The sequence below is a fragment of the Streptomyces marianii genome (assembly GCF_005795905.1).
Classification (GTDB): domain Bacteria; phylum Actinomycetota; class Actinomycetes; order Streptomycetales; family Streptomycetaceae; genus Streptomyces; species Streptomyces marianii.
Genome location: NZ_VAWE01000001.1, coordinates 1,087,011 through 1,202,353 on the forward strand (window position 1 = coordinate 1,087,011; position 115,343 = coordinate 1,202,353).

Below are 115,343 nucleotides of genomic sequence, written 5' to 3' on the forward strand. Positions count from 1 at the left end.
GGACATGTGCTGGCCCGTAGTCAACGCGGTCCTAAACGACCTCGCCGGCTCCCAGCCCAAGGCAGCCTGATCACCCGAACCGCACCGTCCCGCGCGCAGCTCGTCAGACGAGTCTGAGCACGGGGCGGCCGTCCGGCATCGCCAGCAGCTCCCGCACTCGCGTCGTCTGCTGCGGCCCAACCGCATGACCACCATCACTGCAGTCACCCTCACCCGGGAGCGTCAGCGCCGAAGAAGCTCAATACGTCATTTGCACCCGAGTGAGCTGATGAAGGACGAAGAAGGAGCCCCGCCGGCGAACCAGCGAGGCACCTCCGGGTGCGTGCTCATGAACTCACGACGCGCGTTCGGACGACAACCGAGGACGAACCCGCCCTGGACGGCAAGGGCACGAACCGTTGGGCACTCACCGAAGGCTCCCGCCGGGACGAGGCCATCCAGAGTACGCAGCGCACGATCACCCTCCTTGGCCGAAAGGCGAGCCAGCAGGGTCACGACCCTGCCCAGCTCGTCCTCATCCGACGTCACCGATCGCCCGCCAGGTCGAGATCGTGCTCGGGTGTCCCGGCAGGCGTCTGCGTCAGCTTCGGCCGGCGCCACGGATGAGCGATGGGCTGGGACACTCCACGCCACCAAGCATCCGCGGGCAGCTTCCTCACCGGCTCGAACGGCTCACCAGGACGCGGGAACGCCACCGCCTGCCCCGCCTCCTCCGCCGCGTCCTTCGTCCATTCCCCCGGCTCCGCCCACGCGTGCAGAGACAGGTTGAAGGTCGCCCAGTGGATCGGCAGCATCACACCGGACGGGGCACCTCCCTGCAGGTCAAGGTGGGTCTGGACCCCCTGCGCGGGGGTCATGTGAATGTCTGGCCACCCACCAGGCAGCGGCGTATAGTCCGTGTGGTTCTTGGGCCAGTACTCGCTGTAAGCCCCGATCTGGATCATGGTCGCGTCGAACGGCCCGTGCTCCCGGCCGATGTCCCGGAAGCCGGGGAAATACCCCGTGTCACCGCTGTGGTAGATCCGGTGACCGGACGGTCCTTCGACGGCCCAGGACGCCCAGAGCGTGTGCTGCTGGTTGCGCAGCCCGCGGCCGCAGAAGTGGCGGGCCGGTGTGGCGGTCAGCCGCAGGCCGTCCACCTGCGTCGACTCGTGCCAGTCCAGTTCCCTCAGGCGGCTCTCGGCGACCCCCCAGCGCTCCAGGTGCGCCCCCACGCCCAGCGGCACCGCGAAGAGCGTGTCCGTCGAGGTCAGAGCTCGGATCGCGGGCAGGTCGAGGTGGTCGTAGTGGTCGTGGGAGATGACGACCACGTCGACCGGGCCGAGCGCGGCCAGCGGCAGCGGCACGGCGTGGAGCCGCTTCGGTCCGGCGAACGCGAACGGTGAGCAGCGCCGGCCCCAGACCGGGTCGAAGAGCACCCGCTTGCCGTCGATCTCGGCAAGCACGCTGGAGTGGCCCATCCAGGTGAGCCGCAGCCCGGAGACGGGGGGCTGCGCGAGGTCCTCGAGTGTGGTCGGATGCAGGGGTATCGGGCCGGCAGGGCCGCGGCGCCTCCGGGCCTCTTTCCGGAAGTAGGTCTTCGCGAACTCGAGTGTCGATCCGGACGGTCTGGTCCGGGCTCCCACGGGGTTCTGGAACACGCCGTCGGCGAAATGGGGCGAGCGGCGGATACGCTCCATCCGCTCTCCGGCGGGGTCGGCCCCGAAGGCAACGGGCCGCAGCGAACGCAGCCGGGAGCGCAGCGAGTGCGGGGAACCTGCGCCGGTCACGGGACCTCCTGAGGTCTTCGGTTCGTTCCATTATCGGTGGATGCTCGCCCGGACGCCGGGGTCCGTGGAACGGGACGGCGGGCGTCCACGGCAGAGGAAACGTACGAGGCCGGGGAAAAATGCCGGGGCCGCGATGGGCGTGTGTCACATCCGGCACCACCCCGTCCGTCGTAGGGGTGAAGCACGGACCTACGACCGAGGAGCCCGCCATGGCCCGCATCTCCCTCTCCCCGCCCCGCACGCTCTTCTACCGCGCGATGGAGTGGTACTCCAGGCGGACGTACGGGAGGGTCCTCGACCCCGCGAAAGCGCTCGGCCACAATCCGAAGGTGCTCCGCTCCGACCTGCGGTTCGAGCTCGCGCTCGCGAGGTGGGACCGGCTGGACGCCGACCTCAAGGCGCTGGCCGTGATGGCGTCGGCCGCCTCGATCGGCTGCAGCTGGTGCATGGACTTCGGGTACTGGGAGAACGAGCGGCGCGGTATGGACGTCCGCAAGGTACGCGACGTGCCGGTGTGGCGGGAGAGCGACGCGTACACGCCGCTGGAGCGCGACGTGATGGAGTACGCGGAGGCCATGTCGGCCACTCCTCCGGTGGTCGCCGACGAGTCGGCCGCGCGGCTGCTGGCGGCCCTGGGCGAGGCGGCGTACGTGGAGCTCACGGCGATGGTCGCGGTGGAGAACCTGCGGTCGCGGATGAACTCCGCGCTCGGCCTGACCAGTCAGGGCTTCAAGGACCAGTGCGAGGTGCCGGGGGCGGGGGCGGCCGGGGCGGGAACCTCGGGTGAGGCGCGTTGACAGGTGACCGACGGCGTCCAGATACTGACCGACGGTTCAGTCCGTTGTCGTATCCGGAGGCCTTCGTGTCCGACTCCAGCCCGCTTGTCTCGCTCACCTGGACCGACCACGTCACCGGGCGGCGGGGGTACCTCGTGATCGACCGGCTCGTGCGCGGGGTGTGCAGTGGCGGGCTGCGGATGCGCGAGGGCTGCACCCTGGACGAGGTCGCGGGGCTGGCTCGGGGCATGACCATGAAGGAGGCCCTCCACTACGACCCGGAGGGCAGGTACCTCCCGCTCGGCGGCGCGAAGGGCGGGATCGACTGCGACCCGACGTCCCCGGAGGCGTACGGCGTGCTGGTCCGCTACCTACGGGCGATGCGGCCGTACATCGAGCACATGTGGACCACCGGCGAGGACCTCGGGCTCACCCAGGACCTCGTCGACGAGGCCGCCGCCGAGGCCGGGCTGGTCTCGACTGTGCAGGCCGTGTATCCGCTGCTCGACGACGAGACTGCGGCGCGCCGGCGGCTGGCCGAGGCGTTCGCCCTCGATGTCGACGGAATCGGGCTCGACGAACTGGTCGGGGGCTGCGGGGTCGCCGAGTCCGTGCTCACGGCCCTGGGACGCGCGGGCGTACCCCACGAGGGGGCCCGGGTCTCGGTGCAGGGCTTCGGCACGATGGGCGGGGCAACGGCGCGCTTCCTCTCCCGCGCCGGTCTGCGGGTCGTGGCCGTGGCCGACGTCAAGGGGACGATCGCCCACCCGGGCGGCCTCGACGTGGAAGCGCTGCTCACCGCGCGGGACTCCTTCGGAACGGTGGACCGTGCGGCGCTGCGCCCCGGCGACCTCGAACTGCCCGGTGACGCCTGGCTCTCGGCGGACGCGGAGGTCCTGGTGCCCGCGGCGGTCTCCTACGCCGTCGACTCGGCCAACCAGTCCGTGATCCGGGCGCGTTGGATCGCGGAGGCGGCCAACATGCCGGTCCTCCCCGAGGCGGAGGAACTGCTGCGGGCACGGGGCGTCACCGTGCTCCCGGACGTCGTCGTGAATTCGGGGACGAACGCCTGGTGGTGGTGGACCCTCTTCGGTGACATCGGCGCTGACGCGGACGAGGCGTTCGACCGCACACGACGGTCGATGTGCGCCCTGGTCGACCGGATGCTCGCACGCGCGGAAGCGGACGGCACGACCCCGCGCGCAGCGGCCCACGCGATCGTGGCCGACCGACTCCCGCGGATCGCGGAACGCTTCGGCCCGTACCTCCGGTAGAAGGGCTGCCGAGCCATGGCCACTTGCCCGGCAATCGTGCCGTGCGACGAGGCTCGTCTCCCCGGTCCGAGGCCGCCAGCCGTGGGGCGCCGCTCCTTCCGGGAGCTCCAGCCTCGTCACGGGCCCCGGTTGTGCCCGGGAATCCGCCTCCTTCGACCCTGCCCGCAGCGACTAGGGTGACCGGGTGGCGAGAGTGCGGTTGAGCGTGGCGGAGCGGCGAGAGGAACTGCTGCGTGCCGCCGTGGAGCAGATCGAGGCACGTGGGGTGGCCGCCGTCCGGATCGCCGACGTCGCATCCGCACTCGGTGTGAGCAACGCCCTGGTGCTGTACCACTTCTCGTCGAAGGAGAGACTTGTCGCCGCCGCCTTCGCCTACGCGGCGGAGAGCGATCTGGCGCATCTGCGCAAGATCCTCGGCCGCCGGACCTCGGCGGTGCGGCGGCTGCGCACCGCCGTCCGCTGGTACGCCCCGACCGGTCAGGCCAAGGGGTGGCGGCTGTGGATCGAGGGCTGGGCGGCGGCGCTGCGGGAGCCCGCCCTGCGCGATGTGGCGCGCGATCTCGACCGCCAGTGGAAGACCGAGCTCACGGCGGTCATCGCGGAGGGCGCGGCGGCCGGCGAGTTCCACTGCGCGGATCCGTCGTCGGCGGCCTGGCGACTGACGGCACTGCTCGACGGCCTCGCCGTGCAGACGACGTCGTACGCGGGCTCGTTCAGCCGGACGGCCATGCTCGAGTGGGTCGAGGAGGCACTCGCACGGGAACTGGGGCTCGACCGCGAGGCGTTGACCCGGCAGAGTGCTTAGCGCACGGGCAGGTGCACGGAGAGGAATACGGTGTCGGCGCAGAGCACGGAACAGTCCGCCCTCGACGTACTCGTGGTCGGTGGCAGCGGGGTCGACACGGTCGTGCGGGTCGGGTCGCTTCCGGTACCCAGGGCCGACTCCGTCGGGGTGCCGCCGATCCGGGAGTGGGCTGGCCACACCGGCGGCAACGTCGCCCTCGGCTGCCGGGCGCTCGGACTCGGCGTGACCTTCCTGGACTTCATCGGCGACGACCTGCCGGGCGGACAGGTGCGGAAGCGGCTGGCCGACGGCGGTGTGGACTTCGAGTATCTGGTCTCCGCCACCGGAACCCGGCGTGCGGTGAACCTGGTCGACGACACGGGCCGCAGGATGTCGTTCTACGACACCCGCGACCCGGGTGGGCTGCGGATGCCACGGGATTTCTACCTCCCGCATCTGCGGCGGGCCCGCCACGTCCATCTGTCGATCATGAACTTCGCCCGGTTCCTGTACGACGACGTCTCGGAGCTCGGGGTGCCCGTGTCGACCGACCTCCACGACTGGGACGGAGTGGACGACTACCACCGGGAGTTCGCACTGCGCTCCGACGTGGTGTTCCTGAGCGCTGCCGGCGCCGGCGAGCGGATCGCCTCGGTGATGCGGGAGATCCTGCGCGAGGGCCGTGCGGAGGCGGTCGTGGCCACGGCCGGGGCCGGAGGCTCGTACCTGATGACCCGCGACGGCGGTCGTACGCCCCGCCCCATACCGGCGACGGTGCCGCCCGCACCGGTGGTGGACTCCAACGGCGCGGGCGACGCGTACGTCTCCGGCTTCCTCTACGGTCGGCTGGCGGGCCGCGGGGTGGAGGACTGCGCACGGCTGGGCGCGGTCGCCGGAGCATACGCCTGTACGGGGCACGGCAGTTCGGCGCTGATCGGTCGCGAGGGTCTGGTGTCCGCTCAGGTCTGACGCACCGGAGCGTACGTCTCTGCGTCCAGCCCGAAGGTCCAGGCGACTCCCTCCTTGGCGGTCCGGACCGTGGGCGGCACCCGCAGCCAGTACGTCTTGTGCGTACCGTCCGGCTCGGGCGTGGAGTTGACCACTTCCACCATCGTGACGTCCTCGTCGTCGGCGAGCGCGATCCGCCACAGACACCCGGTCTCGTCACGGCGCACCGGCCGGGCGCCCGACTCGGTCAGATAGCGTTCGAAGCCGTAGAACTCCAGCAGCACTCGGCGTAGCTCGGCGTTCTCCTCGGTGCGTATGCGCTCCGGCGTGAGTGAGGCCGGTCCGGCCAGGAACTCGGCAGGGACGGGCATGCCGCGCCAGGCGTGGAGTGCGAAGCCGTCCCGGAACGCGAGCGCCGGACCATCGCCCCGGTCGAGCCGGCCGGCCTCGTCACGGTGCAGTTCCACGGGGCGCTCGCAGATCACCACCGCCTGCTCGAACGGCCACCACCGGCCCGCGTGCTCCGCCACCCGGGCCAGGCCGGCGAGCCGGTCGCTGCGGCCGTCCCCGGCTTCGGGAGCGCCCGGAGCCGGGCACCGCGCGGCGCGGTCCCGGTCCCGGGCTCACTCCGGGTCCCGGACGCGGGTCCCTGAGCCGCCCCTTCCCGCAACGTCTCGGGCATCAGAGCGGCAGAAGGTCCGGGCGCTTCGGCTCCACGTGATCACCGGACGACTCGCCCCGGAGGCGCCGTCCGATCCAGGGCACGAGGTGCTCCCGGGCCCATTGGATGTTGTCGCGGCGGACCTCGTAGCCGCCGCGCGGCGGCAGCGGCGGCCACGGCTGGTCCGGGTCGGCGGGCACGTCCAGACCGAGCACCTGCGCCGCGCGCAGTGCCACGCGTGTGTGCCCCTCGGGCGAGAGGTGCAGCCGGTCGGTGTCCCAGGCCCGCCTGTCCTGCACGGACTTGAGCGACCAGAGGTCGAGGACGGGGCAGTCGTAGCGGTCGGCGATGGCACGGACGTGTGCCGTGTACGTGGCGATCTTGCCCCGGAGGTGGCGGAGCACGGGCACCCCGCGGGTGTCGAAGCCGGTCGTCACCATCACCGTGCCCACGGAGGCGGCGAGGTCGGCGACGGCCCGCTCGAAGCGTTCGGCGACGTCGTCGGGGTCGCTGCCGGGCCGGATGATGTCGTTCCCTCCGGCGCAGAACGTCACCAGGTCGGGGGCGAGTTCCCTGGCGCGCGGGACCTGCTCCTCGACGATCTGGTCCAGGAGCCTGCCGCGTACGGCGAGATTGGCGTAGCGGAAGGTGTGTTCGGGTAGGCGGTCGTCCAGTAGGACCGCGAGACGGTCCGCCCAGCCGACGAACCGGCTGTCGGGTCCGGGGTCTCCGACGCCCTCGGTGAAGCTGTCACCGATCGCCGCGTACGACCCGAAGGAGTCCTTTGCTCTTGATCGCGAATCATCTGCCACGTCGAGCCATCATTCACCTCTCGAAGTGGCCTACGCCACCGTAGGGAGGGGTTGACGACGCGTGACATAGACCACCAGGTCAGTTTTCGGCAAAGCGGGAACAGCCGTCGGACCCACCCCGCCGCCTTTCACCGACACCGGCCGGGGCCAGGAACGAAGCCGTCCGCCGGCCCCCTGCGCGGGGCCGGCGGACGAGGACGCCTCGCGAGGTACCGACGCGACGTCAGATCGTGACCCCGTGCTCGCGCAGGTAGGCCAGCGGGTCGATGTCCGACCCGTAACCGGGGCTGGTGCGGATCTCGAAGTGCAGGTGCGGGCCCGTGGAGTTGCCGGTCGAGCCGGACAGGCCGATCTGCTGGCCGCCCGTGACGCTCTCGCCGGAGGAGATGGAGAGCCGGGAGAGGTGGGCGTACTGCGAGTAGGTGCCGTCGTGGTGCTTGATGACGACCTCGTTGCCGTACGCACCGCTCCAGCCCGCCGAGACGACGGTACCGGGGCCGACGGCCTTCACGGACGTGCCGGTGGGAGCGATGAAGTCCACACCGGTGTGGTAGCCACTGGACCACAAGGCACCGGCGGTCTTGTAGGCGGTGCTGACGCCGCCGACCACCGGGGCGAAGTAGCCCGAGGGGATGTTCGCGACGGCGGCACCGGCGGCAGGAGCCTGGACGGGAGCGGCCGCGGGAGCCGAGGCGCCGCGCTCGGCGGTGCGGGAGGCGCGCTCGGCGGAGGCGACCGGCTTCTCGGCTTCGACCTTGGCCTTCGCCGGGGACTTCGCCTTCGCCTTGGCCTCGGCCTTCGACTGGGTCTTCGCCTGCGGCTTCGCGTCGGCAGCGGCCTTCGGCCCGGCGTGGAGGCTGAGCTTCAGACCCGGGTGGATCAGCGAGGGGTTCTCACCGACGGCAGCACGGTTGTCGGCGTAGAGCTTCTTCCAGCCGCCCGCGACGTCCTGCTCGGCGGCGATCTTCGACAGGTGGTCACCCGCCACGACGGTGTAGGCCTTGGCCGCCTTGCCGGCCTGCGGCGCCTGGGGGACGACGGTCTTGTGCACGGTCGGGGCGGCATGCCCGGCGGCGGGCGCGGACTGCCCGGCGGCGTTCGCGCCGGCGGCACCGATGAACGGGATGGCGATGGCGGCTCCGCCCGTGCCGGCGGCGACGAATCCGCGCCTGAACGGGCTGGTCCTCGGACGGCGGTGCTTCCCCTTACCGGGCATGGCGCATTCCTCTCCGCCGCCTGCGAGGTGAGCTGTCGGGTTCGGGCTGGAGCTGCCCGGCCGCGCCGTGGGCGCGGCTTCACCCCGAGCCGTCCGGGGTCATGGAACGGCGCAGTACCTGGGTCCCCCGCTCCTGCCACATGTGGGTGGGTGCGATATTCCGGACGGCGGCAGGATTAGGCGTTCCGACCGGATTGCGGTGACCGTAAGGGAGTCGGGTCAGCGCGAACAAGCCGTCATTTCGCCCGGGAATCGATCTGCCGGATATCAGCCCACATTTCCCGGTCACGCTCCGTGGATTACGGATCTTCGATTTCCGCACGGACAAGGGAGTTGGGCCGTCGCACACCCCACGGAACGTCACGGATATGATTCAGCTCACGGGTGGCCACCACCCCCTTTCCCAATCAGGACGCGACGCCCCAAAATAGTCAATTCGGACACATCGCTCATTGCGGACGCAATATATTCAAGTGTGCGAGTGACACAGAAAGCGGCTTTCACTCGTCTGGGCGGAATTCCATTCCCGCAACCACTGAATTGCCGAGGTTGACCCCACTCGGCGAGCGGCCTCGGCCCCGCGGGGAACAGACCGGGTTCGGGTCCAGCCCCCGCTCCGGCCCGGTCGCCCGTCCGCCGCCCGAGCCGGGCGTCGTCGACCACGAAGAGCTCCACGCCCATCGCCTCCGCCCGCACCGACGCGCCCGCCGCCGGGTCCTCCGCGGCCGCGTCGGCCCACTCGGTGGGCGGCCCGCCGGTGCGGACGGAGGAGTTCGTCCCGGTCGGTCGGGAACGGTGAGTAGCCGCTCCTCGCGCCGGGCAGGAGCCGGACCCGGCCGTCGCCGACCGCCTCGATCATCCAGACCTCTCAGACTCCGGCAACTCCGCACATCACCGAGGGGAGTTCGACGGGCGGCAACGGCCGGGCAGGCCCGGGTCGAAATAATTGCCTCAGGAACCGATGTCGTAGTGTCAGCACCGCGCCATCGTCGGCGAGCAGCGCCGACCGCAGACACGGAGGAGCCCCCGTGACGCAGCAGCTGCCCCAGACCCCGTCGACCGAGCCCGAACTGTCCGGTGTGCGCAACTTCCGGGACGTGGGCGGACTGCCGACCGTGGACGGACGGCGCGTTCGGTACGGACGGCTGTTCCGCAGCGGCCATCTCGCGCACGCTACGGACACCGACGCGGCCTTCCTCTCCTCGCTCGGGCTCCACACGATCTTCGACTTCCGCAATTCCGCGGACCAGCGGCTGGAGGGCCCGGACGTCGAACTCGCCGGGGTGCGCAACGTCAACATCCCGCTGTCCGACCCGGCCGACGGGGCCGAGTTCTGGCGGATGGTCCGGGACGGCGACCTCGACCAGCTGAAGTCGATCCTCGCCGACGGCCAGGCGGCCGGGCGGATGATCGCCTCGTACCGCCTGATCATCAAGGAGCGCACCGCCGAGCACAGCCGCGTCCTGCACGCGCTGGCCGAGGACAGCACGCCGGCGCTGATGCACTGCGCCGCGGGCAAGGACCGGGCGGGCCTGTCCATCGCCGTCTCGTTGCTGGCCGTGGGGGTCGAGCGGGACGCCATCGAGGCGGACTACCTCAAGTCGAACGACCCGCACCGGCGCTACAAGGTGCGTCGCAGCGAAAACTCCCCGGCCGGGATGTCACCCGAGGTGATGGAGTTGCTGAGCCCGCTGTTCGACGCCCGCGCCGAGTACCTGGCAGCGGCGTTCGAGACCATCGAGGAGGTCTGGGGCAGCACCGAGCGCTATCTCTCGGACGGCCTCGGCCTCACGAGCGCAACGCGGGAACGCCTCCGTGAGCGGCTGGTCGACGGGGCGGTCTGAGCGGCGGCGGGCGGCCCGGTCCGCAGCCGTACCGGGGCACCGGCACGGCGCGGGAATCGCCGGGCGGGCACGCGCCGCCCGGTGACCGTGGGGGCGCCCGGGGCAGTCCGGGCCGTTCAGCGGCCGGCGACCGCCTGTTTCACGAGGGTCCTGCCGAAGTCCCACATCAGCCCGCTGCCGCCGTGCGCGTCGTCCATGACGGCGGTGAAGGCCTCGACGAACCGGTCGACCTCCGGTTCGCCGATGATCAGCGGCGGAATCAGCTTGATCACTTCCAGCCGGTCGCCTGAGACCTGGGTGAGGATGCGGTGCCGCTGCAGCAGGGGCACGACCACCATCTGGGCGAACAGCCCCTTGCGGGCCGCCTGCAGCATCGTCCAGCGACTGCGGAGTTTCAGCGACGACGGTCTGCCGAACTCAATCCCGATCATCAGTCCGCGCCCGCGGACCTCGTGGAGCAGTTCGTAGCGGCCGACGAGCGCGGCGAGCCGTGTCCGCAGCAGGTCCCCGGTGGCCCTGGCGTTCGCGACGACCTGCTCGTCCTCGACCACCGACAGCACGGCGAGACCGGCCGCCATGGCCTGGGCATTGGAACCGAAACTCGCCGAGTGCACCAGCACCCGGTCCATCGACGAGTAGACCTTCTTGAAGATCCAGTCCTTGCCCAGGGTCGCGCCGACCGGCACATAGCCGCCCGACAGGGCCTTGGCGACGCAGACCAGGTCCGGCTCGACGCCGTCCTCGTGCTGGTGGGCGTAGAAGTCCCCGGTCCTGCCCAGCCCGGTCTGCACCTCGTCGGCGATCAGCAGCGCCCCGTGCCGGCGCAGCAGTTCCTGCGCGGCGCTCAGGAACCCCGGCGGCGCCTCGTGCACGCCCTTGCCCTGGATCGGCTCCACGACGAACCCGGCCACGTCGCCGCGTGCCAGTTCCCGCTCCAGCGCCGCCAGGTCCCCGAGCTCCACCGCGGTGTCCGGGAGCAAGGGGGCGAAACCGTCGCGGAATCCCGCCTCACCGTTGACCGACAGCGAGCCGGCCGTCAGCCCGTGGAAGGCGTGACCGCAGTACAGGATCCGGGGTCGGCCGGTCGCGTACCGGGCGAACTTCAGGGCCGTCTCGACCGCCTCCGTACCGCTGTTGCAGAAGAAGGCGCGGTCCAGGTGGGGGCTGTGGGCCAGCAGCTTCTCGGCGAGCAGCCCGGGCAGGGGCGGACAGTCGAAGCGGGTCAGATCGGCGAGCGAGGCGTCCAGGACGTCGTGAAGCGCCTTGCGGACGACCGGGTGGTTCCGGCCGAGGCCCATGACACCGAACCCCGAGAGCATGTCGAGGTAGTCGTTGCCCTCCTCGTCCCAGAAGTGGGCGCCCTCCCCCCGCTCGTACACCTTGTCGAAGCCGATGGTGCGGAGCATGCGGGGCAGTTGGTGGTTGAGATAGCGGCTGTGCAGCCCGTACCGTTCGCCGCCGCGCTCCGCGAGCAGCTTCGTGAGGTCGAACTCGTTGCTCATCCGCCGCGCTCCTCGAACTCCGGGGTGTCGGGGGACGACCCGGCCGGCCGGGTCGACACGGACGGGGGTGCCGTCCGGGCGTTCGGGGACGGGGGTGACTCCGCCTGCCCGCCCCGGGCGAGGGCGGCGGCGACGGTCCCGGCGATGTCGACCGGGGTCAGCCCGATGTCTGCCAGCACCTCGGCCCGCCTGGCGTGGGCGAGGAACTCGTCGGGGATGCCGAAGGTCCGCAGGGGCACGTCCACGCCGGCGTCGCGCAGCGCCTGCCCCACGGCGGAGCCGACCCCGCCGGCGCGGCTGTTGTCCTCCACGACCGCGACGATCCGGTGCCGCGCGGCCAGGGGCGCCAGCCGCTCGTCGACGGGCTTGACCCACCGCGGGTCGACCACGGTGCAGCGCGCTCCCCGGGCCTCCAGCAGTTCGGCCGCCCGCAGACAGACCGGGGCCAGCGCCCCGACCGAGACGATCAGCACCTCGGGGTCCGCGTCGCGGCGCAGCACGTCCATTCCGCCGACCCGCCCCAGCGCGGGCAGCGCCTCCCCGACGGACTCCTTGGGGAAGCGCAGCACGGTGGGCGCGTCGGCGACGTCCACGGCCTCGCGGAGCTGGGCCCGCAGCTGTTCGGCGTCGCGCGGCGCGGCGATCCGGAGTCCGGGGACGACCTGGAGCACCGACATGTCCCACATGCCGTTGTGGGAAGGGCCGTCGGTGCCGGTGACGCCGGCCCGGTCCAGGACGAAGGTGACCCCGCACCCGTGCAGGGCCACGTCCATCAGGAGCTGGTCGAAGGCGCGGTTGAGGAAGGTGGCGTAGACGGCGACGACGGGGTGCAGCCCGCCGGTCGCGAGCCCGGCGGCGGAGACGGCCGCGTGCTGCTCGGCGATGCCCACGTCCCACACGCGGTCCGGGAAGCGCTCGGCGAACGCCGTCAGTCCCACCGGGTGGAGCATCGCCGCGGTGATCGCCACGACATCGGGCCGCTCTGTGCCGATGGCCGCCAGCTCGTCCCCGAACACCGAGGTCCAGGAAGGGGCACCCGCCGGGGCGAGCGGCCGGCAGGTCGCCGGGTCCATCGCGCCGACGGTGTGGAATCGGTCGGCCTCGTCCTCCAGTGCCGGGCGGTAGCCCCGCCCCTTCTCGGTGAGGCAGTGGACGAGCACCGGCCCGTGGAAGCGTTTGGCCCGGCGCAGTGCCGACTCCACGGCGGTGATGTCGTGGCCGTCGACGGGGCCGACGTACTTGAGTCCCAGGTCCTCGAACATGCCCTGGGGCGCGACGACGTCCTTCAGGCCCTTCTTGGCCCCGTGCAGGGTCTCGTACAGGGGCCTGCCGACGACGGGGGTGCGCTCCAGGATGTCCTTGCCGCGGGCGAGGAAGCGCTCGTAGCCGTCGGTGGTGCGCAGCGTCGCCAGATGGCCGGCCAGGCCGCCTATGGTCGGGGCATAGGAGCGCTCGTTGTCGTTGACGACGATGACGAGCGGGCGGTCCTCGGCGTCCGCGATGTTGTTCAGCGCCTCCCAGGCCATGCCGCCGGTGAGGGCCCCGTCACCGATGACCGCGACGACGTGGTCGTCCCTCCCCAGGAGTGCGTTGGCCTTGGCGAGGCCGTCCGCCCAGCCGAGGACCGTCGAGGCGTGCGAGTTCTCGATGACGTCGTGCTCGGACTCGGCGCGCGAGGGGTAACCGGACAGGCCGCCCTTGCCGCGCAGTTTGGAGAAGTCCTGGCGCCCGGTCAGCAGCTTGTGCACATAGCTCTGGTGACCGGTGTCCCAGAGGATCCGGTCGACCGGCGAGTCGAAGACCCGGTGCAGGGCGATGGTCAGCTCCACCACGCCGAGGTTGGGTCCCAGATGGCCGCCGGTCCTGGCCACGGCCCGGACGAGGAACTCCCTGACCTCCTCGGCCAGTTCGTCGAGCTCTGCTTCCGTCAGCGCCGCGAGGTCGCGCGGACCCCGGATGTGCTCGAGAATCGTCACGCTCGTGCCCCCTCTCTGATCCGTTGGACTCCGGCAGGCGGCGGTCGGCGTCCACCGGCCGCCGCCTGCGCTCAGCTCCCGCTACCCGACACGGTTTCCCGCGCGGCGCGCAACGACTCCTTCAGGGAGCCCATGGTCGCCAGGACAGCGGTCGGCTCGTAGCCGCAGTGCGCCATGCAGTTGGCGCAGCGCGGGTCCCTGCCGCGGCCGTACTTGCTCCAGTCCGTGTCCTCGACGAGCTCCCTGTACGTGGGGACGTATCCGTCGCTCATCAGGTAGCAGGGGCGCTGCCAGCCGAACAGCGAGTAGTTCGGAATCGCCCAGGCCGTGCAGGGGAAGTCGACCTTGCCCTCGAGGAAGTCCAGGAAGAGCGGGGAGTGGTTCAGCCGCCAGCGCCGCCGGTTGCCGTCGGCGAAGGCCTTCCGGAACAGCTCGCGCGTCTGCTCGACACCGAGGAAGTGCTCCTGGTCGGGCGCCTTCTCGTAGGCGTACGCGGGAGAGATCATCATCTCGTCGACCTCGAGGTCGTCGTTGAGGAAGTTCAGGACCTCGACGACCGTCTGCGGGGTGTCGGTGTTGAAGAACGTGGAGTTGGTGGTGACCCGGAAGCCGCGCTGCTTGGCCTCCTTGATCGCCTCCACCGCTTCGTCGAAGACTCCCTCCTTGGCGACCGACTCGTCGTGCCGCTCGCGCAGGCCGTCGATATGGACGGCGAAGGCGAAGTACCTCGACGGGGTGAACCGGTCCATCTTCTTCCGCAGCAGCAGGGCATTGGTGCAGAGGAAGACGTACTTCTTCCTCGCCACCAGCTGCCGCACGATCTCCTCGATCTGAGGGTGCATCAAGGGCTCGCCACCCGCGATCGAGACCATCGGGGCACCGGACTCCAGAACGGCGCCCACGGCCTGGGCGACCGGCATCCGCTGTTTGAGGATCCCGGCCGGGTGCTGGATCTTCCCGCAGCCCTCGCACTTCAGATTGCACGCGAACAACGGCTCCAGCTCCACGATCAGCGGGAACTTCTCACGCCTGCGGAGCTTCTGTTCGAAGAGATAGGTCCCGACCCGGACGGTCTGGCGGAGCGGCATGGCCATCTGGCTCACCTCCTGGGGAGCAGCAAAGAACGGTGCCATTCATAGAAAGCGGGCAGTACGGCACGTAGAACGCGGAAAGCTGATATTCCACCGCGCACCGTGCCGATACGGACCAGCTCATGCTCTGGAGCGTCCACGACCACCCGGACGGCCGCAACCGGGCGCACCCCGGCTCTCCGGGCGCCGCGGAGCGTCGCGGCGGACTCCATGTCCACCGCGATCGCGCCGGTCGCCGCCAGCCCGGTCCGCTCCCGTCCTCGCACGACGTGGTCGGAGGCGGTGAGCGGGCCGATGTGCACGGTGCGCCCCGGCACCGCCCTGGCCAGGGCCTCCGTCAGCACGTCCGTGGCCGTGCAGGGCGTGGCGCCCCAGGACCCCCGGGTCTCGGCGGCCACCACCACGTCCCCGGGGTGCATTCCCGGGGCGAGTCCCGCGCAGAAGCCGGAGGCGATGACCCCGGCCGCCGGGGCGGCCCCGGCACGGCGATCGCGACCGTCCGCTCCGTCACCCAGGGCCTTCGCGACGGCACGTTCCGCGTTCTTCGGGCCCATGCCCGTTCGGAGCAGGGTCACCGGCCCCGGCGCCCCGCTGCGGCCGCCCGCGCGCAGGGCGAGCCGCTCGATGCCGAGGGCGCAGGCGATCAGCAGCGGAGGGACCGGTGCGTCGGCGGGCGGCGTACCCGGGGCGGCGGACACTCAGCCCCCGTTCCGGCCGGTGGGCGGCTCCCCGTGCGCGTACCGGCCGAGGGCCATCAGCGGGAAGACCTGCCGGTAGATGTGGTAGTTGATGGAGAAGTCCCAGGGGAAGCCGGTCCCGGTGAAGTAGGGCTCGTCCCAGGAGCCGTCCTCGCGCTGTGCGGCGGCGAGGAACGCGATGCCCCGCCCGACGGCCTTCCCGTCCCGCTCCCCCGCCGCCAGCAGCGCCAGCAGCGCCCAGCCGGTCTGGGAGGGGGTGGAGACGCCTCGGCCGATCCACGACTCCTCGCGGTACGAGCGCAGGTCCTCGCCCCAGCCGCCGTCGTCGTTCTGGACGGACTCCAGCCAGCCGACGGCCCGGCGGATCGCGGGGTGCGAGCCGGGCACCCCGGCCGCGGTGAGCGCCGGGACGACCGCCCCCGTGCCGTAGAGGTGGTTGACGCCCCACCGCCCGAACCAGGCGCCGTTCGGCTCCTGTTCACGCAGCAGCCATTCGACTCCCCGGCGGGTGCGTGGGTGGTGGGCCCGGCCCTCGTGGGCCAGCATCTCCACGACATGCGCGGTGACGTCGGCGGACGGCGGGTCGACGACCTCCCCGAAGTCGCAGAAGGGCAGCCGGTTCGGGAAGGTGCCGGTGTTGTCGGCGTCGAACGCGCCCCAGGCGCCGTTCCTCGACTGCATCCCCAGCGTCCAGTTGCCCGCCCGGGCGACCGCCTCGTCGACGCGGAGCGGGTCCGGGTGTTTCACCCGGCGCAGCGCGAGGACGACCTCGACCGTGTCGTCGACGTCCGGGTAGTTGTCGTTGTGGAACTCGAACGCCCAGCCGCCGGGCGCGAGGCGCGGCCTGCGCACGGCCCAGTCACCGGGCCGGGTGATCTGCTCGCCGAGCATCCAGTCGGCGGCCCTGACCAGTGCCGGGTGGTCCGCGGGCACCCCGGCGTCGGAGAGCGCGACGACGGTCAGGCAGGTGTCCCACACGGGCGACTGGCAGGCCTCGACCATCCTGGCCGGGCCCTCCGGACGTCCGCCCGGCCCGGTGGTCTCGTCCCGCCACACGGCGAAGCGGTCCAGCGACTCCAGTCCGGCGCGCATCACGGGGTGGTCGAGGTCGTAGCCGAGCAGATGGAGGGCGATCATCGAGTAGACGGCAGGCGGCTGGATGCCGCCCCAGCAGCCGTCGTTCTCCTGCCGTTCGATGATCCAGCGGGCGGCGCTGTTCATCGCCGCGCGGCGCAGCGGGCGCAGCGCCACCCTGTGATAGCGGTGCAGCAGCCGGTCGAGGCGCTGGAAGACCCCGTCCCAACTGGCTGCCGGAGCCGGCGGACGGGGCGGGCTGGGGTCGTGGCGGTCCGTGTGCAGCTCGTCGAGCGCGAACGGCGCGGGCCGTACGGGCCGCTTCGCCGAGACGACGGTGAGCGGCACGATGGTCTGGCGGGCCCAGCAGCCGAAGTCGTAGATGTTGAGCGGGAACCACGAGGGCAGATAGATGAGTTCGGGCGGCAGCTGGGGCAGGTCTTCCCACTTCCACCAGCCGAAGAGCGCCAGCCAGATGCGGGTGAAGACGCGACTCGCGGCGATGCCGCCCTGCGCCCGGACCCAGGCGGCGGCGCGTTCCATGTGAGGATCGTCGGGGCCGTCGCCGGCGAGGCGCAGGGCGACGTACGCCTCGACGGTGGTGGAGAGTTCGCCGGGGCCGCCGTAGAAGGTGGCCCAGGTGCCGTCCGCGCGCTGCTCGCCGCGGATGAAGACGGCGGCGGCGGCGGTGGTCTTCTCGTCCCGGATCCCGAGGAACTGACGGAGCAGCAGGTCCTCGGCGTCCATGGTGACGTTGGTCTCGAGGTCGGCCTTCCACCAGCCCTGCGTGTCCTGTCTGCCGAGCAGGTGCTCGACGGAGCGCTGCGCCGCCAGCAGGGCGGTGGTGCCGAGGTTTCCGGGGTCCTCCGGAGCCGGACGGTGATCGGTCGTACGGTCGCTGGCCGAGGGTGCGCGGAACGCCGGGGCCCCGCCGCTTCCGTCGGTCGTCGCTGTCATGGCTTCCCCTTCGTGCAGTCGGACATGCTGCTTCGGGTCTGCCGTCGGCCGGTGCCGGGAGGGCACCGGCCGGCGACTGCGAACTCATATGCGATTGATCGTGACCGTCTCCGTCGGTGCCGTCCGCGGCCCGGTGCTCATCTCTTGCGTACGACGACGAAGTCGGCGAGGGCGACGAGCTGTGCCCTGACATGCTCGGGCATGTCGACCCGGTCCAGCGCCTCGAGGGCGACGGCGTGCTGCCTGCGGGCCTCCTGCGAGGTCCAGTCGCGACCGCCCGCCTCCTCGATCAGCGCCGCCCGGGCGGCGAACTCCTCCTCGGAGAAGCTGTCGAAGTCATTGCTCTTGGCGTCGGCGGCGAGCAGTTCCCCGAGCCGCTGCGACGCGGAACCGCCCGCGGCGAGCGCGGCGACGACCGGCAAGGACTTCTTGCGCTGGCGCAGGTCGCTCCAGGTCTGCTTGCCGGTGGCCTCAGGGTCGCCCCAGATGCCGAGCAGGTCGTCCACGGCCTGGAAGGCGAGGCCCAGGTGGTGGCCGTACGCCTCCAGGGTGTCGGCGGTACGGTCGTCGGCGCCGCCGAGGACCGCGCCGATGGACACGGCGCAGGCGAGCAGGGCACCCGTCTTGTTGCCCTCCATCTCCAGGCACTCCTCGACGGTGACCCGCTCGCGGTGCTCGTAGGAGATGTCCTGGGCCTGGCCGTCGATGAGCCGGCGGGTGGCGGTGGTGAGCCGGCGGGTGGCGCGGCCGGCCTCCACGGTGCCGAGCTCCAGCAGGATCTCGTTGGCGAGGGCGAAGAGCGCGTCGCCGACGAGGATGGCCTGCGCGGGCCCGTGCACCTTCCACACGGTGTCGCGGTGGCGGCGTTGCTCGTCACCGTCCATCAGATCGTCGTGGAGCAGTGAGAAGTTGTGCACCAGCTCGACGGCGACGGCACCGGGGATACCCACCTCGGGCGCCGCCCCGGCGGCCTCGGCGGACAGCAGCGCCAGGGCAGGGCGCACGGCCTTGCCGCCGTCGCCGTCCGCGGGACGGCCGTGGGCGTCGATCCAGCCGAAGTGGTAGGCGGCGACGGTGTCCATGGGGGGCGCGAGCCTGTCAACGGCAGCGCGCAGCACCGGGGTGGACATCGTCCGCCCGCGCTCGAGCAGCGCGGTGACGGCCTCGGTGTCGACAGCCGGGTTCGCCGAAGGCGCAGTCGGCACTTTCTCTCCTCTGGTTCCGGACGTGGTTCTCATGCCGCCTCCTCGAGCGGATGTTCGTGGCGGCGGCCGAGTGCTGCGAGCGCGGCACCGGCGGCGCTCAGTCCGCTGCGCACAGCGCCCTCCATGGTCGCGGGCCAGCCGGTGGCGGTCCACGACCCGGCCAGGCAGAGGCCGGGGGCGTTGGTACGAGCGGCGGGCCGGAGCCTACCGACACCGGGGGCGGGGGCGAAGGTCGCCGTGCGTTCCCTGGTGACGAAGAAGTCCCGCACCTGCGCCCCGCGGGTGGCGGGCAGCAGCCGCTCCAGCTCGGGAAGGTAGCGCTCGCGCAGCGCGGAGACGGGGGTGTCGATCTCGTCCTCGGCGGCGGACTGGGACAGCGCGAGGTACTGTCCGGTGCTTCGCGCGCCGCCGTCGCCCCCTGGCCCGCCCGCCGACAGGCCGGAGGCGTCGGTGCGGTCGAAGACCCACTGGACGGGGCTGCCCAGCGCCGCGAAGAAGGGCCGGCGCAGCACCCGGCGGTCGTAGACCACGTGCAGGTTGAGGATCGGTGCGGTCCCGATGCCGAGCAGCCGGTCCGGGTCGTCCAGGGCGCCCTCGGGGAGCAGTGCGTGCGCCTCGCGCTGCGGCACCGCGAGGACGACGGCGTCCGCGGCCAGCCGGCCGGTGCCCGCCGTGACGTTCCAGCGCCCGTCGTCCGCCCGCGTGACCTCGCTTACGCGCGTGCGCAGTTCGGTGCGGACGCCGGCCGTGTCGAGGGCCTTGCGGGCGAGGGTGTCGTGCAGCTCGCCGAGGGGGACCCGGGCCCAGCCGATGTCGGCGGCACCGGGGTCGGAGAGCAGCCCGGTTCTGAAGACCATCGCGGCGAGGGCCATGGAGGCGTTCGGCGCGGTGGCGTTGAGGGTGGCGACGCCGACCAGGTCCCAGAGTGCCTCGACGGCACGCGGGGACTGGCCGTGGCGCCGCAGCCAGGTGGCGAAGTCGATGCCGTCGAGGGCGGGGTCGGCGGGGTCGAGTCCCTTCAGCGCGAACGCGGCGCGCCCGACGGCGGCCCGCTCGGCCAGGGAGAGGTGGGGGTAGCCCGCGAGGCTCGCGGCGAGGTGCAGGGGCACGGGCAGGGCGGTGCGGCGCAGCCGCCCGAGACGGGGTCCCCTGGGGTGGGCCGCGTCCAGGACGGGCACGTCGAGGCGCGGCTGGAGCGGCGCGAGTCGGGCGCCGTCGACACGATCGAGGAACCAGCGGTACGCGGTGCAGCAGCGCAGGTAGACGTGCTGGCCGTTGTCGACGGTCAGCTCGCCGCGCCGGAAGGAGAAGGCCAGTCCGCCGAGCCGCGGCCGGTTCTCCAGGAGCGTGACGCGCAGACCGGCGTCGGCCAGGCGGAGTGCGGCGGTCACACCGGCGAGCCCGCCCCCGACGACGACGGCGTGCCGCTCGGAGGTGCTGTCCCGGTACGTCACAGGCCCTCCCCGCAGGCGGGGAGGGCGCCAGGAGCCGCCACGGCGCGCCGTGCCGTACCGCGAGGCCCGGCGGCCGTACGGCGCCGGGGAGGCCTCAGCCGGGTCATCGGACGCGCCTCCTGACGGCCTTGCGCGAGATGTGCCGCGCGTCGAGGCCGGAGAGGCCGCGCACGGCGACGTAGGCCTTCTCCCGGCCGGGCAGGGAGACACGGCCGCGCAGGACGGCCATGGGGTCGCGCTCGATGCGGTCGAGCAGTCGGCGGTAGATCCCGGCCATGGCGGCGACGCAGGCCCCGCTGCGCCGGTCCAGCATCGGCAGCAGCCGGTAGCCCTCGGCGAACAGCCCCCGGGCGCGCCGCACCTCGAAGTGGACGAGTCCGGTGAAGTCGGCCCCGGACGGCGGGATCGCGCGCTGGAATCCGTCGGTGCAGCCGAACTTGGCGAGGTCGTCGGTCGGCAGGTACGTCCGGCCGCTGCTCGCGTCCTCGCGGACATCGCGCAGGATGTTGGTGAGCTGGAGGGCGAGTCCGAGGGTGTCGGCGTACTCGGAGGCCCGTTCGCCGCCGCGTGCGCCGGGCAGGGTGCCGAAGACGCCGAGGGAGAGCCGCCCGATGGCGCCCGCGACACACCGGCAGTAGACCTTGAGGTCGTCCCAGGTCTCGTAGGTCTCGCCGCGGACGTCCATGAGGACCCCGTCGATGAGTTCGTCGAGGGCGTCGAGGGGGATGGGAAAGCGGTGCGCCGCGTCCGCGAGGGCCACGGCGACCGGGTCCGTGTCGTCCTCGTCCACCGCCCCGTCGCGAATCCTGCCGAGGAGCTCGCGGGTCCCTTCGAGCCGGTCCCGCTTGACGGCCTCCCCGAGGAGGCCGTCGCCGATGTCGTCGACGCGCCGCGAGAAGGCGTAGAGCGCGGACATGGCCTGGCGCTTGTCGGCGGGCAGAAGCCTGATGCCGTACGCGAAGTTGCGCGCCTGCGTCCCGGTGACGGCCTCGCAGTAGCTGTACGCGGCCCGGACCGGCGCGGACGTGTGTGTGAACTCCTCCATGCTCCGGCTCACCCCTCTCTACGCGCTCTGTGCAGGACGGCTGCCACTTCACGCATCAGCCGGGGCTTGGTGGGCCCGGGTGGACCGGGGAGGACGTCGTGGCCGGCGGCCTCGATCGCGGCGAGGGCGGCGCGTCCCCCGGCGACGAAGCCGGCGAGCAGCAGTCTGAGCCTGCCGTGGACGCTGCCCACGAGCGGGATGCCCTCCTCCAGCAGCAGTGCGGCCCGCGCGGCCTCGTGGGCGATCAGGGCGCGTACGGGCGCGCTCGCGGTCGGAGCCGCCAGGTCGTCCTCGGTGACGCGGAACCGCTTCATGTCGTCGGCGGGCAGGTAGACCCGGTCCGCGGCCAGGTCCTCGGCGACGTCCTGGAGGTGCTCGACGATCTGCAGGGCGGTGCACACGGCGTCGGACCGGCGGATGCGCTCGGGACCGGCCGTACCGGTGATGGCCAGGACGAGTCGGCCGACGGGGTTGGCGGAGAGCTCGCAGTAGCGCGTGAGGTCGCCCCAGGTCTGGTAGCGGCGGACGAGCTGGTCCTGGCGGTTGGCCTCGATCAGGCCGAGGAACGGCTCCGGGGTGAGCGCGCGGCGGCGCACGGCCGGCACCAGAGCCCGCAGCAGGGGATGGCGCGGACCGCCGCCGTCGCCGCCGGGAAAGACCCGCCGCAGATCGGCCTCGAATGCGTCGAGCATCGCGAGCCGGTCGTCGCTCCGGGAGGGGTCGAGGCCGAGCCGCCGGGCGTCCGCTCCGCCCGGGGCGAGGTCGCCGTCGCCGATGTCGTCGACGAGCCGGGCGTAGCCGTAGACGGCCATGAGGTCGCCGCGCCAGGCGCGCGGCAGGAAGAACGGGGCCACGGGGAAGTTCTCGTCCGCGGCCTTGGCGAGGGTGGTGCGCGTGGAGGCGTCGGGGCGCACCTGCCGGGTACCTGTCACTGCGGGCTGCCAGGTGCGGGGACGGCACTGCCCACGCGGAGCTGGAGATCTTCCGTCATGGCCGTCACATCTCCCGTTCTACACTGCCGACCGAATACATCCTATTTCGGACACGCCGCCGGTCCCCACGAGGGGCTTGACCGTCCGGCAGCCGGGATGCCTCAGGGTGCACCGGCCCACTTGCCGTGAATCAGCGCCGGTACAGCTTACGTTCCGCATCGCCCTCGACCTCGGCGGGGACCTGCCGCGTCGCCGGAGCAGGGCCGCACATCGCCAACCTCCGCAGGAGGAACGGCGGATGACGGCCGGTCGCGGCCCGTGCGAGGGCCCCGCCGCATCGGTCCGGCAGGACCCTCGATCCACCGCGGAAGACGGACTACTTCCCGGTCTCCTTCTCGTACGCCTTGATGACCTCGTCGGTCGGGCCGTCCATCAGGAGCTCGCCCTTCTCCAGCCACAGCACACGGTCGCAGGTGTCCCTGATCGACTTGTTGCTGTGGCTGACCAGGAAGACCGTTCCCGCCTCCTTGCGCAGCTCCCGGATGCGCTCCTCGGAGCGGATCTGGAACTTGCGGTCGCCGGTGGCCAGCGCCTCGTCGATCATCAGGACATCGTGGTTCTTGGCCGCGGCGATCGCGAACCGGAGCCGGGCGCCCATGCCGGAGGAGTACGTGCGCATCGGCAGGGTGATGAAGTCGCCCTTCTCGTTGATGCCGGAGAAGTCCACGATGTCCTGGTAGCGGCCGCGGATCTCCTCGCGCGACATGCCCATGGCCAGTCCACCGAGGATGACGTTCCGCTCACCGGTCAGATCGCCCATCAGGGCCGCGTTGACACCCAGCAGGGACGGCTGGCCGTCGGTGTAGACCTTGCCGCTCTCGGTGGGCAGCAGGCCCGCGATCGCGCGCAGCAGGGTCGACTTCCCGGAGCCGTTCGTACCGATCAGGCCGATGGCCTCGCCGCGGTAGGCGGTGAAGGAGACGCCCCGGACCGCGTGGACCTTGCGGACGCCGCGGGACTCCCCGCGGTCGCGCCGCAGGATCCGGCTCAGCGCGGCGGTCGCGCTGCCCTTGCCGCCGCTGCCGCCGTTGACGCGGTACACGATGTGCACGTCGTCGGCGACGACGGTGGGCACCCGGGCGTCGCGCGGGTCCTCGAGGTGGTCAGCCACGGCCATAGCGCTCCTCCGCCTTCCAGAAGTACACGAACCCGGCGACTCCCAGCAGCAGCGCCCACAACCCGCCGGCCAGCCACACGTGCGTGGGCAGGTTCGACGAGTCGTACCCGTCGATCAGGGCGAAGCGGATCAGGTCCATGTAGATCGCGGCGGGGTTGTACATGAGGACCTCGGCGATCCACGCGGGCTTGTCCGCGAGCATCACCTTGATCGAGAACATGACGCCCGAGCCGTACATCCAGGTCCGCATGATGAACGGCATCAGCTGGGCGAGGTCGGGGGTCTTGCTGCCCATCCGCGCCATGATCAGCGCCATGCCGACGTTGAAGACGAACTGGAGCGCCAGGGCCGGCAGCACCAGCAGCCAGCTCAGCGAGGGGTAGCTGCCGAACGCGACCACGATGAGCACGAGGACGACCATCGAGAACAGCAGCTGCTGGAGCTGCTGCAGCGCAAACGAGATCGGCAGCGAGGCCCGCGGGAAGTGCAGGGCCCGCACCAGTCCCAGGTTCCCGGAGATCGCCCGGACGCCGGCCATGACCGACGTCTGCGTGAACGTGAACACGAACACGCCCGTCACCAGGAACGGGATGTAGACCTCCTTCTCCATCCCGCGGCCCGCGCCGAGGATGAGACCGAAGATCAGGTAGTACACGAGAGCGTTCAGCAGCGGCGTCGCGACCTGCCACAGCTGGCCGAGCTTCGCCTGGCTGTACTGGGCGGTCAGCTTCGCCTGGGAGAACGCCAGGATGAAGTGCCGGCGGCCCCAGAGCTGCCTGACGTATTCGACCAGCCCGGGGCGGGCACCGCTCACCGACAGGCCGTACTTGGCGGCCAGCTCCGCCGGGGCCAGACCGTCGTCGGGAGACGGGCGAGCGCTCGTGGCGATCGCGCCGTCGTGGGTTGTGTCACTCACAAGTCGAGACTTTCGTGTTCGAGATGCGCGGCTTGGGCCTCAGGTGGCGGCCAGGTCCCGGGGTACGCCCGATGCTCCCAGATCCCGGCCGGTCAGACGACAGGCGGTCGGCCCAGTCGCGTCAGTCGCCACACGGTACGCCACCTCATGGGACGGCGGGGCCCGCACGGGGTGGTCCAGCCCTCCTTGAAGCCGCCGAGCCAGGCCTTGAGCGCCGCGGCCGAGGGCCGCCTGAGGAGCGTGAGCAGGATCCACACCCCGAGGTAGACGGGCACCAGGGGGACGGGCAGGTTGCGACGGGCCAGCCACACCCTGTTGCGGGCCACCATGCGGTGGTAGACCGCGTGCCGCGAGGGCGGCGTCGTCGGGTGGTACAGCACCATGTCGGAGCGGTAGTCGATCATCCAGCCCGCGTCGAGGGCCCGCCAGGCGAGGTCGGTCTCCTCGTGGGCGTAGAAGAACTCGTCCGGCAGCCCGCCGACCTGTTCCAGCACCTTCGTGCGGACGGCGTTGGCACCGCCGAGGAAGGTCGTCACACGCGAGGAGCGCATCGGGTCGGACGCACGCAGTCGCGGGACGTGCCGCCGCTGGGTGAGGCCGGTGTCCGGGTCGGCGATCCGGAAGCTGACGATCCCGAGGGCGGGGTCCTCCTCGAACGCCCGGCGCACCAGCTCGGCGGTGTCGCTGTTCGGCAGCAGGCCGTCGTCGTCGAGGAAGAGCAGTGCGTCGACGTCGCCGCCGCCCGGCCCGAACGCCTCGATGCCGACGTTGCGGCCACCGGGGATGCCGAGGTTCTCGGGCAGGTCGACCGTGCGCACGCCGTCGGGCACGCCCGTGACGGGGGCGCCGTTGCCGACGACGACCACCTCGACCGGGTCGCCGTCCTGCTTGGCGACCGAGTCGATGAGGGCGCGCAGATCGTCGGGCCGGTCGCCCATGGTGATGATGACGGCACCGAGCTTCATACGGCTCACCTCAGCCTGCTGGAGACGAGGATGGACACCAGGTGCAGCACCGTCTGCAGCAGTGCGACGCCGGCCAGCACCGCCACACCGAGGCGGGAGAAGAACAGGTCGCCCCGCATCTGATCCGCGACAGCCAGCACCAGGATGAGCAGCGACGCCTCGATACCGAGGACCAGCCGGTGGAACTTCAGCGCGGCGGCGGCCCGGCGGGCGAGCGCCATGCCGGAGGAGCGCGGCTCGGCGGCCGCGTCCTTGACCGGCTCCATCCCGGCCTGGTGCCGGGCGACGCCGACCAGGTCGGTCTCGGCCTTGATCAGGATCGCGCCGAGCGCGGCGAGTGTGCCGAGGAAGGCCCAGAGCCAGTCGATCCGGCCGCCGCCCCACAGGTCCGCGGCGCGCAGGCCGAAGCCGACGAGGACGGCCGCGTCGCACAGGTAGGCACCGACCCGGTCCAGGTACACACCGGACAGGGAGTACTGCTTCTTCCAGCGGGCGACCTCGCCGTCCACGCAGTCCAGCAGCAGGTAGAGCTGGACCATCACCACGCCGAGGACTGCGCCCCAGACACCCGGGACGAGCAGGGCCGGCAGAGCCAGCACCCCGGCCAGCGTCATCAGGTACGTCAGCTGGTTCGGCGTGACCTTGGTGCCGACCAGCACGCGGGTGATGCGCAGGGAGATCTCGCGCATGTACAGGCGGCCGCCCCAGTGCTCGCCACTGCGCCGGTCCTTCACACCCGCGGGGTGGACGACCGGACGGAGCTCAGCTACGGATGGTCTTGGCATAGTCGGCGTACGCGTCCCTGATCTGGTCGGTGGACAGGTCGAGGTGCTCGAGGATGGTGAACCGGCCGGGCCGGGTCTGCGGTGCGTACTCCACGGCCCGGACGAACTCGTCGGCGGAGAAGCCGATGTCCTCGGGGAGGACCGGCAGCCCGTGCTTGCGCAGGATCTCGGCGAACAACCCGGATTCCTCCCGGGCGCCGCGCAGGTGCATCGCGAAGGCGGCGCCCAGGCCGACCTGCTCGCCGTGGCTGGCGGCGCGCTTGGGGTAGAGCAGGTCGAAGGCGTGGCTGATCTCGTGGCAGGCGCCGGAGGACGGCCGGGAGTCACCGCTGATCGACATGGCGATACCGGAGAGCACCAGCGCCTCCGCGAGCACCGTCAGGAACTCGTCGTCGCCGACGCCCCCGGGGTGGCGGAGCACGGCCTCGCCGGCGGTGCGGGCCATCGCGGCGGCCAGGCCGTCGACGGACTCCCCGGTGACCTTGCGGGACAGCTCCCAGTCGGCGATCGCGGAGATGTTGGAGATCGCGTCGCCGATCCCGGAGCGGACGAACCGCACCGGGGCCGCACGCACCACGTCGAGGTCGATCACCATGGCGATCGGCGCGGGGACGCCGTAGGAGCCGCGGCCGTTGTCGTTGTCCAGGATGGAGATCGGCGAGCACAGACCGTCGTGCGCCAGGTTGGTGGCGACGGCGACCATGGGCAGCCCGACCCTCGCGGCGGCGTACTTCGCCACGTCGATGATCTTGCCGCCGCCGAGGCCGACGACCGCGTCGTAGCGGCGCTTGCCCTTGATGTCGTCGGCCAGTTTGACCGCCGAGTCGATGGTGCCGTCCGCGACCTCGTACCAGTCGGCGCCGGGCAGCACCGGTGCCAGCCGCTCGCGCAGGGCCTGGCCCGAGCCGTTGCTGATCGCGAACGCCAGTTCGCCGGACGCGGAGATGCGCTGGTCGGCCAGCAGGCCGGCCAGGTCGTCCATCGCGCCGCGGCTGACGTCGACGACGACCGGCGACGGAATGAGCCGGGTCAGTACTGGCACGCGATCTCCCGGCCCTTCGCGAGGTCGTCGTGGTTGTCGATCTCGACCCAGCTGACGTCGCCGATGGGGGCGACGTCGATCCGGAGGCCGCGGTTCACCAGCTCCTGGTAGCCGTCCTCGTAGTAGAGGTCGGGGTCGCGCTCGAAGGTGGCCTTCAGCGCGTCGGCGAGCTCCTCTGCGGCCTCGGGCTCGATGAGGGTGACGCCGATGTACTCACCGGTGGCGCCGGATGGGTCCATCAGCTTGGTGATCTGCCGCACGCCCTGGCCGTCGGCGGTGATGACCTTCATCTCCTCGTCGGCGAGCTGCTTCACCGTGTCGAGGGCGAGGATGATCCGCCGGCCGTCGCCGCGGGCGGCGAGCAGGGTCTTCTCGACGGAGACCGGGTGCACGGTGTCGCCGTTGGCGAGGATCACGCCCCGCTTGAGCACGTCGCGGGCGCACCACAGGGAGTAGGCGTTGTTCCACTCCTCGGCCTTGTCGTTGTCGATCAGGGTGAGCTGCAGGCCGTACGTGGCCTCCAGCTCGTCCTTGCGCGCGTACACGGCCTCCTTGCGGTAGCCGACGACGACGGCGACCTCGGTGAGGCCGATCTCGCTGAAGTTCCTCAGCGTCAGGTCAAGGACCGAGAGGTCCCCGTTCACGGGCACGAGGGCCTTCGGAAGCGTGTCGGTGTAGGGGCGCAGACGCCGTCCGGCACCGGCAGCCAGAACAAGGCCGATCATGCGGGTTCTCCTTCGTCGTGTACGGCGGGTGCTCCGGAGGAGACCCAGAAGCGGACGGACTCCGCGACCACCACCAGTGCCACGGCGACCGCGAGGACCGTCAGCGCGATCGTGAACTGCGGGGCGCCGAGCAGGGTGGCCAGCAGCGCGACCGCCAGGGTCCGCCCCTCGTGCCCGCCTACCGCCCGGACCAGCCAGTGCGGGGGCGCGCCGGTGCCCCCGCGGATGCGGTACACCGTGTCGTAGTGATGGTAGGCGACCGCGGCCACCAGGCCGAATGCCGCAGGAAGGGCCCCGTTCACGTCCGCGCGGGCGGCGAGGATCAGGATCGTGCCGTACTCCGCGGCGCGGAAGACCGGGGGCACCAGCCAGTCGAGGGAGCCCTTGAGCGGGCGCGCGACGGCGAGGCCGGATGTGAGGGCGTAGGCCAGGGCGGCGACGGCCGTCCAGGGGCTGCCGTAGGGGGCGAGCCACGCGGTGAGGGTGACCGCCGCGGCGCCGGTCACGGCGATCGCCGGCGGAGCGAGCGCCGGCAGCCGGCGGGCCGCGCCCCGGAACGCGGCGGCGAAGCCCTCCGCCAGGGGACCGGAGTCCGCGAGGTCGGCGAGCGCCTGCGCGGCGCGGTCGGTCCTGCGGGCCTTGCGGGTGAGCGAGCGCAGCACGCGGCCGGCGGTGGTGTACGCGGCGGCGAAGGCACAGCCGATGAGCAGGGCGTAGAAGACGATCCGCGGGGTGGTGACGGCGGTCAGCACCGCGATCATGGCCCAGCGCTCGCCGATCGGCAGCACGATCATGCGCCGGACCCAGACCGTCCAGCCGACGTTGTCGAGCCGGTCGGAGAGGGCGGCGGTGGGGCTGGTGTTGCCGGTGGCGTCGTGGTTGGCCTCGTTGAAGGAGAAGTCGACCACGTGGCGGCAGGTCTGGAGCACCATCGCGCCGAGCGCCAGGGCCCAGACGTCGTCCCCGCCGCGTGCGGCGCCGAGGGCGAGACCCGCGTAGTAGGCGTACTCCTTGGCCCGGTCGAAGGTGGCGTCGAGCCAGGCGCCGAGCGTCGAGTACTGAAGGGAGTAGCGGGCGAGCTGCCCGTCGGTGCAGTCGAGGACGAAGGAGAGGATCAGCAGCACGCCGGCGGCGACGAAGCCGCCCCGGGTGCCGGTGGCCGCGGCGGCGGCCGCTATGAGCGCGGTGATCAGCGAGGCGGTGGTGACCTGGTTCGGGGTCAGTCCGCGCCGTGCGCACCAGCGGGCGAGGTAGCGCGAGTACGGGCTGATGCAGAAGGTCGTGAAGAATCCGTCACGCGCCTTCACCGCGGACCGCAGCCGGACGTCCTCGTCGTTGACGGCCGCCACGGCCTGCCGGGCGTCGTCGCGGGCCTGGGGGTCGCCGGGCACGGTCGCCACCAGGGTTCCCAGCTCAGGGCGGTGCGGAGCGGCGCCCTCGGATGCGAGAGCGTCGGCGACGAGGTCCGGGAGCACATCGCCGGGGGCGGGGTGGGTGTCCGTGGTGCCGGAGGGCGTGCTGTCCTGGGACGACTGCGCGGTGGGCCGCTCGGTCGCCGCCCGCGGGCCGGCGGCCGCCTCCCGCAGAGCCGCCAGCAGGGCGGCGCGTGCCTCGGGCCGGGCCGTGGCCGCGCCGGGGATCGCGGCGGCCGGGAAGCGGGGGTCCGTCAGGCCGAGGCGGAGTGCGTGGACGTGGCCGACGAAGCGCGGGTCGACGAGCGCGGCCCGCTCGGCGGCCGGGACCGCGGCGAGCAGCTCGGCCGTCTCGTCGGCTCCGGAGGCGACGCGTACGTCGAAGCCCAGCGACCGCAGATCGCCCTCGAGCGGCGAGCCGGGTACCGGCGGACCGGTGAGGATGGCGGTCGACAGACGGACTCACTCCTTGACGCTGATCAGATGGGTGGGCACGGCGGCTCGACCCGGGACCGGGCGGCGGCATGTCGGCTGAGGCTATCGGATGGACGGAAGCGCGAGTTCACTGAGGTTTCCCGGTGAGGACGCACCCGCTCGTCCCGCCGGCCACGTCCTCGGTCCGGGCGTTCCTTGCCCTGAACGGGGACCGGCCGCCGGTGCCGCGACCGAGATCATCATCGTCGATCAGTGGCCGACCCCACAAACCGCCCCGGCGGCACCGGTGCCCCCGGCACCGCGTGGTTAGGGTGGCCTGCATGACTTGGCTGATCACAGGCGGGGCGGGGTACATCGGAGCGCACGTGGCACACGCCATGACCGGCGCCGGCGAGCGGGTCGTCGTGCTCGACGACGTCTCGACGGGCAACGCGGCCCGGCTGCCCGAGGGGGTACCTCTGGTCAGGGGCACCCTGCTGGACAGGGAGCTGCTGGACCGCGTCCTCTCCGAGCACGCGGTCACCGGGGTGGTGCACCTGGCGGCGCGCAAGCAGGTCGGGGAATCGGTGGGGCAGCCGCTGCGCTACTACCGGGAGAACGTGCACGGGCTGACGGTGCTGCTGGAGGCCGTCGTCGACGCGGGAGTGAAGCGGTTCCTCTTCTCCTCGTCGGCGGCGGTGTACGGGACGGCCGACGTGGACCCGATCACGGAGGACACCCCCACCGTGCCGATCAGCCCGTACGGAGAGACCAAGCTCGCCGGCGAGTGGCTGGTGCGGGCGGCGGGCCGGGCCCATGGCATCGCCACCGGCTGTCTGCGCTACTTCAACGTCGCCGGCGCGGCCCGGCCGGAGCTCGCGGACACCGGGGTGTTCAACGTGATCCCGATGTTCTTCGACCGGATCACCCGGGGTGACGCCCCGAGGATCTTCGGCGACGACTACCCGACGCCCGACGGCACCTGCGTCCGCGACTACATCCACGTCGCCGATCTCGCCGACGCCCATCTGACGGTGGCCCGCCGACTGGCGGGCCAGGACGGGGCCGGCGACCTGACGGTGAACGTCGGCCGCGGGGAGGGCGTCTCCGTGCTCGCACTGGCCCGTGTCGTCGCCGAGGTGACCGGCCACGGCACGCCGGCGGTCGTCGAGCCGCGCCGTCCCGGTGACGCGGCCCGGGCCGTCGCTTCGGTCGAACGCATCGGCAAGGAGCTCGGCTGGACGGCCTCGCGCGGGGTACGCGAGATGGTCGAGTCCGCGTGGGCCGGCTGGCTGCTGCACCACCCCGAGGCAGCCCCGCGGCGAGCTGACCCGGTGGCTGCCCGACGCCCTGACCAGCGGGCGTAACCGCAGGTCAGGGTATATGACAACGGTGTTCAGCGTCGTGTTGCCCGATGTCCCCGGCCCGTAGTTCACTGGCCACTCGGACAGATCGTTCACCGTGATCGGGAGGCTTCTCGCATGGGGGCAGGGCACGACCACGGACACGCGCACGGCGGCGGTCGCCCGCCGACGGGGACCGCGGCCGCCGCCTACCGGGGGCGGCTGCGGGTCGCGCTGGCGATCACGCTGAGTGTGATGCTCCTGGAGATCGCCGGCGGTGTGCTGGCGGACTCGCTCGCCCTGATCGCCGACGCCGCCCACATGGCCACCGACGGCCTGGGCCTCGCCATGGCGCTGCTCGCGATCCATTTCGCCGGCCGCCCGCCCGACGCGAAGCGCACCTTCGGCCTGGCCAGGGCCGAGATCCTGGCCGCGCTCGCGAACTGCGTGCTGCTGCTCGGCGTCGGCGGTTTCCTGCTGTACGAGGCGGTCCAGCGCTTCATCACCCCGGCCGAGACCAAGGGCGGTGTCGCCATCGTCTTCGCCCTCGTCGGTCTGGCCGCGAACGCGGTGTCCCTGTTCCTGCTGATGCGGGGGCAGAAGGAGAGCCTCAACGTGCGCGGCGCGTATCTGGAGGTCCTCGCGGACGCGCTCGGCTCGGTGGCGGTGCTGATCTCCTCGGCCGTCATCCTGGCGACGGGCTGGCAGGCGGCCGACCCGATCGCCTCACTGCTCATCGGCCTGATGATCGTGCCGCGGACGCTGAAGCTGCTGAGGGAGACGCTGAACGTGCTGCTGGAGGCGGCGCCGAAGGACGTCGACATGGCCGAGGTGCGCGAGCACATCCAGGCCCTCCCCGGCGTCGTGGACGTGCACGACCTGCATGCCTGGACCATCACCTCCGGGATGCCGGTCCTCTCCGCCCACGTGGTGGTGGCGCCGGGCTTCCTGGACGCGGTGGGCCACGAGAGGATGCTGCACGAGCTGCAGAGCTGCCTCGGCTCTCACTTCGACGTGGAGCACTGCACGTTCCAGCTGGAGCCCGGCGGTCATGCCGAACACGAGGCGGGCTACTGCCACTGAGGGCTGCTAGCTGGGGCCGCGTCAGGCAAGGTTTGCCCGTCAAGGAGCGGCGTCCGGTGCACGGGGCCTCCCCCGGCCCTCGGGGGAGGCCGCGTGGGGAAGGATCGCAAGGCGCCGGATCGACCTCGTAGTGGACCTACTCGGTTGATTCGGCAACGCCGCGAGTCGCCGTGCCGGGCGCCACGACGGGGCGAACGTCGCCCGATGCGGCACTGGATTGACGCGGCCGTGTCCGTGCGGGAGCGAGAGGAGCCGAGGTTGATGACGGTCGCAGTCGACGCTGCCCTGTGCAGCGCCCGGTGCGGAGACGCGGACGCCGGCGATGGCAGCCGCCCTGGAGGCCACCCGGGCGGAGATCGCGATGCGCCGTGACCACGGCGCCGAGTACGGTTACACCGGCTATGTGCTGCGACCCGCCGACCCCCGCTGGCGGGTCCGCCCGGAGACGGACACCGACGTCCCGGCCGTGCACGCCGTCAACGCGGCGGCCTTCCCCACGGACGGCGAGGCGGAGCTCGTGGACGCACTGCGCCGGGACCCTTCGGCGTGGCTGCCGGGGCTCTCCTGGGTGGCCGAGGCGCCGGACGGTTCCGTCGCGGCGTACGCGCTGCTCACCCGCTGCGGGGTCGGCGGCGAGCCCGCGCTGGCGCTGGCCCCCTGCGCCACCGCTCCGCGGTACCAGGGGCAGGGCGCGGGCTCCGCGGTGATCCGGGCGGCGCTGGACGCCGCCCGGGTCCGGGGTGAGCGGCTGGTCGTGGTGCTCGGTCATCCGGGGTACTACGCGAGGTTCGGCTTCGGGCGCGCTTCCGGGCTCGGCATCCGGCCGGGCTTCGAGGTGCCCGACGAGGCGATGATGGCCATGGTGCTGGACGGTTCCGACACGGCGCCGCAGGGCATGATCACGTACCCGGAGGCGTTCGGGGTCTGAGCCGCCGTCCGTGCCCGCCGTGCTCCCCGCACGACGGGCACGGACATGCCCAGGGGCGGTGAAGTGCGGACAAGCCGCTTTTGTACGGCAGACTGGGTGCGCCCCTCCGGGCCGAGGACCGAAGCGAAGGATGGCTATGCCGATCACACCCGCCACCGCGCCGAACAGCTCGCCGAACGGCACCACGCAACAGATCCTGCTGGAACTGGTCGACGAGACCGGCCGAACCATCGGCACCGCGGAGAAGCTCTCCGCCCATCAGGCGCCGGGACAGCTGCACCGGGCGTTCTCCGTGTTCCTCTTCGACGAGCACGGGCGGCTGCTCCTGCAGCGGCGGGCGCTCGGCAAGTACCACTCCCCCGGAGTCTGGTCCAACACCTGCTGCGGGCACCCCTATCCGGGCGAGGCCCCGTTCACGGCGGCGGCCCGGCGGACCCACGAGGAGCTGGGCGTCTCGCCTTCGCTGCTCGCCGAGGCCGGGACCGTCCGCTACAACCATCCCGACCCGGCCTCGGGCCTGGTCGAGCAGGAGTTCAACCACCTCTTCGTGGGCCTGGTGCAGTCTCCGCTGCGGCCGGACCCGGAGGAGGTCGGGGAGACGGTGTTCGTGACGGCGGCCGAGCTTGCGGAACGCCACGCCCGGGACACGTTCTCGGCCTGGTTCATGACGGTGCTGGACGCGGCGCGTCCGGCGGTCAGGGAACTCACGGGCCCGGCCGGAGGCTGGTGACCCGCCGGGGCGTCTCGCGAAGCCTCTCCGGCGCGGCGGCCCTACAGGGACGCCGCGCCGCTCACGGGGACGAGCGGCAGAGCCGCCCAGATGATCTTTCCGCCGCTCGACGTGTGCTCGACGTCGCACTCGCCGCCCGCCTCCCGGGTGATCTCCTTGACGAGGAGCAGTCCCCGGCCGCCCGTCCGGGCGGAGTCGCTCTCCAGGGCCTTGGGCCGGTAGGGGTGGTCGTCCTCGACGGCCACCCGGATCCACTGCGGACCGACCGCGACCTCGATGGCCACCTCCGGCGAGAGCAGGGCAGCGTGCCGGACGGCGTTGGTGACGAGTTCGGACACGATCAGCAGCAGTCCCTGCAGGACCTCGTCGTGGACCGGTACGCCCTGGTGTCGGACCAGATCGCGTACGGCATGCCGGGCCTGCGGTACGGACACGTCGAGTGCGGGAGCGGTGAACCGCCAGACGCCTTCGTACGACAGTGGCCGGGCCGGGACGCTCCCGGGGCTCTCCATACTCCCGCACCCACCCTCGTGAAACGTCGCTGGGAACCGATGTGTACACGAGTGTTGGGAATGCGCTGGTCCATACCGGGCTGCTGACCAGAAGTCAGCTTCTATCGACGGCCCCGGACCGGTTCATTGCGTTCCGGTCAGTTCTTCGACCGGTCCGGATCCTCTTCTGATGACCTCTCGGACGGACCGGCGGAGGCCGGACCGAACGCCTCCCCGGATTCCCCGCCCTGCCCGCCGTCCGCGACCATGTCGACGATACGGCGACCGCCCACGCCGATCGCGATCAGCCCCAGCCCGTCGAAGAGCAGGGCGAGGGAGAAGAACACGCCGAGGACGTAGCGGCTGCTCTCGGGCCAGTTCGCCAGCACCAGGATGCCCAGCAGCAGGCCGAACGCGCCCTGGAGCAGGGTCCAGCCGAACTGCGGCCCCCGCACCACGAGCGACCCCACCAGCCGGAAGAGCCCGCCGGTGAGGAACAGCAGCGCGGCGAACATGGTCAGTGCCTCCGCGCTGCCCTCCGGGTGGCGGATGACGACCACACCGGCCGCGATGTTCAGGGCGGCGACGACCACACTGAGCCAGAAGAAGCTGCTGCCGCGGGACTCGATCGCCTGGAGCAGTCCGACCAGCCCGCCGACGAGCAGCAGCCAGCCGAACAGGAGCATGGAGGTGAGGGTGGCGAGGCCGGTGTAGACGAGGCCCACGATCCCGGCGATCACGAGGAGCACACCGAGGGCCGCCAGCCAGCCGAAGCTGCGGCGGAGCTTTCTGCCCTCCTGGGCGGGACCGGTCATGGGGTGCCTCCTCGTCGTGCCCTCCCCGGTCGCTGTCGTCCTCGCCGGCTCCGCGGTCCCGGCCGGTGTCGCCGTCTCCGTCGTCACTGCCGTCGTCGCTGCCGTCGGTGCCGGTGTCGGCGCCGGTCGCCGGCGCCGACACCCCCGTCCCGATCATAGGTAGGGGTCCGGCGGATAGCATCCGGCGCATGGACCGGACGAACGAGGCGCACGAGGCGGAGCCGGAAGTCCGGCACACGGTGGCGGACGGGGTGGCGACCGTCGTGATCAGCCATCCCGCCAGGCGCAACGCGATGACCGCCGCGATGTGGCGGGAGCTGCCGGCGCTGCTGGACGGACTGGGCCGCGACCCCGCCGTACGGGTGCTGGTGCTCACCGGCGACGGGGGCACCTTCTGCGCGGGCGCCGACATCACCTCCCTGAGCACGCCCGCTCCGGAGGAGTCACCGCAGGACCTGGCCGTGCGCGCCGAGGAGGCGCTCGCGGCGTTCCCCAAGCCGTCACTGGCGGCGGTCCGCGGCTACTGCGTGGGCGGCGGCTGCCAGCTGGCGGCCGCCTGCGATCTGAGGTTCGCCGAGGAGGGTGCCTCCTTCGGGATCACCCCGGCGAAGCTCGGCATCGTCTACCCCCCGTCCTCGACCCGGCGGCTGGTCTCGCTCGTGGGTCCGGGAACCGCGAAGTACCTGCTGTTCTCGGGCGAGTTGATCGGCACGGAGCGGGCGCTGCGCACCGGCCTGGTGGACGAGGTGCTGCCTGCGGGCGAACTGGGCAAGCGCGTGGCCGAGTTCGCCCGGGTACTGACGGCCCGCTCGCAGCTGACGCAGGCCGCCGCCAAGGAGTTCGCCACGGGACGCACCGACCGCGACGCCCACTGGGCGGAGCAGGCCCGTGGCAGCGGCGACACCGCGGAGGGGATCGCCGCCTTCCTGGAGCGCAGACCGCCTCGCTTCACCTGGAACGTGTGAGGCGGGGCGGCCGGATCCGGCCCGAAGACCACGCGCTCCCCCGTCGGCTCCGCGCCGAAGGGCACGATGTCCTCCAGGGCGAGCCAGTGGGACGTGGCGCGACGCCCTCCAAGCAGTCCGGCCACGGCCGGCAGGTGCGAGCCGGTGCTCACGGACGTGGTCCAGGTGCTGGTGACGTCGGCCGCGCGGAGCCAGCCGAGGATCGTCTCGTCGAGCATGGCGCGCCGTGAGCCGGGCCCGCCGGGGACGACCATGATGTCCGGCGCGATCACCTCGTGGAGCGCCCGCTCGGCGGCCACGACGAGGGAGCCCTGGTCGTTCCGCACGGGGCCGGACTCCTCGGCGACGGACACGGTCCCCGCCACGGGCAGCCGGGACAGCGGCTCGGCCGCAATGACGGGAAGCCCACCATTCCTGCCATCGCGGACGGAGACCGTCCCTGCGGGAGGGCCGGACGCCGCCCCTTCGGGAGGGGAGGGAGATCGTCCGCAGGTGGAGGGAGACCTCCGTCTTCACGTCGTACCGACCAGTCGGTAACGTGCGGGCATGACCTCTCTGCACCCGCGCGCGGGACGCCGCTGCCACAACGCCGTCAATCCGCTCCACTCCACCGTGTACTTCTCACCCGACTACGCGAAGGAACTCGCGGGGATCGGTGTCGAGGACACCAGCGCCGCCTACTTCGCGGGCCGCGCCGCCGCCCTGGGCGCGGTCGGGCCGGGCACGGTCGCGGCGGCCTTCTACAACTTCAACCACGAGCTGATCGCCCGGCACCTCCCGGCCGTCTGGGACACCGCGCCGCCCGCCACGGTGCTGGACGCCCGGATGCGGGCGGTGGACGCGACACTGCGCCGGCTGCTCGGCGACGACACCGTCACCTCGCCGGAGATGGCCGAAGCCGCCCGCCTGGCACTGCGCGCCACCGAGGCCTGCACCCGGCACGCCCGCCCGCTGTACGCCGCGCACGCAGACCTGCCGGTGCCCGAGGAACCGCACCTCGCCCTCTGGCACGCGGCGACCCTGCTGCGCGAGCACCGCGGCGACGGCCATCTCACCGCGCTGCTGTCCGCCGGACTCGACCCACTGGAGGCGCTGGTCAGCCACACCGCGACCGGCAAGGGCATGTCACCGCGCTGGATCCTCGCCAGCCGCGGCTGGCGGCGCACCGACTGGGAGTCGGCTTCCGACCGGCTGCGCGAGCGCGGACTGCTCGACGCCGACGCCGAGTTGACCGAGGCGGGCACGGCGCTCCGCGCCGAGCTGGAGGAGCACACCGACCGGCTCGACCTCGCCCCGTACGAGCACCTGGGCGCGGCGGGCGTCGAACGCCTCACCGAGCTGGGCCGCGGATTCCTCATGGCGGCCGCCGCGGCCGGCGCCTTCCCCTCGGACCTCGCCGGCAAGGGCTGACCGGCAGAGGCCGATTGCCGGGGGCAGGCCGGCAGAGGGGCACCGGTACGAGCCGCCCGCCAGGGCCGACCGGCAGGAGCCGGCGCTCCGAGGCGCGCCACCGCCGCGGGCCGGGAACGGGACGGTACGGGCAGACCGGAAACGGGACGGTACGGGCAGGACGGCGGAACCTCGCCGGACGGGCCGGTCGGCGTTCGGCCGCAGCGGCCGGGTGGGTTTGACGGCACGGGGCACGGCAACCCGGAACCGAAGCACCACAACGTGTCCGCACCGAGGAGGCAAACCGTGTTCCGTGCCGTCGCCGACGCACTCAGGACCCTCGGCGGCATCGCCGCCGCCGTCGTCACCTTCCCGTTCCGACTGCTGGCCCGTCTCTTCGGCGGCACGGCGGGGCACGGACGACGTACGCGCCGCGCGTAGGGGGGACGCGCGACACGGCCCCCGCCCACCCGGCAGAATGCAGCCGAAGAGATCGCGCGGGCACCGGTCCGCGCGCCCTCCAGGCACAGCCGGTATCGGAAGGCGAGTCGGGAACCGTGACGACGTCCATCGAAGGCAGGATCGCCGAGGAGCTCGGCGTACGGGAGCGGCAGGTGAAGGCGGCCGTCGAGCTGCTCGACGGCGGGTCCACCGTCCCGTTCATCGCGCGCTACCGCAAGGAAGCGACCGAGATGCTCGACGACGCGCAGCTGCGTACGCTCGAGGAGCGGCTGCGCTATCTGCGGGAACTCGAGGAGCGGCGGACGTCGGTGCTCGAGTCCGTCCGCGAACAGGGCAAGCTCACCGACGAGCTCGAGGCGCAGATCCGGGCCGCCGACACCAAGGCCCGGCTGGAGGACATCTACCTCCCCTTCAAGCCCAAGCGGCGCACCAAGGCGCAGATCGCCCGGGAGGCGGGGCTGGAGCCGCTCGCCGAGGGGCTGCTCGGCGACCCCACGGTCGAACCCCTCGCGGCCGCCGCCGCGTTCGTCGACGCCGGCAAGGGCGTCGCCGACGCCGCGGCCGCGCTGGAGGGCGCCCGGGCGATCCTCGCCGAGCGCTTCTCCGAGGACGCCGACCTCATCGGCGAACTGCGGGAGCGGATGTGGACCCGCGGCCGGCTGGCGGCGAGGGTCCGAGACGGCAGGGAGGAGGCCGGCGCGAAGTTCGCCGACTACTTCGACTTCGCCGAGCCGTTCACCGAGCTCCCGTCGCACCGCGTGCTCGCGCTGCTGCGCGGCGAGAAGGAGGACGTGCTCAGCCTGGAGCTGGAGCCGGAGGAGCCCACGGACGGTCCTTCGACGTACGAGGGCATGGTCGCCCGGCGCTTCGACGTGGCGGACCGGGGCCGACCGGCGGACAAGTGGCTGCTGGACACGGTGCGCTGGGCATGGCGGACCCGGATCCTCGTGCACCTCGGGATCGATCTGCGGCTGAGGCTGCGGACGGCGGCCGAGGACGAGGCCGTACGGGTCTTCGCCGCCAACCTGCGGGACCTGCTGCTCGCCGCCCCCGCCGGAACGCGCGCGACGCTGGGCCTCGACCCCGGCTTCCGCACGGGTGTGAAGGTGGCGGTGGTGGACGCCACCGGCAAGGTCGTCGCCACCGACACGATCTACCCTCACGTACCCGCGAACAAGTGGGACGAGTCGCTGGCGAAGCTGGCCCGGCTGGCGAAGGAGCACGCCGTCGAGCTGGTGGCCATCGGCAACGGCACGGCGTCCCGCGAGACGGACAAGCTGGCCGCCGACCTCATCGCGAAGCACCCGGAGCTGAAGCTCACCAAGGTGATGGTGTCGGAGGCGGGCGCGTCGGTGTACTCCGCGTCCGCGTTCGCCTCGCAGGAACTGCCGGGCCTCGACGTCTCGCTGCGCGGCGCGGTGTCCATCGCCCGCCGGCTGCAGGACCCCCTCGCCGAGCTGGTGAAGATCGACCCCAAGTCGATCGGCGTGGGCCAGTACCAGCACGACCTCTCCGAGGTGAAGCTCTCGCGTTCGCTGGACGCGGTCGTCGAGGACTGTGTGAACGGCGTCGGCGTCGATGTGAACACCGCCTCGGCGCCGCTGCTCTCCCGGGTCTCGGGCATCGGGACGGGCCTCGCCGAGAACATCGTGGCCCACCGCGACCAGAACGGCCCGTTCCACTCCCGTAAGGAGCTCAGGAACGTGGCGCGGCTCGGCCCGAAGGCGTACGAGCAGTGCGCGGGCTTCCTGCGGATCCGCGGCGGCGACGACCCGCTCGACGCGTCCAGCGTGCACCCCGAGGCGTACCCGGTGGTGCGGCGCATGGTGAAGACGACCGGCAGCGAGGTCGCCGCCCTCATCGGCAACACCGGCGTGCTGCGGTCGCTGCGCCCGGACGACTTCGTCGACGAGACCTTCGGTCTGCCGACGGTGACGGACATCCTGCGGGAGCTGGAGAAGCCGGGACGCGACCCGCGTCCCGCGTTCCGGACGGCGACCTTCAAGGACGGCGTCGAGAAGATCTCCGACCTGGCGTCCGGGATGGTGCTGGAGGGCGTCGTCACCAACGTCGCGGCGTTCGGGGCGTTCGTGGACGTCGGCGTCCACCAGGACGGACTCGTGCACGTCTCCGCGATGTCGCGCACGTTCGTCAAGGACCCGCGGGACGTGGTGAAGCCGGGTGACGTGGTCAGGGTGAAGGTCCTCGACGTCGACATCCCGCGCAAGCGGATCTCGCTGACCCTGCGGCTGGACGACGAGGCCGCGGCGCAGCCGGGCGGCGGTGGCGGCCAGCGCCGCGACCGCGGCCAGGGCGGCGGACGGCCGCCGCAGCAGCGCCAGGGCGGCCGCGAGCGCAGGACGGGCGCCGGCTCGGGCTCGGCGGGCCGCCAGGCGGCCGCGCCCGCCAACAGCGCGATGGCGGACGCACTGCGCCGGGCCGGTCTCCTCGGCGACGAGCGGCGCGGCGGCCGCTGACCCCGCCACGGCCGCGCGGTCCCGTTCCGCGCGGCCGGGACCGCGCGGCCCGCCGAGGAGGAAGCACGGCCATCGGTGCGCTCCCTCATCCGATCGCCACCGTGCTCGCGCGGCGGTGCGTGCCGCCCGGGCGCCTGGTACGCGCCGACGGGACCCGACGCCCTCGCCCACCCGGCAGCACCCGACCGCGGTATGTGTTCGCACGGGCACGGAAAGCGGTTGTGACCTGCGTCCTGTCGTCGCACGGACCTCCACTCCTACGCTTGCCTGCCACTCGCGCCCCTGGCGCGCAGGCGCTCGCCCGCTCCGGCACGACCACGGCGAGCACACGTCGAGGATGGTTCCGCCCCACATGCCCAGTGATCTGTCACCCGTCATCGCAGCCGCCACCCGCTGGCTCCTCTCGGCGTTCCCGCCTGAGGCGGGTGCGCTCGACCGTGCGCTGGCCGAGGCCCAGGCCGGACAGGCGGCGACCATCGCCGCCGCCCTGCGCTACCCGACCGAGCTGGACGCGGAGCTGCTGCATCTCCTCGGTCCCGGGGACACCGCGCGACTGGATGCGGTCAGCGGTGCCGGCGAGGCGCCGGGGGGACCTGAACACGTCTGGCGCACCTGGGTGGACGAGACCGTCGTCAGCTGGGCGGCATGTCTGCTCGCCGACGCGGAACTCGCGGCCATGGCGACGGCCTGCGTCTCCTCGACCCACCACGGTGCCGGCTCCGTGGGTACCGCGCGCCGGCTCACCGTTCCCAGCCGTCGCGACCACCGCGCGGCGCCGCTGCTGCGCCACCCCGACCTGGTCGGCCCCGTCGCCGAACTCCACCGGGGCACCCTGTGCCGGCTGCTCGCCGCCACGAGCCCGAGCGCGAGCGCGAGCGCGTAGCCCGCCTGCCCCGCCGACGCGCCGTGGGACCGCGGCGCGCGTCGGCGGGGCAGGCGCCGGTCCGGGCCCCTCTCCTCTTCGCGCTGTGGTCCCCGCGGCCGACCAGTTCCCGTCCGTCGTCCGGTCCCTGTCGGTCGTCCGCTCCCTGTCCGTCGTCCGATTCCCGCAGCCGTCCAGCCCCCGTCCGTCGTCCGCTGCCCGAGGCGGCCGGAGTCACCCGGGCACGTGGTCGCGCGCCGCACGGTGCCCCGCCACACCACCCGGCCGGCGTTCGAGGAGGCCAGGTACTCCCGACGCAGGCCACACGCCGGGCGGAGCCTCCGTGACGCTCGCTCAGCCCTGCGGAGGCCCCGGCAGAAAACGCAGCGCCCATACCGCACGCTCGGCGACGACCGGATCCGCGTCCTCCGTCAGCGGTTCCAGCAGGGTGCGGGCCCCGTCCGGGTCGGACTGGACCAGGTCGACGATCTCCGTCGCCAGACCGTCCTGGTCGTCGCCGAGGTCGACGGCCGAAGCGCGGAGCAGCAGCGGGAGCGTGCCGGTGCCACCGAGTGACGCGATCACCCCGCCGAGCATCTCGCGGGCGTAGAAGTTCCCTTCGCCGAGGAAACGGTCCATCGCCGCCTCCAGGCGCGGCAGCAGGGCGCGGTCGCCGGACGCCGCGACGGTGTCGGCGAGGCCGATCGCCTCGTCGACGGAGTCGAGGCTGTCGAGGAGTTCGAACAGCCGGTTCAGGGAGTCGGTCGTCATGCTCGGCCTTCTTCAGGACTCGGTGACCTTGCCGTGCGCCACTTCCAGGCGCCGGGTCGTGCGGACGGTGTCCAGCATCCGCCGGTCGTGGGTGACCAGGAGCAGCGTGCCCGTGTACGAGGCGAGCGCGGACTCCAGCTGTTCGATGGCCGGCAGGTCGAGGTGGTTCGTGGGCTCGTCGAGGACGAGCAGATTGACGCCCCGGCCCTGGAGCAGCGCGAGAGCCGCCCGGGTCCGTTCCCCCGGGGACAGGCTGATCGCCGGGCGCAGGACGTGGTCCGCCCTGAGGCCGAACTTGGCGAGCAGGGTGCGGACGTCGGCGGGCTCGGTGTCGGGAACCGCCGCGCAGAACGCGTCCAGCAACGAGTCCGTGCCGTGGAACAGCCGACGGGCCTGGTCGACCTCGCCGACGACGACCCCGGAACCGACGGCCGAGTGCCCGGAGTCCAGCGTGAGGCGGCCGAGGAGGGCGCCGAGCAGCGTCGACTTGCCGGCGCCGTTGGCACCGGTGACGGCGACGCGGTCGGCCCAGTCGATCCGCAGCGACACCGGTCCGAACCGGAAGTCGCCCCGTCGCACCTCCGCGTCGCGGAGGGTCGCCACGACCGACCCCGAGCGGGGCGCGGCCGCGATCTCCATACGCAGCTCCCACTCCTTGCGGGGCTCCTCGACCACGTCGAGCCGTTCGATCATGCGCTGGGTCTGGCGGGCCTTCGCGGCCTGCTTCTCGCTCGCCTCGCTGCGGAACTTTCGGCCGATCTTGTCGTTGTCACCCGCCTTGCGCCGGGCGTTCTTGACGCCCTTGTCCATCCAGGACCGCTGCATCCGGGCCCGGCCCTCGAGGGCGGCCTTCTTGTCGGCGTACTCCTCGTAGTCCTCGCGGGCGTGCCGCCGCTCGGTCTCCCGTTCCTCCAGATAGGACGCGTAGCCGCCGCCGTAGAGGGTGATCCGCTGCTGGGCGAGGTCGAGCTCGAGGACCTTGGTGACCGTGCGGTTGAGGAACTCGCGGTCGTGGCTGACGACGACCGTCCCGGCGCGGAGGCCGGTGACGAACTCCTCCAGCCGCTCCAGGCCGTCCAGATCGAGGTCGTTGGTCGGTTCGTCGAGGAGGAAGACGTCGTAGCGGGAGAGGAGCAGGGAGGCGAGCCCGGCCCGGGCGGCCTGGCCGCCGGAGAGCGAGGTCATCGGCTGGTCGAGGCCGATGGCGAGGCCGAGCGAGCCTGCGACCTCCTCGGCGCGATCGTCCAGGTCGGCACCACCGAGCGCGAGCCAGCGCTCGAGGCTCGCCGCGTAGGCGTCGTCGGCGCCCGGCGTGCCGTCGACGAGGCCCTGGGTGGCCTCGTCCATCGCGCGCTGGGCCACGTCGACCCCGGTCCGGCGGGCGAGGAACTCCCGTACGGTTTCGCCGTCCCGCCGTTCCGGCTCCTGCGGGAGGTGGCCCACCGAGGCCGTCGGCGGGGAGAGCCGCAGCTCACCGCGTTCCGGTGTGTCGAGGCCGGCGAGCAGCCGGAGCAGGGTGGACTTCCCCGCGCCGTTGACGCCGACGAGGCCGATCACGTCGCCGGGGGCGACGACGAGGTCGAGCCCGGCGAACAGGGTGCGGTCGCCGTGTCCGGCGGCGAGGTCCTTGGCGACGAGGGTTGCGGTCATCAGGGGACAGATCCTAAGGGCAGTACCGGCGGCGGCGCGGAGCCCGGGTGAACCGGTGGGTGACCGACACGCACCGTGACACCGTGCGCCCAGAGCGTCCCGCCGCACACCGGTGCCCGGAGCCACCCGCCCGGCCCTCGGCGAGCAGCGCGGTGACCGGGACGTCCAGCCCCTGCCGATCAGGATGTCCCGACCGGGGCGCCCGGCTCAGTCCGCCACGGCCGCCACCAGGACTCCCCCGGCCGCGCGGGCCACCACGAACGCCCGGCCCTTCACGGCGTTGCCGTCGAGCGGGATCCGGTGGGTGCCGGGCTCCAGGGCGCCGTCGAAGACCTCGTGGGTGCGGGTGCGGTGGAGCCGGTCGAGGCGGTAGGCGACCAGCCGGACACGGCAGGCGGACGCGACCGTCACCGACGCCGTACGCCCGGCGGCGGTGAGTCCGGTCAGCCGGCGGTGTTCGGCGGGGCCGCGGTCGAGCGCCTGCTCGACCTGGGCGACGATGAGCGGCACGACGTCGGCGAGCGCGTCGACGCAGGCGGCGTCGGCCCCGGAATCGCCGAAGGCCACCCGGACCGCGGCCCGTTCGGTCTCCGTGACCGCACCGCCGAGGACGACGGCGCCGTACGCCCGCAGCTCCTCCGCCGGAACCGCCACCGTGTCACGGGCGATGTCGGCGCCGATGCCGATGGTCCGGAGGGCGGCGGCGAGCTTGGTGAGGGAGGCGGGACGGGCCCCGACGAGGAGGACCCTGCGGCGCGGTCCGACGGCGGTGCCGTCGAGGAGCCGTTCCAGTGCGGCCCGGTAGGCGTCGGCGCGGAAGCGGAAGGGCCCGGTCCCGTGGTAGCCGTTGAGCTCCAGGTCCGCGGTCTGGTCCGTCTGCCAGGCGAAGTCCCGCCAGACGACGTCGTTTCCCTGCCGCTCGATGACGGCGGTCACGGCTCCGCAGCCGAGTTCCTCGCACTCGGGGCAGCCGTAGAGGACGTGGCGGCCGCCCGGCAGCGGGGCCTCCGCGTCCAGCAGCAGTCCGCGTACCTGACGGGTGAGGATCGCCGGGGGCACGTCGGAGGCCAGCGGGGAGACGGCGTCGACGTCGGAGAGCAGGAGGAGGAGCGGGCGGCCGTCGACGACGAAGTCCAGGAAGTCGCGGTGGACCTCGAAACCTCCGTCGGCGAGGAATCCCCCGGCACGTACCGCAGGGGCCAGGGCGAACGTCGCGTACTCGGCTGACATGTCCGGAGTATCCCCAGCCCTGGCGCGATGTGAGCACGGTGGCGGTGATCGGCGCTGTACGGTCCCGCCATGAGCGGCGAAGTGATCGTGGTGGGCGGCGGGGTCATCGGACTGACGACGGCGGTGGAACTCGCCCGGCGGGGGCGGCGGGTGCGGTTGTGGACCCGTGAGCCCGCCGGGGCGACCACGTCCGCGGTGGCGGGCGCCCTGTGGTGGCCGTACCGGATCGAACCCGAGGCGCTCGTCGGCGCGTGGTCGCTCACGTCGCTCCGGGTGTACGAGGAGCTGGCGGAGCGGCCGGAGGAGACCGGGGTGCGGCTGGTGCCGGGAGTGCAGCCGGGCCTGTCGCCCGCCGCGCTCGGGCCCTGGGCCCGGGAACTCACGGGAATGGTGCGCGAACTGGCGCCCGAGGAGCGGCCGGCTGGGGTCGCGTCCGGGCTGTGGGCACGGCTGCCGCTGATCGACATGCCCGCTCATCTGGGCTGGCTGCGGGCCAGGTTCGAGGCGGCGGGCGGAAACGTGGAGCTCCGCACGGCCGGCTCGCTCGACGAGGCCGCGGCCGGGGCCCCGGTCGTGGTCAACTGCACGGGGCTCGGCGCGCGCGAGCTGGTTCCGGACCCGGAACTCACACCGGTACGGGGCCAGTTGGTACTGGTGGAGAACCCCGGGATCGACACCTGGTACGCGGCCGCGGACGAGGCGTCGAGCGAGCTGACGTACTTCTTCCCGCAACCGGGCCGGCTCGTCCTCGGCGGTACGGCGGTCGAGGGGTCATGGTCGCTGGAGCCGGACCCGGCGACGGCCGAGGCGATCGTCCGCCGCTGCGCCCGGGTGCGCCCCGAGATCGCCGGGGCCGAGGTGCTCGCCCACCGGGTCGGACTGCGCCCGGCGCGCTCGGGTGGGGTGCGGCTGGCCGCCGTTCCGGGCCCGTACGGCACCCGTCTGGTCCACAACTACGGGCACGGAGGAGCGGGGGTGACGGTCGCCTGGGGCTGCGCGAGGGCGGCTGCGGACCTGGTGGGCTGACCGGTGGGTCCGGCCGGACCGCGGCGACCGCGCGGCGAGGTGCCGGCGCCGCAGCGGCCGGCCGCCGTCGTCGCGGGCCGTCCTCGTCACCGGTCACGCCGCCACGGCGGCCGGTGAGGGCGCCGGGGGCCGGAGTTCACTTCTCCGGCGGTGTGGGGCCGATCCGGAGCTCGAAGTCCCCGTCGTACCTCTCGTGACCCGCGATGACGGCGAGATCGACGACCTCCTCGCCGCGTTCACCGCGCACGATGATCGGATCGTGGCGCAGATCGCGCATCAGCGCGAAACACATCGCGATCATCACGACGAGGAACGGGGCCGCGACCAGGATCGTGAGGTTCTGCAGTCCGGCCAGGGCGTCGCCCTTCCCGCCGCCGATCAGCAGCATGACGGCCGCGACGGCGCCGGTGACGGTGCCCCAGAACACCACGACGAACCGTCCCGGCTCCAGGGCGCCCTTCTGTGAGAGCGTCCCCATCACGAGGGACGCCGCGTCCGCTCCGGAGACGAAGAAGATGCCGACCAGGACCATCACGAGCATGCTCGTGACGGTGGCGGCGGGGTACTGCTGGAGCACCGCGAACAACTGGCCCTCGGGCGTGGTCTCGCCGCCCAGCCGGCCGCGCTCCTGGAGCGTCATCGCCGTACCGCCGAAGATCGCGAACCAGCAGAGGCTGACCGTGCTGGGCACGAGGATCACTCCGCCGACGAACTGGCGGATCGTCCGGCCCCGGCTGATGCGGGCGATGAACATGCCCACGAACGGTGTCCAGGAGATCCACCAGGCCCAGTAGAAGACCGTCCAGCTGCCGAGCCAGTCGGCGACCCCGGCACCGCTGGACGCCTCGGTCCGGCCGATCAGCTGCGGCAGTTCGCCGAAGTAGGTGGCGATCGAGGTGGGGAGGAGGTCGAGCACGATGACGGTCGGTCCGGCGACGAACAGGAACACGGCGAGCAGCAGTGCCAGCACCATGTTGGTGTTGGACAGCCACTGGATGCCCTTCTCGATGCCGGACACGGCGGAGAGGACGAAGGCGAGCGTCAGCACCGCGATGATGGCGACGAGGAGTGCCGTGCTGACCTTCGTCATCCAGCCCAGTTCGCTGACCCCGCTGCCGATCTGGAGGGCGCCGAGTCCGAGGGACGCCGCCGAACCGAACAGCGTGGCGAAGATGGCGAGGATGTCGATGAGCCGCCCGCCCCACCCGTAGGCGTGCTTCCTGCCGATCAGCGGCTCGAAGACGGCGCTGACGGTCTGGCGGCGCCGGCGCCGGAAGGTGCTGTACGCGATGGCGAGCCCGACCACGGCGTAGATGGCCCACGGATGCAGCGTCCAGTGGAACAGGGTCGTGGCCATCGCGGTCTCCATGGCCTGGGCCGCGTCGGCGGGATCGGTGCCCGGCGGCGGGTCGGTGAAGTGCGCCAGGGGCTCGCTGACCCCGTAGAACATCAGCCCGATGCCCATGCCCGCGCTGAACATCATCGCGATCCAGGAGACGGTGCGGAACTCGGGTTCCTCGCCCTCCCTGCCGAGCGGGATGCGTCCGTAGCGGCTCATGGCGAGCCAGAGGGCGAAGATGACGAAGCCGGAGGCGGCCAGGACGAACGCCCAGCCGCCGTTGTGGATGAGGCCCGCGAGCATGCCGCTGGAGATGCGCTCGAGGTCGTCCGTGGCGATGGAGCCCCAGACCACGAACGCGACCGTGAGGACGGCGGTGACCCCGAAGACGACCCGGTCCGTGACGTGGCCGTACCTCGTCACGTCCGGACGGCCGACGACGTCCGTCACCGGCGGATCTCCCTGGCCGTCCGGTTGTTCTGCGTCGTGCGACTCGTCATGCGGCACTGAAGGCCCCTTTCGCGGGTAAACGGAGCCGGGCTTCGTTCTCCGTAGGCCCTCCTACCACATACGACGCGGTTCATACGGAATCAGCAGCGGGTGATCGGGTTCCCGACCGTGAGGCGGTAGGCGGCCCGCTCGTCGAGCAGCAGGGGGACGAGCGCCCGCAGCGCCTGCCGCAGCGGTACCACCGCGCCGTCCGCGGTGGGCCTGGAGACCACTCCGTGCAGGGCGAGTTCGTCCCTGACCTCGGAGAACTGCGCGGCCGTGAGCCGGTAGCCGCAGGGCGGGTCCTGGATGGTCTCGTCCGCGGTCGCGGGGTCGTTGTCGGCTCCGCCGGTCCACACCGGGCCGCGATCGGCGAATCCGGCGAGCCGGGCCGCTGTGGTCGCGGCCTCGATCCGGCCGCGCCGCTCGCGGGCGAAGGCGAACGCGCCGTCCAGGGCGGCGAGCTGGGAAGCGACGCGACGCCGGTTGTTCAGAGCGGGGTCCGCCTTCTCGGCGTCGGTGAGGGGATCGACCCGGGTCTCGACGAGCAGGCCGACGGAGTGCTTCACCCCCGCCGTGTTCCGCAGGATGCGCTCCTGGCCGTCGCCGGCGACCTGCCGGACGGGCTCACCGGTGACGGGATCGGTCCAGATGCCGTAGATGCCGCTGCTGAAGCCCGCGCCGGCGGCGGTGGGGCGGACGTAGGTCTCGGAGAGGGTGCGGGCCTCTCGGTGCACATCGCGGGCGGTGTTGAGGTTGCGCGGCCAGAGGGTGAGCAGGTCCTTGTCGTAGTAGCGAGGTGTGGCGCCGTACTCGTGCAGGTCGTAGACGATGTCGGGACGGCGGTCGCGGATGACGGCGGCAATGGCGCGGCCCTCGGCGGTCCTCAGCGCGATGTGGTCGCGATTGACGTCCACCCGGTCGGCGTTGCCGCGGGTGCCGGCCGCGCGTCCGTCGGGGTTGGCGGTCGGGATGGCGAGCACGGTCGTACGGGCCAGGAGGCGGCGGGTTCCCGCGTCCCTTGCCCGGGCGAGGTCCCGGACCGTGGTGAGACACGCCTCACGGCCGGACGGCTCGTCGCCGTGCTGACTGCAGATCAGCAGCACGGTGTTCGCGGTGGGCCGGTCGCCGCCGATGCGCACGAGTTGGAGCGGGCGGCCCTGTCCGGTCCTGCCGATGGTGCTCAGCGACACGCGGTCGCTCGACCGGTCGACGGCGTCCAGAAACGCCCACTCCTCAGGCTGGGTGGTCCAGCGGGCACCACCGGAGTCCTCGAATCCGGTGCGCGGCACATCGGCGTGCGCGGCGGCCGCCCGGACGGGCGCCGGTACGGCGACCGCGGCGGCGAGTGCGCAGGCCACCGCGGCGAAAGTGCGGATACGACGGTGCATCGGTTCGCTGCCTCCGGGGACGGGTCGGATCGGATCGGACGTGGTGCGCTCACTCCGTCGAGCCGGGTGCCGAGGGCCGGACGCGGCCGGTGGACCACTGTCCGGGGGTGCGTTCGATGTCGGCCATGGGCCGCGTCCGTCGGCGACGGCGCCGTCCCGGCTCTTGCCGATCATCCCTGCGTCCCCGGTGGTCCTGGGGGCGGCGCCCCGGGTCCCGGTGCGGTGGCGAGGGCACGGGTGCGGCCGTTCGGCCGGTCGACGACGGCCTCGGCGGACTGGACGTCGAAGCGGCCCCCGACGTCGGCGCAGCCGTCGGAGCGGCCGGTGCCGGCGGGGTCGACCGCGAAGCCGTAGCCGCACTGCACGAAGCAGTGGTCGCGGTACCGCGGGAGGGCGACGGGATTCCCGTGTGCGCCGCAGGTTCTCCGCCGGCTCTCCCTGCCGCGCCCGCAGCAGGAGTAATTCGGGCCGGCGTCCATGGTGACGGGTATTTTCCGGCCATGTTGCGCCGGATCCCGTGTCCGGAGGGTGTCGACGTCGACGCGGTCGTCGCGATCGCCCCCGCCGCCGTCGCCGTCGCGCCGGGTGTCGCCCCAGACGGACTCCCGCATCGCGTCGTCGTAGGAGTGGACGGGTCCGCTGTCCCGGGGCGCGGCGCCGTGTGCGCCGCTCTGCGGGACGGGGACGGACATCGGAGCGGCTGCGACCGCGGCGGCGAGGTTCTGCCGGTGAGTCGGACGGGCGGCACACGTATCGGCATGGGCGGACGGTACTCCCGTCAACTTCCGTGCGACAGAGGGCAGTAGTGGGCCGTTGGAGGACAGGAGCGACGAATGGGAGACCGGGCGCCAGGTCGGCCGAATGGCGCTCGTGCGACGGAAGGCGCCATGGACACGCCGGAGCGCCGGACGCGTGAATAGGGTCCGAAAAGATCAACACCCCGTGATGTGATCAGCACCCCCTGATGTTGGGAGCATTCGTGCAGCGCAGAATTCTCGTCCCGAGCGCGGTTGCGGCATCTCTTCTGCTGGCGATCCCGGCGTCCGCCGCCGCCGGGGGTCCCGGGAAGTCCCCCGGGGGACAGGGCGCGCCCGGGGCCCCGGGCATCGGCGACCCCTACTATCCGTCCAGCGGCAACGGCGGATACGACGTGGCGCATTACGACCTCCGGCTGAGGTACCAGCCCGCAACGGACCTCCTGGAGGGCACGGCGACAATTCTCGCCACCACCCGGCAGGACCTCTCCCGTTTCAACCTCGACTTCGGCCTGACGGTCAGTGAGGTACGGGTGAACGGCCGCACGGCGGGGTTCACCCGGAGCGGCGGCCAGGAACTGGAGATCACTCCGGCCGCACCGCTGGAGGAGAACCGCCCGGTCACGGTGGTCGTCAGGTACTCCGGAAAACCCTCGGAACTGAAGATCGACGGCTGGACCGCCTGGCACCGCACCCCGGACGGCGGGGTCGCCGCCCAGGAGCCCGCCTCGGCCGTGTGGTGGTTCCCGTCCAACGACCATCCGCTCGACAAGGCCACCTTCGACATCTCCGTCGCGGTCCCGGACGGCACCCAGGCGATCAGCAACGGCGTGCTGCGCTCCCGCTCGTCACGGCTGGGCTGGACCCGCTACAACTGGCGGTCCGACAAGCCGCAGGCCACGTACCTCGCCACACTCGCCGTCGGGAAGTTCGACATCACCACCGACACGACCGCGAACGGACTGCCGGTCCTCAACGCCTACAGCAAGGACCTCGGGGGCAACGCGGGCGCGGCACGGGCCAGCGTCGAGCGGACCGCCGAGGTCGCGGAGTGGCTGGAGGGCGTCTTCGGGCCGTACCCGTTCAACGCGCTCGGCGGCTACGTCCCCAACGTGCCCAGCGGGTACGCCCTGGAGACCCAGACCCGGCCGTTCTACAGCCCGCGGCAGTTCGCCAACGGGGCGAACGTCTCGGTCGTCGTGCACGAACTGGCCCACCAGTGGTACGGGGACAGTGTCTCCGTGAAGGGCTGGAAGGACATCTGGGTCAACGAAGGCTTCGCCCGCTACAGCCAGTGGCTGTGGTCGGAGAAGGAGGGCGAGGGCACGGCACAGGAGCTGGCCGACTACATCTACGCCCTGCACCCGGCCGACGATCCCTTCTGGACGGTGAAGCCGGGCGACCCGGGGCCGGACAGGCAGTTCGACATCGCCGTGTACGACCGCGGCGCTCTCGCCCTGCAGGCGCTGCGCAACGCGATCGGCGACGAGGACTTCTTCGCGGTCCTCAAGGGCTGGCCGGCCGCGCACGCCGACGGCAACGCGAGCGTCGGCGACTTCGTGCAGTACGCCGAGGAGGTCTCCGGGACACCGCTCGCGGACCTCTTCCGCACCTGGCTGTACGAGCCGTCCAGGCCGGCCGCGCCCGCCGCGGCGGCGCCGCCGAGCGGGGTCTCGAAGGCACCCGGCGTCACCCGGTCCGATGCCCGGCCCGCCGAGCCCAGGTCGTACCGGAGGATCGCCGCCACCGACACGGTGCACGACCACGACCGCGGTCACGGCCGCGACCAGCGCGACTGACCCGTGCCATCGGGTGCCGCCGCCCCGCTCCGGGGCCGCGGCACCTGCGGCTACGCTGACCCGGCACGACCTGTGCCACCCGTACGGACACCGCCGGTGAGGAGCGTCCCGTGCCCGATCGGAGCAGTGGACCCAGACCCACCCTGGAAGCCGTCGCCGCACGGGCCGGGGTCTCCAGGGCCACGGTGTCCCGCGTCGTCAACGGCGGGGCGGGGGTGCGCGCCCCGGTGGCCGACCGGGTGCGCGAAGCGGTCGCCGAGCTCGGCTACGTACCCAACCAGGCGGCCCGCAGTCTGGTCACCCGGCGAAGCGGCGCGGTCGCCGTGATCATCGCGGAGCCCGAGTTCCGGGTGTTCTCCGATCCCTTCTTCGAACGCCAGGTACGCGGCATCAGCCGTGAACTGAGCGCCAACGACTCGCAGTTGGTACTGCTGTGGGTCGAGGGCCCGGACGACCACGACCGGATAGCCCGCTATCTCGGCGGCGGCCACGTCGACGGCGCGCTCGCCTTCTCGCTCCACGAGAGCGACGAACTCCCCTCGGTGGTACTGGGGTCGGGGGTCCCGGCGGTGTTCGGCGGCCGCCCCGGCGGGCCGGGCGCCGGCTCCGAGCACGCCGTGCCGTACGTCGACTGCGACAACCGGGGCGGGGCCCGTGCGGCGGTGCGCCATCTCGTCGGCCTCGGCCGCACCCGGATCGCCCATATCGCCGGCCCCCGGGACCAGACGTCGGCGCTCGACCGACTCCACGGCTACCGGGACGTGCTGCCGGACGCCGACCCGGGGCTCACCGCCCAGGGCGACTTCACGGCGCGCAGCGGGGAGTCGGCGATGGCCGCGCTGCTCGACGCGGGTCCGGCGGCGCCGGACGCGGTGTTCGCCTCGAACGACCTGATGGCCTCGGGGGCCCTGAGGCTGCTGCACGAGCGGGGGCTGCGGGTACCGGAGGACATCGCGGTCGTCGGCTTCGACGACATGGCGTCGGTGGCGGAGACCACCGATCCGCCACTGACGACGGTCCGCCAGGACATCGAGGGCAACGGGCGGCTGATGGTACGGCTGTTGATGGCTCTGCTCGACGGGCGGGACACGGAGACCGTTCCCCCGGCCTCGGTGATCACGCCGACCCTGCTGGTACGGCGCGCGACGGCCTGAACGGCCCCCGGGCCGCGGATGCTCGCGCCGGCGCCGGCGCGAGCATCCGCGGCCCGGGACTTCTGCGGGAGTCCCGGAGCGAACACCATGCGTCCCGGCAGGACACGAGTCCGGGCGCGGCGTCCGGCGGCCCCGGCCAGGACGTGGGTCCCGGCGCGGGCGTCACGCCACCCGGCGGACCCGAGTCCCGGCGCGAGCGTCACACCACCCGGCGGACCCGAGTCCCGGCGCGAGCGTCACACCACCCGGCGGACCCGAGTCCCGGCGCGAGCGTCACACCACCCGGCGGACCCGAGTCCGGGGCCCGCGCCCCCGCGCGAGCGTCCCGCTCTCCGGCAGGGCCCGGCCCCGGGGCCGGCGACCCGAACCCCTCCCCCGTAAGGGCATCGGCACACCGGGCGGACGACGCGGCGCAGCGGCTCGCCGTGACGCGGTGAATCGGCGTCGGCGACCCGGGATCGTCCCCGCCCGGGAGGCAGAACGCCGGCCGCCGCGCAGGAGCCGTCACCTCGGGCGCGCCTTCGGCAGCCGGCCCTCGGCCCGGGCCCGGCGACGGGCCCGTCTGGCCTGCGGCAGATAGCGCAGCCGCTCCGGAAGCAGGGGCACGACGATTCTGACGGCCCGGCCGAAACGCCGCAGCCGCCGCTCCTGTCCGGCGGTCCACGGCAGTCCGATCGCCTCGCGGGCGTCCGGCGGCATCAGCCCGACGGTGAGGAAGCGCCTCAGCCGGAGGAACCGGGGCAGGACCAGCGGCCAGCACAGGCGCAGCAGCAGTCTCAGCGGCAGGGGGCCGAGGGCGGGCGGCGGCAGACCGCGGTCGGTGGCGAGGAGGTCCCGGACGACGGCGGTGGCTTCGAGCTCGTCGGCGAGGACCTTGCGGTAGTAGGGCCAGAACTCCTCGACGGTGCCCGGCATGTCGCGGTCCCGGATGCCGAGCACCCTGCCCACGCTCAGCCATTCCGCGTAGAGCCGTCGCTCCTGGGCCTCGGTGAACGGGCGGTACAGATAGCGGATCGCGTGGTGGTGGACGGGGAAGCCGGTGGCGTGGACCCACGCGTAGTACTCGGGGGTGAGCGCGTGGTAGCGGCGGCCCCTGCTGTCGGTGCCCTGAATGCCCCGATGCAGCCGGCGCAGACGACGGCCCTCCTCGGCGGCGGCGTCCCCGCCGTACACCCACAGCTGTAGCGAGCGCAGTGAGCGCTCGCCGCGGCCCCAGGGGTCGGTGCGGAAGACGGAGTGCTCGTCGACGCCCGCGCCGACGGCCGGGTGCGCGACCTGCAGGGCGAGCGCGGCGGGGAGCATGAGCAGCCCGCGCACGTCGCCGACCAGGGTCCACAGGACGCCGCCGGGCGGCGGGGGCAGGGGGTCCGGCCCGCCCGTGCCGTCCGCCTTCCGCGTCAGGGGCTCCTGCGGCCTGGTCATCGGTGTGCTCCCGGAGGCCGATGGGCGCGGTGCGACGCGCGCGCTCTCACAACTCCAGTATGCGATCACGGCCGGACGAGGGGGCAGTGGGGGACCGATCCGTCCCGGGAAGTCCCCTTGGAGGACCCCGGGACTCGACCGGTCCGCAAACGTTCCCAGGAACGTGGAACTCCGGCAAGAAACCCGGCACCTGACGGTTACCCGAAAGTAACTGCCGCTGCTTTGATGTCCGCCGGTATCACCCCCACCCCCACCCCCACCAGAAACGGGAGTTCCAGTGCCGCAATCCGTGCTCCGCCGCGCGTCCGGCGCAGCCCTCGCCACGGCGGTCGCCGCCGCCACCCTGGCGGTCGCCGCGCCGTCGGCGTCCGCCTCACCCGCCGGGCAGACCGCCGCGGCGACGCCCTCGCTGAAGGTCCTGACGTACAACGTCTTCCTCTTCAGCAAGACCCTGTACCCCAACTGGGGCCAGGACCACAGGGCCGCCGAGATCCCGAAGGCCCCGTACTTCCAGGGCAACGACGTCGTCGTGCTCCAGGAGGCGTTCGACAACTCCTCGTCCGACGCGATGCAGCGCAACGCCCGGACCCAGTACCCGTACCAGACTCCCGTGATGGGCCGCAGCAAGAGCGGCTGGGACGCGACGGGCGGCGCGTACTCGGCGACGGTGCCGGAGGACGGCGGGGTCACGGTCCTCAGCAAGTGGCCCATCGTGCGCAAGGAGCAGTACGTCTACAAGGACGCCTGCGGCTCCGACTGGTGGTCCAACAAGGGCTTCGTGTACGCGGTCCTGGATGTGAACGGCAGCAGGGTGCACGTGGTGGGGACCCATGCGCAGTCGACCGACCCGGGCTGCGCGGCGGGCGAGGCTGCGCGGATGCGCAGCCGCCAGTTCAAGGCACTCGACGCGTTCCTCGACGCCAAGAACATCCCGGCCTCCGAGCAGGTCCTGGTGGCGGGCGACTTCAACGTCGACTCGCGCACACCCGAGTACGCGACCATGCTGGCGGACGGTGGGCTCGCCGACGCGGACAGCCGCACCGGGCACCCGTACTCCTTCGACCCCCAGGACAACTCGATCGCGGCCGACCGCTATCCGGGCGAGCCGCGCGAGGACCTCGATTACGTCCTGCACCGGGCCGGGCACGTCCGCCCGGCCGGCTGGCGGAACGACGTGATCAAGGAGCGGAGTGCACCCTGGACGGTGAGGAGTTGGGGCACCGACTACACCTACACCAACCTCTCGGACCACTACCCGGTCGCCGCCTTCGGGCAGTAGCCGAGAAGGCGTAGCCGCAAGGCCTTTGCAGCTGGTCAGGGTCCGCTCTTCGACAGTGGCTGCAGGCCTTTCCGGCTGTCATGGTGGTGTCCATGACGGGTCAGGGGCACACGCACGGGCACGCGGAGGACCACACTGCCGGCCGTCCCGGCGGGCCCGCGGGCGATCGCGGACACGAACACGGGAACCTGCACGGGCGGGGTCAGGGCCACGGCCGTGGACACCATCACCATCACCATCACGGCGAGCGCATCGACGCGGCCCTCGAAGGCTCGGCCGAAGGGCTGCGCACCCTCTGGCTCTCCTTCGCCGTCCTGACCGCGACCACCGCCGTCCAGGCGGTCATCGCGGCGCTGTCGGGGTCGGTCGCGCTGCTGGGCGACACCGTCCACAACGCGACCGACGCGCTCACCGCGCTGCCGCTCGCCCTGGCGTTCGTACTGGGCCGGCGCGCCGCCACCCGGCGCTACACCTACGGTTTCGGCCGTGCCGAGGACCTGGCGGGGGTCTTCGTCGTCCTGGTGATCGCCGCCTCCGCCGCCTTCGCCGGGTACGAGGCGGTCCGGCGGCTGCTGGACCCCCAGGACGTCACGCACCTCCCGGCGGTCGCGGCGGCCGGGCTCGTGGGGTTCGCGGGAAACGAGTGGGTGGCGAGGGTCCGCATCCGCACGGGGCGCCGCATCGGCTCCGCCGCGCTCGTCGCGGACGGACTGCACGCCCGCACCGACGGGTTCACCTCCCTCGCCGTACTGCTCGGCGCCGGCGGCGCGGCACTGGGCTGGCGGTACGCGGATCCCCTCATCGGCCTCGTCATCACCGGGGCGATCCTCCTCGTGTTGCGTGGCGCGGCCCGCGAGATCTGGCACCGTCTGATGGACGCCGTGGATCCGGCCCTGGTCGACGCGGCCGAGCACGCGCTCGCCCACGTGGCGGGCGTACGGGCCGTGGGGGCCGTGCGGATGCGGTGGATCGGGCACACGCTGCGCGCGGAGACGTCGGTCGAAGTCGACCCGGGGCTCACGGTCGTACAGGCCCACGCCGTGGCGGTCGCCGCCGAACACGCCCTGCTCCACGCGGTGCCCCGGCTGGCGGGCACGACCGTCCACATCGACCACGCGGGCACGGCCGGCCAGGACCCGCATGCCGAGCTGGACCACCACATCGCCCGGTGACCGCCCGGATCGGCCACCTGCCGGCTCGGTGGTGTGACCGCCTCACCCCGACGACCGCCCGGCCCGGCCGCGCAAGTCACCCGGTGACCGTCCGCCGCCCTCGATGCGGTGCCCGTGCCCCACCCGGCGGCAACCCGCTCCTACCGGTACCAGGCGGCGGCACTCCAGGCGTACAGCGCGATGGTCGCGGCCACGCAGACGATGACCACCCAGGATCCGAAGCCCGTGTGCCGTACGGTGCGCCGTCCGGTACGCGGAGCCCGCTTGCGACCGGCATGTGCGGACCGGGCCGGGCGGGCCGGCCGCGGCGAGCCCCCGGAGCGTACGGAGAACCGCCTGGTCCGCGCTGCGGGCGCGAGGGCTGGGGGAACCACGCGCGGCGAAGGGTCCGCGGCGGCCTCGGCGAGCAGCCGGCGGCAGACGGCGGCCAGTTCGGCCGTACCGGCCTCGACGCGCATCACCGCCTCCGAGCGCGCGGGAGCCGTCGTGCCGCCGTCGAGTATGCGGCCGGCGCGCAGGAGGATCTCGTCGCGGCCGCCGCTCGGTGCCAGGCTGATCCAGCGCCGGACGTGCTCGCCCCGGATGACCACGCCTCCCGCGCGGTCCCGGTAGACGGTGTGCTCACGCCACAGGACGTCCGCCAACTCTGCGGCAGTCTCTCTCAGTTGCCCACTCACGCTCTCCCCCGCTCTGCCGTACGCCGCTCGAACAAGCACCGCACTCTAGCGTCAGGCGCGGACCGAGACACGCGCGGGATCCTCGCCGCGTCACGGGTTTCACAACTCTGGTGAGACAGCAATACTGTTGCACCGAACCGGCGCACGCAGGGAGCGAGGAAGACGATGGCGACCGAAACCGAGGGGCCGACGCTGACCGTCGACGAGCTGGCCGCCCGCGCGGGCGTCACCGTCCGCACCATCCGGTTCTACAGCACCCGCGGTCTGCTGCCGCCGCCGCAGATCGGCCCGCGCCGCGTCGGCCACTACGGCGCGGAACACCTCTCGCGGCTGGCCCTGATCGAGGAACTGCAGCACCAGGGAATGACTCTTGCGGCCATCGAACGCTACCTGGAACAGCTGCCACCGGGGCTGAGCGCGCAGGATCTGGCGATCCACCGGGCCCTGGTGGCCTCCTGGGCGCCCGAGTCGGCCGAGGAGACCGGTCTGGAGGAGCTGGTGCGCAGGGCCGGCCGGCCGCTGTCGGACCAGGACGTCGACCGGCTCGCGGCCATGGGCGTGCTGGACCGCACGGCCGCGCCGGACGTGTTCCGGCTCGACGGCGGGCTGCTGCGCCTCGGCGTCGAACTGCTCGACGTCCCGATCGCCCACGAGACGATCCTCGCCTCCCGCACGGTCCTGCTGGAGCACGCGCGCGCCGCCGCCCAGGAGCTGACCAGGCTGTTCCGGGACGAGGTGTGGGGCCCCTACCGTGAGCGCGAGACCGATCCGGACCATGTCGCCACGATGAAGTCCCTCTCGGCCCATATGCAGCCGATGGTGATCCAGGCCCTGGTCACGGCCTTTCAGCGGTCACTGCGGGAGGAACTCCGGGCGGCGTTCGGGACGGCGGCGGGAGTTCCGCCCGTGGAGCCGGAGCCGACGGACCCGGCCGGAGCGGCGGACACCGCGGACGGTCCGGCGCGGTCACCGGAACGGCCCTGAGCACGGCGGAGAGCGCGGTCGCCCGGGACCGTTCCGCCCACGAGACGGGCGGGAGCCGGGCCCGCCGTCCGCGCCGGCTGCAGGGCGGACCGCTTCCCGGCCGCTCCGCTCCGCCCCGTACGGCCGGGACCGACCTTGGCCGGGCAGGCGACTCTGCTGCCCAATTCCGGGGCAACTCCGACACGCGGACCATGACCTGCGACAACGCGGTGACCGTTGCGGCCTTCCCGGCATGACTCTGCTGCTCAGCCGAATTGAGCAGCAGAGTCGCAGGCGGGCGGAGCCGGTCCCGGCCACCGGTCCGGCCCGTACGCGCGTCGCCCGTCGACGTGGCACGGCGATCACGCCCGTGACCCGCCCGTGCACCCCGATCCGCCCGCGCACGCCCGCTCACGCGCCCCGATCCCGCCGCGCCTCACCTGCCCGCACGCCCCGTCCGGACCGGAGAGCCGGTCCGGACGGGAGCCGCGGCGGGTGTCAGTCGTCGGTGAAGACCTCGCCCCGCGCCGCCTTCTCCACCAGCAGCGCCGGCGGTTCGAAGCGCTCGCCGTACGCCTGAGCCAACTCGCGCGCCCGGGCGACGAAGCCGGGCAGGCCGTCGGCCGCCCCGTCACGGCCCTCGTAGCCGTTGATGTACTGCAGGACGCCGCCCGTCCACGCGGGGAAGCCGATGCCCATGATGGACCCGATGTTGGCATCGGCAACCGACGTCAGCACGCCCTCCTCCAGGCACCGGACGGTGTCCAGCGCCTCGGAGAAGAGCATCCGCTCCTTCATGTCCTCGAACGGGACGTGCGCGCCGGGTTTGGCGAAGTGCTCGCGCAGTCCCGGCCACAGCCCGGCACGCTTGCCGTCGACGTAGTCGTAGAAGCCCGCGCCGCCGCTGCGGCCCGTGCGCCCGAAGTCGTCGACCAGCCGGTCGATGACCGCGTCCGCCGGGTGCGGGGTCCATGTGCCGCCCGACTCCTCCACGGCCCGCCGCGCCTCGCCCCGGATCCTGCGCGGGAGAGTGAGCGTGAGCTCGTCCATCAGCGAGAGGACCTTCGCCGGGTACCCGGCCTGGGCCGCGGCCTGCTCGACCGACGCGGGCTCGACGCCCTCGCCGACCATCGCCACGCCCTCGTTGATGAAGTGCCCGATCACCCGCGAGGTGAAGAACCCGCGGGAGTCGTTCACGACGATCGGGGTCTTGTTGATCTGGCGGACCAGGTCGAAGGCGCGCGCCAGCGCCTCGTCACCGGTGCGCTCGCCCTTGATGATCTCCACCAGCGGCATCTTGTCCACGGGCGAGAAGAAGTGCAGACCGATGAAGTCGGCGGGACGCTCGACGCCCTCGGCGAGCAGCGTGATCGGCAGCGTCGAGGTGTTGGAGCACAGCAGCGCGTCCGGCTCGACGACGTGCTGGATCTCCTGGAACACCTTGTGCTTGAGCGCCGGGTCCTCGAACACGGCCTCGATGACGGCGTCGCAGCCCGCGAGGTCGGCGGGGTCGGCCGTCGGCGTGATCCGGGCGAGCAGTTCGGCGCGCTTGGCCTCGGTCGTACGGCCCCGGCTCAGCGCCTTGTCCAGCAGCTTCTCGGAGTACGCCTTGCCCCGCCCGGCGGCGTCGGCGTTGACGTCCTTGAGGACCACCTCGATACCGGCCCGGGCGCAGGAGTAGGCGATGCCCGCACCCATCATCCCGGCACCGAGGACGGCGACCTTGCGGACCTTGCGCCGCTCTACGCCCTTGGGGCGGTTCGCGCCGGAGTTGACCGCCTGGAGGTCGAAGAAGAACGCCTGGATCATGTTCTTGGCGGTCTGGCCGGTGAGCAGTTCGGTGAAGTACCGCGCCTCGATGACCTGGGCGGTCTCGAAGTCCACCTGCGAGCCCTCGACGGCGGCCGCGAGGATGTTGCGCGGCGCCGGGAACGGCGCGCCGTTCAGCTGCTTCTTGAGGTTGGCGGGGAAGGCGGGCAGGTTCGCGGCGAACTTCGGGTTCGACGGCGTGCCGCCGGGGATCCGGTAGCCCTTGACGTCCCAGGGCTGCTGCGACTCGGGGTGCGCCTCGATGAAGGCGCGCGCCCTGTCCAGCATCTCCTCGGGCGTGGCGGCCACTTCGTGGACGAGACCGTTCTCGAGCGCGCGGCGCGGGGAGTACTGGGTGCCCTGCAGGAGGACCTTGAGCAGAGCGTCGGCGATGCCCATGAGGCGCACGGTGCGGGTGACGCCGCCGCCGGCGGGCAGCAGTCCCAGCGTGACCTCCGGCAGGCCGATCTTGGAGCCGGGCGCGTCGAGGGCGATGCGGTGGTGGCAGGCGAGGGCGATCTCGTAACCGCCGCCGAGCGCGGCGCCGTTCATGGCGGCGACGACGGGCTTGCCCAGGGTCTCGATGCGGCGCAGCGCACGCTTGATGGCCATGCCCATGTCGAACGCCTGCTGGGCCTGCTCGGGACCGACCTTGATCATGTCCTTGAGGTCGCCGCCCGCGAAGAAGGTCTTCTTGGCGGAGGTGACGACGATGCCGCGGATGGAGTCCTTCTCTGCCTCGGCGCGATCGGCGATCGCGGCGATCGATGCGCGGAAGGCCTGGTTCATGGTGTTGGCGGACTGGTCCGGGTCGTCCAGGACGAGGGTGACGATCCCGGTCTCGTCCTGCTCCCAGCGGATGGTGGTGCTCGTCGGCGTTGCGGTCATTGCTGCTTCTCCGTACGGGGGAAGGGGCGGGAGGGACGAGGGGTCAGATGCGTTCGACGATCGTGGCGATGCCCATGCCGCCGCCGACGCAGAGGGTGGCGAGGCCGTACCGCTTGTCCTGGCGCTCCAGTTCGTCGATGAGGCTGCCGAGGATCATCGCGCCGGTGGCGCCGAGCGGGTGGCCCAGCGCGATGGCTCCGCCGTTGACGTTGACCTTGTCGAGGGAGAGCCCCATGTCCTTCACGAAGCGCAGGACGACGGCGGCGAAGGCCTCGTTGATCTCGACGAGGTCGATGTCGTCGATCGTCAGCCCGGCCCTGACGAGTGCCTTGCGGGTGGCGGGCGCGGGGCCGGTGAGCATGATGGTGGGCTCGGAGCCGGAGACCGCGGCGGAGACGATCCGGGCGCGGGGCCGGAGGCCGTACCGCTCGCCGACCTCCTTGGAGCCGACGGCCACGAGCGAGGCTCCGTCGACGATGCCCGAGGAGTTGCCCGCGTGGTGGACGTGGTCGATCTTCTCCACCCAGTGGTACGTCTGGAGCGCGACGGCATCGAAGCCGCCCATGTCCCCGATTCCCGCGAACGAGGGCTTGAGGGCGGCCAGGGAGTCCGCGGTGGTGCCGGGGCGCATGTGCTCGTCGTGGTCGAGGACGACGAGACCGTTGCGGTCCTTCACCGGGACGACGGAGCGGTCGAAGCGGCCGTCCTTCCAGGCCGCGGCCGCACGCTCCTGGGACAGGGCCGCGTACTCGTCCACGTCGCGCCGGGAGAAGCCCTCGATGGTGGCGATCAGGTCGGCGCCGATGCCCTGCGGCACGAAGTGGGTGTCGAAGTTGGTCATCGGGTCGGCGAACCAGGCGCCGCCGTCGGACGCCATCGGCACGCGCGACATCGACTCGACGCCGCCCGCCAGCACCAGGTCCTCCCAGCCCGAGCGGACCTTCATCGCCGCCATGTTGACGGCCTCCAGACCCGAGGCGCAGAAGCGGTTCTCCTGAACGCCTGCGACGGTGTCGGGCAGTCCGGCCGCGATGGCGGAGATCCGGGCGATGTCCGAGCCCTGGTCGCCGACCGGGCCCACGACGCCGAGCACGATGTCGTCGATCGCGGCGGGGTCGAGCCCGGGGAAGCGGGAGCGGATCTCGTGGATCAGGCCGACGACGAGGTCGATCGGCTTGGTGCCGTGCAGGGCGCCGTTGGCCTTGCCGCGGCCGCGCGGGGTGCGGATCGCGTCGTACACATACGCTTCGGTACTCACAACAGAGCCTTTCGCATCACGGGTGAGGGTGAGGGGTGAGGCAGCGGGAGGTTCGGGGGCGGACGGCGTGCGCCGGGCGGGTGCCGTCCGCGGCTCCGGCCGGGATAGCGGCCGGCCGGGAGAACAGCCGCTCAGGAGAGCGGCCGGTCAGGAGAGCAACGCGCGGCCGACGATCTCCTTCATGATCTCGGTGGTGCCACCGTAGATCGTCTGGATCCGGCCGTCCGTGAAGGCCCTGGCGACCCGGTACTCGGTCATGTACCCGTAGCCGCCGTGCAGCTGCAGACAGCGGTCGGCGACCCGCTTCTGCAGCTCCGTCGCCCACCATTTGGCCATCGACGCGTGCACCGCGTCGAGCTGCCCGTCGGAGTGGTCGGCGATGCAGCGGTCGAGGAACGTCCGGGTGACGGCGCACTCGGTGGCCATCTCGGCTATCTCGAAGCGGACGTGCTGGAGCTTCGCCAGCGGACGGCCGAACGCCTCGCGCTCCTTCACATACCGCGTCGTGATCTCCAGCAGGTACTCGGCCGCGGCGATGCCGGCGACCGCGATGTTCAGCCGTTCCTGGGCCAGGTTGGTCATCAGGTGGACGAAGGCGCCGTTGAGCTGCCCGAGGAGGTTCTCCTTCGGGACCCGCACGTCGTGGAAGAACAGCTCCGCCGTGTCCTGCGCCTTCTGGCCGATCTTGTCGAGGTTGCGGCCGCGTTCGAACCCCTCCGTGCCCCGCTCGACGACCAGCAGCGACAGCCCCTTGGCACCCCCCTCGGGCGTGGTCCTGGCGACGACGACCACCAGGTCGGCGAGGATGCCGTTGGAGATGAACGTCTTGGACCCGTTGAGCAGCCAGTGGTCGCCCCGGTCCTCGGCGGTGGTGCGGATGCCCTGGAGGTCTGAGCCCGCGCCCGGCTCGGTCATCGCGATGGCCGTGATGATCTCGCCGCTGCAGAAGCCGGGGAGCCAGCGCCGCTTCTGCTCCTCGGTCGCGAGGGAGGTGAGGTACGGGCCGATGATGTCGTTGTGCAGCCCGATCGCGAGGCCCGGGGTGCCGGCGCGGGTGAACTCCTCGGCGAGGACGGCGCTGTAGCGGAAATCGGTGTTCCCCCCGCCGCCGTACTCCTCGGGCACCGCCAGTCCCAGCAGGCCCTGGCGGCCGGCCGCCAGCCAGGCGTCGCGCGAGACGATGCCGTCCTTCTCCCACTGCTCGTAGTGGGGCAGCACCTCCTTGCCGATGAAGGTGCGCACGGTCTCGCGGAACGCGTCGTGCTCGGCGTCGAAGATCTGTCGTTTCATGCCTGAAGCCCCTTCGAGCCGGCTGCGGTCGGGTCGGGTCGGGTCACGTCGGCGCCCAGGATGCTGGGAACGCCCCAGTCACGGGCGATCTCCTCGGTGTCGGCACCGGGCTGCGCGGGCGGGCGGCGGACGGCGCCCGGGGTGAGCGAGAAACGGGGGGCCGGGGCCGGCTGGGTGATCCCTCCGTCGTCGGTGAAGGTGCCGCGAGCCGCCAGGTGCGGATGCGCGGGAGCCTCGCGCAGCGAGAGCACCGGCGCCACGCAGGCGTCCGAACCCTCGAAGACCGCGGTCCACTCGTCCCGCGTCCTCGTGCGGAAGCGCTCGGCGACCGCGGCGCGCAGTTCTCCCCAGCGGGAGAAGTCCTTGCGGGCGGGCGCCTCGCCCTCGATGCCCAGCAGCCTGATGAACTCGTCGTAGAACTGCTGCTCAAGCGCCCCGACCGCCATGTACCGGCCGTCGGCGGTCTCGTAGTTCCCGTAGAAGGGGCAGCCGCCGTCGAGGAGGTTCGCCCCCCGGCGGTCCTGCCAGCCGCCCGCGGCCATCATCCCGTGGATCATCGTGGCGAGGTGCGCGGCGCCGTCGACGATCGCCGCGTCCACGACCTGGCCGGTGCCGCCGGGGGTGCGGGCGTGCTGCAGTGCGGCCAGGACACCGATGACGAGGTACAGCGAGCCGCCCGCGTAGTCGCCGACGAGGTTCGCGGGGACCGCGGGCGCCTCGTCCGCCTTCCCGATCATGCCGAGGGTGCCGGTGATCGCGATGTAGGCGATGTCGTGGCCGGCGCGCTGGGCGAGCGGCCCCTCCTGGCCCCAGCCGGTCATCCGGCCGTAGACCAGCTCGGGATTGCGGGCGTGGCACTCCTCGGGCCCGACCCCGAGCCGCTCGGCCACCCCGGGACGGTAGCCCTCGATGAGCACGTCCGCGCGCTCGACGAGGTCGAGGACCCGCTCGGCGCCCCCGTCGGCCTTGAGGTCGATCAGTACGGACCTCTTGTTCCGGTTCGTGAGGTCGTGGGCGGGGTCGATCGCGAGCCCCGAGCCGCCGGGCCGGTCGACGCGTACGACGTCGGCGCCCAGGTCGGCGAGCAGCATGGCGGCGAACGGACCGGGCCCGATGCCGGCCAGTTCGACCACGCGCACACCGGCAAGCGGACCGCCCGGCGGGCCGTTCCCTGTCCCTGCCATGAAGCCCCCAGCACTATGACACAACTGATGTAACATCAGTGATGTTAAGAACGCGTTCCACTCCGCACAAGCCCCCGAGGCGAGCAAGCGCTTGGTTTTTCTCCGTTGGCGATAGGGTCCGTCGTCGGATTCAGGAATCGGAGACTCCATGCGTATACCCCGCCCCGTCCGCGCCACCGCGCTCGTCGCACTTCCGGCGGCACTCCTGGTCGCCTGCTCCTCCGCAGGCAGCGGCCCGCCGGCGACCGGCGGAAGCCCAACAGCCGGCGCCGGGGCAGCCCCGGCCACCGCGGAGGCCACCCGGCCACCCGCCTCGACGGCGGCACCCGAGGACGCCACCGCCCCGTCGGCCGGGTCCACACCACCGCCCGAGAGGGTCCGTGACGCCTTCGCCGGTCTCCAGGCCACGCTGGGCGACGGCTGCACGACGGAGGGGCAGTGCGCGTACTTCCTCGGCCGTGTGTACGACGAGCTGGAACGGCTCGACCAGGCCATGAAGGCCGACCCCAAGGGCCCCGGCCATTTCCCCGAGCCGATCCAGTGGATCGGCGGTCTCCGCTCGACGATCGGCACCGACCGCTCGTACACGAACCTCAAAGCCCACCAGGGCGAGCTCGTGGGGACCCGCGACCGGATCAACACCTGGATGCAGGACCACCCGGACGACTACCGCTGACGCGGCACCCGGCAGGGCCGCGGGGACCGGGCCGTCTCTCGTATTCGGGCCTGGCCGCGGACCGGGGACGGGGACGGGTTCCCGGACGTCACATGAGGTGGCGCGGACGGTGGGCCCCGGTTCGCCGGCGCCCCCGCGCCCGGCAGGCCCAGGGCAAAGGACCGCACCTTCTCCCATTTCGCCAGGGCGGTTCCCGGCGGTACGGCCATCCGTCCTCCCGGTGCGGTGCGCCGTTCGGTCCCGCGCTAGCCTCGGCCGGCGACAAACGGCGCGGGACAGGACCCACAGCGGGGTGGAGGGCCAGTGAACAGGCAGAGCGGGCCGGAGCGGCCGTACGACATCGTGCTCTTCGGCGCGACCGGATTCGTCGGCACCCTCACCGCGGAGTACCTGGCCGCACACGCGCCCGAGGGCTGCCGCTGGGCCGTGGCCGGCCGCAGCGAGGCGCGGCTGGCGCGGTTGCGTGAACGGCTCACCGCGATCAACCCGGCCTGCGCCGGACTGCCGCTCGTCGTCGCGGACGCCGACGACCCGGACTCGCTGCGCGCACTCGCCGAGTCGACACGCGTGGTGGCGACGACGGTCGGCCCGTACGTCTGGTACGGCGAGCCGCTGGTCGCCGCCTGCGCGGACGCCGGGACCGACTACGCCGACCTCACCGGAGAGCCGGAGTTCGTCGACTCCGTCTACGTACGGCACGACGCACGGGCCCGTGAGACGGGTGCCCGGCTGGTACACGCCTGCGGCTTCGACTCGGTGCCGCACGATCTGGGCGTCTACTTCACGGTTCAGCAGCTGCCGCAGGACGTGCCACTGCGCGTCGACGGCTTCGTCCGTGCCGGAGGGATCTTCTCCGGCGGAACGCTCGCCTCCGCGCTCACGGCGATGGGCCGCCGGCGGCAGGTCGCGCGCGCGGCCCGGGAACGCAGGCTCCATGAGCCGCGGCTCATGGGCCGCCGTGCCAGGGCTCCGCTCGGGGCACCCCGCTTCAGCAGGGAGACCGGAGCCTGGGCGCTCCCGCTGCCGACGCTCGACCCCGGGATCGTGGCGCGCTCCGCCGCGGGCCTGAGGCGGTACGGTCCCGACTTCCGCTACCGGCACTACGCCTCGGTCAGGACGCTCCCGATGGCCCTCGGCGCCCCCGTCGCGCTCGGCGCCCTCGCCGCGCTCGCCCAGGTCGGGCCCGCCCGCGAGTGGCTGATGCACCGTTACGAGCCCGGCCGCGGCCCCAGCGCCGAACGGCGCGAGCGCAGCTGGTTCCGGGTCCGGTTCGTCGGCGAGGGCGGCGGTCGCCGGGTCTTCACGGAGGTCTCGGGCGGGGACCCCGGCTACGGCGAGACGGCGAAGATGCTCGCGGAGTCGGCGCTCAGCCTGGCCCTGGACGAACTCCCCGCCACCGCGGGTCAGGTCACCACGGCCGTCGCGGTGGGCGACCCCCTGCTGGCCCGGCTGCGGGCCGCGGGCATCGTCTTCCGGGTCGCGGACGCGCGCTGAGCACGGCTGCGTACGATTCCGGCCGCTGCGGACCCCGACGACGGATCGCCCGCGCCGGGAACGTCGATCCCCACCACCCGGCCCGCGGCAGCGACCCGATCCCGCTGACCGTCCCCGAGATCCGCCGCCTACTCGTCGTCGCGCTCGTCCCGCAGGCCGTGACAGCGGCCAGGCTCCTGCACTGGTCCCACTGGCGCCGACGCCACCAAGCAACAGCCCGCCGCAGCCACTACCGACAACGGTCAACTGACCAACTCAGACCACCGGGAGCGGTGGCGAAGACATGGAGCGGCGGCGGCCCCTGGTCGCCATCAAGGCGGCCCGCCGTGGCGGGCCGTGGCGGGCCGCCTTGATGACGCCCAGTTCTTCGCGCGGCAGGGCTCCCGGCACCAGGGCCTGGCCGACGACGTCCGCGGCCAGGCGGAGCTCGCGGAGTGGGAGCGCTTGGCCCAGCTGCCCGCCGCCGCGCCGGCAGGCACAGTCCACGACCCGGACGCCGACCGCGTTCGCGATACAGGTGCGGGCCCTGCGGACCGGGCATGCCGGGTTCCACGATGCACGTCCTCGAACGCGAACGGACTGCCCCCGTCGGTGTCTCCGAGCCCGAGTCCAGCGAACGGTCGGGGTGGCGACGCTGGGTCGTCGAGCGCACCATGTCCTGGCGGACCGGACACCGCAGACTCGACCACCGCTACGAACGGCACCCTCGCGACCACCCGGCCTTCCCCGACCTCGCCCCAGCTCTTGTTCCGGGTCGCGGAGCGCGCCCCGGAGAGGCAGCGGCCTCTCACGCCCACGGCCGTGCCGTGAACAAACCGCGTCGCAGCAGCCGAGGATGCGAGGGGTCATCGCGATAGGCCGTACGACCATGACCGACCCGGTCGTTTGCAAAGATCAAAGCTTGGCCCGAGCCGAGGGTGACCTCGGTCCGGAAGGCACTCCCCGGTCGGGCGGCAGCGTCCATGAAGGCGAGCGCACGCTCGAGGGCGGCTTGGTGGCCAGGCAGAGCGCAATAACCATCCGTGACGGTCCTACTGTACCGAGTCATCAGGTGCCCCGGCTGTTGCTCGGCGAAGGCGGGCCCAGTCACAGAACGGCTGCCGGACGTGCGCTTGAGTGCATCGTCGTGGGCTAGCTGTTCTGCGGCTTCCGAGTCAGTCCGGCGCAGGGCTGCGTAGGCGTCGACAAGGTCGACCAGGTAGGTCACGCCGCCCTCCGCCGCAGGGGCGGCACACAGCAAGATGGTGGTCGGGACTTCCCCGAGGTGCTGCAAAGTACCGTCACAATGCAGGTTCTGTCCGAGAAAGCCGGAGAACGGATGGTCGCTGTCGGGGCGGGCGGATATTTCGCTGACGCCGCTGAATGTGTGGGGGCTGTTCTTGTAGACCGGCGGGGTGAACGGTGCGCCGAGATTCAGAGCCTCCGCCAGAGTGAAAAGATCGCTCGAGGTAGAGGCAGAGCCGCGAACCTGCACGATGGCGTAGCCCTGTTGCTGATAGCCAGACACGACGCGTTGCCTTACGGCGGTACCGCATAGTGCCCAGCTCACGTCCTCAATCGGCGCAGCGGGTTCCACAGTGAAATGCGACAGATGAGTATACGGAATACCCGTGACACTTGCATAAATCACAGACATGATGGCCCCTCCGTGTCGAGATAGCCCAAATGAGGTGCGGAGCTCCACAATAAGAGCACAGGAATGGCGAACCTCTCCATCGACCGGTCGAAAGTTCGGAGCAGGCATCCATCCATCAATCGGGCCAGATGCACATCATCCGATCGGCCGGTCGTGCATCCACCCAGCGGATGAGACCCGCATCCACGCCGACTTGGACTGGCTCGTCCGAGTTCCCCGAGAGCCCGTGCACGTGCCTCGTGTCATGGGGGCAACAACCGCTCTCTGGGAGTGTGTCGGTCGTGGCGCCACGGGCTACAGGCGGCAATAATCAAATTGCGGAGCAGTCTGGTTCCGGCCGCGGCAAGGCGTGTCTGCGAACCTGCAGTTCCTTGGATGGCGTCGTATGCAGTTGGGCGTCGCTGATCTCGTCATGGGCGGGGTACGTGGAGTTGAATTGTTCCGGACGGGTTGTGGGAGATCGCGGAGCCGCTGACCCCACAGTCGGAGGGGCGGTCGCAGGGTGGCGGGACGTGGGACACGGACTGCCCCTCGTCGTCGAGGTCTCCGCCTCCGACACACACGACGGCCTCGGGCTGAAGCCAAATGTTGGCGGTCGCCGGGGGCGTCGTGCGCACCGAAGCAACTCCACTGCGAGTCGAAATCGTTTCCCCCTGCTCACGGCATCTTTTATTCCGCGCGAGTCTATTCTGAGGAAGAGGAGTCGCCTTGTGACTGCCCACTGGAACCGCCTCCCCCCTGTTCACACAGATTTCCGGCTGCCATTCCAGATCGGCGCTCTGCACCATATCGGCCTTGACTTCCTGGTCGACCCGGATCCGGTGCGTCGGCGACTTGAGTCGGAAAACTCCGACCTCGACGTGACCTTGTTCGACAGCAAGGCCTGCATTTCCATGAACTACCAACTGTACTTCGCGCAGTTTGCGGGCGGGGGTAGCCTGACACAGGAGATCGAACTCAACATCATCGCGCACCCCAAGGCCTCTTCCACATTCCTTCCGGATCTCTGCTATCGACAGTTCGCAGAAGGTCAGGATCAGACCAAACTGAACGGCTGTTGGCGGATCCAGGTGGTCTGCGACAGCCCGCTCGCCATCAAGGCAGGGAAGGAATTGTTCGGCGAGCCTAAACGCCCGGCATGGTTCGAGACGGTTATGCCGTCTCCCAACGCCGCCCCCTCGGGAACGTGGAGGGTCACGTGCAAACGGGCCGGGTTGGAGAACGGGCAGAAAATCGTCCCAAGTGACAAGACGATGTTCTCCTTCGAGATCGACCTGACAGAGGTCACGCCCATGCCCGTGAGTATGGCCCCGATCACCATGTACGGTCGCAGCCCGAGCAACGACAACGGAGGCAGAACGATCGCGGCCCCGTTCAACGTGTGTCAGCCCTACCTCTTGTACCCCTTGGCGCCAGAGGACGAGGACAGATACCAGGTGTCGGTCATCGAACATGAGAGCGGGATCGGCGCTGACCTCGGTTCCCTCGTCGGCGACGCGAAACCGGTGAGTGCGTGGGCGTACCAATCACCACCGGTCGCTTCACAGCATCGCCCCTACTACGCCCGCACAACCGAATGAACCTCGTAGAGCCGATAGCGCATCGTGTCGGGGTCGGTCCGGCGCGGACAGCTCGAATTCTGCGACGGCGAGGACTACCTGTTCGGAGTGCGTGAAACGCGACAGAGCCGGACCAGGGTGAGACAGGACCTATACAGAAGGGGCGCCCCCTCAGCGAGAGGCACCCCTTCTGACCAGCACGTCTGTGACCTGCGGGATTCGAGCCCACGGGTGTCGGCGGACCTGGAAAGCTCCCCGGTGGCGGACTTCAGAACCCCCGCTGGCGAACACGTGATCTCCCCAGTGATGGACGGCAGGGCTCCCCAGTCTCGTGATCGTGGCCCCCGCCGGGTGGTGGCGGTCGCGCAGGCGTCCTGGCGGGCGGGGAACCGCAGGGTGCTCCGGCCGTGGACGCCGGAGCCGGGACTGTGGCTGTAGCGGGACTGGGGCGAGGGCCCGCGGATCAAGGGCCGGCGGACCTGGCTGTGTGAGGTTCCCCCGAGATGCGGAGGAAGTTGACAGTGGGTCAGATGGAACTCATGAGAGGACCTGTGACCATGGCTGCACCCCGGAAATACTCGCTCGAGTTGCGTGAGGTGGTGCGGTACGGATGTACCGCACCACCGGGCCGAAGCCGCAGATCAAGAAGCTGGCCGTCGACCTCGGCGTGCACCCCGAGGCACTGCGCGGCTGGATCCGCCAGGCCGAGGCGGACGCCGGCGAACGCGACGGCCGTCTCACGACCGACGAACGCGCCGAGCTTGCCGCCCTGCGCAAGGAGAACGCCCAGCTCAAGCGGGCAACCGAAGTCCTGCGGACGGCCTCGGCGATTTTCGCGGCGCAACTCGACCCGACCCGGCCCAGGTCCGGGTCGAGTTGGCCTCCTGGCATGCCGGGCTCGGCCTGGACCGTGGAGTGGCCGAAGCCACCTGCGGTGGCTTCGGCCACTCCAGAACGTGCGCTTCTACCGTTCGGGACTGGCCTGGCTCTGCGGGTCGCGCTTCGCGAAGTCGCCGTCCGTGTGCGGCTCGTACGCCTCTGGTGCCAAGCCGAGCTCGTGGGTGGAGTACTCGCCGAACCGAATGATCTTCTCGGTGAGGTAGAGGAGACCTCCGCCAGATCATCGGGCTCCACCTTTCAGCCCTGGCCTGAAGCTCGCGCACCGCCTCGGCGATATCAAGGGTGTTGTGGACACGGCTGGTCAAGAAGCTCCAGCGGCGTCTGGGCGGCGTGGACGAGATGGTCTTGTCAGTGCGGTCGCCTGGCGAAGTCAGCGAACACTTACGACCGAGGCGGAGTCGGCAGAGCGGTCGGCGGTGACGAAGTCCGGTCTGCCGTCGCCGTTGAGGTCACCTGCCGCCACCCCGTAGGGGCCTGTACCGGTGGGGTAGGAGATCCGTTCAGACCGTCCCCAACGGCTGTGCCGTGCGAGGACGGAGACCGTGTTGCTGTCAAAGTCGCAGGTGATGATTTCCAAGCTGCCGTCACCGTCCAGGTCTGCGGTGGTCACGCCGGTCGGGTTAATGCCGGTGCGCTTGGTGACGGCGGACCTGAAGGTGCCGTCGCCTCTGTTGAAGAGCAGGGACACGGTGTTGTCGCCGCGGTTGGCCGTGATGATGTCAGGCTTCTCGCCAGCCCGCAGAGCGACGGCCGTCACAGAGCGGGGCTGGCGCCCGACCCGGTAGGCGACGCGAGGTTCAAGGACTCCGTGGCCGTTGTTCCTGAGTACGGACACGGTGTTCGTACCGTTGTCAGCGGTGATGACGTCGACTCTGCCGTCGCCGTTCAGGTCGGCGGCGGCCACGGAGGTCGGATTGACGCCAGTGGCGTAGGCAACAGCGGGCTCGAAGGTCCCGTCCCCCCTGTTGATGAGAACCGACACCGTACTGTCGGCGAAGTTCGAGGTGACGAGATCAGGCCCGTCCACACCGTTCAGGTCGGCGGCGGCCACGGAGGTCGGATTGACGCCAGTGGCGTAGGCAACAGCGGGCTCGAAGGTCCCGTCCCCCCTGTTGATGAGAACCGACACCGTACTGGCACCGTCGCTGGTAACGACGTCGACTCTGCCGTCGCCGTTCAGGTCGGCGGCGGCCACGGAGGTCGGATTGACGCCAGTGGCGTAGGCAACAGCGGGCTCGAAGGTCCCGTCCCCCCTGTTGATGAGAACCGACACCGTACTGTCGGCGAAGTTCGAGGTGACGAGATCAGGCCCGTCCACACCGTTCAGGTCGGCGATGGCTGTGGACAGCGGTCGGGCCCCGACGGAATAGTCACGGTACGAAGAGGACCCGTACGGTCCGTCGGCCCATGCAGGGCCGCCAACACACAGTACGGTCGCCAGCGTCGTGGCGGAGGCTCGGGTCCATCTCGCTCGGGCGGTCCGGCTGGTCCAGTCGGCCATCGGTCTCGCTCTCTCGTATCGCTCGCCCACCGGGTTTATCGGCGGGTCACTTCGACGTCCGTGGATTTCAGCCAGGCAAGCCTGTGGTTGTATTGGACGCTGATATACCGCTCAGGTCCGGTAATGACTGTGTCGGGCGGGTCCGGGGAGAAGTCCTGGGCGGGTGTCGCCGGCCTTGTGGCCACGTAGGCCTGTCCCTTGAGGATGGTGTAAACGCCCAGGGGGATCTGCGGAGAAGGCGCCTTTCCGCCGGGTGGGTACGCGCCGGGGCCCGGGTAATTAGTTCCGTAGACGGGGATGGACGTACGGCCGGGCCGGGGACGCACGATCAGCAGCGAACTCTTGCCGGAGAGACGAGTGTATTTGCCGCCCGGGTTGAAGAACCAGACCCTCTGGCCACAGAACCAGATGGCGGTCCAGTCTCCCCGTTGTTCCGCGACCACGTACTGCTGCCCCTGATTGAGTCTGTCCCCCCAGTCCTCGATCCGATCGGTCCCCGCGATGCCCGCAGGAAGACCCGGATCGGGGAACAGTGGGGCGAGGTGGCTAGGGCCAGTACGCGCGAACAGGAAGTTCGAAGGCTGTGTCTGAAGCGTGCACGACTGCGGAGACGCGCTGGTGCACACCCGGAGAGTCTGCAGGTTTCTGCTGAAGTCGGGTGAGATAGTGACCACCGAGCCGGGTCGGATCATATGTTCTGCACTGGCCCTCGGGGACCGGTCCGGGTGTTTCCGCGAGACCAAGGCCATCAAACGCTGCCAGTCCCAGTAAGGGCCCGGGCCCCACCCCATGTCGGCGATGGCGCTCGTCGAGTCGGCTTGGACCTGGTCTTCCCCGATGATGTGCTGCCGGTCGAGCGGCACCTTGTACTTCGCCGAGAGCCTCCTCACTAGTATCGCCACAGTGCGGTAGACGGAAGGCGTGTACCACTTCGCTCCCTGCGCCGCCGCACCCTCAACTTGGATCCCGACGGCATGCAGATTATACGTGTAGTTGTCGGTGAAGAAGGGAATTCCCTGCGGCCGTACCATTTCGGTGACGTATCCGTCGTTAGAACGTACCTCGTAGTTGACCGAGACCTCCAGCGCCGGATTCTGATAATCGGCGAGCGCGGCGTCGTACGTCGTTTCCGAGTTGTTGATGACGATCGTATTCAGGACAAGCCCGTTGGCCGGTTTGTCGGCGAGCTGGAAGTTGTTGGGGTCCGCCGCGAGGAAGCGGCATTTGGGGCGGCACAGGTCCGTCTCCTCCGCGTCCCGGCCATGACCCGCCGTCCCCGGCATCGAACGCTGTCCTCTGGCGGGCGAGACACCGGGGTCCGCGGTCAAGCGCACCGTCTGGCCGTCCGGCCGGACCGACCGTGCTCCCTCCCGCAAGGTCCGGTAGACAGCGTCCGCGAAGGCGGCGCCGCCACCTCGATACGAGGAGCCGCCGAAGCGGGCAACCGCCCCGTACCACCGCCCGGGATCCTCAGGACTGCTTCCCGTCAGGGACCTCTGGTGGAGCGCTAGAAGCGCCGCGCCCCCCCTGATGTTCTCCCGATCGTTCCTACGCAATACCGCCGGAGCAGCACCTACCAGCGCTGCGGCCCGGTCCAAAGGGCGAGCCGAAGAACCGCTCACCGCGCCCTTCTCGCCCAGGTCGAACAGGCCGTGTCCCCCGCTGCTGCTTCGCAGCCCGTTGTGGGACTCCCACCAGGATGACTCATGGCTCACCGCCAGCAGCAACCGAACCGGTACGTGAAACTCGGCCGCCGCGTCAGCGAAGTCCCGCTCCAACGACCCGGAGGACGAAGCCGCGACAGGCACCGCGCCAACCCCGATCAGACCGACGACAAGCCCCACGCACAGCCGTCTCCTCCAACGTGAGACGCGAGATGACAGCAACAGCACAAGTCTCTCCCCGTTGGGCACGGACAGGTGAGCCAACGCGGCAACGCCCGCAGTACGGGCCTGCCCCACCGACACCGTGCCCCACGACCAGCGCCACCCCTGGGAGGCGCGCACGGATCCCCGAGCGCCTCAGTCGATCAGTCGATCAGTCGATCAGCGACTCCCTACCGGCCTGCACGGATGCTCCGGATGGCCCGCTGGACGTGTGGCTGATCGGGCCCGCCGGTCACAAAGAGGCTCTCGCGGCTCTCGGGCTTGCCGGTGGGCTTGCGGCGGCGGTGGACGCGGATGGCGAGGCGGGCGTGGGGGAAGGCGATCCCGCCGAGGCTGTCGCGATGGAACAGGTCTTGATCGACCGGGGCTCGCGGCGGCCGTGGGCGGAGGCGGTGTGCTGGACGGTGATCGATGTCCAGGGCAGAGCGGCGAGCTGGGCGTACGCGGTGGGCTGGTTGGTCTTGATGACCGCGATGTAGTGGGCCTTCTTCGTCTCGACCAGCCAGGTGATGTCGGCCTTCACCGTGGCGCAGGCGCTGCGCAACGAGTGACCGTCGTGCTGCCCGGGGCGGTCAGCCGGCGGTCGCCTCGCGCAGGGCCCTGCGGCACAGGGCGTCGGCGCGGCGGGTGGACTCGGGGATGCGGAAGTCCGGGGAGAGGGCGAGCGTGTGGGCGCAGGCGTTGTCGAGCGAGACGCGGTGGCCGACCGAGACGAAGACCGGTTTGACCCCGCTCTGCGTGCGCAGCGCCCGGCCCACCACCTCTCCGTCGTCCGCCACCAGTGGAGAGGCGTCTCCGCGCCGCCCGCCCGGCGGGGCGTACGTGAACGTGAACGGGTTCTTGGCGACGCCGATCACCGGCAGGCCGGTCAGCACTCCGAGATGGCTGGCCAGTCCGAAGCGGCGGGGGTGGGCGAGGCCGTAGCCGTCGCAGACGACAAGCCCGGGACCGTGTTTCAGCGATTCCAGTGCGGCGAGCACCGCCGGAATCTCACGGAAGGCGAGCAGCCCCGGGACGTAGGGGAAGGCGACCCGTCCGGCCGCGGTGCTCTCCTCGACGACGCCGAGCGTGGCGGCGTCGAGGACGACGGCGGCCGCGACGACCACGTCGCGCTCGTCGTCGTAGGCCACGTCGACCCCGGTGACGAGGCCGGTGCCGGGCAGGGGCCCGGCTTCGTCCAGGACGACGCGGGTCCTGAGCTCGTCCTGCACGGCTCGGGCCTCGGCCTCGTCGGCGGGTGTCCGGATGAGGGTCATGGTGGCTCCCAGCCTAAGGGCTGCCGGGCAGTCCCCCGTTGGAGCAGCGCGCGGCGCCGGATGCGGTGCCGCGCGGGGCGGAGACCCATCCTCGTACCGGGCGTCTTCGGACGACGCGGCGAGGTGCCGTAGCCGGCGTCGTGCGCCCTCCGAGGATGACGCGACAACCCTTGGCCGTGCGGCTAACCTGCCGATCATGTTCGTACTGGAACTGACCTACACGGCACAGCTCGACCGCGTCGAGGAGCACCAGGGCGCCCATGTGGCCTGGCTGGAGGGCCTGTACGGGGAAGGCGTCCTGATCGCCTCCGGCCGCAAGCACCCGCGCGACGGCGGGGTGCTGATCGCGACGGGCGTCGACCGCGAGCGGGCCGAGCGGATCGCGGCGTCGGACCCCTACACCACGGCGGGGGTGTGCGAGTACCGGATCACGGAGTTCATCGCGACGAAGACGGCGCCCGCGCTGGAGCCCTACCGGGAGCAGCCCTCGGCGTGACGGCGGACGGGCCGGTACCGGGGTAGCTGCCCGGCGCCGGCCCTCCGCCGCGTCAGAACGGCACGTGGGGCGGCCGATGCGCGGTCACCACTCCAGCCGGGCCGCGCGTCCCTTCTCCCCCGCCGCCCAGCAACCGAAGTCCGGTGTGCAGTCGACGGTGTCGTACGAGCCGGTGTCCACGGTGCGCCAGGTGCGGCCGGCGTCGGTGGTCAGGTCGGTTCCCGTGGGTCCGACGGCCAGGGCGGCCGTGCGGCTGTGCGGCAGCCAGGCCACTCCTGAGCGGTAGGCGGGCGGCGGGGTCGCGGACTGCTGCCAGGTGCGGCCGCCGTCCCGCGTCACGGCGCCCGCCCGAGGCGACGCCTGGCCGGTGCGGTAGTCGCCGCCGACCGCGAGACCGTGCGCGCGGTCCCGGAAGGCGAGCGCGAAGACGCCCCGTGCCGGATCCCCGGCGGGGATCGTGGACTCGGCCGCGGTCCAGTGCAGCCCGCGGTCCGCGGAGTGCAGCACGCGCGCGGTGGCACCGCCGCCGGTCGCGAGCCACACGTCCCTTGGCCCGGAGCTCACCAGGCACTGGCCGCTCGCCGCGAAACCCGCCTCGCCCGGCTGGGCGTCCGGCATCCCGGCGCTCGGCAGCACCTTCCACGACCTGCCGCCGTCCCGGGTGGAGAGGATGCGGTACCTGCCGTCGACGGGGTCGCTCATCGCGAGCCCGTGCCGGGGGTCGAAGAAGGTGATGCAGTCGTAGAAAGCCTTCGGGTCGGCGTTGCGGAACGCCTCCTCCCAGGTCGCTCCCCCGTCCTCGGTGCGCAGCACGCGGGAGGCCTCGCCCTCGCCGATGGCCAGTACGACGGCCCTGCGGGCGTCGAAGGCCTCGACGTCGCGGAACTCCAGCTCGTCCGCCCCGGGCGGTGAGACGTTCCGCCAGCTCCGCCCGCCGTCCGTGGTGCGGAGCACGGTGCCCTTCGAGCCCGCGAGCCAGGCCGTGGTGCGGCTGACCGCGGCGAGTCCGCGGAACCGGACGTCCGTCCCGGTCCGCTTGAGCTCCCAGTGCGGTGCCCGGCCCTCCGCGTGCCGCCCGTCGGCCTGCGCGGGCACCGACAGGGCCGCGCCCAGCACGGCGGTCAGCGCCACCCCGCTCAGCCCCACGGACAGCGTTCGTCTCGACTTCCCCTTGGGTCTCATGGCGCGCGAACGTAGCCGACGCCCGGCACCCGGTCCAGAGCGCCTTCCGTGCCGCGTCCGTGCCGAGTTCACCGGCCCGGGCCCCAGGACCGGTCCCCCGACCGCCTTCCGGCCGAGAACGGGTACACGACCGAGATGATCACGGCGGTCCGGGTCCGCTACGACCGACGAGTTCGCGGGCTGCTCGGCCGACGACGGCGGCATGAGGTGGAGACTGCCGCTGTCCGCCGAGCTGTGCGCGGCCCCGGTCCGCGGCACCGACGACGGCAAGCGCGTTCGGCGAGGGCCGGGGACCGCCCGGGGCCGCTGCGGGGCGTAGAGCTGACGCAGGGCGGTCGGGGGCCGCCTGCCGCTCGGCCGGACCGGCCGGCTGTCGCCGGCGGGCTGGACGGACCGGTCGGCCACGTCGTCGACGGCGACGGCGGCGACGGCGACGGCGAACCGGACGTGCCCGCGGCACTGCCGCGGGCGTGCGACGTGGGCCGGTGACGACCCGCAGGGTCCGCCCGGCCCGCCGGATCGGTGGTCCGAGCCGCCACCGTTCGAGCGGGTTCCCGCCGTCGCGTCCGCGGCCGAATCACGATCGGGGATCCCCGCGGAGCGTCACGGCATCCGCTGCCTCGCGGCCTGCCGGAATCCGCGAGCCCGGCGCTGGCCCGTGCGGTGACGCAACTCACGCTCCCCACCGATGCACGGATTCCGCCGTTCGCTCGTCTTCCTGTGCGGCAGAAAAGCGTCATCCGGCAGCAGTGAAGTGAGGGAGCGGGCCTTGTCCAGCGTTATCGAGCAGGCCGTACAGGTCCGTCTGGTCGCCTCCGCGCCACGTATGGAGTCCGTGCCGGCGACCCTGCGCTACGACCCCCGCGACCCCTTCGCCGTGCGCATGTCGTTCCCCGCCCCGGCCACGCTGGCGGGCACCGACGTGTCCTGGGCGTTCTCCCGCGATCTCCTCGTGCAGGGCCTGGACGAGCCCGCCGGGCTGGGCGACGTGCGGGTACGACCGTACGGCTACGACCGGACCGTCCTGGAGTTCCACGCCCCCGAGGGCACCGCGATGATGCACATCCGCACGTCCGAACTGCGCCGCTTCCTCAAACGGGCCCAGGGGCTCGTACCGGTCGGCCGGGAGCGCCTCCACCTGGACCTGGACGCGGACCTGGCCGAGCTGATGCGCGACGCCCGCTGAGGGCGGCCGGGGCGCCGGGAGGACTCCGGCCGCCCCGATCGTTTAATCGTTTGCCCGCCGCCCCCGCCCGGCGTAGCTTCGTACTCGGCCCTGTTGTCGTCGATCGGAGAAGGACGTTGCTCGTCTGAGGTCCTGAGACACCGTGTCACGCGCGCTTTCCGCCCGCGTGCCCGTGTGCGACCTCGGTGTACGAGCCGTCCCGTCCCGGACCAGGGCCTTTGTGCTGTCCGACCGGTGTCTCACCCGTTGCCCCCTTTTCCCCTCACGCAACAGGGAGACCCGTATGTCTACCTTCCCCACTTATGTGACCTGTTCTTCGCTGTCCTTCTCCTGGCCGGACGGCACTCCCGTTCTGGAGGACTTCCAACTGGCCGTCGGCCCCGGCAGAACGGGGCTGATCGGCCTCAACGGCTCCGGCAAGTCCACGCTGCTGCGGCTGATCGCCGGAGAGCTCACACCCGGCGAGGGCAGTGTGCGGATCGCGGGCGGGGTCGGCCATCTCCCGCAGAACGTCGTGCTCGACACAGCACTGCGGGTGGACGAGGCCCTTGGGATCGCCGCCACCCGCACCGCGCTGCACGCGATCGAGGCGGGCGACGTACGGGAGAAGCACTTCACCGCGGTCGGCGACGACTGGGACGTGGAGGAGCGGGCCCGTGCCACCCTGGACCAACTGGGGCTCGGGCACGTCGGCCTCGACCGGACCGTCGGCGAGATGTCGGGCGGCGAGTGCGTGCTGCTCAGGCTCGCGGCGCTGTTGCTGGCCCGCCCCGACGTGCTCCTGCTCGACGAGCCGACCAACAACCTCGACGTGGTCGCCCGGGGCCGGCTGTACGAGGCCGTGGAGGCCTGGTCCGGGGTGATGATCGTGGTCAGCCACGACCGCGAACTGCTGGAGCGGGTCGACCAGATCGCCGACCTCCGGGAGGGCGAGGTGACCTGGTACGGCGGCACGTACTCGGCCTACGAGGCGGCGCTGGCCGTCGAGCAGGAGGCAGCCGAGCGGATGGTCCGCGTCGCGGAGGCCGATGTGCAGCGGCAGAAGCGCGAACTGGCCGAGGCCCAGGTCAAACTGGCCCGCCGCAGGCGCTACGGGCAGAAGATGTTCGAGCAGAAGCGCGAGCCGAAGATCGTGATGGGCGCGCGCAAACGCGCGGCGCAGGTCTCGGCGGGCAAGCACCGCGCCATGCACACGGAACGGCTGACCGAGGCGAAGGAGCGGCTGGCCGAGGCCGTGGACGCCGTGCGGGACGACGACGAGATCCGCGTCGAACTGCCGTACACCAAGGTCCATCCGGGCCGCGGAGTCCTGCGGCTGTCCGAGGTGGAGCTCCGCTACGGGGCCCGTGTCGCGGGCGAGTTCGATCTGCGCGGTCCGGAGCGGATCGCCCTCGTCGGGCGCAACGGGGCCGGCAAGACGACCCTGCTCCGCACGATCGCCGGGGAGTTGCAGCCGATCGCGGGCGAGGTGGCGGTGGAGGTGCCGCTGCGCTTCCTGCCCCAGCGGCTGGACGTGCTCGACGAGGAGCTGAGCGTCGTGCAGAACGTCGCACGGTTCGCGCCCCAGGCGACGGACAACGCGATCCGGGCACGGCTGGCCCGCTTCCTGTTCCGGGGCGCACGGGCCGACCGCCCGGCCGGAACGCTCTCCGGCGGCGAGCGGTTCCGGGCCGCGCTGGCGGCGCTGCTGCTCGCGGAGCCCGCCCCGCAGCTGCTGATGCTGGACGAGCCGACCAACAATCTCGACATGGCGAGCGTGCGCGGGCTCACCGAGGCCCTGGAGGCGTACGAGGGCGCGCTGATCGTGGCGAGCCACGACGTGACGTTCCTGGAATCGCTGGGGATCACCCGCTGGCTCCTGCTCGACGGGGAGCTTCGGCCCACGACCGCCGAGGAGGTACGGGAGGAGTTGATGGGGGCATGAAGGCGACGGCATGATCCGTTCCACGGGGGACAGCCGGGGCGGCGCCGGGGAGATCGCGGGATGCCGCGGCCTCGGTGCGGCCGGGGCGGCCGCACCGGGCCGCCTGCCGCGGGGACTGCGGTCGCCGATCGCCCGGGGCACCCGGTACGTGCCTGCCCCGGGCTGCGGTCGCGGATCGCCTCGGTGCGTCCTGCGGCGCCTGCCGGCGGTCGGGACCGGCCGCGGCAACGGGGCAGCCGCCCACTCCCGGCCACCGAGACCCGGCGCGGACGGCCCGGCACGCGGGCGCGGGTGGAGCCGAGACGCGAGCGGGACGAGGCGCGAGCGGGCGTGCCGTGTGGGAGGGGACGGGGCGCGGGCGCGAGCGGGCGTGCCGTGTGGGAGGGGACGGGGCGCGGGCGCGAGCGGCCCGGCACGCGGGCGCGAGCGTGCCAGGGCGCGGACGGGCGGGCGTGCCGTGTGGGAGGGGACGGAATCGGGCAGGTGGGGCTCATGATGGCCCTGCCGCCCCCCAATTCGGTCCCTGGAGAGCCCGTGCCGAGCAGAAGAGCACTGATCCGACGCCCCAGCCCCCGCGTGGCGGACGGCCTGGTCACTCACGTCGAGCGCCGTACCGTCGACCCCCGGGCGGCGCTCTCCCAGTGGAAGGCGTACGGCGAGGCCCTGCGTGCGCACGGCTGGGAGACGATCGAGGCCGAGCCCGCCGACGACTGCCCGGACGGGGTCTTCATCGAGGACACCGTGGTGATGTTCCGCAACGTCGCCCTCATCGCCCGCTCCGGGGCCGAGACCCGCCGCCCGGAGACGGCCGGGGTGGAGGAGGCCGTGGCGAGGCTCGGCTGCTCGGTCAACTGGGTGTGGGAGCCGGGCACGCTCGACGGGGGCGATGTACTGAAGATCGGCGACACCGTCTACGTGGGGCGCGGCGGGCGGACCAACGCGGCCGGCGTGCAGCAGCTCCGCGCGGCCTTCGAGCCGCTGGGGGCGCGCGTCGTCGCCGTGCCCGTGTCGCGGGTGCTCCATCTGAAGTCAGCGGTGACGGCCCTGCCCGACGGGACCGTGATCGGCTACGAGCCGCTGGTCGAGCAGCCGTCGCTGTTCCCGGGGTTCCTGCCGGTGCCCGAGGAGGCCGGGGCTCATGTGGTGCTGCTCGGTGGCGCAAAACTGCTGATGGCTGCGAGCGCCCCCAAGACGGCGGAGCTGTTCGCCGATCTCGGATATGAGCCGGTTCCGGTGGACATCAGCGAGTTCGAGAAGCTCGAGGGCTGCGTGACGTGTCTCTCCGTACGACTCCGGGACCTGCACACATAACGCCACGTAAGGGAACATCACGACCGCGCGCTTGGCCGATGGCTTACTGCGCCTTTAACCTACGGTTTCGTAACCTACGAGGCCGTAGGTAAGACGCATGCCGCGATCCGGCCAGCACCTTGCCGTCGGCGTCGTGCGTTCCGCCCGATGACGTCCCTCCCCCACCCGTTCCCAGGAGCCCCCGTGACGATCACCTCTCCCCACCTCGGCAGTTCGGAAGTGTGGACCGACGCCCGGCTGCTGTACGCGCTGGAGGAGGTTGTGGAGAAGGAGCTCAACCGCCACCTGAAGGTCGCCAAGGACTGGATGCCCCACGAGTACGTGCCGTGGTCGGACGGCCGGAACTTCCCCGGCCTCTTCGAGGACGGCGAGGCCTGGGAGCCCGGCCAGTCCAAGGTCACCGACATCGGGAAGACCGCCCTCGTCGTCAACCTGCTGACCGAGGACAACCTGCCCAGCTACCACCACGAGATCGCGACGCTCTTCGGCCGCGACGGCGCCTGGGGCACCTGGGTGCACCGCTGGACCGCGGAGGAGGGCCGGCACGGCATCGTGATGCGCGACTACCTGCTGACCTCGCGCGCCGTCGACCCGGACAAGCTGGAGCAGTTCCGCATGGCACACATGTCGGAGGGCTTCGAGTCCGACAACCGCCACTCCATGCTGCACTCGGTCGCGTACGTGGCCTTCCAGGAACTCGCCACCCGCATCTCGCACCGCAATACGGGCCACCAGTCGGGCGACCCCGTCTGCGACCGGATGCTGGCGCGCATCGCCACCGACGAGAACCTGCACATGGTCTTCTACCGCAACCTGCTCGGCGCGGCCTTCGAGATCGCGCCGGACCTGACCATGCAGGCCGTCCGGGACGTCGTGGTGAACTTCCGCATGCCCGGGCACGGGATACCGGGATTCGAGCGCGCGGCGGCGCAGATGGCGATCGGTGAGATCTACAACCTGCGGATCCACCACGACGACGTGCTGGAGCCGGTGCTCCGCTTCCTGAAGGTGATGGACATCGACGGGCTCGGCCCCGAGGGCGTGAAGGCGCAGGAGGAACTGGGACTGTACATGGGTGGGCTGGACACCGAGGCCGCCAAGTTCGATGAGAAGCTCGCGGCCCGCAAGGCCCGGCTGGCGGCCCGCGCGAAGGGCTGACCCGGGCGCGTCACCCACCCCGGGTGGCCCTCCGGCACCCTCGACGGACCTTCGACCGCCCCCGCCGCGTCCCGCGACGGGGGCGGGGGCGTCGCACGGACCCGCCCGTCCGGGACGAGGACCGGTCGAGCCGTGGGGTCCGGCCGCCGTGTTCGGCCGGGGACGGACGTCGGGCGGCCGAAGGGCGCCCCGTAATCTGTGCGACGTGAAGCCCGCGACCCGAATCATCCTCATAGCCGCCCCCGTGGCCGTCGCCGTATCCATGATCCTCGGCGTCGGCAGCGAGGACGAGATACCGCTCGCGGACCGGCCGCGGGAGGCGCAGAAGACGACGACCCCCGCACAGAACCCGCTCAAGTCGGGCACGGCGTCCGAGCGGCGGGCGCTGGAGGCCAGGATCGCGAAGATGCCCGCGGGGCTCGCGGCTCCCGCCAAGAAGGAGATCGCCGCGCGGCTGGTGTCCACCGCGGAGCACTCCACCCTGAACTGGCGCGGCCAGTACGACGCCATCGAGGACCTCGGCGACGGCAACGGCTACACCGCCGGGATCATCGGTTTCTGCTCCGGCACCAACGACATGCTGCAGCTGGTCGAGGCGTACACCGCCGAACACCCCGGCAACGGACTGGCCCCCTACCTCCCCGCCCTCAGGGAGGTCGACGGCACCGACTCGCACGAGGGGCTGGACCCCGGCTTCGCCGACGCCTGGGTCGCGGAGGCCGGGAAGCCTGCCTTCCGCGCCGCGCAGGACGCCGCCCGCGACCGGATCTACTTCGACCCCGCCGTCCGGCTCGCCAAGATGGACGGCCTCGGCACGCTCGGCCAGTTCATCTACTACGACGCGATGCTGCTGCACGGCCCGGGCCTCGAACCCGACGGCTTCTACGGCATCCGCCAGGCGTCCATGGAGAAGGCCAGGACGGCCGCGGAAGGCGGCGCGGAGAGGAGATACCTGAACGCCTTCCTCGACGAGAGCCGTTCGGCCATGCGGGCCCGGACCGGACCCGGTACGCGCGACACCTCGCGCATCGACACGGCGCAGCGGGTGTTCCTGCGCAACGGGAACATGGCGCTGGCGGCGCCGTTGGAGTGGCGGATGTACGGGGAGTGGTTCCGCATCCCGGCCACGCCCGACGTCACCGGTCGGCCACCCGGTAGTCCTTGAGGAAGACCCCGGACACCGGCGCGCCCGCCTCGCCCCGCACGGTCGGGTCGTACACACGGGCCGCACCGTCCACGACGTCGAGCGGCGTGCGGGTACCGGCCGCGGCGATCCGCGCCTTCCGCGGGGCCGGGTTCTCGCCGTTGATCCATCCCGTGTCCACGCTGCACATGTGCACCCCCTGCGCGGCGAGTTCACGCGCACTCGTACGGGTCAGCATGGTGAGCGCCGCCTTCACCATGTTGGTGTGGGGGTGGCCGCCGGTCTTGTTGCGCACGGCGAACCGCCCCTCGACGGCGGACACGTTGACGACGTAGCGGCGCGGGCCCGGCGGACGCGAGCAGCAGCGGAAGCAGCCGGTCGCACAAGAGCGCAGGGGCGACGGCGTTGACGAGTTGCACCTCGAGGAGTTCGGCCGGGTCGAGCTCGCCGATGCGTCGCGCACGGCCCCGGCGTTCCGGACGGCTCGCCCGCCCGCCGCGACCGCTACCCGTGGCGCTGGATCCCGGAGCTCCGCAGCCTGCCGCGCTCCTTCTCCGAGAGACCGCCCCAGACACCGAAGCGCTCGTCGTTGGCGAGTGCGTACTCCAGGCACGCCACACGGCCTTCGCACGCGCCGCACAGCTGCTTCGCCTCGCGGGTGGAGGAGCCGGGGGCCGGGAAGAAGAAATCGGGGCCGACCTGGGCGCAGAGGGCGGTCTTCCGCCAGGAGAGTGCCTGGTCGGGGGCGGGTGTGGTGCTGTTTGTGGGCATGGTCGACAGGCTGCCCCGTGGTGATAAACGGCATGTCAATGAACGCTCAACGTCCGCGTTTCGGCCAACTCCGGTTTCCTGGGGCCGGCGGGCGGCACCTTCACGCGGCGTTCGCCGCGCCCGCGCTCTTCACCGCTGTCTCGATCACCGCGAAGCGGGCTCCGTACGGGTCCGCGAGTTTCGCGATGCGGCCGACGTCCTCGACGTCGATCGGCGGGGTGCGGACCCTTCCGCCGAGTTCCTCCGCCTCCGCCGCCGTCGCGTCGGTGTCGGTGACCTCGAAGTACGGCAGCCAGTACGGTCCGCCCACCGCCTCCACCGGGTCGGTCTCCAGAGGGACGAGTCCGGCGAACATCGCGTCCTCGCCCGCGCCGGCCGGGTTCACGGTGAGGTACGTGTCACCGCCGGGGACGGGCACGGCGAACTCGTCCCAGCCGAAGACGGAGCGGTAGAACTCGAGGGCCGCGCCCGGGTCCGGGGTGCACAGTTCGGCCCAGCACAGCGAGCCGGTCTCGTTCACGACGCCGAGCCCCTTGTTCGTGCCCGGCTGCCAGGTGGCGAAGCCGACCCCCGCCGGGTCGGTGAAGTGGGCCGTGCGGCCGAGGTCCCACACGTCCGCCGGTTCGTGGGTGACGGTGCCGCCGCCGTCCGCCACCCGTTCGGCGGCGTCGTCGGCGCTGGGCGACTGGAAGTAGAGGGTCCAGCCGGGCGGGACCCGCTCCGGGGGCACGGTCATGGCGCCCGCCGCGGTCCTCCCGTCGAGTTCGAACAGGCCGTAGCCGCCGGCCTCGGGCCCCGGGGAACGGAACGTCCAGCCGAAGAGGTCGCCGTAGAACGACGCCGCGCCCCCGATGTCAGGGCTGCCGAGGTCGAGCCAGTTCGGGGAGCCGGTGAGATAGCGGGTGGTGAGCATGGGGCGTCGCTCCTTCGTGGGCGGCCGGGGCGGACCCGTCGCGGAAGGTCGCGCGGCCCTCCCGGGCCTCGGCGTCGGGACCCGTCGTCGTGCCTCGTCCCTCGTGGCTGTGCTGCCGACCCCACCGAGTGTGCGCCCGCTCCCGATCCCCCGCACCCGGGGCGGCCACCCGGGCCACCGTTCCTTCCGGGAGCAGCACCCCTTCCGCGGCGGTCGCCCGGGTGGCGCCGTCCGGGAGGTGCGCGTACGCGGAGAGGGGTGGACGCCGCCGTGCGATCTGCCGGGATCGGCGAGATACTGCCGCGCCGCCGGGACGAAGCGGTGCTCGGACATCCCGCCGCGGTTGGTCCGCCGTCCTGCGGCGTCGCCCTCCGTCCCGTGCGATCACTCGTGCCGGTGGTCGGCGCGTGTGGCCGCCGCGCAGCGGCCGTGCGTTGCGGCAGGGTGGACGGATGCACCCCCGCACCAGGCCCCTCACCCTCGCCGTACTCCTCGTCGCGACCGGTCTCGTCGCGACCGGCTGTGTCTCCGTGCCCGGGACACCGCCGCCCCCGGCGCCCGGCCTCGCGCCGGCCGGCGCGCCCTCGCCCGCGTCCCTCTCCCCGGAGCGCCCGGCCGAACGGGCGCCGGCCCATGCCGAACTCGCCTCCACCGGACCTGAGGAGTCGCCGCGGCCACGGCCGTCGAGCGGCCATGAGGCGGACGACCGCCGGAGGGCCGAAGCGCACGCGCCGGGCGGGGCGGACGCGCCGCAGGGGCGGGAGCGTCGTGCGGTGGTACCGGAGAAGCCGGTGCGCGGCCGACAGGGCGACAAGGGCCGTGCGGAGGAGGCCCGTTCGCCGCGCAAGCAAGGGAAGCACGCGGGTGTACGACCGCCCCGGGTGCGGACGCACTACGACATGGGGGACCTGTGCCGGGCCTCGGACGGCGTGGCGGACCCGTCCTTCGTCGCCATGTGCCGGGCGAGCTACGGCCGCTGAGCAATCCGCGACCGGTTCCGGCCGGACGGGAACCCCCGCCACCACGTCAGGGCCCGTGGCCGCGCCCGTCAGGGCCCGTCCGGGCTCGGTGAATGCGCGGTACCCGCGCGGCACGCATGCCGCGCGGGTCCGCGACGCCCGCGCGGGAGCCTCGTCCGCATTCCCCGCGCGGGCCGCCCTCGGGGCCCGCCCCGTCGTTCCTCCCGTCCGCCCCGCCCTCCGTACGACTCCGTTGCGCACGAGCCCGTTCCGCTCGAAGCCCGTTCCCGAGTACGTTCCGCTGAGAGCCCGCCGGCTGGAAGCCCGGTCCCGCTTCGCCACGTTCATGCGCCCTCAGTGCCCCTTCGGGCGAACGCCGCGAACGCCACGACCGCACTGGGTCGTTGAAGGGCAACCCGGCGGACCGCCCCATGGGGCCGCGGACTTGCCGGACCGGCGGTCGCGCAGTCGCGTGCTCGGCCGTTCAGTGCGTGTGCACCGCCGACGCGCCCACCCCGCCCTTGGAACCCGAAGCGCCCTTCGCCCCGGTCCCCCCGCCGGGTGGCGCCGGGGCCACCGGGTGGTGCTGCTCGTACCCGGGGATCGTGCCGTCCGGCTTGGCCACCAGGAACAGCCCCGCCATCCCCATGTCCGAGTGGCTCTGCACATGGCAGTGGTACATCCACGCGCCCGCGCCCACGCCCTCACCCGCGATGATCTGGAACCCGAAGGAGTCCGCAGGTCCGGTGATCTTGTTGTCGACGATCCGGGACGGGTCGTCGGGACCGGTCAGCAGACCGGTCCTGTTGTCCGCCCAGCGGTGACCGTGCATATGGAAGGTGTGGTAGTACTCGCCGTGCGTGATCATCACGATCTCGACCCGATCGCCCACGGTCGCCCGGAAGTCCGGGCTCTGGTGTCCCGGCCTGTTGTTGATCGTCATGTCGTTGAAGACGATCGTGAACTGCTTGTCCGGCAGCAGGTCACCCTTCCTGCGCACCACGACCGGCCCGTACAGCCCCTTGCGGATGCCGCCGGTGCCGTGGTCCGTGCCCACCACATGGTCGTGGTAATGCCAGTAGCCCGCGCTGCCCGCTCGCCAGGTGCCGTCCTTGCGTCTGCCCGGGGCGTGGGTGCGCCAGGTGTAGGTGCGGGTGGCGCCCGGTTCGACGTGGCTCCTGCTCGTCCGGGTGCCGTCGCTGGCGATGTCGTAGTCCACGCCGTGGACATGGAGGCTGGCCGGCACGTCCATGGTGTTCTCGAACTCGATGTGCAGGGTGTCCCCCTCGATGAGCTCGATCATCGGGCCCGGGACCGTCGCCTCGCCCTGCTCCAGGCCGTACCCCATCCGGCCGTCCGGCAGTTTCTCCGCGTACAGCTTGAGATGGCGTACCCGGCCTCCGGCCGGGGCGGTCTTCGGTGCCCCTTCCGCGGAGGTCGCGGCGGGAGCCGCAGCGATGGACAACGATGTCACACCGGTTGCCGCGACCACGCCGCCCGCCAGCAGGCGCCGGTTGAAGCTCCGTCGGTCCATGTGAACTCCCCAGTGCCGTAGGGAAAATCGGGTCGGGCCGGGCACACGGTAGTCGGCCGACCCCCGTTCCTCCACACCCGGGACAAAGTTCGTCGGATTGCGATGGTACCTATTGGCGGCTCACCGAAAGAGGTCTAGCTTCACGGCTGTTGCTGTGACCAATGAGGGGTGGGTGACCACATGCACCGCGCACCACATCACCGGTCGAGAGCCCGACGCGGGACGGCGGCGGCACTGCTGGCCGGGACGATGGCCGCGTCGCTGCTGGGCGGGACCGCCGCGACGGCGAGGCCCGCGCCGGATCCCCTGCCCTCCGGGGCGACAACGTTATCCCTGCCATCCCCGCCGGGTGGCGCGAACGTACGGGTGCTCGTCTTCCACGCCTCGGCCGGCCAGGAGTCGCCGACCGTCGACGCCGGGATCGCGGCCGTCGAGCAGATCGGGCTGACGGGACCGGCTGCGGGCAGGTTCCGCACCGAGGCCACCGACGACGCGTCCGTCTTCACCGACGCCAGGAAACTCGGCCGGTACAACACCGTGGTCTTCCTGACCGGCGGCGGGGACGTGCTCGACCCCGAGCAGGAGGCCGGCCTGGAGGCGTACATGGAGGCGGGCGGCGGTTTCGTCGGCATCCACGACGCCGCCCGCACCGAGCCGTACTCGGACTGGTTCACCGGTCTCGTGGGCGCCCGGCCCACGACCTCGCCGGCCGCCGTCCAGCGCGCCGTCGTCGAGGTCGGCGATCGGCTCCATCCGGCGACCAAGAGCCTTCCGCTGAACTGGAAGCGGCCCGACAAGTGGCTCAACTGGGCGGCGAACCCCTCCGGTTCGGTCCACACCGTGGCCCGGGTCAAGGAGAGCACCTACCAGCCGGGCCGGGGCGCCAACGGCTGGGACCACCCCGTGTCCTGGTGCCGGGACTACGACGGCGGCCGCTCCTTCTACACCGGTATGGGCGGGACGGCCGACTCGTTCGCCGAGACGGACTTCAGGGACCATCTGCGCGGCGCGCTGGCCTGGACCTCCCGCACCTCACAGGCGGACTGCAAGGCCACCATCACCGCCAACTACACGGCGCAGCGGGTGACCCGGCCCAACGAGCCCGGCCGGAACGACCAGATCGGCGAACCGCACGGCCTGGTCGCGGCCCCCGACGGGCGGATCCTGTACATCGGGCGCGGTGGGGCCGACTCGTCCCAGCCGGTCGTGACCGACTGGAGCAACCCCGGCATCGGCAGGGGCAAGGGCGAGATCCACGTCTACGACCCGAAGACGGGGAAGGTGACCCTCGCGGGCGCGCTCACGGTCTTCGGCAACAAGGGCGGCGGCGACGAGCTCACCAAGAACGAGGAGGGGCTCCTCGGCATCGAACTCGATCCGGAATTCCAGACCAACGGCTGGGTGTATCTGCACTACACACCGCACTCGCGGATCAACCGCGAGACGCACATGGCGGAGCGGTACGTCTCCCGCTTCACGCTCGATCTCGCCACCTACAAGCTGGACACGGCGAGCGAGAAGGTGCTGCTGAAGTGGCCGGTACAGATCCACAGCTGCTGCCACGCGGGCGGCGGGATGGCCTTCGACTCCAAGGGCAACCTCTACATCGCCACCGGTGACAACAACTCGTCCGGCTTCAGCTCCGGTTACTCGGGCAACAACCCCCAGCCGAACTTCAAGGGCGTGTCGTTCGCGGACGCGCGGCGCACCGCGGGCAACACCAACAACCTCAACGGCAAGATCCTGCGGATCCACCCCGAGGACGACGGCACGTACACCCTCCCCGAGGGCAACCTCTTCACCGGTGCGGAGCAGGACGAGGGCGGCGGCAGGACGCGGGGCGAGATCTACGTGATGGGAGTGCGCAACCCGGCGCGGATCTTCGTCGACAAGGCGACCGACATCCTGTACGCGGGCTGGGTCGGGCCGGACGCCGGTTCGCCGTCGACGACGTGGGGCCCGGCGAAGTACGACACCTTCGCCGCGATCACCACGGCGGGCAACCACGGCTGGCCGTTCTGCATGGGCAACAACCAGCCCTATCGGGACCGCAACCTGCCCGACCCGAGCCGGCCGCTCGGCTGGTACGACTGCGCCGGACCGAGGAACGAGTCGCCGAACAACGACGGACTGGTCAACCTGCCGCCGGTGACGCCGAACACGATCTGGTACTCGCCGCAGGGCGGCGGCCCGGACTACCCGCGCGACGCGGCCGGAGTGCCCAGCTACAAGGTGGAGGAGCAGAAGCTGCTGCTTCCGTGGCTGAAGGGCGGCGGCCAGGCGACGATGAACGGCCCGGTGTACCGCTTCGACGGCACGAAGGGCGACCCGGCCGTGCGCTGGCCCGCCTACTGGGACGGCAAGTGGTTCGTGGGCGACTTCTACGACGGCGACCAGCCGCGGCACGCGGTGCTGACCGACCCGAAGACCGTCGGCAAGGGCGGACTGCCCGTGCACGCCGAGTCCCTGAAGAAGATCGTCCCGGTCGGCACGGACGGCATCCGCAACCTCATGGACTGGAAGTTCGCCCCGGACGGGTCGCTTTACGTCCTCGACTACGGGCGCGGCTTCTTCACCTCCGACTCCAGGTCCGCGCTGTGGCGCGTGACGTACCAGGGCGGCGGGCCGACCCCGGCCGCTGATCAGCTCGCGAGGAAGGAGGCACGGAGTTGAGACTCCTGTGGCAGGGACAGCTCCGGCTGTGGACGGCGCTGCTGGGCGCGCTCGTGATGGTGCTCGGGCTGACCTCGACCGTCGCGTACGGCCGGACGGGCGAGCGGGAGGCGGACACGACCGCGGCCCAGACGCTCACCTGGACCGCGGGCGACCCGATCGACCGCTATCTGTCGTTCCCGACGACCGCGGTGGCGGGCCCGACGACGATCGTCTTCGAGAACAGCTCGGCGACCGGCAACACCACCGGGATGCAGCACACGCTGACCTTCGACGTGTCCGACCCCGAGTACAACAACGACGTCCCGCTGAACATCCTGGCCGACCCCGGCGACGACCAGGGCGGGAAGCACTCGGTCGAGGTCACGCTGACGCCTGGCCGGTACCGCTTCCACTGCACGATCCCCGGCCACGGCCAGATGCAGGGCATCCTCACGGTGACCGACCCGGGCGGCGAGGACACGACCGCGCCCGAGACCTCCGCGAAGGTCGAGGGCGAGAAGAACGCCGACGGCGCCTACATCGGCCACGCCACGGTGACCGTGGCGGCGGCCGACACCGGTTCGGGTGTGGACAGGGTCGAGTACACGCTGGGGGCGGACGGGGCCTGGCAGCCCTACACCGCACCCGTGACGGTCCACGAGACCGGCACCCACAAGGTCCGCTACCGCGCCACCGACAAGGCCGGCAACACCGCCGCCGAGAAGGCCGTCGACTTCACCGTCGTCGCCCCGCCGACGGACGACGGGACCCCGCCGGAGACGTCGGCGACGGTGACCGGCGAGAAGAACGGACAGGGCGAGTACCTGGGAACGGCGACGGTCACCGTGACCGCCTCCGACACGGGTTCCGGGGTCGACACCATCGAGTACGCGCTGGGCGCGGACGGGGCCTGGCAGCCCTACACCGCACCCGTGACGGTCCACGAGACCGGCACCCACAAGGTCCGCTACCGCGCCACCGACAAGGCCGGCAACACCGCCGCCGAGAAGGCCGTCGACTTCACCGTCGTCGCCCCGCCGACGCAGGACAGGACCCCGCCGACGACCTCGGCGACGGTGACCGGCACCAGGAACTCGGACGGCGCGTACATCACCAGCGCCACGGTGACGGTGACGGCGGCCGACACGGACTCGGGCGTGGAGCGCATCGAGTACTCGCTCGACGCGGGCCCGTATCTGGCCTACACCGCGCCCGTGATCGTCGACCGGGTCGGGTTCCACACCGTGCGGTACCGGGCCACCGACAGGGCCGGCAACACCTCCGAGGCGCGGAAGGAGTCCTTCACGGTCGCGGAGAGCGGTGGCGTCCCCGCCCCGGACTGCCCGGAGTACGACGAGCGGCTGACCGTGATCGTCGGCACCGTCGACACGGGGGTGCCGAACCGGGTCACCCGCTCCCGCTGCACGGTCAACGAGCTGATCGAGGACGAGAAGGACTGGAGCTCCCACGCCCTGTTCCTCAAGCACGTCGACAAGGTGCTGGACCGGTTGCTGGCCGACGGCGTGATCGACCTGCGCGAGCACAAGAAGATCTACAAGGCGGCCGAGCAGTCCGGCATCGGCAAGCCGGGACAGACCGGCGGCTACCGCGACCTGTTCGACGGCACTGCCGCCTCGTTCGCCAAGTGGCAGCACGTGGGCGGCGGTTCGTTCGGCCTCAACGCCGACGGGTCCATGACCAGCGGCACCACCAGGGGCGGCCTGGGCATGCTGTGGTTCCCCCAGCGGCAGTACGGCGACTTCTCGCTGAAGCTCCAGTGGCGGGACGACGCCCCGGGGACCGGCAACGCCAACAGCGGTGTGTTCGTGCGCTTCCCGTACGTGCACGACAACCCGGAGGAGCCGCGGCCGGAGTGGGTGGCCATCAAGTACGGCCATGAGGTGCAGGTCCTGGACCGGCCCGACGGCGACATGTACAAGACCGGTTCCGTCTACGGCTTCGACCGCGTCGGTCTCGGCGGGGCCGGGGTCACCCCGAAGGGCACCTGGAACGACTACGAGATCCGGGTGGAGGGCCAGCACTACTCGGTCCACCGCAACGGCGTCCTGATCAACGAGTTCGAGAACAGCGGCGGCCAGGAGTTCGTCCCGCCGCGAGGCGACGACCCGGGCACGGACGGGCGGCGGTACGCACAGGGCTATATCGGCCTCCAGGTGCACGGCACCACCGACGTGGTCTCGTACCGCAACATCCGCGTCAAGGAGCTGTAGCCGACGCGGCCGCACGGACGCCGGTGCCCCGCCGCCCCACCGGGCGGTGGGGCACCGGCGGGTGCGACGCGCCCCGGCTCGGCCGGTTCAGCCGCCGCCCCGCCCCGTCTCCCCCGTCCCCGTCCCGCCCGGCGCCCCCTCCACGGAGTCGTCCCGCGCCTTCACGGGCGCGCGCCCGGCGGGCTTCGCGGCGGGACCGGCCGGGGCGTCCTTCCTCGCGCGGCTCGGCTGGACCCGCTTCGGCTCGCCGGGCATCTTCGGGTACTCCGGCGGGTACGGCAGATCGCCCAGCCCGTGCTCCGCCTCGTCACGGCGGGCCAGCTCCAGCAGCGCCTCCAGGCCGAAGCGCCGGTCGTCCATGTCGGCGTGGACGTCGCCGTCCTCGGCGTAGCGCGTGCGCATGGTCACGATGTCGAAGTCCTCGGGGACCGCGTCGTCGATCTCCTCCCAGCGCAGCGGCGCGGAGACCGGGGCGTGGGGGCGGGGCCGCACGGAGTAGGCGGAGGCGATGGTGCGGTCCCGGGCGGTCTGGTTGTAGTCGACGAAGATCCGCGCGCCGCGCTCCTCCTTCCACCACCTGATGGTGACCTGGTCCGGCATCCTGCGTTCCAGCTGCCGCCCGCAGGCGATGGCGGCGCGCCGGACCTGGGTGAACGTCCAGCGCGGTTCGATGGGGACGAACACGTGGAGTCCGCGTCCGCCGGACGTCTTGGGCCAGCCGCGCAACCCGGCCCCGTCGAGGACGTCCCGCAGTTCGTGGGCGGCGCGGACGGCGTCGGCGTAGTCGGTGCCGGGCTGCGGGTCGAGGTCGATACGCAGTTCGTCGGGGTGGTCGGTGTCGTCGCGGCGGACCGGCCACGGGTGGAAGGTGACGGCGCCGAGGTTGGCGGCCCAGGCCACGGCGGCGGGCTCGGTCGGGCACATCTCGTCGGCCGACCGGCCGCTGGGGAACGTGATGTGGGCGGTGGGGATCCAGTCGGGGAGGTACTTCGGGGCGCGCTTCTGGAAGAACGACTCGCCGGTCACCCCGTCGGGGTAGCGCTCCAGGGTGGTGGGCCGGTCCCGCAGCGCACGGGTGATGCCGTCGCCGACGGCGAGGTAGTACTGGACCATGTCCATCTTGGTGTAGCCGCGTTCGGGGAAGTACACCTTGTCCGGGTTGGACACACGGACGGTCCGCCCTCCCACTTCCACTTCCACCGCTCCGGCCATGCCCGTCAGCGTAGGCCGTGCCAGGATTCCGTGCATACCGGACAATCGCGCTATGGATCTGCCGGTGATGCCTCCCGTGAAACCGATGCTCGCCAAGTCCGTGGCGAAGATCCCGCCCGGGATGCAGTACGAGGCCAAGTGGGACGGATTCCGTGCGATCGTCCACCGGGACGGCGACGAGCTGGTGATCGGCAGCCGCACCGGGAAGCCGCTGACCCGCTACTTCCCCGAGCTGGTCACGGCCCTGCGCGGCAATCTGCCGGAGCGCTGTGTCGTCGACGGCGAGATCGTGATCGCGCACGAGGGGCGACTCGACTTCGACCGGCTCACCGAGCGCATCCATCCGGCGGACTCCCGGGTGCGGATGCTCGCCGAGCGCACCCCGGCCAGTTTCGTGGCATTCGACCTCCTGGCCCTCGGCGACGAGGCACTGCTCGGCACGCCGCTCGCGGAGCGGCGCGCACGGCTCGTCGAGGCACTGGCAGGGGCGCGCGAACCGGTGCACATCGCGCCCGCGACGACGGACACCGCCGTCGCGGAGCGGTGGTTCGAGCAGTACGAGGGGGCCGGGCTCGACGGGGTGATCGCCAAGCCGCTGGACCTTCCGTACCGGCCCGACGCCCGGCTGATGTACAAGGTCAAGCACGAGCGGACCGCGGACGTGGTCGTCGCCGGTTACCGCCTCCACAAGAGCGGACCGGTCGTCGGCTCGCTACTGCTCGGTCTGTACGACGCCGGGGGCGCCCTGCAGCACGTGGGCGTCTGCGCCGCGTTCTCCATGAAGCGCCGCGAGGAGCTGGTTGCGGAGCTGGAGCCGCTGCGCCTGGCGGACGTGTCGGAGCACCCCTGGGCGCGCTGGGCGGAAGAGGAGGCGCACGAGTCGGCCCGGCTGCCCGGTGCGCCGAGCCGCTGGTCGGGCAAGAAGGACCTGTCCTGGGTGGCGCTGCGGCCCGAGCGGGTGGTGGAGGTCGCGTACGACCACATGGAGGGCGACCGGTTCCGGCACACGGCGCAGTTCCGGCGGTGGCGGCCCGACCGCACTCCGGAGAGCTGCACGTACGCGCAGCTGGAGGAGCCGGTGCGCTACGACCTCTCGGAGGTGCTGTCGGCGCCGCCGTCCGGGTGACCACGGACCTCGGCTTCCGGAGGCGCGGGTCCGTGCCCCCGTCGTCTTCTTCGCGGTCCTGTAAGAGGACCGCTGGCCTCCGGGCCCGGCATGACTGTTCCCTCCCTGTCGAACGGATGGCCTGGGGGGTGTCACCGGGCCCGGAAGGTGCCGTCGGAGACGCTGATGGCGGGGCACGCGCGACCCCGGGCGGGCCCTGGCCGGGCACCGGCCCCGGCACCCGGGTCGGTACGGCGCCCCGACCTCCACGGCGTCCACGTCCGCGACCACGTGCCGCCTGACCTCGGGCGGTGACGCCGGCGTCCCGCACTCCCCGGTGAACTCGCCGGCGGCGGGGCGGAGTCCCCGGACGGACTCCGCCCGGGGCAACTTACTCCGGGGTAAGGGCAAATCAACGATCGCGACCGAACGGTTTCCGCACAGAGACGTCCCGGCTGACGAACCGTGAAGCGCATCAGGTACGTATAGAGGAGAACACCACCCATGCCCGGCGACCCCGGAGCAACATCAGCAAAGGACACCACGTGACCGCGTCCAACCTCGTCCCCGTCCCGATCCCCGACGGTGTGGCCGCCCTGATCGGATCCTGCATGCCGCTCGGTGTGCTGCAGGCGGAGATCGACGCCGAGTGCGCGGCGCGCGAGGCCATGCGGTTCCGGGGGCCGCTCTGCGCCGAGGACCAGGCGGACCGCGAGCACGCCCTGGCCGCGCTGGCCCTGTCCAACAAGATCCTGGCCGCCTACAACCCGGGCCTGGTGGTGCGTCCGGGCGGACCGCGCTAGGTGTATTGCCCTGAGAGGGTAGGGCCGCATCAGGCGGCGTTCGCCCCGTCGCGGCGCCCGGCACGGCGACTCGCGGCGTTGCCGAACCAAACGATCAGGCCCACCACGAGGTCGATCCGGCGCCTTGCGATCTTCCCCTCGGCCCGGAGGGCCTGGGGAGACCCCACCCCCTCGACCGGAGGGCCCGGGAAGACTCCATGCACCGGACGCCGCTCCTTGACGGGCAAACCTTGCCCGAGGCGGCGCTAGCCGGGAACGCAGCGGCCTGGGGACAACCGATGCGGATCGGAACCGTGTCGGTGCCGGGCAGGTGGAACGGAGGAAGGGAGCCTGGACCACAGCGTGACCTGCCGCATTCCTGCGCACGCCCGACCGTGCGGGGTCGGCAGACCTGTGGAACAGGAGGGACGGGACCGTGGCGACCAAGGGAAAGGGCAGCGCCAGCGCCGACGAGGAGGGGGCGGCGCCGGCGAACGCCGCGCCCGGAGAGACCCGGATCAAACCCGTCGTCTTCCTCGGATCCTCCGGGCTGATCCTCGCGATCTCGATCTGGGCGATCATCACCCCGGGAGGCGCCCAGCACGTCATCGGTGTCGTGGTCGACTGGATCTCCATCGGTTTCGGCTGGTACTACTTCCTCGCCGCCACCCTGTACCTGGCCTTCGTGGTGTTCATCGGCGCCTCCCGCTACGGCAACATCAAACTGGGGCCGAAGCACTCCACGCCCGACTTCGGTCTGTTCGCCTGGGGAGCCATGCTCTTCGCGGCCGGCATCGGGATCGACCTGATGTTCTTCGCCGTCTCAGGGCCCGTCAGCCACTACCTCGCGCCGCCGGAGGGCAGGGGGCAGACCGTGGAGGCGGCCCGTCAGGCCGTGGTGTGGACGCTGTTCCACTACGGCATCACCGGGTGGGCGATGTACGCGCTGATGGGCATGGCGCTGGGGTACTTCGCCTTCCGCTACCGGCTGCCCCTCGCCATCCGCTCGGCGCTCTACCCCATCATCGGCCGGCGCATCCACGGCCGGATCGGTGACGCCGTGGACCTCGCGGCCATCATCGGCACGGTGTTCGGCATCTCGGTGTCGCTCGGAATCGGGGTGGTACAGCTGAACTTCGGACTCAGCTTCCTCTTCGACGTACCCGAGGGGATCGCCGCGCAGATCGGTCTGATCGTCATCGCGGTGATCATGGCCACGGTGTCCGCGGCGGCGGGAGTCGACCGCGGTATCCGGCGGCTCTCCGAGCTCAACGTCGTACTCGCCCTCGTACTGCTGCTCTACATGCTGATCGTCAGCGGCCCCGTCCCGCTGCTCAACCAGCTCATCCTCAACATCGGCGACTACGTCAGCCGCTTCCCCTCGATGACCCTGAACACCTTCGGCTACGACCCTCCGAAGGACTGGCTCAACGCCTGGACGCTCTTCTTCTGGGCCTGGTGGGTCGCGTGGGCGCCCTTCGTCGGGCTGTTCCTGGCGAGGATCTCCCGCGGCCGCTCGCTCCGCCAGTTCGTGCTGGCGACCCTGGTCATCCCGTTCGTGTTCACGCTGATCTTCCTCTCCGTCTTCGGCAACAGCGCGCTGCAGGTGATCCGCAGCGGCAACGTCCGGTTCGGCGAGACGGCCATGGAATTCCCCGAGCAGGGCTTCTACGGGCTGCTCGCGCAGTACCCGGGGGCGGCGTTCAGCGCCGGACTCGCCACCGTCGTCGGGCTGCTGCTCTACGTCACCTCGGCGGACTCCGGCGCGCTGGTGATGGGCAACCTCTGCTCGCACCTGCCCACCCCGGTGAGCGACTCGGCTCCTTGGCTGCGGGTCTTCTGGGCCGGCGCCACGGGACTGCTGACCCTGGCCATGCTCCTCGTGGGCGGCGTGGAGGCGCTCACCAGCGCGACCATCGTCATGGGGCTGCCGTTCTCGTTCGTGATGTTCCTCATCATGGCCGGCCTGTACAAGGCACTCCGCCTCGAACGCATGCGTGACGACGCGCTGATCGCCGCTCTGCCCGGGTCGCTGTCGGGACGGACGCACCGCGGACCCCACGCCGAGCGGACCTGGCGGCAACGCATCGCGCGGGCGATGTCGTTCCCCGGCCCGCGGGCCGCCGCCCGGTTCGTCGACGAGGTGTGCCGCCCGGCGTTCGAGAAGGTGGCCGATGAACTGCGCACCCAGGGAGCGGAGACGTCCGTCGCCGAGGAGACCGACGAGACGACCGGCGTCCCCCGGCTGGAGCTGCGGGTCCGGATCGGCGGCAAGGAGGAGTTCGTCTACGGTCTGGAACCGCTGGAGACGCTCACCCCCCAGTTCGCGACCCGGTCGGTCTCCACCCACGACACGTACCTGAGGTTCGAGGTGCGGCTCGCCGAGGGCAACCAGGGCTACGACGTGATGGGGTACACCGAGGAACAACTCATCGGCGACATGCTCGACCAGTACGAGAGGCATTTCGAGTTCCTGCGCCTGCACCACGAGGCCACGGCCGGCTCCGCGCTGCCCGGGCACCGGCCGGACACGGCCGAGCACGACCCGGACCAGGAGGGCTGACGCAGCGGACGGACCCGCGACCGCCGGGCAGCTCGGGGTGCTCGACGACGCCCGGCTGATCGTCTCGGCGGCTCACCGCCGGGGCCGCCGCCGTGCCGGGCCGCACCGGTGATCCCCCGGCAGACCGCGGTGCCGGGGGCCGCGGTGATCGCCGGCACCAAGCGGCTCGCGACGCACACGGGGGTCTTCACACTGCTGTGAGCGGTCGTCACAGCGCCGATGGCGGTGCGGCCGGGCTCGACGACGAGCGTCCGACGGGCGGCCGGTCGGCCGGGCCGCGGCGTTCACTCCATGAAGGTGCCGTTCACGTACACCCAGGCACCGTCGTGCCGTTCGAAGTGGCTGCGCTCGTGGAGCTGTCCGGGCTCCCCGCCGTGGGTGTAGCGGGCGACGAAGGTGACCGTGCCGGTGGTGTGGAACATGCCGCCCTCGGTGGTCTCCCGGATCTCCAGCCCGGTCCAGCGCATCGCGGGATCGAACTCCACACCACTCGGCCGGTAGTCGGGGTGCCAGGTGCGCAGCAGATATCCCTCGTCGCGGACGACGAAGGCGCAGTAGCGGGACCGCATCAGCAGTTCCGCCGTCGGGGCGGTGGACCGTCCGGTGTGGAACCTGCCGCAACAGGCTCCGTACACGGCGGGCAGCCCGCAGGGACAGGGCGAGGCGTCGGTGGCGGTGGACTGCGGGGAGCGGGTGGTGCGTCGGGCCATGGGGCCATTGTGTCGCGCGGGTGTCGCACCGGGTGAAGGGGCCCGTGCGGCGCCTCCACCCGGACGGCAGTGACCCCGGCCGGACCGCGGTCCGGCCGGGGCACCCCTTGGGAGGTCCGGGAGGTCAGGCGGTCGGCGCAGGGGCGGTGTCGTCCTTTGCGTCCTTTGCGTCCTCTGCGCCCTCTGCGTCCTCTGCCGTCTCGACGGGGGCGACTGCCGTCTCGACAGGGGTGACTGCCGCGGGCGTCTTGTCCTTGGCGAGCCCGTTGAAGATCAGGTTCAGTACGATCGCGGACGTCGCGCCGAGCGTGACGCCGCTGTTGAGCAGGGAGGCGAGGTCGGCGCCCATGTGCTCCTTGAAGAGCACCGGGACGGTGGCCGGAAGCAGCGCGAAGGCCAGGGACACACCCACGACGAGCGCGTTCTTCTCCTCCTTCAGGTCGGCCTTGGCCAGCGTCTGGATACCGGCCAGGGCCACCATCGCGAACATCACGGTGGCCGCGCCGCCGAGTACCGCGTGCGGCACCGAGGCGACGATTGCGGCGGCCTTCGGAAGCAGGCCCAGAACCATCATGAACACACCGGCGGCCACCACGACGAAGCGACTCTTGACCTTGGTCATTCGAACAAGTCCGACGTTCTCTGCAAAAGCCACATAGGGGAAGGAGTTGAGGACACCTCCCAGCGCCGTGGCCGCGCCGTCGGCCCGCAGGGCACGGGCCACGGTTTCACTGTCGACCTTCTTCTCGACGATGTCACCGACCGCGTACGTGTCGCCCGTCGTCTCGACCATGGTGATCAGCATGACGATGAGCATGAGAAGGATCGGGAGCCACTGGAACTGAGGCATACCGAAGTGGAACGGCGTCGTGACCCCGACCCAGTTCGCCTTGCCCACCTCCGAGAAGTGCGCGTCCCCGAGCAGGAAGGCCACGGCGGTGCCGCCGACCAGGCCGAGCAGAATCGCGATGCTGGAGAGGAACTGCCTGCCGACCTTCATCAGGACGAGGATGAAGAGCATCGTGCCGCCGGCGTAGGCGAAGTTCCTGGGGTCACCGAAGTCCGGGCTGCCGAGTCCGCCCGCCGCGTCGTTCAGGCCGACCGGGATCAGCACGATGCCGAGAACCGTGATCACCGTGCCGGTCACCACCGGCGGGAACAGCCGCATGACCGACCGGAACGCCCTGGCCGGCAGCCAGGCGAACGCGAAGGTCGCCAGACCGGCCGTGATCACGGCACCGTAGATCACCAGCAGGGCCGCCGTACCTCCCCCCGCGCCCATGCCGATCGCGATCATCGGCGACACCGCGGTGAAGGTCACGCCCTGGATCAGCGGCAGCCGGGCACCGACCCGGCCGATTCCCCACGCCTGGATGATGGACGCGATACCGCAGGTGAAGAGGTCTGCGTTGATCAGGTAGACCAGCTGCTCGGCACTGAGCCCCAGCGCACCGCCGACGATGATCGGGACGATCACAGCGCCGGCGTAGAAGGCCAGTACGTGCTGGAATCCGTAGAGCGCCAGCTTGGAGACGGGCAGCACCTCGTCGACCGGATGGGGGCTCTGCTCCTTGCGACCAGGGAGTTGAACGGCGAAACGTGCCATCTCTGCCTTGCCCTTCAAGAGGTGGTGATGGGAAGAGTTCTGGTTATCCCTGGCCCGGCGTTCGGTCGGCGGAATCAGGGTTGTCAGTGCGGTCACGCCGTCGAGGCCTTACTGGTGACGGCAGCAGCGTCTCGTCGTGTGTCCGAATAGAACCCCTGTATGGCACCGCACGAGAATTGGCGACATGCACAAAGTGTTGACGGCGACGCCTCGCGTATTTGTAGGTTCATCCAATGGCGGTGTACGGCGCGAACGCTTGCGCAGGTCCCCGACCCGCATCCACCAGGGCCTGGCGCAAGGGCGGGGCGCCGGCGCGCGACGGCATCCCGCCGAGTGGTGGAGCGGGCCCCGCCTGGTCGCTCCACGGCGCCGGTGAAGCCGAACTCCTCTGGTGCGGCTCGGGTTTCGCTGCTGTCCTGGCCGCGGCACAGGTTGAGGTCGACGTCCACCGGGAGCGGCCGGGCTCGCCCTTTTCGCCGCCTCGAACGCCGGCGCGAGCAGGGGTGAGCCCTACCGGTCGGTCCCGGCGGAGACCAGGCGGGGCGAAGAGCCGCGGACCCAGGAGGCCACCGAGCGTTTCCGGCCATGCTCGCCCCGGGTCGACGGGCCGGGGTCACGGCGAGGCTGAAGCCCGCAGGCGGGCCCCCGGGCAGGACGGCACTCCGAGGGTCGACGACAGCACCCAACATCTACCGACCGGTACCAACAGATCCCGTCGCCGGGCCGGGCCCGGTGCCCGCCCGGGCGGTCCTCGCGCGAACGCCCGCGAGGTGACAGCGTTGGGGCAGACGGGACAGGCAGGGCCGGTCAGGGACGGCGGCCCTGTGCGGGTGCACGGCACGAGGAAGGTCGCGGGATGAGGCTGGCGATTCTGGGCGGCGGAGGCTTCCGCGTGCCGCTGGTGTACGGCGCGCTCCTCGGCGACCGCGAGGAGGGCCGGATCACCCGGGTCACCCTCCACGACCTCGACGGGTCCCGGCTCCGCGCCGTCGCCGCGGTCCTCGCCGAACAGGCCGCCGGAGTGCCGGACGCGCCCGCCGTCGAGGTCACGACCGACCTCGACGAGGCGCTGCGCGGCGCCGACTTCGTGTTCTCCGCGATCCGCGTCGGCGGGCTGGAGGGGCGGGCGGCGGACGAACGGGTGGCACTCGCCGAGGGCGTGCTGGGCCAGGAGACGGTCGGCGCCGGCGGCATCGCGTTCGGGCTGCGGACCGTGCCGGTCGCCACGGACATCGCCCGCAGGATCGCCGTGCTCGCGCCCGACGCCTGGGTCATCAACTTCACCAACCCCGCGGGGCTCGTCACCGAGGCCATGTCCCGGGTGCTCGGCGACCGGGTCATCGGGATCTGCGACTCACCGGTCGGGCTCGGCCGGCGCGTGGCCCGGGCGCTGGGCGCCGACCCCGGCCGGGTGGGGATGGACTACGTCGGCCTCAACCACCTGGGCTGGCTGCGCGGACTGCGGGTGGCCGGCCGGGACGAACTTCCGCGTCTGCTCGACGACTCCGAGGCGCTCGGCTCCCTGGAGGAGGGCAGGCTGTTCGGCGCGGACTGGCTGCGCTCCCTCGGCGCGATCCCCAACGAGTACCTGCACTACTACTACTTCAACCGCGAGACCGTACGCGCGTACCGGCAGGCGGAACGCACCCGCGGGGCCTTCCTCCGCGACCAGCAGGCGGGCTTCTACGCCGAACCGTCCCTGAGCCGCTGGGAGTCCGCCCTCGCCGAACGCGAGGCGACGTACATGGCCGGCAACCGCGAGGCGTCCGGCGCGGGCGAACGTGCCGACGGGGACGCGGAGTCGGGCGGGTACGAGCAGGTCGCGCTGGCACTCATGCGCGCGGTCGCCCGTGACGAGCGCGCCACGCTGATCCTCAACGTCCGCAACCGCACGACCCTTTCCGTGCTCGACGCGGACGCCGTGGTCGAGGTGCCCTGCCTCGTGGACGCGGGCGGCGCCCATCCGTACGCCGTCGACCCGCTGCCGGGCCACGCCACCGGTCTGGTCACCGCCGTGAAGGCCGTCGAACGGGAGGTCATGACGGCCGCGGAGAGCGGGTCCCGCGCCGCCGCCGTGCGGGCCTTCGCCCTGCATCCGCTGGTCGACTCCGTCACCGTCGCCCGCCGTCTGCTGGACGGGTACACCGCCGTACACCCCGGTCTCGCCCACCTCAACCGGAAGTAGGTGCTGAGAGATGCACGACGAACGGCACAGGATCGAGCAGCGCGTCGCGCGGGTACTGGAGCAGCGCATCCGGCCGTTGATCCACGCGGATTCCGTGCCACTGACCGTGGCGGCCTGGCAGGTGCCCGACGAGCCCGTGCCGTTCGAGGAGGCGCGGGAGGCCCCCTACGAGCCGTTCGCCATGGGCACCGCGTGGGGTCCGCCGTGGGGCACCACCTGGTTCCGGGTCGCCGGCGACGTGCCCGCGGAATGGGCGGGACGGCGCGTGGAGGCCTGGTTCGACCTGGGGTTCACCGGCGGCTGGCCGGGCAACCAGGCCGAGGCGCTCGTCCATCTGCCCGACGGCACACCGGTGAAGGCCGTCAACCCGCAGAACCAGTACGTGCCGGTCGCCTCCCCCGCGGCGGGTGGCGAACGGGTCGCCCTCCTGGTCGAGGCCGCCTCCAACCCGGACATCCTCAAGGACCGTTTCCGCTTCCCCACCCCCATGGGGGACAAGCGCACCGCGGGCAGCGCGCCGCTCTACACCTTCACTCGGGCCGATCTCACCGTGCTCGACGAGGAGGTCTGGCATCTGTCCCTGGACATGCAGGTGCTGCAGGAGCTGATGCTGGAACTCGGCGAGCACGAACCGCGCCGCCACGAGATCATGTACACCCTGGACCGGGCGCTTGACGTGCTCGACCTCGACGACGTGCCCGGTACGTCGGCCGGTGCCCGCGGCGTCCTCGCCGAGGCCCTCGCCCGGCCCGCCCACGCCAGCGCGCACACCCTGTCGGCGGTGGGGCACGCCCACATCGACACCGCCTGGCTGTGGCCGGTCCGGGAGACCAGGCGGAAGGCGGCCCGGACGTTCTCCAACGTCACCTCGCTGGCGAAGGAGTACCCCGAGTTGGTCTTCGCCTGCTCGCAGGCACAGCAGTACGCGTGGGTGCGGGACGACCACCCGCAGGTGTGGGCCGGGATCAAGGAGGCGGTGGCGAATGGGCAGTGGGCGCCCGTGGGCGGCATGTGGGTGGAGGCGGACGGCAATCTGCCCGGCGGCGAGGCGCTTGCCCGGCAGCTCGTGCACGGCAAGCGCTTCTTCCTCGACGAGCTGGGCGTCGAGACGCACGGGGTGTGGCTGCCGGACTCGTTCGGCTACACGGCGGCCTATCCGCAGCTCGCCAAGCTCGCCGGGATGAGCTGGTTCCTCACCCAGAAGCTGTCCTGGAACCAGACCAACAAGCTGCCCCACCACACCTTCTGGTGGGAGGGCATCGACGGCTCGCGGATCTTCACCCACTTCCCGCCCGTGGACACCTACAACGCGGTCTTCTCCGGGCGGGAGATGGCCCACGCGGTGCGCAACTACCGGGACAAGGGGCTCGGTACGCGGTCGCTGGCGCCGTTCGGCCACGGCGACGGCGGCGGAGGACCCAACCGGGAGATGCTGGAGCGGGCCCGCCGACTGGCGGACCTGGAGGGCTCGGCGAAGGTCGTCGTCGAGCACCCGGACGTCTTCTTCGAGGCGGCGCGGGCGGAGTACGCGGGCCACGCCGACGCCCCGGTGTGGTCGGGCGAGCTGTACCTGGAGCTGCACCGCGCCACCTACACCTCCCAGGCCCGCACCAAGCAGGGCAACCGCCGCAGTGAACACGCTCTGCGGGAAGCCGAGTTGTGGGCGACGGCGGCGGCCCTCCACGTGCCCGGGTACGCCTACCCCCACGCCGCGCTGGACCGGTTGTGGAAAACGGTTCTGCTGCACCAGTTCCACGACATCCTGCCCGGCTCGTCGATCGCCTGGGTCCACCGCGAGGCCGAGGCGGAGTACGCCCGGGTCGCGAGGGAACTGGAGGCGCTGACCGCGCAGGCCCTGGAGGCGGTGAGCGGGGCGGGACGGGTCGAGCCGTGGGCGTACAACGCCGGGCCCCGGGACCGGGCCGAGGTCGTACGGGTGCCGTCGGTCCTGGCCGATGTCCTCGACCCGGGGCTGCCGAGGCTGTCCGACGGCTCCGCCCCCGTGGCCGTGGAGATCCCGGCCTCCGGCTCGGCCCGGATCGTCCCGCGGGCCACGGCGCAGCCGCCGGTCAAGGTGACCAACCGGGCCCTGGACAACGGGCTCGTACGGGTCGAACTCGCCGACGACGGCACCTTCACCTCCGTACGCGACCTCGTCGCCGGCCGCGAGGTGCTGCCGCCCGGCGGCAAGGGCAACCTGCTGCGGCTGCACGGTGACCTGCCGAACCACTGGGACGCCTGGGACATCGACAGGCACTACCTGGCCCGCTACACCGACCTGCTGGAGGGGGCCACGATCAGGATCGCCGACGACAGCCCGCTGCTCGGCGCGCTGCGCGTGGAGCGGACCTTCGGCCGCGGCTCGCGGATCGTGCAGACCATCACCCTGCGGGCCGGCAGCCGCCGTGTCGACATCGACACCGAGATCGACTGGTACGAGGCGGAGAAGATCCTCAAGGCCGCCTTCCCGGTCGACGTGCACGCGGAACGCTCCACCGCGGAGATCCAGTTCGGCCACGTCCACCGGCCCACCCACACCAACACCAGTTGGGAAGCGGCCCGTTTCGAGGTCTACGGCCATCGCTGGGTGCACATCGGCGAGAACGGCTACGGCGTCGCGGTCCTCAACGACTCGACGTACGGGCACGATGTGACGCGCACGACGCGGGAGGAGGACGGCGGCACGACCACGACCGTCCGGCTGAGTCTGGTCCGTGCGCCCCGTATCCCCGACCCCGAGGCGGACCAGGGCCCGCACCGCTTCACGTACGCCCTGCTGCCCGGCGCGACGGTCGAGGAGGCGATCGCCGAGGGGTACGCGCTGAACCTGCCGCTGCGGATCGGCCCGGGCGGTGCCGCGGTGCCGCCGGTGGTGACGACGGACGGTCCCGCGGTCGTGGTGGAGGCCGTGAAGTTGGCCGACGACGGCTCGGGAGACGTCGTCGTACGGCTCTACGAGTCGCTCGGCGGCCGTGCGGCGACGGTGCTGCGCACGGGGTTCCCGGCCACGGGCGCGGTTCTGACGGATCTGCTGGAGCGGCCGTTGGAGGGGCCGCCGCTCGCGGTCGGGGACGACGGAGTGGCGCTGGGGCTTCGGCCGTTCCAGATCGTGACGGTGCGGCTGCGGCGCGAAGGCGGTTGAGACTGGGCCTGGGGCGGCTGAGGCGCCTTGGCCGACGGCCGCGGTGAAACACTGCGGCCGCCGTCGAGGCGCTGCCGCGGGCCGTCGAAGCACAGCGGCCGCCGTCGAAGCACTGCGGCCGCCGTCGAAGCACTGCGGCCGCCGTCGAGGCGCTGCCGCGGGCCGTCGAAGCCACGCGGCCGGTTCGGGCGGTGCGCCGGGAGCGGCGGCGACGGGGGCGGCCCGCGTGTCGAGGGCGGACACGCGGGTGGCCCCGGGATTGACTCACCGTATGAACAGCGCGGAACTGCTGGAAGACGCCTTCGGACGGATCAGGGAGACGGTGCACGACGCGGTCGGGGGATGCGCCCCGGACCTCCTCCACGCCCGCGTCGCCCCCGGCGCCAACACCCTCGCGTGGCTGGTGTGGCACCTCACCCGGGTCCAGGACGACCATGTGGCGGACGCCGCGGGACGGGAGCAGGTATGGCTCTCCCAGGGCTGGAAGGGCCGTTTCGGCCTGCCGTTCGCTCCGGACGCGACCGGCTACGGTCACACCCCGGCCCAGGTGGCGAAGGTGCGGGTGGAGTCGCCCGACCTGCTGCTGGGCTACCACGACGCCGTCCACGACGAGACGGTGGCATTCGTCAGGGGCCTGACCAACGCCGCTCTCGGCCGGATCGTCGACGCGTCGTGGTCCCCGCCGGTGACGCTGGGCGTGCGGCTGGTGAGCGTCATCTCCGACGACCTCCAGCACGCGGGACAGGCGGCGTTCGTCAGGGGGGTGCTGGAGCGGGGTTGAGGGGGCGGCGCCCGGGGCAGTGGGACCGGGCCGGCGGGACCGCGCGCGCATCACAGGGGCGGGCTGCCGCGACACGGGGCCGGGTCCGGCCCGCGGCGCCCGCCCGGTGCCCGCCGGCGTCGTGTCCGGACGACGTCGCGGCGACGGCCGTCGTGGTGCGCGAGACCGATTCACCACGCAGGTCGTGGCCGTCCCCGGGCTCCGTGGGGACTCAGCGCAGTGTCGAACGCTCGGTGGGTGCCAGCCGTAGCCGTTGCGGGGGCCTGGCCCACCGTTCCGAAAGGGTCGGCAGCACCTCCTCGCACCAGTGTTCCGAATGCCGCAGGCGACTCAGGTGGCGGTCGATGTGGCCTTCGTCGGGGAACCGTGCGAACCACACGAAGACCTCCTCGTTCCTCCGTACCGGTAGCGCCGGGAAGGTGTTCGCGGCGTGCTCCGACCGTAGGTACGCCAGTGGCTCGCCGCCGGTCTCGGTCAGTACGGGTCGCACGCTCTGCTGGAAGAACTCGACGAACGCCGTGTCGAACGGGCTGTGGCCGTACCAGATCGTGGCGAGGACGAGCGACGGCGGCGATGGCGCCGGCTCACCGGGGGCCGGCCGGGCGCCGACCGGCGCCGGGAACCCACCGCGCGCCGAGGCGGGCCTCAGCAGCAGCACGTCATCGGAGTCGGTCATCGTCGCGTTCGCCTCGTCGCGGTGTGCCTGCCAGACCGGCCCGCCGTAGAAGCTCTCCAGGGCCTCGGCGCGGCGCGGCATGTCCTCGAAGCCGCGGAGCCAGACGAACCGGTCGGGGTCGTCCAGGTCGCGGAACTGCCCCAGGACGGTCGCGCCTACTGCCTCTTGGGACTCGACGAACTCGCGGTCGAACAGATCGATCAGCTCGTCTCGCCGTCCCGGGTGCAGCGTGTACTGCCGCAGTTCGACGACCGGACACCGTGGACCCTGCATCGGTCTCACCCCTCGTTCAGTTGTTGGAACAACCCTTGTTACAACTGGCGTTACGGCGGTGCCGTCGACCGGTTGGCCAATCGACCAGTCGGCTAGTCGGCCAGCGTCTCGCGAAGCACATCGGCGATCGACGTGTCCGCCAGCTCCCGCCGCATGACCCGCTCGACCCGGCCGTAGACCCCGCTCAGGGCGGGCCGGATGCCTCGGCCGACCGGACACTCCGGATTGGGTTCGGCGCGGTGCAGCCCGAACGGCGGATGCGCATCGACGGCGTCATACACCTCGAGCAGCGTGATCGCCTCGGGCTCACGGGCCAGACTCCAGCCCGCACCGGCACCGTGGCGGACCTCCACGAGTCCGGCTCGCCGCAGGTCACCGAGGCTGCGCCGGATGATCACGGGGTTGGTGTTGACGCTGGCCGCGACCTGCTCCGAAGTGAGAACCTCCCGGCCACGCCGCTGCGCCAGCGCCAGCCAGGCCAGAGCGTGCGTCGCGATGGTCAATCGACTGTTCGCCGCCATCACCCCTCCTTGTTGCAACAGCTTCTGTTACATCCACCTCCGCAGTCAAGCCACGTCGATCGAGATCCACGTCCGCACGCACGGCCGCCCGTTGACCCAGTCGCAGGAAGCAGCTGCGGCGCTACGCCCGGCCGTCCCCGCGGCGCGACACACGGCCCGCGCGGGCGGCACGCCATTCTCGTGTCTCGCGGATCTCGGCCCGCACCCGGCGGGCGAAGGCGCACAGCCCCCGGAGGGCGAGGACGTTCACCAGCGCCGCGGCGGTGAGGACGAGCATCGGGCCGTAGACGTTCGGAGCGACGTCGGCGCCCGTATCCGCGCCGCCCGCCCCGGTGGCCGCCGCCGCGGCGAGGAGCAGCAGGAGAACGACGGCGTACCCCGGGAGCGTGAGGCATTGCAGCACGACGCGGGTCGGGCCGTCCGGTGCGCCCCTGAGGGCGTGGACGAACCCGGTGGCGGCCACCAGACCGACGTAGACGACCGCCGTCGTGCGAGCGGCCACCCGTGTGCGCGGCGTTCCCATGGCGGCATTCTGCCGGATGAATTGAACGCGTTCAATACCTTTCCGCCCACCGGCGGCCGAGGGCGGTTTCGCGCCAATCGGGGAGCATGGCCGGGAAACCCGACCACGGCGTTACGAGCCGAGGCCCGTTCGACACATCCGCCCCACCCGCCACACGGGCACCGGGCACATTCACACCCGACGGCGCTTTGCTCACACAAACACTTCCGGCGGGACGATAGGGAACCAGGCGTTCCAAGTGAGGTCCGGAATGCGCACACGGCTTACCGGAGAACACAGTTCCGCCCAGCCGGGACGGACGAGAGGTGCGCCGATGTGAAGCGGAAGCACGGAAGCCGCCGTTCAGGGCGGTGCCGGACCTCCGCCGAGCGGGCGGGCGGCACCCCCGGCCGCGTAAGCCGCGAAAGCGCAGCCCGGCCCCGTACAGCCATGGCCGACAGACGGTTTGCGACAGAATCGGTCGACGTTCGACGCCTTGCGGCTGCCGATTCGCCGTGGTTAGGCTCCGCTCGATTTCACTTCCCGCACATTTCCTGCACATTTGTGCGCCCTTTGCGTGCACGGGAGAAACGGCGATGGGACGGCGGGAGGTACCACCACGGCCCGAGGGGGGCAGGGCATGGATCGTGCTGCGTCTTCCGGCGACTCCGACGGCGTGGGCCTACGCGGCGAGCGGGACGGTCTCGTCGGCAAGGTTCCGGACCTGATGCCCCCCGGACCGGAGGAGCCCGACGGCAGAGCCGGCCCCCTCGACGCCCCGCGTGACATCGGGCTGCTGTGGAGTTCCAACGCCGCCGACGCCCTCGGCACCCAGATGTCGGGCGTCGCCTTCCCGCTGCTCCTCCTCGGACTCGGTCACCCGCCGACGACGGTCGGGCTCCTCGCCGGCGCGGGCATGCTCGTCACGCTGGTCTGCGGACCCGTCGTGGCGGTGGCGGCGGACCGGGGCCTGCGCAAACCCGTGATGGCCGGTTCCGCCGCGGTGGCCGCGGCGGCCATGGGGGCGGTGGCCCTGTCCGTGGCGGCCGGCCGGCCTCCGTTCGCGCTGCTGCTCGGCGCACTGCTCGTGGAGCGCACGGCCACCGCGTGCTTCGAGGCCGCCGCGCGCGGCACCGTCGCGCTCGTCGCCGCGCCGCACGAGGTGCCCCGCGTCGTGGCCGGTCTGGAGGCCGGCGACCGCGCCGCGCTCGTGGCAGGGCCGCTCCTCGGCGGGGTGCTGTACCAGCTCTCCCGGCCCCTCCCGTTCGCTGCCGACGCGCTCTCGTACGTGGTGACGGCGCTGTGCGTACGGTCCATGCGCTCCGATCTGCGGGCCGGCCCAACGGCGCCCGCGTCCGCGGCGGACGACGCGCGGGCGGCCGCGCCCGTACCCGCCCGTGCCCGGGAGGCCACCCCGGCCCCGGACGCACCTCGGCCGCCCGGCGCACCGGCCGCCGCGGCAGACGGCTGCGCGCCCGCCCCTGACGCCCGGTCCGCCGGGACGCCCACGCCGCTGCGCGCGCTGCGGTCGTACGCCCACGAGACCGTCGCCGGCCTCACCCTGCTCCGTGCCGCACCCCGCCTCCGTCTCGTGCTCGTCTGGACCACGACGGTCAACGCGGCGCTGGCGGCCCTCTACTTCTCCGCCCTGTTCGCACTGCAGGACGACGGCGGGCCGGTCGCGATGGGGCTGGTGCTGGCGGTGTCCGGCGGCGCCGGGCTCGTGGGCGCCCTCGCCGCACCCGCCGTCGTACGGCGACTGGGCGGCGCGCGGACGCTGGTGGCCGTGACCTGGCTGACGGTGCTCCCCGCCGCCGGCCTCGCCGTGGCGGGGTCACCCTGGAGCCTCGGGCTCTGCTTCGGGGCGTTCTGCCTTCTGCTCGCCCCGGCCACCGTGGTCGTCCAGTCCGCCGCGATCGCCGAGACCCCGCACCATCTCCAGGCGAGGACGGGCGCGTTGCTGGCCACGGCGGTCGTGGGTGCGGGCGCCGGTTCACCGGTGGTCGCCGGGGCGCTCGCGACACATTCCGGGCCCGCGGCGGCCCCGGCACTCTGCGCCCTGGCGCTCGCGCTCCTCGCCCTGTTCACCGGTCTGCGGGCCGGACGTCTGCGCCCCGGAGGCCGACCGTGACCCGACCCTCCGCCGCCGACGCCCGGCACCGCCCCGCCGAGGTGCCCGCCGACGCGGCGCCCGACGAGGCCACCGCCGTCGGCGAGCGCCCCGCCCCCCGCTTCCGGACCTACCGCGCCGAGCTGCCGGACGTCTGCCCCACCGACCCCACGCGAATGACGTTCACCGCCGATGCCGACGGACGCTGCCAGGTCTTCACCTGGGACGCCACGACGGGTACGGCGGAGCAGGTGACGGACCGTCCGGGCGGCACGCTGCACTGCGCCATCGACCACGAGGCCCGGGTGTGGTGGTTCGACGAGGACGCCGAGGGCCGCGGCCACTGGCGGTTCCGGCCTTTCGAGGGGGGCGAGGACCGGCCCGGTCTGGAGGGCGTTCCGGACGGCACCCCACGAGGGCTCGGCCTCGCCTCCTGCGGCACGGTCGCCGTCGCCACGGCCGCGGACGACGGCACCACCGTCCACGTCGGCCGGCGCGGGGGCCGGGCCCGCACCGTGACACGCTTCGAGGGTCACGCCGTGCTCACGGGGATCTCACCGGACGGGCGGCACCTCGCCGTCGGCGGCCCGGCGGGATCCGATCGCGCGGTGACCGTGCTGTCCCCGGACGGCACGGTACAGGCGGCGCTGCGCGGCGGCGGGCACGGCGGGGAACTGTGGGCGCTCGGCTTCCGGCCGGCGGACGGCACCGACACCACCCGCGCGGACGACCGCAGCGTCCGCGACGGCGACGACGGCACCGAACTGCTGCTCGTCCGGCAGCACCGAGACCGTTACGTCCTCGCGGTCTGGCGTCCCGGATCCGGAGTGCGCACCTGGGAGTGGTGCGCTTTCGACACGGAGATCACCGCCTCCTGGTACCCCGACGGCGGCAGCGTGCTGGTCCGGCAGGAACGCCACGGCCGCAGCCTGCTCCACCGCGCCGACCCCCGCCGGCGTTCGGTCACCGCCGTGCCGACACCGCCCGGGACCCTGCTGGCCGCGGCCGTGCGGCCCGGCGGGGACGTGCACTGCCTGTGGACGTCGGCCTCGCGGCCGCCCCGGATGCTGTCGTCCGCGGGCACCCGGCTGCCGCCGCTCGGGACCGTCGAAGGCTCCGTACCCGGCGACCACCGCGAGGTGTGGACCCCGGGCCCGGACGGCCCGGTGCACAGCCTGCTCGCGCTGCCGGACGACGTGCTCCCGGCCCCGGCGGTGTTCCTGGTGCACGGCGGTCCGGCGGACCACGACCGCGACGCCTACGACGGTGTCGTGCACTCCCTGGTGGCCTCCGGCTTCGCGGTCGTACGCGTCAACTACCGGGGCTCCACGGGCTACGGGCCGCGCTGGCGGCGCGCGTACCCGGCGGGCGTGGGCCTGACCCAGGTGCAGGACCTCGCCTCCGTACGGGCCGACCTGGTCCACCGCGGTCTGGTGAGAGCCGAAGCGACCGCCCTGTGGGGCAGTTCGTGGGGCGGGTACCTGGCGCTTCTCGCGGCCGGCGTCGACCCCGCCCTGTGGCGCGCCGTCGTCGCGGTGAAGCCGGTCGCCGACTGCGCGGCCGCCCACCGCACCGCCACGCCCGCGCTGCGTGCCCTCGACGAGCGGCTGTTCGGCGGCACGCCGGAGACGATGCCCGAGGCGTACGCCCGCAGCTCCCCCGTGAGCTACGTGTCCCGCGTACGCGCCCCGCTGCTCGTCGTCGCGGCCGAGCGCGACGACAAGTGCCCGCCGGGGCAGGTGCGCGACTACCTGCGGGCCCTCGCCAGCGCGGGCGTGCGGCACACGGCCATGTGGCTGGACACGGGGCACGACGGCTACGACGGGCGCGACCACGTCGCCGTGCTGCGCCGCGCCATCGGCTTCCTGGACCGCGAACTGCGCCGCGCCCGGCACCCGGGCTCGCGCGCCCCGGCCGGGGGGGCCGGGCACACCTAGACATCCCGCTCCGACCGGAGGGGGATCCCGGCCGGCCGCCGGCGTCGGCGGCACCGGGGCAGGCACCACATCTGCGCACCGGAGAGAGGAGGACACCGTGCATAAGGACGTCATCAACAACGACCCGCTGGCGGGTGACGAGGAGAACCGCAAGCCGAGCGTCGGGATCACCATCACGATCCCGTTCCGCAACGCCGAGGACTCCGAAGAGGACTGACCCGGCCCGGCCGGCCCGGCGCACGCCCCGGGCCGGCCGGCACCGACGAAGCCCCGCGTCCGCCCGGCGTGACGACCGACCGCCGGGCGGACCGGCCCGGACCCGCCGCCCCAGCACCCAACGTCCCACCGTTCGAGGACCGTCAAGGAGCCGAAGTGCGCGTACTGCTGGTCAACATGCCCTGGTCCCCCATCGACCTGCCCTCACTCGCCCTCGGCATCCTCAAGCGCAGCATCGACGAGCGGGTCCCGGGAGCCACGGCCGAGGTCCTGCACGCCAACCTGGACTTCACCGACTGGATCACCGCCCGCCGGGAGTTCGCCGCCGACGACTACGGGTACTACTCCCTGTCGTCCTACTTCATGGGATGCGGCGACTGGGTGTTCTCCTCGGCGCTGTACGGCGACCCTTCGTGGCGGGAGGACGAGTTCGCGTCGGTGATGAAGGGCAAGCTGCGCGGGTCGCGGATGCGGATGACCCGGGAGCTGCACCGTGAAGTGCCCGCGTTCGTGGAGGAGATCGCCCGGCGCATCGTCGAGCACGCCCCCGACGTCGTCGGCTTCACCTCCACCTTCCAGCAGAACACCGCGGCCCTCGCGGCCGCCCGCCACGTCAAGCGGCTCGCACCGCACGTCGTCACCGTCATGGGCGGGGCCAACTGCGATGCCGAACAGGGCGCCGCGGTCCACCGGAACTTCCCGTTCGTGGACCACGTCGTGCGCGGCGAGGGCGAGACCGCGTTCCCGGAACTGGTGAGGGCACTGGCCGAGGGGCGTACCGATCTCGGCGGCATCCCGGGCCTGTGCCACCGGGCCGCGGACGGCGGCAGCGTCGTCAACCCGATGGCCACCGCGCCACTGCCGCCCGCCCACATCCTCCCGCCCGACTACAGCGGCTACTTCGAGTGCCTGGCCGCCTCCGTGGCGCGCAACTGGGTGGAGCCGAAACTGGTCGTCGAAGGCGCCCGCGGCTGCTGGTGGGGCGAGAAGCACCACTGCACGTTCTGCGGTCTCAACGGTTCCTTCATGCAGTTCCGCAGCAAGAGCCCGGAGGTCTTCTACGAGGAGATCATGGAACTGGCCCGGCGCCACCGGGTCCTGGACATGTACGTCGTCGACAACATCCTCGACATGGGCTACCTGAGCACCGTACTTCCGCGGATCATCGACAGCGGCTACGACCTGCGGCTGCACATCGAGATCAAGGCCAATATGCGTCGGACCCAGCTGCGCACCCTGTCCGACGCGGGTCTGATCTACGTCCAGCCCGGTATCGAGAGCCTCAACAACCGGGTGCTCGACCTGATGGACAAGGGCGTCAGCGGGTGCCAGAACGTGCGCATGCTCCGCGACGGAGCCGAGACGGGCCTGGCGGTCTCCTGGAACTACCTGCACGGCTTCCCCGGCGAGACCGCGGAGGACTACGAGCCGGTCATCGCGCAGATTCCCGCCCTGGAGCACCTCGACCCGCCGGTCGACCTGTCCGCCCGGATCGCGATCGAGCGGTTCAGCCCGTACTTCAACCGCCCCGAACTCGGCTTCACCGGGCTGCGCCCCGAGGCGCACTACCGCTTCACCTACGACCTGCCCGAGGAGGAGCTGTACGACCTCGCCTACGTCTTCGAGGCCCCGGCGCGCGGCATCGGCGAGCCGACCGTCTCCGCCCTCAACGAGGCGCTGGCCGGCTGGAAGAAGCACCACACCGACGCCAGGCTGACGCACACCGACCTCGGTGACCGGATCGTGCTCGTCAGCCGGCGCCGCGCGTTCCCGTGGCGCGCGTGGGAACTGGCCGATCCGTTCGAGGTCGCGCTGTTCCGGCTGCTGGACCAGCCGCACGCACCGGCCGCGCTCGCCCGCAAGGCGGCGGCCCGTGTCCCGGGCGACCCGCGCGGCCAGGAGGAGGTGGAGCGGATCCTGGACGAGTGGGTCGCCCGGGGCATCGTCTTCACCGACGGCGGCCAGTACGTGCACATCGCCCCGGCCGCGGTGAACGAGGACCTGCTGCGGCTGGACTTCATGCGGCACCTGCACACCGCGGGTGCCGCCGCGCCGAAGCCTGCCGGCGGGGGCGGGTCCGAAGGGGACGCCTGGGCGGACGGCGG

General features: G+C 71.9%; 91 protein-coding genes, 7 pseudogenes and 1 riboswitch (2 of these 99 cut by a window edge). Of the genes and pseudogenes, 45 read left to right on the forward strand and 53 right to left on the reverse strand.

Annotation, left to right across the window (positions count from 1 at the left end):
• Positions 1–70, forward strand: partial view of a hypothetical protein gene (locus FEF34_RS05010; RefSeq protein ID WP_138052027.1) — the end only. It extends 344 nt beyond the left edge of the window; only the last 70 of its 414 coding nucleotides appear in the window; its start codon lies beyond the left edge, outside the window; it ends in the stop codon at positions 68–70.
• A gap of 454 nt (positions 71–524) precedes the next feature.
• Here FEF34_RS05010 and FEF34_RS05015 read toward each other — a convergent pair whose 3' ends face one another.
• Positions 525–1,769 (reverse strand): MBL fold metallo-hydrolase, encoded by a 1,245-nt coding sequence (locus FEF34_RS05015; protein WP_407698255.1) that lies wholly within the window; start codon positions 1,767–1,769, stop codon positions 525–527.
• Between the two features lie 209 nt (positions 1,770–1,978).
• Between FEF34_RS05015 and FEF34_RS05020 the strand changes: the two genes are divergently transcribed.
• From FEF34_RS05020 to FEF34_RS05035, 4 genes are all read left to right on the forward strand, one after another.
• Positions 1,979–2,566: a carboxymuconolactone decarboxylase family protein gene (locus tag FEF34_RS05020; RefSeq protein WP_138052028.1), complete on the forward strand. Its 588-nt coding sequence runs from the start codon at positions 1,979–1,981 to the stop codon at positions 2,564–2,566.
• Positions 2,567–2,631: 65 nt separating this feature from the next.
• The gene (locus tag FEF34_RS05025; RefSeq protein ID WP_138052029.1) at positions 2,632–3,819 is read left to right on the forward strand and encodes a glutamate dehydrogenase; all 1,188 of its coding nucleotides are present in this window, start codon (positions 2,632–2,634) and stop codon (positions 3,817–3,819) included.
• Positions 3,820–4,003: 184 nt separating this feature from the next.
• A complete protein-coding gene (locus tag FEF34_RS05030) occupies positions 4,004–4,624 on the forward strand; it encodes a TetR/AcrR family transcriptional regulator (protein WP_171052829.1) in 621 nt (206 codons plus the stop codon).
• A gap of 30 nt (positions 4,625–4,654) precedes the next feature.
• The gene (locus tag FEF34_RS05035) at positions 4,655–5,572 is read left to right on the forward strand and encodes a carbohydrate kinase family protein (RefSeq protein ID WP_138052030.1); all 918 of its coding nucleotides are present in this window, start codon (positions 4,655–4,657) and stop codon (positions 5,570–5,572) included.
• Here FEF34_RS05035 and FEF34_RS05040 read toward each other — a convergent pair.
• The 3 genes and pseudogenes from FEF34_RS05040 to FEF34_RS05050 all read right to left on the reverse strand — a co-directional run.
• A pseudogene (locus tag FEF34_RS05040) lies at positions 5,563–6,123 on the reverse strand (DUF6745 domain-containing protein); the annotation flags it as partial. The gene FEF34_RS05035 and the pseudogene FEF34_RS05040 overlap by 10 nt on opposite strands.
• 109 nt (positions 6,124–6,232) lie before the next feature.
• The gene (locus FEF34_RS05045; protein ID WP_138052031.1) at positions 6,233–7,024 is read right to left on the reverse strand and encodes an SGNH/GDSL hydrolase family protein; all 792 of its coding nucleotides are present in this window, start codon (positions 7,022–7,024) and stop codon (positions 6,233–6,235) included.
• Positions 7,025–7,247: 223 nt separating this feature from the next.
• Positions 7,248–8,240, reverse strand: coding sequence for a M23 family metallopeptidase (locus FEF34_RS05050; RefSeq protein ID WP_138052032.1), 993 nt, complete (start codon positions 8,238–8,240; stop codon positions 7,248–7,250).
• Between the two features lie 4 nt (positions 8,241–8,244).
• Positions 8,245–8,405: riboswitch (cyclic di-AMP (ydaO/yuaA leader) on the reverse strand.
• 863 nt (positions 8,406–9,268) lie between these two features.
• Between FEF34_RS05050 and FEF34_RS05055 the strand changes: the two genes are divergently transcribed.
• The gene (locus FEF34_RS05055; protein WP_138052033.1) at positions 9,269–10,084 is read left to right on the forward strand and encodes a tyrosine-protein phosphatase; all 816 of its coding nucleotides are present in this window, start codon (positions 9,269–9,271) and stop codon (positions 10,082–10,084) included.
• Between the two features lie 116 nt (positions 10,085–10,200).
• Here the strand turns inward: FEF34_RS05055 and FEF34_RS05060 are convergent, their stop codons facing one another.
• The 16 genes from FEF34_RS05060 to FEF34_RS05135 all read right to left on the reverse strand — a co-directional run bounded on the left by FEF34_RS05060 (position 10,201) and on the right by FEF34_RS05135 (position 29,439).
• On the reverse strand, positions 10,201–11,586 hold the full coding sequence (locus tag FEF34_RS05060) for an aspartate aminotransferase family protein (protein WP_138052034.1): 1,386 nt from the start codon (positions 11,584–11,586) through the stop codon (positions 10,201–10,203).
• Positions 11,583–13,562 carry a 1-deoxy-D-xylulose-5-phosphate synthase gene (gene dxs, locus FEF34_RS05065; protein WP_138052035.1) on the reverse strand — a complete coding sequence of 660 codons (1,980 nt, stop codon included), beginning with the start codon at positions 13,560–13,562 and terminating at the stop codon, positions 11,583–11,585. The genes FEF34_RS05060 and dxs overlap by 4 nt, the downstream gene beginning before the upstream one ends.
• A 71-nt stretch (positions 13,563–13,633) precedes the next feature.
• Positions 13,634–14,656 carry an adenosyl-hopene transferase HpnH gene (hpnH, locus tag FEF34_RS05070; protein WP_138052036.1) on the reverse strand — a complete coding sequence of 341 codons (1,023 nt, stop codon included), beginning with the start codon at positions 14,654–14,656 and terminating at the stop codon, positions 13,634–13,636.
• A gap of 5 nt (positions 14,657–14,661) precedes the next feature.
• Complete coding sequence (locus FEF34_RS05075) at positions 14,662–15,351, reverse strand: phosphorylase family protein (protein ID WP_138052037.1); 690 nt, start codon at positions 15,349–15,351, stop codon at positions 14,662–14,664.
• Complete coding sequence (gene shc, locus FEF34_RS05080; RefSeq protein ID WP_138052038.1) at positions 15,352–17,382, reverse strand: squalene--hopene cyclase; 2,031 nt, start codon at positions 17,380–17,382, stop codon at positions 15,352–15,354.
• A gap of 137 nt (positions 17,383–17,519) precedes the next feature.
• On the reverse strand, positions 17,520–18,620 hold the full coding sequence (locus FEF34_RS05085) for a polyprenyl synthetase family protein (RefSeq protein WP_138052039.1): 1,101 nt from the start codon (positions 18,618–18,620) through the stop codon (positions 17,520–17,522).
• Entirely contained in the window at positions 18,617–20,041 is a 1,425-nt protein-coding gene (gene hpnE, locus FEF34_RS05090; protein WP_138052040.1) for a hydroxysqualene dehydroxylase HpnE, read from the reverse strand. The genes FEF34_RS05085 and hpnE overlap by 4 nt, the downstream gene beginning before the upstream one ends.
• Positions 20,042–20,144: 103 nt before the next feature.
• Positions 20,145–21,086, reverse strand: coding sequence for a presqualene diphosphate synthase HpnD (gene hpnD / locus FEF34_RS05095; RefSeq protein ID WP_138052041.1), 942 nt, complete (start codon positions 21,084–21,086; stop codon positions 20,145–20,147).
• An 8-nt stretch (positions 21,087–21,094) separates the two neighbouring features.
• Positions 21,095–22,018, reverse strand: a complete 924-nt coding sequence (hpnC, locus tag FEF34_RS05100; protein WP_407698256.1) for a squalene synthase HpnC — start codon at positions 22,016–22,018, stop codon at positions 21,095–21,097.
• 376 nt (positions 22,019–22,394) lie between these two features.
• Complete coding sequence (locus FEF34_RS05105) at positions 22,395–23,195, reverse strand: ABC transporter ATP-binding protein (RefSeq protein WP_138052043.1); 801 nt, start codon at positions 23,193–23,195, stop codon at positions 22,395–22,397.
• A complete protein-coding gene (locus tag FEF34_RS05110) occupies positions 23,182–24,111 on the reverse strand; it encodes an ABC transporter permease (protein WP_138052044.1) in 930 nt (309 codons plus the stop codon). Before FEF34_RS05110 ends, FEF34_RS05105 begins: the two co-directional genes overlap by 14 nt.
• A 92-nt stretch (positions 24,112–24,203) precedes the next feature.
• Complete coding sequence (locus FEF34_RS05115; RefSeq protein WP_138052045.1) at positions 24,204–25,076, reverse strand: glycosyltransferase family 2 protein; 873 nt, start codon at positions 25,074–25,076, stop codon at positions 24,204–24,206.
• 5 nt (positions 25,077–25,081) lie between these two features.
• Positions 25,082–25,861, reverse strand: coding sequence for a CDP-alcohol phosphatidyltransferase family protein (locus FEF34_RS05120; protein ID WP_171052830.1), 780 nt, complete (start codon positions 25,859–25,861; stop codon positions 25,082–25,084).
• Entirely contained in the window at positions 25,839–26,903 is a 1,065-nt protein-coding gene (locus FEF34_RS05125; RefSeq protein ID WP_138052047.1) for an iron-containing alcohol dehydrogenase family protein, read from the reverse strand. Before FEF34_RS05125 ends, FEF34_RS05120 begins: the two co-directional genes overlap by 23 nt.
• Positions 26,891–27,628: a phosphocholine cytidylyltransferase family protein gene (locus FEF34_RS05130; RefSeq protein ID WP_138052048.1), complete on the reverse strand. Its 738-nt coding sequence runs from the start codon at positions 27,626–27,628 to the stop codon at positions 26,891–26,893. Before FEF34_RS05130 ends, FEF34_RS05125 begins: the two co-directional genes overlap by 13 nt.
• A complete protein-coding gene (locus FEF34_RS05135; protein ID WP_234043057.1) occupies positions 27,625–29,439 on the reverse strand; it encodes a DUF5941 domain-containing protein in 1,815 nt (604 codons plus the stop codon). Before FEF34_RS05135 ends, FEF34_RS05130 begins: the two co-directional genes overlap by 4 nt.
• A gap of 356 nt (positions 29,440–29,795) precedes the next feature.
• Here FEF34_RS05135 and galE point away from each other — a divergent pair, with 356 nt between their 5' ends.
• The 4 genes and pseudogenes from galE to idi all read left to right on the forward strand — a co-directional run bounded on the left by galE (position 29,796) and on the right by idi (position 33,538).
• Entirely contained in the window at positions 29,796–30,821 is a 1,026-nt protein-coding gene (gene galE, locus FEF34_RS05140; RefSeq protein WP_138052050.1) for a UDP-glucose 4-epimerase GalE, read from the forward strand.
• A 114-nt stretch (positions 30,822–30,935) separates the two neighbouring features.
• Positions 30,936–31,880 (forward strand): cation diffusion facilitator family transporter, encoded by a 945-nt coding sequence (locus tag FEF34_RS05145; RefSeq protein WP_138052051.1) that lies wholly within the window; start codon positions 30,936–30,938, stop codon positions 31,878–31,880.
• 316 nt (positions 31,881–32,196) lie between these two features.
• Positions 32,197–32,808, forward strand: a pseudogene (locus FEF34_RS05150) (GNAT family N-acetyltransferase); the annotation flags it as partial.
• Between the two features lie 136 nt (positions 32,809–32,944).
• Positions 32,945–33,538 carry an isopentenyl-diphosphate Delta-isomerase gene (gene idi / locus FEF34_RS05155; RefSeq protein ID WP_138052052.1) on the forward strand — a complete coding sequence of 198 codons (594 nt, stop codon included), beginning with the start codon at positions 32,945–32,947 and terminating at the stop codon, positions 33,536–33,538.
• A gap of 41 nt (positions 33,539–33,579) precedes the next feature.
• On the opposite strand, the gene FEF34_RS05160 is transcribed toward idi, so the two are convergent.
• Together FEF34_RS05160 and FEF34_RS05165 are read right to left on the reverse strand one after the other, a co-directional pair.
• Positions 33,580–34,050 (reverse strand): ATP-binding protein, encoded by a 471-nt coding sequence (locus tag FEF34_RS05160; protein ID WP_138052053.1) that lies wholly within the window; start codon positions 34,048–34,050, stop codon positions 33,580–33,582.
• 137 nt (positions 34,051–34,187) lie between these two features.
• Positions 34,188–34,844 carry an HdeD family acid-resistance protein gene (locus FEF34_RS05165; RefSeq protein WP_138052054.1) on the reverse strand — a complete coding sequence of 219 codons (657 nt, stop codon included), beginning with the start codon at positions 34,842–34,844 and terminating at the stop codon, positions 34,188–34,190.
• Between the two features lie 188 nt (positions 34,845–35,032).
• On the opposite strand from FEF34_RS05165, the gene FEF34_RS05170 reads away from it, so the two are divergent.
• Entirely contained in the window at positions 35,033–35,809 is a 777-nt protein-coding gene (locus tag FEF34_RS05170) for an enoyl-CoA hydratase/isomerase family protein (RefSeq protein ID WP_138052055.1), read from the forward strand.
• A gap of 26 nt (positions 35,810–35,835) precedes the next feature.
• Here FEF34_RS05170 and FEF34_RS05175 read toward each other — a convergent pair.
• A pseudogene (locus FEF34_RS05175) lies at positions 35,836–36,204 on the reverse strand (DJ-1/PfpI family protein); the annotation flags it as partial.
• A 151-nt stretch (positions 36,205–36,355) separates the two neighbouring features.
• On the opposite strand from FEF34_RS05175, the gene FEF34_RS05180 reads away from it, so the two are divergent.
• The 4 genes from FEF34_RS05180 (at position 36,356) to FEF34_RS05190 (ending at position 41,020) form a co-directional block, all read left to right on the forward strand.
• A complete protein-coding gene (locus tag FEF34_RS05180) occupies positions 36,356–37,219 on the forward strand; it encodes an SCO6745 family protein (RefSeq protein WP_138052056.1) in 864 nt (287 codons plus the stop codon).
• 285 nt (positions 37,220–37,504) lie between these two features.
• Positions 37,505–37,639, forward strand: coding sequence for an LPFR motif small protein (locus tag FEF34_RS43615; protein WP_267905179.1), 135 nt, complete (start codon positions 37,505–37,507; stop codon positions 37,637–37,639).
• 116 nt (positions 37,640–37,755) lie between these two features.
• Entirely contained in the window at positions 37,756–40,137 is a 2,382-nt protein-coding gene (locus FEF34_RS05185) for a Tex family protein (RefSeq protein ID WP_138052057.1), read from the forward strand.
• Positions 40,138–40,489: 352 nt separating this feature from the next.
• Positions 40,490–41,020 carry a hypothetical protein gene (locus tag FEF34_RS05190; RefSeq protein WP_138052058.1) on the forward strand — a complete coding sequence of 177 codons (531 nt, stop codon included), beginning with the start codon at positions 40,490–40,492 and terminating at the stop codon, positions 41,018–41,020.
• Positions 41,021–41,353: 333 nt separating this feature from the next.
• Here the strand turns inward: FEF34_RS05190 and FEF34_RS05195 are convergent, their stop codons facing one another.
• From FEF34_RS05195 to FEF34_RS05205, 3 genes are all read right to left on the reverse strand, one after another.
• The gene (locus FEF34_RS05195) at positions 41,354–41,770 is read right to left on the reverse strand and encodes a hypothetical protein (RefSeq protein WP_138052059.1); all 417 of its coding nucleotides are present in this window, start codon (positions 41,768–41,770) and stop codon (positions 41,354–41,356) included.
• 12 nt (positions 41,771–41,782) lie between these two features.
• Positions 41,783–43,420, reverse strand: a complete 1,638-nt coding sequence (locus FEF34_RS05200) for an ABC-F family ATP-binding cassette domain-containing protein (RefSeq protein WP_138052060.1) — start codon at positions 43,418–43,420, stop codon at positions 41,783–41,785.
• 207 nt (positions 43,421–43,627) lie between these two features.
• Positions 43,628–44,650 carry a serine/threonine-protein kinase gene (locus FEF34_RS05205; protein ID WP_138052061.1) on the reverse strand — a complete coding sequence of 341 codons (1,023 nt, stop codon included), beginning with the start codon at positions 44,648–44,650 and terminating at the stop codon, positions 43,628–43,630.
• A gap of 69 nt (positions 44,651–44,719) precedes the next feature.
• Between FEF34_RS05205 and FEF34_RS05210 the strand changes: the two genes are divergently transcribed.
• Entirely contained in the window at positions 44,720–45,676 is a 957-nt protein-coding gene (locus tag FEF34_RS05210; protein WP_171052831.1) for an NAD(P)/FAD-dependent oxidoreductase, read from the forward strand.
• 136 nt (positions 45,677–45,812) lie between these two features.
• On the opposite strand, the gene FEF34_RS05215 is transcribed toward FEF34_RS05210, so the two are convergent.
• The 3 genes from FEF34_RS05215 to FEF34_RS05225 all read right to left on the reverse strand — a co-directional run bounded on the left by FEF34_RS05215 (position 45,813) and on the right by FEF34_RS05225 (position 49,587).
• Positions 45,813–47,465, reverse strand: coding sequence for a BCCT family transporter (locus FEF34_RS05215; RefSeq protein ID WP_138052062.1), 1,653 nt, complete (start codon positions 47,463–47,465; stop codon positions 45,813–45,815).
• A gap of 140 nt (positions 47,466–47,605) precedes the next feature.
• Positions 47,606–48,895: a M14 family metallopeptidase gene (locus FEF34_RS05220; protein WP_138052063.1), complete on the reverse strand. Its 1,290-nt coding sequence runs from the start codon at positions 48,893–48,895 to the stop codon at positions 47,606–47,608.
• Positions 48,896–49,065: 170 nt separating this feature from the next.
• Entirely contained in the window at positions 49,066–49,587 is a 522-nt protein-coding gene (locus FEF34_RS05225) for a hypothetical protein (RefSeq protein WP_138052064.1), read from the reverse strand.
• A gap of 287 nt (positions 49,588–49,874) precedes the next feature.
• On the opposite strand from FEF34_RS05225, the gene FEF34_RS05230 reads away from it, so the two are divergent.
• Both FEF34_RS05230 and FEF34_RS05240 read left to right on the forward strand, forming a co-directional pair.
• Positions 49,875–51,449 carry a M1 family metallopeptidase gene (locus FEF34_RS05230; RefSeq protein ID WP_138057293.1) on the forward strand — a complete coding sequence of 525 codons (1,575 nt, stop codon included), beginning with the start codon at positions 49,875–49,877 and terminating at the stop codon, positions 51,447–51,449.
• 110 nt (positions 51,450–51,559) lie between these two features.
• A complete protein-coding gene (locus tag FEF34_RS05240; protein WP_138052065.1) occupies positions 51,560–52,603 on the forward strand; it encodes a LacI family DNA-binding transcriptional regulator in 1,044 nt (347 codons plus the stop codon).
• A 504-nt stretch (positions 52,604–53,107) separates the two neighbouring features.
• On the opposite strand, the gene FEF34_RS05245 is transcribed toward FEF34_RS05240, so the two are convergent.
• Positions 53,108–54,025: an oxygenase MpaB family protein gene (locus FEF34_RS05245; protein ID WP_138052066.1), complete on the reverse strand. Its 918-nt coding sequence runs from the start codon at positions 54,023–54,025 to the stop codon at positions 53,108–53,110.
• Between the two features lie 277 nt (positions 54,026–54,302).
• Here FEF34_RS05245 and sph point away from each other — a divergent pair, with 277 nt between their 5' ends.
• Positions 54,303–55,304, forward strand: coding sequence for a sphingomyelin phosphodiesterase (gene sph, locus FEF34_RS05250; RefSeq protein WP_138052067.1), 1,002 nt, complete (start codon positions 54,303–54,305; stop codon positions 55,302–55,304).
• A 92-nt stretch (positions 55,305–55,396) separates the two neighbouring features.
• Positions 55,397–56,476: a cation diffusion facilitator family transporter gene (locus FEF34_RS05255; RefSeq protein WP_234042282.1), complete on the forward strand. Its 1,080-nt coding sequence runs from the start codon at positions 55,397–55,399 to the stop codon at positions 56,474–56,476.
• A 140-nt stretch (positions 56,477–56,616) separates the two neighbouring features.
• Here the strand turns inward: FEF34_RS05255 and FEF34_RS05260 are convergent, their stop codons facing one another.
• Positions 56,617–57,153 (reverse strand): hypothetical protein, encoded by a 537-nt coding sequence (locus FEF34_RS05260; RefSeq protein WP_138052069.1) that lies wholly within the window; start codon positions 57,151–57,153, stop codon positions 56,617–56,619.
• Between the two features lie 165 nt (positions 57,154–57,318).
• Here FEF34_RS05260 and FEF34_RS05265 point away from each other — a divergent pair, with 165 nt between their 5' ends.
• Positions 57,319–58,137: a MerR family transcriptional regulator gene (locus tag FEF34_RS05265; protein WP_138052070.1), complete on the forward strand. Its 819-nt coding sequence runs from the start codon at positions 57,319–57,321 to the stop codon at positions 58,135–58,137.
• Positions 58,138–58,614: 477 nt separating this feature from the next.
• Here FEF34_RS05265 and FEF34_RS05270 read toward each other — a convergent pair whose 3' ends face one another.
• The 4 genes from FEF34_RS05270 to FEF34_RS05285 all read right to left on the reverse strand — a co-directional run bounded on the left by FEF34_RS05270 (position 58,615) and on the right by FEF34_RS05285 (position 64,545).
• A complete protein-coding gene (locus tag FEF34_RS05270; RefSeq protein ID WP_138052071.1) occupies positions 58,615–60,813 on the reverse strand; it encodes a 3-hydroxyacyl-CoA dehydrogenase NAD-binding domain-containing protein in 2,199 nt (732 codons plus the stop codon).
• Between the two features lie 43 nt (positions 60,814–60,856).
• On the reverse strand, positions 60,857–62,071 hold the full coding sequence (locus tag FEF34_RS05275) for an acetyl-CoA C-acetyltransferase (protein WP_138052072.1): 1,215 nt from the start codon (positions 62,069–62,071) through the stop codon (positions 60,857–60,859).
• 147 nt (positions 62,072–62,218) lie between these two features.
• On the reverse strand, positions 62,219–63,361 hold the full coding sequence (locus FEF34_RS05280; protein WP_138052073.1) for an acyl-CoA dehydrogenase family protein: 1,143 nt from the start codon (positions 63,359–63,361) through the stop codon (positions 62,219–62,221).
• Positions 63,358–64,545 (reverse strand): CaiB/BaiF CoA transferase family protein, encoded by a 1,188-nt coding sequence (locus FEF34_RS05285; RefSeq protein ID WP_171052832.1) that lies wholly within the window; start codon positions 64,543–64,545, stop codon positions 63,358–63,360. The genes FEF34_RS05280 and FEF34_RS05285 overlap by 4 nt, the downstream gene beginning before the upstream one ends.
• A 148-nt stretch (positions 64,546–64,693) precedes the next feature.
• Here FEF34_RS05285 and FEF34_RS05290 point away from each other — a divergent pair, with 148 nt between their 5' ends.
• Together FEF34_RS05290 and FEF34_RS05295 are read left to right on the forward strand one after the other, a co-directional pair.
• Positions 64,694–65,221: a hypothetical protein gene (locus tag FEF34_RS05290; RefSeq protein ID WP_138052074.1), complete on the forward strand. Its 528-nt coding sequence runs from the start codon at positions 64,694–64,696 to the stop codon at positions 65,219–65,221.
• A gap of 303 nt (positions 65,222–65,524) precedes the next feature.
• Entirely contained in the window at positions 65,525–66,715 is a 1,191-nt protein-coding gene (locus FEF34_RS05295; protein ID WP_138052075.1) for a saccharopine dehydrogenase family protein, read from the forward strand.
• Positions 66,716–66,970: 255 nt separating this feature from the next.
• Here FEF34_RS05295 and FEF34_RS41050 read toward each other — a convergent pair whose 3' ends face one another.
• Complete coding sequence (locus FEF34_RS41050) at positions 66,971–67,201, reverse strand: hypothetical protein (protein ID WP_171052833.1); 231 nt, start codon at positions 67,199–67,201, stop codon at positions 66,971–66,973.
• Positions 67,202–67,320: 119 nt separating this feature from the next.
• On the opposite strand from FEF34_RS41050, the pseudogene FEF34_RS42600 reads away from it, so the two are divergent.
• Positions 67,321–67,461 (forward strand): annotated as a pseudogene (locus FEF34_RS42600) (IS5/IS1182 family transposase); the annotation flags it as partial.
• A gap of 41 nt (positions 67,462–67,502) precedes the next feature.
• Here the strand turns inward: FEF34_RS42600 and FEF34_RS05305 are convergent.
• On the reverse strand, positions 67,503–68,351 hold the full coding sequence (locus FEF34_RS05305) for a TauD/TfdA family dioxygenase (protein ID WP_138052077.1): 849 nt from the start codon (positions 68,349–68,351) through the stop codon (positions 67,503–67,505).
• Between the two features lie 435 nt (positions 68,352–68,786).
• Between FEF34_RS05305 and FEF34_RS41975 the strand changes: the two are divergent.
• From FEF34_RS41975 to FEF34_RS05325, 3 genes and pseudogenes are all read left to right on the forward strand, one after another.
• Positions 68,787–68,873: pseudogene (locus tag FEF34_RS41975) on the forward strand (IS5/IS1182 family transposase); the annotation flags it as partial.
• A gap of 188 nt (positions 68,874–69,061) precedes the next feature.
• Positions 69,062–69,931 (forward strand): hypothetical protein, encoded by an 870-nt coding sequence (locus FEF34_RS05315; RefSeq protein ID WP_138052078.1) that lies wholly within the window; start codon positions 69,062–69,064, stop codon positions 69,929–69,931.
• 589 nt (positions 69,932–70,520) lie between these two features.
• Positions 70,521–70,652: pseudogene (locus FEF34_RS05325) on the forward strand (transposase); the annotation flags it as partial.
• A gap of 528 nt (positions 70,653–71,180) precedes the next feature.
• Here FEF34_RS05325 and FEF34_RS05330 read toward each other — a convergent pair.
• From FEF34_RS05330 to FEF34_RS05345, 4 genes are all read right to left on the reverse strand, one after another.
• Positions 71,181–72,311 carry an FG-GAP-like repeat-containing protein gene (locus FEF34_RS05330; RefSeq protein WP_138052080.1) on the reverse strand — a complete coding sequence of 377 codons (1,131 nt, stop codon included), beginning with the start codon at positions 72,309–72,311 and terminating at the stop codon, positions 71,181–71,183.
• Positions 72,312–72,346: 35 nt separating this feature from the next.
• Entirely contained in the window at positions 72,347–74,155 is a 1,809-nt protein-coding gene (locus FEF34_RS05335) for an N-acetylmuramoyl-L-alanine amidase (protein WP_138052081.1), read from the reverse strand.
• Between the two features lie 274 nt (positions 74,156–74,429).
• Positions 74,430–74,741, reverse strand: a complete 312-nt coding sequence (locus tag FEF34_RS05340; RefSeq protein WP_234042283.1) for a hypothetical protein — start codon at positions 74,739–74,741, stop codon at positions 74,430–74,432.
• 28 nt (positions 74,742–74,769) lie between these two features.
• Positions 74,770–75,453, reverse strand: a complete 684-nt coding sequence (locus FEF34_RS05345) for an endonuclease V (RefSeq protein WP_138052082.1) — start codon at positions 75,451–75,453, stop codon at positions 74,770–74,772.
• Positions 75,454–75,649: 196 nt separating this feature from the next.
• On the opposite strand from FEF34_RS05345, the gene FEF34_RS05350 reads away from it, so the two are divergent.
• Complete coding sequence (locus FEF34_RS05350) at positions 75,650–75,949, forward strand: YciI family protein (protein ID WP_138052083.1); 300 nt, start codon at positions 75,650–75,652, stop codon at positions 75,947–75,949.
• Positions 75,950–76,033: 84 nt separating this feature from the next.
• Here FEF34_RS05350 and FEF34_RS05355 read toward each other — a convergent pair whose 3' ends face one another.
• Entirely contained in the window at positions 76,034–77,131 is a 1,098-nt protein-coding gene (locus FEF34_RS05355) for a WD40/YVTN/BNR-like repeat-containing protein (protein ID WP_171052834.1), read from the reverse strand.
• 769 nt (positions 77,132–77,900) lie between these two features.
• Here FEF34_RS05355 and ssgD point away from each other — a divergent pair.
• The 5 genes from ssgD to FEF34_RS05380 all read left to right on the forward strand — a co-directional run bounded on the left by ssgD (position 77,901) and on the right by FEF34_RS05380 (position 83,875).
• On the forward strand, positions 77,901–78,317 hold the full coding sequence (ssgD, locus tag FEF34_RS05360; RefSeq protein WP_138052084.1) for a spore wall synthesis regulator SsgD: 417 nt from the start codon (positions 77,901–77,903) through the stop codon (positions 78,315–78,317).
• A 283-nt stretch (positions 78,318–78,600) separates the two neighbouring features.
• Entirely contained in the window at positions 78,601–80,241 is a 1,641-nt protein-coding gene (locus FEF34_RS05365) for an ABC-F family ATP-binding cassette domain-containing protein (RefSeq protein ID WP_171052835.1), read from the forward strand.
• 534 nt (positions 80,242–80,775) lie between these two features.
• Positions 80,776–81,552 carry a dimethylargininase gene (gene ddaH / locus FEF34_RS05370; RefSeq protein WP_138052085.1) on the forward strand — a complete coding sequence of 259 codons (777 nt, stop codon included), beginning with the start codon at positions 80,776–80,778 and terminating at the stop codon, positions 81,550–81,552.
• Positions 81,553–81,735: 183 nt separating this feature from the next.
• Positions 81,736–82,710 (forward strand): acyl-ACP desaturase, encoded by a 975-nt coding sequence (locus tag FEF34_RS05375; protein WP_138052086.1) that lies wholly within the window; start codon positions 81,736–81,738, stop codon positions 82,708–82,710.
• A gap of 262 nt (positions 82,711–82,972) precedes the next feature.
• On the forward strand, positions 82,973–83,875 hold the full coding sequence (locus FEF34_RS05380) for a chitosanase (protein WP_138057297.1): 903 nt from the start codon (positions 82,973–82,975) through the stop codon (positions 83,873–83,875).
• On the opposite strand, the pseudogene FEF34_RS05385 reads toward FEF34_RS05380, so the two are convergent.
• The 3 genes and pseudogenes from FEF34_RS05385 to FEF34_RS05395 form a co-directional block, all read right to left on the reverse strand.
• Positions 83,847–84,309, reverse strand: a pseudogene (locus FEF34_RS05385) (SDR family oxidoreductase); the annotation flags it as partial. The gene FEF34_RS05380 and the pseudogene FEF34_RS05385 sit on opposite strands and share 29 nt — an antisense overlap.
• A 49-nt stretch (positions 84,310–84,358) precedes the next feature.
• A complete protein-coding gene (locus FEF34_RS05390; RefSeq protein ID WP_138052087.1) occupies positions 84,359–84,625 on the reverse strand; it encodes a WhiB family transcriptional regulator in 267 nt (88 codons plus the stop codon).
• A gap of 100 nt (positions 84,626–84,725) precedes the next feature.
• The gene (locus FEF34_RS05395; RefSeq protein ID WP_138052088.1) at positions 84,726–85,538 is read right to left on the reverse strand and encodes a VOC family protein; all 813 of its coding nucleotides are present in this window, start codon (positions 85,536–85,538) and stop codon (positions 84,726–84,728) included.
• A gap of 452 nt (positions 85,539–85,990) precedes the next feature.
• Between FEF34_RS05395 and FEF34_RS05400 the strand changes: the two genes are divergently transcribed.
• A complete protein-coding gene (locus FEF34_RS05400) occupies positions 85,991–86,518 on the forward strand; it encodes a hypothetical protein (RefSeq protein WP_138052089.1) in 528 nt (175 codons plus the stop codon).
• 463 nt (positions 86,519–86,981) lie between these two features.
• On the opposite strand, the gene FEF34_RS05405 is transcribed toward FEF34_RS05400, so the two are convergent.
• Positions 86,982–88,031 carry a multicopper oxidase domain-containing protein gene (locus tag FEF34_RS05405; protein ID WP_138052090.1) on the reverse strand — a complete coding sequence of 350 codons (1,050 nt, stop codon included), beginning with the start codon at positions 88,029–88,031 and terminating at the stop codon, positions 86,982–86,984.
• A gap of 180 nt (positions 88,032–88,211) precedes the next feature.
• Here FEF34_RS05405 and FEF34_RS05410 point away from each other — a divergent pair, with 180 nt between their 5' ends.
• Positions 88,212–90,704 (forward strand): ThuA domain-containing protein, encoded by a 2,493-nt coding sequence (locus FEF34_RS05410; RefSeq protein ID WP_138052091.1) that lies wholly within the window; start codon positions 88,212–88,214, stop codon positions 90,702–90,704.
• Between the two features lie 56 nt (positions 90,705–90,760).
• The gene (locus FEF34_RS05415; RefSeq protein WP_138057298.1) at positions 90,761–92,917 is read left to right on the forward strand and encodes an OmpL47-type beta-barrel domain-containing protein; all 2,157 of its coding nucleotides are present in this window, start codon (positions 90,761–90,763) and stop codon (positions 92,915–92,917) included.
• Between the two features lie 87 nt (positions 92,918–93,004).
• On the opposite strand, the gene ligD is transcribed toward FEF34_RS05415, so the two are convergent.
• Entirely contained in the window at positions 93,005–94,129 is a 1,125-nt protein-coding gene (gene ligD / locus FEF34_RS05420; RefSeq protein ID WP_138052092.1) for a non-homologous end-joining DNA ligase, read from the reverse strand.
• A gap of 52 nt (positions 94,130–94,181) precedes the next feature.
• Here ligD and FEF34_RS05425 point away from each other — a divergent pair, with 52 nt between their 5' ends.
• Complete coding sequence (locus FEF34_RS05425) at positions 94,182–95,255, forward strand: ATP-dependent DNA ligase (protein WP_138052093.1); 1,074 nt, start codon at positions 94,182–94,184, stop codon at positions 95,253–95,255.
• Between the two features lie 524 nt (positions 95,256–95,779).
• The gene (locus FEF34_RS05430; protein WP_138052094.1) at positions 95,780–96,037 is read left to right on the forward strand and encodes a hypothetical protein; all 258 of its coding nucleotides are present in this window, start codon (positions 95,780–95,782) and stop codon (positions 96,035–96,037) included.
• Between the two features lie 29 nt (positions 96,038–96,066).
• Here FEF34_RS05430 and FEF34_RS41055 read toward each other — a convergent pair whose 3' ends face one another.
• A complete protein-coding gene (locus tag FEF34_RS41055; RefSeq protein WP_171052836.1) occupies positions 96,067–96,240 on the reverse strand; it encodes a hypothetical protein in 174 nt (57 codons plus the stop codon).
• A 212-nt stretch (positions 96,241–96,452) separates the two neighbouring features.
• Here FEF34_RS41055 and betT point away from each other — a divergent pair, with 212 nt between their 5' ends.
• Complete coding sequence (gene betT, locus FEF34_RS05435; RefSeq protein WP_138052095.1) at positions 96,453–98,579, forward strand: choline BCCT transporter BetT; 2,127 nt, start codon at positions 96,453–96,455, stop codon at positions 98,577–98,579.
• A 284-nt stretch (positions 98,580–98,863) separates the two neighbouring features.
• Here betT and FEF34_RS05440 read toward each other — a convergent pair whose 3' ends face one another.
• Both FEF34_RS05440 and FEF34_RS05445 read right to left on the reverse strand, forming a co-directional pair.
• Positions 98,864–99,289, reverse strand: a complete 426-nt coding sequence (locus FEF34_RS05440) for a YchJ family protein (protein ID WP_138052096.1) — start codon at positions 99,287–99,289, stop codon at positions 98,864–98,866.
• Between the two features lie 124 nt (positions 99,290–99,413).
• The gene (locus FEF34_RS05445) at positions 99,414–100,895 is read right to left on the reverse strand and encodes a nucleobase:cation symporter-2 family protein (protein ID WP_138052097.1); all 1,482 of its coding nucleotides are present in this window, start codon (positions 100,893–100,895) and stop codon (positions 99,414–99,416) included.
• A gap of 856 nt (positions 100,896–101,751) precedes the next feature.
• On the opposite strand from FEF34_RS05445, the gene FEF34_RS05450 reads away from it, so the two are divergent.
• The 3 genes from FEF34_RS05450 to FEF34_RS05460 all read left to right on the forward strand — a co-directional run bounded on the left by FEF34_RS05450 (position 101,752) and on the right by FEF34_RS05460 (position 107,003).
• Positions 101,752–103,080, forward strand: a complete 1,329-nt coding sequence (locus tag FEF34_RS05450) for a 6-phospho-beta-glucosidase (RefSeq protein ID WP_138052098.1) — start codon at positions 101,752–101,754, stop codon at positions 103,078–103,080.
• Positions 103,081–103,090: 10 nt separating this feature from the next.
• Entirely contained in the window at positions 103,091–106,222 is a 3,132-nt protein-coding gene (locus FEF34_RS05455; protein WP_138052099.1) for an alpha-mannosidase, read from the forward strand.
• Positions 106,223–106,493: 271 nt separating this feature from the next.
• Positions 106,494–107,003: a mycothiol transferase gene (locus FEF34_RS05460; protein WP_138052100.1), complete on the forward strand. Its 510-nt coding sequence runs from the start codon at positions 106,494–106,496 to the stop codon at positions 107,001–107,003.
• Between the two features lie 211 nt (positions 107,004–107,214).
• On the opposite strand, the gene FEF34_RS05465 is transcribed toward FEF34_RS05460, so the two are convergent.
• From FEF34_RS05465 to FEF34_RS05475, 3 genes are all read right to left on the reverse strand, one after another.
• A complete protein-coding gene (locus FEF34_RS05465; protein ID WP_138052101.1) occupies positions 107,215–107,952 on the reverse strand; it encodes an NIPSNAP family protein in 738 nt (245 codons plus the stop codon).
• Positions 107,953–108,044: 92 nt separating this feature from the next.
• Positions 108,045–108,473: an Rrf2 family transcriptional regulator gene (locus FEF34_RS05470; protein ID WP_138052102.1), complete on the reverse strand. Its 429-nt coding sequence runs from the start codon at positions 108,471–108,473 to the stop codon at positions 108,045–108,047.
• Between the two features lie 121 nt (positions 108,474–108,594).
• Positions 108,595–108,996, reverse strand: a complete 402-nt coding sequence (locus FEF34_RS05475) for a hypothetical protein (RefSeq protein ID WP_138052103.1) — start codon at positions 108,994–108,996, stop codon at positions 108,595–108,597.
• A 619-nt stretch (positions 108,997–109,615) separates the two neighbouring features.
• On the opposite strand from FEF34_RS05475, the gene FEF34_RS05480 reads away from it, so the two are divergent.
• The 3 genes from FEF34_RS05480 to FEF34_RS05490 all read left to right on the forward strand — a co-directional run.
• Positions 109,616–111,106, forward strand: a complete 1,491-nt coding sequence (locus FEF34_RS05480) for an MFS transporter (RefSeq protein ID WP_138052104.1) — start codon at positions 109,616–109,618, stop codon at positions 111,104–111,106.
• Complete coding sequence (locus FEF34_RS05485) at positions 111,103–113,022, forward strand: S9 family peptidase (protein WP_325063620.1); 1,920 nt, start codon at positions 111,103–111,105, stop codon at positions 113,020–113,022. The genes FEF34_RS05480 and FEF34_RS05485 overlap by 4 nt, the downstream gene beginning before the upstream one ends.
• A 372-nt stretch (positions 113,023–113,394) precedes the next feature.
• A protein-coding gene (locus tag FEF34_RS05490; protein WP_138052105.1) for a RiPP maturation radical SAM C-methyltransferase crosses the window boundary here: on the forward strand, positions 113,395–115,343 show its 5' portion. It continues 58 nt past the right edge of the window; 1,949 of the gene's 2,007 nt are visible here — the first part of the coding sequence; its start codon is at positions 113,395–113,397; its stop codon lies beyond the right edge, outside the window.

What these genes read in the sequence shown, in the direction of transcription:
- FEF34_RS05020 (WP_138052028.1), top strand. Translation starts at nt 1,979, where the DNA reads ATGGCCCGCATCTCCCTCTCCCCGCCCCGCACGCTCTTCTACCGCGCG.
- FEF34_RS05050 (WP_138052032.1), bottom strand. Translation starts at nt 8,240, where the DNA reads ATGCCCGGTAAGGGGAAGCACCGCCGTCCGAGGACCAGCCCGTTCAGG.
- FEF34_RS05060 (WP_138052034.1), bottom strand. Translation starts at nt 11,586, where the DNA reads ATGAGCAACGAGTTCGACCTCACGAAGCTGCTCGCGGAGCGCGGCGGC.
- hpnH (WP_138052036.1), bottom strand. Translation starts at nt 14,656, where the DNA reads ATGGCCATGCCGCTCCGCCAGACCGTCCGGGTCGGGACCTATCTCTTC.
- shc (WP_138052038.1), bottom strand. Translation starts at nt 17,382, where the DNA reads ATGACAGCGACGACCGACGGAAGCGGCGGGGCCCCGGCGTTCCGCGCA.
- FEF34_RS05085 (WP_138052039.1), bottom strand. Translation starts at nt 18,620, where the DNA reads ATGAGAACCACGTCCGGAACCAGAGGAGAGAAAGTGCCGACTGCGCCT.
- hpnD (WP_138052041.1), bottom strand. Translation starts at nt 21,086, where the DNA reads ATGGAGGAGTTCACACACACGTCCGCGCCGGTCCGGGCCGCGTACAGC.
- FEF34_RS05105 (WP_138052043.1), bottom strand. Translation starts at nt 23,195, where the DNA reads ATGGCCGTGGCTGACCACCTCGAGGACCCGCGCGACGCCCGGGTGCCC.
- FEF34_RS05115 (WP_138052045.1), bottom strand. Translation starts at nt 25,076, where the DNA reads ATGAAGCTCGGTGCCGTCATCATCACCATGGGCGACCGGCCCGACGAT.
- FEF34_RS05120 (WP_171052830.1), bottom strand. Translation starts at nt 25,861, where the DNA reads ATGCCAAGACCATCCGTAGCTGAGCTCCGTCCGGTCGTCCACCCCGCG.
- FEF34_RS05130 (WP_138052048.1), bottom strand. Translation starts at nt 27,628, where the DNA reads ATGATCGGCCTTGTTCTGGCTGCCGGTGCCGGACGGCGTCTGCGCCCC.
- galE (WP_138052050.1), top strand. Translation starts at nt 29,796, where the DNA reads ATGACTTGGCTGATCACAGGCGGGGCGGGGTACATCGGAGCGCACGTG.
- FEF34_RS05145 (WP_138052051.1), top strand. Translation starts at nt 30,936, where the DNA reads ATGGGGGCAGGGCACGACCACGGACACGCGCACGGCGGCGGTCGCCCG.
- idi (WP_138052052.1), top strand. Translation starts at nt 32,945, where the DNA reads ATGCCGATCACACCCGCCACCGCGCCGAACAGCTCGCCGAACGGCACC.
- FEF34_RS05160 (WP_138052053.1), bottom strand. Translation starts at nt 34,050, where the DNA reads ATGGAGAGCCCCGGGAGCGTCCCGGCCCGGCCACTGTCGTACGAAGGC.
- FEF34_RS05165 (WP_138052054.1), bottom strand. Translation starts at nt 34,844, where the DNA reads ATGACCGGTCCCGCCCAGGAGGGCAGAAAGCTCCGCCGCAGCTTCGGC.
- FEF34_RS05170 (WP_138052055.1), top strand. Translation starts at nt 35,033, where the DNA reads ATGGACCGGACGAACGAGGCGCACGAGGCGGAGCCGGAAGTCCGGCAC.
- FEF34_RS05180 (WP_138052056.1), top strand. Translation starts at nt 36,356, where the DNA reads ATGACCTCTCTGCACCCGCGCGCGGGACGCCGCTGCCACAACGCCGTC.
- FEF34_RS05190 (WP_138052058.1), top strand. Translation starts at nt 40,490, where the DNA reads ATGCCCAGTGATCTGTCACCCGTCATCGCAGCCGCCACCCGCTGGCTC.
- FEF34_RS05195 (WP_138052059.1), bottom strand. Translation starts at nt 41,770, where the DNA reads ATGACGACCGACTCCCTGAACCGGCTGTTCGAACTCCTCGACAGCCTC.
- FEF34_RS05200 (WP_138052060.1), bottom strand. Translation starts at nt 43,420, where the DNA reads ATGACCGCAACCCTCGTCGCCAAGGACCTCGCCGCCGGACACGGCGAC.
- FEF34_RS05205 (WP_138052061.1), bottom strand. Translation starts at nt 44,650, where the DNA reads ATGTCAGCCGAGTACGCGACGTTCGCCCTGGCCCCTGCGGTACGTGCC.
- FEF34_RS05210 (WP_171052831.1), top strand. Translation starts at nt 44,720, where the DNA reads ATGAGCGGCGAAGTGATCGTGGTGGGCGGCGGGGTCATCGGACTGACG.
- FEF34_RS05220 (WP_138052063.1), bottom strand. Translation starts at nt 48,895, where the DNA reads ATGCACCGTCGTATCCGCACTTTCGCCGCGGTGGCCTGCGCACTCGCC.
- FEF34_RS05225 (WP_138052064.1), bottom strand. Translation starts at nt 49,587, where the DNA reads ATGTCCGTCCCCGTCCCGCAGAGCGGCGCACACGGCGCCGCGCCCCGG.
- FEF34_RS05245 (WP_138052066.1), bottom strand. Translation starts at nt 54,025, where the DNA reads ATGACCAGGCCGCAGGAGCCCCTGACGCGGAAGGCGGACGGCACGGGC.
- FEF34_RS05255 (WP_234042282.1), top strand. Translation starts at nt 55,397, where the DNA reads ATGACGGGTCAGGGGCACACGCACGGGCACGCGGAGGACCACACTGCC.
- FEF34_RS05265 (WP_138052070.1), top strand. Translation starts at nt 57,319, where the DNA reads ATGGCGACCGAAACCGAGGGGCCGACGCTGACCGTCGACGAGCTGGCC.
- FEF34_RS05270 (WP_138052071.1), bottom strand. Translation starts at nt 60,813, where the DNA reads ATGACCGCAACGCCGACGAGCACCACCATCCGCTGGGAGCAGGACGAG.
- FEF34_RS05280 (WP_138052073.1), bottom strand. Translation starts at nt 63,361, where the DNA reads ATGAAACGACAGATCTTCGACGCCGAGCACGACGCGTTCCGCGAGACC.
- FEF34_RS05285 (WP_171052832.1), bottom strand. Translation starts at nt 64,545, where the DNA reads ATGGCAGGGACAGGGAACGGCCCGCCGGGCGGTCCGCTTGCCGGTGTG.
- FEF34_RS05290 (WP_138052074.1), top strand. Translation starts at nt 64,694, where the DNA reads ATGCGTATACCCCGCCCCGTCCGCGCCACCGCGCTCGTCGCACTTCCG.
- FEF34_RS05305 (WP_138052077.1), bottom strand. Translation starts at nt 68,351, where the DNA reads ATGTCTGTGATTTATGCAAGTGTCACGGGTATTCCGTATACTCATCTG.
- FEF34_RS05330 (WP_138052080.1), bottom strand. Translation starts at nt 72,311, where the DNA reads ATGGCCGACTGGACCAGCCGGACCGCCCGAGCGAGATGGACCCGAGCC.
- FEF34_RS05345 (WP_138052082.1), bottom strand. Translation starts at nt 75,453, where the DNA reads ATGACCCTCATCCGGACACCCGCCGACGAGGCCGAGGCCCGAGCCGTG.
- FEF34_RS05350 (WP_138052083.1), top strand. Translation starts at nt 75,650, where the DNA reads ATGTTCGTACTGGAACTGACCTACACGGCACAGCTCGACCGCGTCGAG.
- FEF34_RS05355 (WP_171052834.1), bottom strand. Translation starts at nt 77,131, where the DNA reads ATGAGACCCAAGGGGAAGTCGAGACGAACGCTGTCCGTGGGGCTGAGC.
- FEF34_RS05365 (WP_171052835.1), top strand. Translation starts at nt 78,601, where the DNA reads ATGTCTACCTTCCCCACTTATGTGACCTGTTCTTCGCTGTCCTTCTCC.
- FEF34_RS05380 (WP_138057297.1), top strand. Translation starts at nt 82,973, where the DNA reads ATGATCCTCGGCGTCGGCAGCGAGGACGAGATACCGCTCGCGGACCGG.
- FEF34_RS05390 (WP_138052087.1), bottom strand. Translation starts at nt 84,625, where the DNA reads ATGCCCACAAACAGCACCACACCCGCCCCCGACCAGGCACTCTCCTGG.
- FEF34_RS05395 (WP_138052088.1), bottom strand. Translation starts at nt 85,538, where the DNA reads ATGCTCACCACCCGCTATCTCACCGGCTCCCCGAACTGGCTCGACCTC.
- FEF34_RS05400 (WP_138052089.1), top strand. Translation starts at nt 85,991, where the DNA reads ATGCACCCCCGCACCAGGCCCCTCACCCTCGCCGTACTCCTCGTCGCG.
- FEF34_RS05405 (WP_138052090.1), bottom strand. Translation starts at nt 88,031, where the DNA reads ATGGACCGACGGAGCTTCAACCGGCGCCTGCTGGCGGGCGGCGTGGTC.
- FEF34_RS05410 (WP_138052091.1), top strand. Translation starts at nt 88,212, where the DNA reads ATGCACCGCGCACCACATCACCGGTCGAGAGCCCGACGCGGGACGGCG.
- FEF34_RS05415 (WP_138057298.1), top strand. Translation starts at nt 90,761, where the DNA reads ATGGTGCTCGGGCTGACCTCGACCGTCGCGTACGGCCGGACGGGCGAG.
- ligD (WP_138052092.1), bottom strand. Translation starts at nt 94,129, where the DNA reads ATGGCCGGAGCGGTGGAAGTGGAAGTGGGAGGGCGGACCGTCCGTGTG.
- FEF34_RS05425 (WP_138052093.1), top strand. Translation starts at nt 94,182, where the DNA reads ATGGATCTGCCGGTGATGCCTCCCGTGAAACCGATGCTCGCCAAGTCC.
- FEF34_RS05440 (WP_138052096.1), bottom strand. Translation starts at nt 99,289, where the DNA reads ATGGCCCGACGCACCACCCGCTCCCCGCAGTCCACCGCCACCGACGCC.
- FEF34_RS05445 (WP_138052097.1), bottom strand. Translation starts at nt 100,895, where the DNA reads ATGGCACGTTTCGCCGTTCAACTCCCTGGTCGCAAGGAGCAGAGCCCC.
- FEF34_RS05450 (WP_138052098.1), top strand. Translation starts at nt 101,752, where the DNA reads ATGAGGCTGGCGATTCTGGGCGGCGGAGGCTTCCGCGTGCCGCTGGTG.
- FEF34_RS05455 (WP_138052099.1), top strand. Translation starts at nt 103,091, where the DNA reads ATGCACGACGAACGGCACAGGATCGAGCAGCGCGTCGCGCGGGTACTG.
- FEF34_RS05460 (WP_138052100.1), top strand. Translation starts at nt 106,494, where the DNA reads ATGAACAGCGCGGAACTGCTGGAAGACGCCTTCGGACGGATCAGGGAG.
- FEF34_RS05465 (WP_138052101.1), bottom strand. Translation starts at nt 107,952, where the DNA reads ATGCAGGGTCCACGGTGTCCGGTCGTCGAACTGCGGCAGTACACGCTG.
- FEF34_RS05470 (WP_138052102.1), bottom strand. Translation starts at nt 108,473, where the DNA reads ATGGCGGCGAACAGTCGATTGACCATCGCGACGCACGCTCTGGCCTGG.
- FEF34_RS05475 (WP_138052103.1), bottom strand. Translation starts at nt 108,996, where the DNA reads ATGGGAACGCCGCGCACACGGGTGGCCGCTCGCACGACGGCGGTCGTC.
- FEF34_RS05480 (WP_138052104.1), top strand. Translation starts at nt 109,616, where the DNA reads ATGGATCGTGCTGCGTCTTCCGGCGACTCCGACGGCGTGGGCCTACGC.